This window comes from Confluentibacter sediminis (assembly GCF_003258355.1).
Classification (GTDB): domain Bacteria; phylum Bacteroidota; class Bacteroidia; order Flavobacteriales; family Flavobacteriaceae; genus Confluentibacter; species Confluentibacter sediminis.
Genome location: NZ_QKPO01000013.1, coordinates 57,672 through 173,014, shown reverse-complemented (window position 1 = coordinate 173,014; position 115,343 = coordinate 57,672). Strand labels below are relative to the sequence as shown.

The window sequence follows — 115,343 nt, the reverse complement described above, 5'->3', positions numbered from 1 at the left end:
AATTATTTCAATTTTAAAGGCAAAAAAATACATTGGGAAAAAGATTCACAAGGGGCCGTTGGAGAGTTGTCAACCGAAGGCTTAGAAGCGGTTTTTAAGTTGTTTTCTTTGGAATTAGGACAGACCAAGCAAGCAGAGTTTTTAAAAACACTGTTCAAAAAAGCCTATTTAGAGCATGACAACTTAGCCGATGCGACGCGCTATTTGGCAAATGAATTGTTTAAGGACTATGGCTTGGTTATTATAGATGCAGCCGATGCCGAATTAAAAACAATGTTTATCCCCTTTATAGAAAATGAGCTTTTAAACGAAACCTCCTTTAAAGCCGTTTCTAAAACCAATGAGCAGCTTTCAAAAAATTACGGCATACAAGTAAACCCTCGGGAGATAAATATATTCTATTTAAAAGAAAACTTACGCGAACGCATCGTGTGTGAAAATGGCATCTACAGTGTGGTGGACACCAATATAACATGGACAAAAACCGCCATCTTGGAAGAAGTCAATAAACACCCCGAACGGTTTTCGCCCAACGTCATCATGCGGCCCTTATACCAGGAAGTCATATTGCCAAATCTCTGTTACATTGGCGGTGGCGGCGAGTTGGCCTATTGGCTGCAATTAAAAGACTTTTTTAATACCGTACAGGTACCATTCCCCATCTTGCTTTTAAGAAATTCAGTGTTGATTAAAACCGAAAAGCAATCCGATAAATTAGAAGCCATGGGCATTACAAATCAAGATCTTTTCTTAAAACGCGATGCCCTCATCAATAAAAAAGTACGGGAAATTTCAAATATAGACATTGACTTTACGCCTCAAAAAAAGCATTTACAAGAACAGTTTGAAGCCTTATATAAATTAGCAGAGCAAACCGATAAATCCTTTCTAGGAGCTGTAAAAGCCCAGGAAGTAAAACAGTTAAAAGGACTCGGTCATCTTGAAAAACGCTTGCTCAAAGCCCAGAAAAACAAGTTGGCAGAACAAGTATCCCGAATGACCGACCTTCAAAACGACTTATTCCCAAATCAAGGGCTCCAAGAACGAAACACCAATGTCTCTGAATTTTATTTAGAATACGGTGAGGCCCTGATTCCTCATCTCATCAAAAACCTACACCCCCTAAAAAGTGAATTTGTTATTATAACCTTATAAATCCATGCACAAAATAGATATAGAATTAGTTGAAATGACTATGGATGTCATGAAATATGCCATTGATAGAATTTCAGCAACCAATCGTAAAATTGGTAAACCCAGAAAGTTTGAAGAATTAAAAGCCCTGGTAGGCGACACCATTACAGAAAAAGGGATAGGAGGAGAAGTCGCCTTTAATTTATGGAAGAAACATTTAATGCATGCCAATGTCCCGGTAGACCATCCCCGTAATTTGGCTTTTGTACCGGCCTCACCAACACGGGCCGCTATCATGTTCGATTTGGTAACCTCGGCATCAAGCATTCACGGTGCCTATTGGATGGAAGGCGCCGGCGGTATATTTTGTGAAAATGAAGCCATGGCATGGATGGTGTCCTTAACCGGATTGCCCGAAGGTGCTTTTGGGGTATTTACCAGTGGAGGCACAGCCGCTAATTTATCGGCCATTGTCACAGCTAGAGAGCATTGGAGAGATTTACATGAGCAAAACAAAAGTGAAAAAGGCATCATCATCACCTCCATTGGAGCACATTCATCCGTAAAAGCCATGGCAAAAGTGGTAGATGTAGATGTGTTATTGGTGGAAACAGAAGACAAATTGGAAGCCCAAGCCCTTCAGCAAACCATAGATAGCCTGCCCGAAAATCAACGGAAACGCTTGTTTGCCGTTGTAGGCACAGGCGGAACCACCAATGCCGGTATCATTGATGACCTGTCAGGCATTGCGGCTATTTGCGAAAAAGAACAGCTTTGGTTTCATATCGATGCAGCCTATGGCGGTGGAGCCTTGGTAGCCGATTCCGTGAGGCATTTATTCCATGGCATTGAAAAAGCCGATAGCATCACCATCGACCCCCATAAATGGCTGTTTTCCCCCTACGATTGTGGAGCCGTAATTTATAAACAACCAGAATTGGCCAAGAAAGCCCATTCCCAAGATGGGTCCTATCTCGATATTTTTAAAGATGAAGGCGCACAAGGGTTTAATCCCACCGATTATCAAATACAATTAACACGACGGGTAAGAGGCTTACCGTTATGGTTTTCCTTAGCCATGCATGGCACCGATAGATATAAGGAAGCGGTGGAACGAGGCTTGGAATTGGCACAAATAGCAGGGAAACTCATTGAAGACAGACCCTATGTAGAATTGGTAAGAGAACCCAGTTTATCCTGCGTGCTATACAGAAGAATCGGGTGGACTCCAGAAGATTATACGCATTGGACCTATGAAAATCATAGAAAAGGATTTGCATTGGTCACTCCAACCAAATGGCGAATAGGCAATACCTTTGAAACCGTTTCGCGCTTTTGCTTTATAAATCCAGATACCACAGAACATGACATCGCCATGATATTAGATTCCATGGTTTAAAAATCAGAACCCATTTAAACCGGTTTGAGGGAAGCGAAAAGGAGTCCTGTTGTGCGCTGTTCAAGGCTTTTTTAAGGGGCATGGCAGCGCTATAGAAAGAATAAAAGACAACACAGGCGTGCCAAAGCATCCCTCTTTAGCCCAAGGTGAAAAACTTAAACGAAAGCTTAATATAAAAAAATCCAAAATCGTAAATTGAAATTATAAAATCATTGTTATTTTTGCGCATGCAACATAACAAGGTACTTATTTTAGATTTCGGGTCTCAATACACACAACTGATTGCCCGACGAGTTAGAGAACTCAATATTTATTGCGAAATTCACCCTTATAACAAGATGCCACAAAACGTTTCAGAATACCAGGCGGTGGTACTTTCTGGGAGTCCGTTTTCGGTAAGAGGCGACGATGCACCACATCCGGATTTATCTCAAATTAGAGGTAAAAAGCCTATGCTGGCCGTTTGCTATGGGGCACAGTATTTAGCACATTTTTCAGGAGGTGAAGTGGCCCCTTCAAATACCAGGGAATACGGTCGCGCTAACCTGTCCTTTATTAAAAACGACGAACCCTTTTTTGATAACATCCATAAAGGCAGTCAAGTTTGGATGAGCCATAGCGATACCATCAAACATTTACCAACCCAAGGGGTATTGATAGCCAGTACCCACGATGTGGAGAATGCAGCCTATAGAATTGAAGGCGAAGAAACCTATGCCATTCAATTCCATCCGGAAGTCTATCATAGCACAGATGGAAAACAATTGTTGGAAAACTTTTTAGTACATATAGCAGGTGTCAAACAAGATTGGACGCCACAATCCTTTGTTGAAGAAACCGTAGAAGCCCTTCAAGACAAAGTAGGTAACGATAAAGTAGTTTTAGGATTATCGGGAGGAGTAGACTCTACAGTAGCTGCCGTATTGCTAAACAAAGCCATCGGTAAAAACCTATACTGTATTTTTGTAAATAACGGCTTGCTTCGTAAAAACGAATTTGAAAATGTCTTGAACCAATACAAAGGCATGGGATTGAATGTAAAAGGTGTCGATGCCTCCAAACGGTTTTTAGAGGCGCTGGCAGGTATTGAAGATCCAGAGAAAAAACGTAAAGCCATCGGTAATGCCTTTATTGAGGTATTTGATGATGAAGCCCATAAACTTACAGAAGTGAAATGGTTGGCACAAGGGACTATTTATCCTGATGTCATTGAGAGTGTGTCCGCCACAGGCGGCCCTTCGGCAACCATAAAAAGTCACCACAATGTAGGAGGCTTACCAGATTTTATGAAACTTAAAATCGTAGAACCCTTACGAGCCTTGTTTAAAGATGAGGTGAGACGCGTAGGCGCGACATTAGGAATAGATTCGGAGCTTTTAGGACGTCATCCGTTCCCCGGACCTGGCTTGGGAATCCGTATTTTAGGCGATATTACCGCCGAAAAAGTACGTATTCTACAAGAAGTAGATGCTATTTTTATTGATGGATTAAAAGCCTGGGGACTCTACGATAAAGTGTGGCAAGCCGGCGCGATGCTATTGCCAGTAAATAGTGTAGGAGTGATGGGAGATGAACGTACCTATGAAAAATGCGTAGCCCTTAGAGCTGTAGAAAGTACCGATGGGATGACCGCCGATTGGGTAAATTTACCTTATGAATTTCTTCAAAAAACTTCCAACGATATCATCAATAAAGTAAAGGGCGTGAATAGAGTAGTTTACGACATCAGTTCCAAACCGCCCGCTACGATTGAGTGGGAATAAATCCATTGTGGATAAATAATCGGCGAGGTTTTGGTTTTTTAAACTAACTTTATAATTAGTAAGATGGTCTTTTTGCTAATACAAAGCGTATATATGCCAGATAGGATTTTTTGGCATACTATATGTAAAGGGATATATTGATAAACACTTTAGAAACATCTTAAAGCATTAAAAATAATTACATGATTAAATTTTTTTCGGTATTAGGTTTTATCTTATTTTTTAGTCTCCATACAGCAGCGTTTGCACAAAATTATAGCACGCACCGAGTTAAAGAAGGAGAAACCGTAGAGAGCATTGCCAAACGGTATTATGTGACCCCTTTTGATATTTATAGTTTAAATCCAGAAGTAAAAAAAGGATTAAAAGCGAATACGGTTTTAATCATTCCCGTTTCAAAAGCCGTAAAACCTACGGTAACCACGACCAAAGAGCTGCAAGGATTTAAAACCCACAGAACATCACGTAAAGAAACGTTGTATAGTATCGCCAAGGAATATCATGTAACCGAAGACGAGATAAAAAAGTATAATGATTTCTTATATGCCAATGTCCTTCAAAAAGGAGATAAGCTTCAAATCCCCGTATTTAAAGAAACCCAAGTGGTGGCTTCTAAAGAACGTACTAAAACCTATATCGTACAGCCTAAAGAAGGGAAATGGCGTATTGCCTATAAGTTTGGTATCTCTGTTGGAGAATTGGAGGCGCTTAATCCCAATATGGGAGAGACCCTTCAAGAAGGGCAACAAATATATGTGCCTAACATAGAGAATGAAAAAGAAAAAGAAGTTGATGAAAAATACAGTTATTACGAAGTCTTGCCTAAGGAAGGCTTTTACCGTTTAAAACTAAAATTAGGATTAGAACAAGAACAATTGGAAGCTTTAAACCCAGGCTTAAAAGAAAGTGGTTTAAAGGTGGGCATGTTTTTGAAGATCCCCTTTTCAAAATCGGTTGGCATGAGCGTCGGTACGGAGGTTGCCAGTTCAGATTTGTCAAGGAAAATTTCAGATTATAATTCGAAACACATCGCCGTTATGTTGCCGTTTCGATTGAATCGCGTGGACTTTGATTCCATCTCTGGCACCATGAACAGTATCAACAACGATCGTTATTTAGAAGCCTCATTAGATTTTCACTCAGGGATTTTAATGGCGGTAGACTCCTTAAAAAAGCTGGGCATATCGCTTAAAGTCGATGTGTATGACACCAAATATGAAGTGAGCGAAGTATCTAGAATCATTCAATCCCATGATTTTGAGCATTTAGATGCCGTTATTGGTCCCTTAACCCCCAATTGTTATGAAAAAGCAGCTTCAGAATTAAGAGGATTTAATGTGCCTATAGTGTCTCCAATTGGTACGAATTTGCAATTAAAAGATAATGAATTTCAATCCTTGGCATCGGATGATATATTAAAAGCGAAGCTCATTAATTATGTGAAAACAGATACTGATATCGCGAATATCATCATTATATCTGATAACAATTCAGAAAACATGGCGGTGTCCAATGAACTTAAAAGAGAATTCTTTTCCGCGAAGCAATTGTTTTCAAGAAAGAGTAAAGAGGGTAAAGACAATTATTATATAACGCTGGAAGATATACGAGGACAGTTAAAGCAGGGAAAAAACGTAGTGTTTTTAGAAACAAAGAACGCCGGCTTTATATCGAATGTCACGAGTTTGTTGAATTCGTTAATCCAAAGTGGTAATGCACTGGAAAACAAAGAAGGGATAAAAATAGTCCTCACGACCACTAACAAAAACCCATCTTTTGATGGGGATGAGGTGAACAATAATCAGCTATCGGCACTTCATTTTACATTTGCCTCTAATTCAAGAATGTATAACGAAAGCGATGATAACGCCTTTGTAAAAGCTTATACAAAACTGTATAATATCTCGCCTAACAAAAGAGCGGTTAGAGGATTTGATTTAACGATGGACGTGGTATTGCGATTGGTGACATCCAAAGATCTTTATCTGTCTGCAAATGAATCCGCTTTAACAGAATACGTTGAAAATAAGTTTGCTTACAAAAAGAAACTTTTTGGAGGCTATTATAATGATTCAGCCTATTTATTAAAGTACGAAGATTTGAACATTGTTGAGGTTAAAGACTAGCTGTTGATACCCGATAAAAATGTTTTAATAGAATTGGCGCATACCAAAATGCCCTTCGGCAAATACAAAGACCGTTATTTAATCGACTTGCCCGAATATTATGTGGTTTGGTACCACAGTAAAGGCTTTCCAAAAGGGAAATTGGGCGATATGCTTCAGCAAATCTATGAAATCAAACTAAATGGTTTGGAAGAGTTGATTCGGACTATTAAAAAGCAGTACCCTAAATAGTTTTTAAAAGGGTTTTATGAATGGCATTCTAAATATCAGCTGAGTTTGGATTCCGCCTTCTTTAAGATCTCCTTAACCCTTAGTTTTAAACGTTCAGGCTCTATGATTTGGGCGTAATCACAAAACATAAGATACCATCTGGAAAAGCCCTCTTCTATATTGGAAGTCATAAAAGTCATTTCCAGATAAGCCCCTTTGGTGGTTTCGGAAACAAAACCATAGTGGTTTTTACTGCTATGGATATAACGAGCAATACTTTTATCTACTAAGATTTTCACTTTTGTTTTTGTAACAGGCTCTTTTTTTTGACGATGCTCATCTATGGTGCCGTGTTCCAGGGTAAAGGGGAGTTGGGTTCTGCTAATCCGCAACATTCTATCGGTTCTAAATTGCCTGTAGGCATGTCTAATATGGCAATAGCCCAATAAGTACCAAAAGCCATTTTCATGAAACAGACCAACGGGTTCTAAGTGCCTTTCGGAAGGCGTGTCGTTATTTAAAGCCTGGTATTTTAAAAACACCTGTTTCTTTTCTGCAATGCTTTCAAAAAGAATCTCTAAAGCATGGGGTACGTTTTTATTGAACAGCTCTTGCGTAGGGTCCACCATGATTTGGGATTCCAATGCAGACACCCAATCTTTTTCACGTCCCCGCAACACCGACTTCACTTTATACATAGCAGACTCGTGATAGCTCCCCAACGATTTGTCTAAAAACTTCTGCATAAACTTCTCTGCGGCAACAAAACTTCCTGCCTCTTCCCGTGTAAACATCACGGGAGGCAATCTATAACCTTCCATAATGGAATATCCCACACCAGCTTCACTAATGATGGGAACACCAGAAGCTTCCAGAGTTCTTACATCTCTATAAATAGTACGTAGGCTCACTTCAAATCGGTCTGCCAATTCTTGGGCTTTCACAATACGCTTAGATTGTAATTGCACAAGAATGGCCACAATACGATCAAAACGTTTTACAGTATCTAAACTCATAATGGCACAACATATCTCCCAAAGATAGGATTTCAAATAAAAGAATAAATTAAAAATAGGTTTCATTTTGTTACGAATAACAATAATATCACTTTACAAAATAAGCTGGTGTTTGTGACAACCCTGTGTCAGTAATAAATTAATTTTTTGCTACTGACACAGGGTTGTCATACGCCCATTTTAATTTTGATTCAGAATAAAAAATCATTTAAAAATCAACAATTATGGAAACCAGTTTAAAAAAAGACACAGAATCACCCCAAGTTATTACGCCAACAGGTCTTATAAACCATTGGCAAGGGCATAGAAAGTTAACCCGCAGAGTCATTGAAGCATTTCCTGAGGAGGCTTTTTTCAACTATACCATTGGAGGGATGCGTCCCTTTTCAGATATGGTCATGGAACTTCTGGGGATAGCAGGACCCGGGATTAAAGAAATTGCAACGGGCGTATCATCACCACTTAATGAACAGGTGGAGCATGGGAATAAAAAAGCAAAAATACTGGAGCTATGGGATGAAGCAACTGATGAAATCAATACGTATTGGATTCAAATCAAACCTGAACAGTTCCAAAAAAGCATTAAAATATTTGGACAATATGAAGGTACGGTTTGCTCTTCGATATTATACTTCATAGACAATGAAATTCATCACAGAGGACAAGGCTATGTGTATTTACGTGCATTAGGTGTTGAGCCACCAGCATTTTATGAAAGATAAGTAATTAAAAGCCATTTAAAATGAAAACGGTTTTAGTATTCAAAACGTCGATTTCTAAAAAAGATCATATTAGAATGGTACAGCCCCTTTTAAATAATTTGATAGCAGAAAAAGGGGATTGGAATTTTGATTTGGAAGATTGTGATAACATTCTAAGAGTTGAAGCCGACACCATTCAAAGCGATGCCATTTCTAGTGTTTTAATGAATCAGGGTTTTCTATGTGAAGAATTGCTCTAAGTTATTGGATAGTAAAAACAACATTTTCAACATAATCCCTTGGATTAAAATCAAAATAAAAACCACAACGAGACGTTGTGGTTTTTATACGATTGTGTTTTAAGATATCTTATTCAGTTTCAAAAGGCGAGGCAGGTAAGCCTTCTTTATTGTACAGATTGGGATTATCGGGATTATCGGCCCAAGCATAACGCACATATTTGGGTTCGGTAATCTCATCACTCCAAACCACCACATGGTCACCGTCTATTGTGGCGTTCGCCCAAACAAATGTCTTGTCTTCTCCGGCTATGGCAAATTCACTTAATGCTTCCCCATCACTGGTAATCAATCCGCTTCCAACATGGGAAAATGAGATGGTTATTTTATTCCCTTCTGTTTTATAATCTTTATATAAGGGGCCTGAAGAAACAAGATCTTGTCCGTAAGCAAGCTTTAGTGCTGCAAGAGCCATGCGTTCTCCCACATCTTTTTTATTATCTGGATGGATGTCGTTCCATTCGCCTAAATCAATATTCACCGTCATAGCCGTATGAGGTATAGAAAGCGCTTTTAATTGCGATTGCCTAAGTTCTGCCCAACTGCTTTCAGAAGGAACATAAGAGATGTCCATAAAATTAGGAAGTTGTGCATAGATAACGGGAATCTCTGGACGATTGAAGACGGTTCTCCAACCTTCAATTAAAGCATGCATATAACTTTCGTAAACTTTAGATTGCCCCGTATTGCTTTCCCCTTGATACCATAAAATGCCTTTCATGGGAAATTGTTTATAGGGAGCTATCATGGCATTGTAAAGAGATGTGGGCTCATTTTGAGGATTGATTCTTCTAGGTCTGGGTTCCCCATTGTTGTTTCTTCTGGCAAAAGAAGAGAAATCCATGGGAGGAAATACCTCGCCCACTTTATACTGCCAGTATCCTTTTAGGTCAACCGTATCTTTGTCTGTAAAAATATAATAAGGCTTATCTGGAACAAAACCGCCTTTTCCATTCGTGTTAGTGACCCTAACAACAAAGATGTTCTTGCCAGCTTTTAATAAGTTAGCAGGCACTTGATATCTCCTTTGTGGATATTGATAGGTTTTTTCTCCAACTTTTATACCATTGACATACAGTTCGTCGGCATCAACAATTCTACCTAGAAAGACCCTGGCCTCTTTGTTTTCCATAGATTCGGGCAGTTCTATCTCTCTTCGGTACCAAACAACCCCGTTCAAATCTTTAGCGCCTTGGTCTTCCCAATAGCCAGGGATATTAATGCGTCTCCATTTTTTTGGAGTAAAGTTGACATCATACCAAGGCAGTTTCCCTGTTAGGCCTTTATCAGAAGGTTTGGAAGGGGGGCGGTTAAAGGAACCTCCAGCTCGCATTTGGCTGTTTACAAAAGCGGTGTCTCTATCTTCTTCAATAATCTTTAAGATATCAGGGAAATTCTTAAAACCTTCTTTAGGGGTCCAAGCTTCTATAGGAGTACCCCCAACGCTCGCATTAATTAAACCAATGGGAATATGGTATTTTTGATAAATCTTTTTGGCAAAAAAATAGGCGACTGCAGAAAAAGGCCTGATTTCTTCGCCCACGGCTTTTAACCATTCACCTCCATCTAAATCTTCTTGAGGGCCTGAAATACTCGTGGTTGTCGGGATTTTAAAATGTCGTATCTTAGGGTTGTTGGCATTTTTAATCTCATCAGCATATAACACATCATGGATGTCCAGTTCATGAACCATGTTAGATTGTCCTGTACACAACCAAACATCACCGATTAAAATATCTTTCACTTCAACGGTGTTATTACCAGAAATACTCATGGTAAAAGGGCCACCAGCTTTCATTTTAGGCAATGTTATGGTCCAGTTACCTTCGGCAGAAGTAGTCGCTTTATATGTTTTTCCTTTGAAAGTCACCCTTATTTTTTCACCGGGAGCAGCCCATCCCCACACAGGAATGTTCGTATCGCGTTGCAGTACCACGCCGTCGCTGATAAGTTTTGGAAGTTTTACATCGGCAAAACAAGTTGAAATTGAAGTTAATAAGAGTAATGTTACTACTAGGAGACGATTCATTTTAATATAATTGTTTCATATTTTTAAGAATGCAATTTATTAAATTGAATTTTGTCAAGTTGTTTTAATGGTTTAAAAAAAAATTAAAATACTGTATAATCGACTATTTTTTAATCTGAATAGCTTCAGGATTTACAACATGTGGAATTGTTTTATGTGTATAAAATGCGATGATGTTTGTTGCAGCCAATCGAGCCATCTCATTTCTAGCCCCTATAGTAGCAGAGCCTATATGTGGTAAAACTGATACGTTTTCCATATGTAACAGAGGATTATTTGAATCCATGGGTTCTGGGTTTGTAACATCCAATCCTGCTCCCCAAATCGTATTGGTTTTTAAGGCCTCCATTAAATCCGTTTCATTATGAACCATGCCCCGGGAGGTATTAATAAATATAGATGTAGGTTTCATTTTATTGAAAGCGTCTTTATTAAATAGACCTTTCGTTTTATCATTTAATGAACAGTGAACGGAAATAACGTCACTCTCGGATAGCAACTGGTCAAAATCAACATAGCTGGCGTTCAATTCCTTTTCAGCCATTTCATTTGGTTTGGAATTATGGTATATGATAGACATATTATAAGCCCCTTTACATCGCTTTGCCATTTCCATGCCTATTCGGCCTAACCCATAAATCCCTAATGTTTTATTTTTAAGTTCCATGCCCAAATTTGCCTTCGGTTTAAAATAGCTCCATGCGCCATCAATGATTTGTTTGTGCATATAAAACATTTTTCTGGATGTAGCAATCATTAAACCAAAAGCCACATCGGCAGTAGCCTCACTCATAGCGTTGGGGGCATAACCAATGGGGATGCCTAACTTGGTAGCTTCAGCAATATCAATATTATCATATCCAGCTGCAAATTGAGAAATAATGTCTAGGTGGGAACAGGCGTTTAAAAAACGCTTATCAATGAGGTCAGATCCAGCACAAAATAACGCATTGTGGGACTTGGCACTTTCAATGAGTTCGTTTGGAGTCATGGGTCTATCTTCATTCCAACAGGTCACGTTAAACCCTGCGTTTTTTAATAGTTCTGCTCCAATTTCAGGGAAAAGCTTGGAAATGAATATCTTTTTATTCTGCATGCTATGAAATTTATTAAATGTTAAATTAAAAATTATTCTTGGATTTTAATTGTTTTTAGTGGTGTTTTGTAAATTATAATGATACCTTTTAGCTTAGATTACAGCTAACTAAATCGATTTCGTTATTTGAAATTTGAAATGCAAATTATTTCTTAAAATAAGACTTTAATTTTTTTTTAAAAGGAAATAATTTGTATGTTCGAAAACATAAATGGATAAATTAAGAATTTTAAAACGTTTCTTGTTTTTAATTTATTCATTTATTTTTTGTAATGCTAGAGAGTCTTTTAAGGATTCCTTGCTTTTATTTAACCAACTAAACCAATTTTAAAGAATGCCATCAACTAAAGACTTTTACAAGTATTTTTACATTTCAGCCCTTATTTTTTTAATCGCCTACATCTACATGGTAGTTCAATCTCACGATGCTGCTGCTGGTTGGCCACTATTACTGTTTTTTATTAGTCTTGCTTTTGCTTTTAAAGGCAGTAAAGTACTAAGTGGACTCGCTTTTACAATGGTTATTTTTGGAACCGTAGGATTGTCTCTATATCACCCAGAATATTTTCTTCAGTGGGGCGACTTTAAATTAAGTAACCTAATAACACCACTCATCCAAATCATTATGTTTGGTATGGGGACGTCTATGAGTATTAAAGATTTTGCTGGAGTGATTAAAACGCCTAAAGGTGTGATTATAGGGGTGTTAGCGCAGTTTATGATTATGCCGCTTATTGGATTTACTTTGGCTACAGTATCAGGAAATTTTTCAGAAAACTTAACTCCTGAAATTGCTGCAGGTATTATTTTAATAGGTTGTTCTCCAAGTGGATTAGCCTCCAATGTTATGTGTTATTTAGGAAAGGCTAATTTGGCACTGTCTCTAACAGTAACGTCTATAACCACATTATTGGCACCATTTATAACACCGCTTTTAATGAAGTTTTTAGCTGGTTCTTTAGTAGAAATAGATGTGTTCAAAATGATGTGGGATATTTTTAAGATGATTATTATTCCGATTGGTGCAGGATTGATTTTCAATAAAATATTAAGTGGGAAATCACAATGGCTGGATAAAGCGATGCCAGTATTGTCTATGTTTGGTATTGCATTGATTCTTACTATTATAACAGCGGCTGGTAGAGATAGCTTATTAACAATAGGCCCTATTTTAATAGTCGTGGTATTAATTCATAATATGTGTGGCTATACTCTAGGATATTGGTCTGGCCGACTTTTTAAATTGCCCGAAAGCGATTGCCGAACCATAGCCATTGAAGTGGGTATGCAAAATGCTGGACTAGCTTCTGGTATCGCGAAGGAAATGGGTAAGATAGCAACCTTAGGTTTGGCACCAGCAGTATTTGGACCGTTAATGAATATTACGGGATCTGTACTTGCCAGTTGGTGGCATGGTCGTCAGCCAGAGGGGGAACAACCAGAGGAGGTTGAATTTAAAAGACATTAAAACTAAAACTAAACTAAAATAATTCAAAACTAAATTTTATTAAGCATGTCAAAACTAAAACTAATATTACTAGTAATTATTGTTGCTACCATAGGGCAACAAGTTAGGGCTCAAGAAGTACAAATAAGTAGAGAAGAATTAATAGCCTTAACGCCATCATGGAAAGGAGAACGATTTCCTGATGGTAGGCCAAAAGTTCCAGACAATATTCTAAAAAGAATGAAAAAAGTGAGTGTGGAAGAGGCTTGGGCAACCATGAGAAATGCTGGATATGCTCACCAAATAGCAGAAGATTGGAAAGTTATAAATCCAGATAGTGTATTAGTTGGTCGTGCATTTACTACCATTTTTATGCCAGGTCGTGTTGATGTTTGGAAAGCTATTGATTCTGTTGGAAAAAAGAAAGGGTGGAGGGCTCAAAACTCTTGGCCAATAGATATGTTATCTAAAGGAGATGTATATGTTGTCAATCAATTTGGAGCCAAAGTTGATGGACCTACTATTGGAGATAATGTTGGTAATGCCATTTATGCCAAAAGTGGTAATGGTGTTGTGTATGATGGAGCGCTTAGAGATGTTGAAGGATTACAGGAAATAGGAGGCTTTACGTCTTATTATACAAGTTATGATCCTTCATATCACAATCCGGGAAGAAATCCAAATACCATGATTATGGGTATTAACAAACCAACCCTAATCCGTCAAGTAACCGTCATGCCTGGTGATGTTGTTTTAGGTAAAATGGGAGTTGTTGTATTTATTCCGCCTCATTTAGCAGAGCAAATTGTTAAAACATCTGAAGTTGTTAGACTTAGAGATATGTTCGGACACGAGCGTTTGAGATCAGGAGTTTATACGGCGGGTCAAATAGATGGACGTTGGGCTGATGATATTGAAAAGGATTTCTCTAAATGGTTAAATGACCATATAGACGAACTTCCTGTGCCTAAAGAACAGATTCAAGAATTATTAAAAGAAAGAACCTGGTAAAAGTTTTGCTTGAATTTAAACGAAACCAAAATAACTAAGTCTAAATAAAAACAACTAAATTAAAAATTAATTAAAATGGCAAATTCAAACTCACGTAGAGCCTTTATTACCAAAACTGCTATGGCCGCTTCGTTGGCACCTTTAGCAACTTTTGGAACAACTTACACAAACAAGATCGACGATCAACCTAAACTGTCTGCACCATCTTCTATAAAGATTACTGATGTCCAATGCGGCATTATCGGAGGAAGTCTTTTCGTTAAAATACATAGTGACCAAGGGATATATGGTTGTGGAGAAGGCGTTGATGCCATAAGAGGAGCTGAAAGCCTTGCTTTAGGATTTGGACGTAGGTTGAGAGGACAAAGTCCATTTAATGTTCATAAAATTTTTGAAGATATTAGAAGAGGAGGGCATTTTGGCGGTGGACAATCAGGGATGTACGTAGCTGTACTTTCTGCCATAGAAACGGCACTATGGGATTTATCAGGTAAAGCATTAGATTTGCCCGTTTATCAATTGCTTGGAGGTAAATTCAGGGATAAGGTAAGGGTTTATTGTGATACAGCACTTTACCGTGTTCGGTTCCCAAAACCGGAAGATTTTGCTAAGGCTGGTCAAGAGGCTATCAAAAACTGGGGATTCAATGCGTTGAAATTCGATTTAGATTATGCTGGAGATCCAGATAAATATGACCGTTATAATTGGACGGCTAGTCCTGGGGAAATATCAAGGATGTACGACCAGCTTGCGGCAGTGCGTCAGGCCGTTGGTCCTAAAATAGATCTTTGTGTTGATATGCATGGGCGTTATGATCACGTAACGGCACAAGCTATTGCTAAAAAAGTGGAACCTCTTAACCTAACATGGTTAGAAGAACCGATTCCAGCAGAGAATTTTGATGCCTTTAAAACACTTACAGAAGAAACTAATACACCAATAGCTGCAGGTGAAAACGTGTATCTTGGATATGGTTTCAAACAGTTATTGGATAATGGTGTAGATGTGGTAATGCCTGATTTACAAAAATGTGGTGGCTTAGGAGAAGGTCAACGTATTGCTAACTTAGCTAATTTATACTACGTACCATTTTCTCCTCATATGGTGGCATCATTCTTAGGAGCTATGGCTTGTGCACATGTGTGTGCTTCTGTACCTAACTTCCATTTAATGGAATGGCAATCGTATTTCCATACTGATGAGATGTACAAAAAAATTGTGATATTTGATGAAGGTGACTGGGTAAAAGACAGTTTTGTAACAGTTTCTAACAAACCAGGTATTGGTGTCGACCTTAACATTGAAGCAATGAGAGAATATAAAAGAGGTAATGCACCTTTTTTTGAAGAAAATAATTAACGTTCAACTGTAATTATTATTCAAGAAAAAAACCTCTCAAATTACTTGAGAGGTTTTTTATTTTTAGAAGATTTAGTAATAAAAACTAAATTACTTTAAAGGTGTTATTTTAATGTTTTTGAATTGAACCTTACCATTGGTTTGGTTATTTCCCAATGCTTGTAAAGCAATAAAGCCATTTGATAATTTATCATCAGTAGCATCCGCAGTTAGCGTACCATTGGTCCAAGCTTGAAAGTGATTGCCATCCACTTTAATCTTTAGGCTATTCCATTTATTAACAGTTTCAACAGGTGTTAATTGAGCTCCTATGGGTACTATAGATCCCGTTCTATTAGCTGGTGTTGCATTATTGTCAGAAATATTTACTTCATAACATTTTTCTGTATTGAAAACTTTCTCACCACAATGTATATATACACCAGAATTTATAGCATCATCAGGATAAAATTCCATCTCCAATATATAATTATCATATTTTTCATTGGTAACGACAAAACTGTTGCCTCTGGTAATACTTCCTGATAGTACACCATCTGAAAACTCCCAAGTAGCATTGCCGTTTTTTTCCCAATTACTAGCGTTTTCTTGAAATAATTTTTGTGAGCTTTTGCATGAACTATTTAAGCATAGAACGGCTAGGGTTAAAAGATGTAATCTTGTTTTTTTAATAAAATTAGTAATGTTCATTGTCGTTTATTTAAAATTTTTAGTTGTAATCTAATATAAGTATTTTTTATACATAAGAAATGGGATTGTATTGTTTTTGGAAATTTTAACTTTTATTACCATCCTTTGCTTAGGATTTAAAAATATTGATAATGTTTTTTTAAGAATTTATATTTTTTTAAGAAATGTATTTATCATAAATAACTATTTTTATCATCTTAACAAAACCAACTAAATTTATGAGCCACAGATTAATAAAAAAAACATTTCAGAGCCTTTTATTTCTCATTGCGATTTTGGCAATGGTACAATGTAAACAATCAAATGTACCAGAATGGCAAGAAAGAAATACTCAACTTATAAGTGAACACAGTTTAACAGTTAGGGAACTTTCCGAATTACCAAATAACGGAATCGATTCCAATCTTGAAGCGGGGAAGGTTAAAAATCTTAATAACGTTGACAGTCTAGAACTTTATCCAGGAGTAAAAGCCAAGATTTTCTGGGGTACTGGTACCATGGTTAGTGTCATAGAAATGGCACCGAATTCAAAAATCCCAGAAGACGTTTTGTCGTCAGATCATTTTGTGTTTGTACAAGAAGGTTCTATAAACCAATTAATAGAAGGAAAATCGAACACACTGGTTAATGTGAAAAGAGAAGATGCCGATGGGGCTCACAGTGGTACACCCAAAACTGAATTTGTTTATTTACAAAAAGGCACTAAAAGTGGTGTAATAGCGGGTGCTTCTGGAGCTAAACTTCTTGAAGTTTCTAGTCCGTTGCGATTGGATTATCTTCAAAAATTGGGAATTGATAATTTGCCAAATGAGATTATGGATGTTAAGAATACCCAAACTCCAAATATAGAGCCCAATAAAGTTTATGATTTATATGATTTTCAGTTAACCAAATTGGCAGATGGTGCACACTCAAGGTTAATTTCAGGAAGAAATACACAATTAAGTTTCATTTCAATGGATCCAGGTTCTACATTTCCCCATCACATCCATCCTGAAGAGCAAATGATGTTTGTAATGCGAGGGGAGTGTGATGAAATCATCTTAGATGGCAAAGCACACATGAGCGAAAATGATGTGGTTCGCTTGCCTGGAAATATGGTTCATGGTGCATATATTAGTGAGCTTGGTTGCGATGCCTTGGACATTTTCTGGCCTGCCAGAGCAGATTATTCAGAAAAAGAAAGAGCAGCTTTAGCTGCTTATCATGACATCATTCCAGAAGGTGCGAAACCGGAATTATTTATAGATGGAACAAAAACAGAACCATCGTTAACGTTTAGTGAAGGACCTAAATGGATGAATGGAAAAGTGTATTTTTCTAATATGTATTTTGACAAAAGTTGGAATGCCGACCCAAGTAAAAGTTCTATAGTGGAGTTAGACCCAAGTGGTGATTATAAAAATATTACTCAAGGTAAGATGCAAGCAAATGGGTTGTATCCTTATAAAAATGGAAACTTAATTGTTTGCGATATGATTGGTCATCGTGTTGTTGAAATGACAACTGAGGGGAAAGTACTAAGGGTTTTGGCTGATAAATATGATGGAAAATCCATTGATGGTCCAAATGATGTGATAACAGATGCAAAAGGCGGTTTCTATTTTACCGATCCCCAATTTACTATGGAACCTGAAAAATCCCAACCTGGTAGAGCTGTTTATTATGTGTCATCAGAAGGCAAAATAACTAGAATTACCGAACCAAACGAGTTCGCTATGCCTAATGGAATACTGCTTTCGCCTGATGGAAAAACACTTTATATTAACAATTGTTATGACGATGAATCTTGGTATCCTGTTAGCAGTGAAAAAGACAATTTTATTTGGGCCTATGATGTCAATGAGGATGGTACTATCAGCAATGGTCGTAAATTTGCACAATTGTTTTTAACTGGAAATGTACTGGATAGAAAAGGAAAATCTTCTAGTGCCGATGGTATGGCTATTGATAAGGAAGGAAACATATATGTTTGTACATATTACGGTGTCCAAATATTCAATAATAAAGGCGTATATGTAGGGATGATTAATTTACCGTCTTTTCCTGTAAGCCTTTGCTTTGGTGATGATGATATGAAAACACTATACATTGTAAGTTATACTAAGGTGTTTAAAATCAAGACGAATAAGGAAGGATATATCAATTATCTATAAGGAACTAAACTATAAACTAAAATTAAATGAGAAAATTAATATCGTTAAGTCTGTTTGCTTTGGCATGGACTGTTTCAGCTCAAGATATGGGCACTATTGAATTCATTTCAGAAGAAATGAATAGCATTATAAAAAAGGATGCTAAAGTTGAAAAAATTGTAGATGGTTGTCAATTTACGGAAGGCCCATTATGGGTAGAAAAAGAAAAAATGCTTTTGTTTTCAGACGTCCCAGCAAATACCATTTATAAATGGACGGAAGCGAAAGGAAAAGAAGTGTATTTAAAACCATCGGGTTATACCGATGCTACAGTAAGGGGAGGTTTTATGGGTTCTAACGGACTTTGGCTTAATAAAAAAGGAGAGTTGTTAATTTGTCAACATGGAGATAGGAGAGTAGCTAAAATGGATGCGCCTATTACTGCTCCTAAAGAAAGTTATGTAACAGTGGCTGGAGCATACGATGGCAAAAGACTTAATAGTCCTAATGATCTTATTATGTCTGATAAAGGTGATTTGTATTTTACAGATCCTGCCTATGGTTTTGAAGGTGGTGCGACTGACCCTAAAAAAGAACTTTCTTTTCAAGGCGTTTATAAAATGGACAAAAGTGGTAAAGTCGCTCTTATGGATGATGCCATTGGTCAACCAAATGGTCTCGCCATTTTTCCTGATAAAAAAACGATGATTGTTGCTAGTACAGATGGACCTGATAAAGGATGGTTTTTGTATGACATTGATAAAGATGGCAACTTAAAAAACAAGCGTGTGTTTTATAACATGGCTAAGGAAAAAGGTATGGGGGGATGCGACGGATTAAAAATTGATAAATCAGGGAATGTGTTTGCTACAGGACCAGATGGTGTTTGGATATTCACAAAAGATGCTAAGCTTATAGGTAGAATTAAATTTAATAGGTTAAGTGTGGCTAATCTAGCATTCACACCAGACGAAAAAACACTGTTTATAACAGCAACCAATTATGTGTTTAGGGTCAATATGAAATAATTATTCAATGTTTTAATAAAAAAGAAAGTGTCCCATAGTTAAATATGTGGCACTTTCTTTTTTTAACTATTTACTTTTATTTCATTTTTTCTGAAATATCCCAAGTGTCAGTCCTAAAAGGTACAATTGGAAAACCTTCTTTACTTAATACATTGGACATGCCTTCGTTTCTAAATGAAAACCTAACAGCTACCGGCTCTTTAATGTTTTTATGGGAAACAATTATTCTATCTTTTATTAGTTTTACATCAGCAGGCAAGAATGTTTTATCACTTCCGGCTATCATAAATTCAGTAGGCTTGCCACCATTTTTGGTGATAAATCCATTAGGTGCATTTTCAAAAAATAAATTAATTTTCCCTTTAGTCACTTCCATATTCTTCAATCTAGGACTCGTATATACGGGAATATCCTTTCCATAGGTATCGGCTAAAGCCAATATTGCTAGGCGTTCCCCAACATCCTTTTTGTTTTGTGGATGCAGGTTGGTCACATCATCAACTAAGTCGGTAATTACCACCATGCCTGTTTTGGGGAATGAAAGAGATTTGGACTGTGCTTCTTGGAGTAAAGCACCTTCATACAAAGACGTCTCATATTTCCATGGGGCAATCTGCACGTAGTAGAATGGAAAATCATTCTGGAAGGCTTCACGCCAGGCGCCAATCATGCCATTCAGCATGTTTTCATAAGCATAAGCTCTTGGTGTATTGCTTTCTCCTTGGTACCAAAGCGCACCTTTAATGCTATAATTTGAAATAGGATAAATCATGGCATTGTAAAGGTATCCCGGTTGATGAGGTCTATGGGTTTTTACAACAATTTCACTCGCTGCTTTTTTCATAATGGGGTCAGAATTTATAACGGATTCCGGCTCCCAAAGTTCTATAGGTGTTCCAGACCAAGTAGACTGAATTAAACCAATTGGGATGTCACCCAAATCTTCCTGAATTTTCTTCCCAAAAAAATAACCCGCTGCACTGAAACTTTTGAGGGTTTGTTCATTGCAGGCAACCCATTCACCGATGGCATAATCTTGTGGATGTTCTGACGCTCTTTCATCCACATGGAAGAAACGCATCTTATTATTTGCTGAGTTTGGGAGTATCTCTTTAATTTGGTTATTATTACTCATAGCCATATTGGACTGGCCAGAAAGTAACCATACTTCTCCTATCATAATATTTTCTAGCACAATACTCGGTGTTGGCCTGAACCTATTCATACTTTTTAAGGTTATGGTATAGGGCCCACCAGCAGAAGGTGTTTTAATTTTCGCTTTCCATTTTCCAATATTGGAGGCTTGTACCGTATCGACCTCTTCTTTCCAGGAAGACATAATAACAAAGCGTTCACTAGCGCCCGACCAACCCCAAAGGGTTGCTTCAGAGTTTTGCTGCAATACCATATTATCACTTATAATGGAAGGTAGCCTAATCTGTGCATTTGTTTTAAATGCCAATAAAAGATTTGCTATACATAAAATGGTTAATAAAAGTTTTCTCATGTATCTATTCCGTTTAGATTCAACATAAAACATGGTAATCGTTAACCGATTACCATGTTCTTTTACTCATTACTTTATCGAGTTCTGCACGTGTCATAGTGCCTAGTTCTGGATGGTTTTTTAGATACTCTAAAAAATCGACTTTAATTTTATCAGTCCATTGACTGTCTATTTCCCCAGTACTGTATTTACCTGTTTTAACCATTTCAAAGCCAAATTGGTCTTTTCTGGTCACAAATTCAGAAGTGCTTACTACTTGTTCAGCCATATGAGCAGGAACAAAAAGAACCCCTTCTCTAGTGGCAATGACTAAATCTCCAGGAAGTACCATAACTTCTCCAATGCGAATCGGAGTATTCAGTCCCATAAGAACCATGTTTTCGGTAAATGACGGATGGAAATCACGAACAAAGGCATTAAAACCTTCAATGTTTTGTATTTCTTGCAAATCTCTTGAAGCACCATTAAATACGACCCCGTTACCAGACTTACTATAAATGGAATTGGCTAATGTCGCACCCATAATAGGACCTCCACTTATTTTTCCATAGGCATCGGCAACATAAAGATCGCCTTTGGATAAGATATCTATTGGCCAAGCATTGGTGTTGCCTTTTCTTCCTTGGGCAGCACCTCTTTCTTTAATGTTTTTTTCTACATCAGGACGACTCGGCATGTACATGGCGGTTACAGCTCGCCCCGTCATAGTATTATTATTTACTGTTTTCCAATCGCCAGCATATTGGTTTACGTAGCCTTCATTTCTCAAAACCGTCCACGCATCATCAATCATAATGTTTTTGGCTCTTTCCAATAAATCATCTGGAATTTTAGGTCTACCATCATCAAAACGTTCTCCTTTCCATTCAGAGGTAAGAAATAACATGTCTTCTTTTGTAATAGTTTGAGCATGCAATTGGCTAGCAAAACTCAGGGTAAATAAAATAATAGCACTAAATAATTTCATGGTTTTTATATTAAGATATTTTAATTATTATCACTTGCTTTTGTCAATGTATAATTTACAGCATCCATTCCTAAACGCTCTTTAAGTTGTGTTAAATATAAACTTTTAGGTGTCACATGTTTGTCCATGGATTCTACATGACCATTTGGTTTCGTTAAATCCTGCAAAGCGCCATTAAATACAACGGCATTCACACCAATATGTCCAAAAGAGTAGTTTTGAGCCGTTGGTGGGCTTTGAATCAAGAAGTCTCCTTCACAGTTCCAAAACACAATATTAGCACCGGCCCATCCAATAATATAATCCCAAAACCTTGCCGTAAGCGGTGCTTTCACATTATCATATAAAACACCGTTTACCCAATGGTTGTGTGGTTCACTGGAAGAATAGGGGTTCACAGCTGTGCATTCTAAATATACATTGCCACTAGCTTCATGGTTTTGTAACACGAACGAGTGTCTTCCTTTTTGAGATAAACATCTTTGTACTAAACAGAATTGCCCATTCATTTGGAAGGTAAATCGTCTGCCGCCCCATCTTTGAGAAACGGGTTCTATAGATTGACAATCTTGTACTGTAATATATTTTGTACCTGCATTTGCTTGAACAACACTACTAACAAAATGAAGGGCACTCATATTCCGTACCCAAACATTTTTTGCATTGGTAATATTTATGAAATTGGAATAATGATTTTCATCTGAATAATATTCATTGCCTTGATATTGATATTTTGGATCTAACTTATCACGGTCCATATTGCCATACACTGTTGTGCGGACAGAAGGGTCGTATTCTGAAATTCCACGAAGGTTTTCAATACCAATTTGCTCAATACGTTCATCACTGTATTTATAAATGGCACCACCGCCCCAAGGGGTTTCAATAGCACAGAAAATAGGAGCATCAATAGTAATGGTATTACCATTTACATTGACAATTGTTCTATCATAATCTATATTGAAAGGCCGCCATCTGTTTCTACCAATGGTAGCACTATCTAAACCAAGTTTTTTAATCCATTCTTGATTTCCAAAACGTCTTACGATAATTTTATCACCTGCTTTAAAGGTTTTTGCGGTTTTTACATTAAAGCTTACGCCACCCACTGGTACATAATCAGTGGTAATATCTTGTTTTGTATCTTCCTGAGGAGTTACTTTGTTGTCTCCTTCAATATTTATTAATGCAGGTCTTCTAAAACCACGGCCACCACCTTGGGTAGTTTGTACGGGAATTTTACCAAAAAGAATGGTTCCAGTATCACCCATGCCTTCTCCACGAAGAACAACTCCAGAAGCTTTTATGTATAATGGTTTGTCTAAACTATAATGACCCATTTTTAAAAGAATGGTTCCTCTAAAACCATTGTTGTCAGGTGCTAGAGCAGATACACTGTCTATTATCTTCTGAATGCTTTCAGAATTATCACCTAAAACAGGCCAAATGGTTGCCTTTATAGAAACAGTAGGTATTGGTTTGCCACCACCTTTGTAACCAGCGTTGGAAAAATCTGGTATTTTATTACCAAGGCTATCGGCAACATACACCAATTTACCATCAATACCAGGATAAACCATTGAAGTTGTAGGAGGGATATCTTGCGCACATAGAGAATTTATGATTGAAAAACTTCCTAAAAAAAGTAAAACAATGGCATTATAAAATTTCATATGGTCATTTTTAATTATCAATATTATATAGTCTATAGGCCTGCATTTAACAAGATGTTATTGACTGCTTCCATTCCCAATCGTTCTTTAAGTTGGGTGAGGTATAAACTCTTTGGAGTTACATGCTTATCCATGGATTCTACATGGCCATTTGGCTTAGTTAAATCCATTAATGCCGTATTAAAGACCACTGCATTTACACCAATGTGTCCAAAAGAGTAATTTTGAGCTGTAGGGGGACCTTGAATAAGGAAATCACCTTCACAGTTCCAGAAGACTGTATTAGCCCCAGCCCAGCCCATTATAAAGTCCCAGTATCGGGCAGTTAATGGCGCTTGGACATTGTCATATAGTATACCATTTACCCAATATCCATGAGGCTCACTCGTTGAGTAGGGATAGATAGCTTTACATTCCAGAAATACGTTGCCACTTGCAGTGGAACTTTCCCCTGCAAAAGAGTGACGCCCTTTATATGACAAGCAGCGTTGAACCAGACAAAGTTGACCATTCATTTTAAAGGTAAATCGTCGGCCACCTGCTCGTACCGAAACGGGTTCTAAGGACTGGCAATCCTGAACCGTAATCCATTTAGCTCCACCATTAGCTATGACAGCACTATAGACAAAATGTAAAGCAGACACATTCCGTACCCATGCATTTTTAATATTGTCGAAGCTGATAAAATTAGAATAATGATTTTCATCGGAGTAATATTCATCTCCTTGATATTGATTTTCTTTTCCCAATTTGTCACGATCCATATTCCCATAGGTTGTGGTACGTACGGTTGGATCGTAATCCGAGATGCCTCGTAGATTCTCAATACCTACATTTTCAATACGTTTCTCATTGTATTTTAATAGTTCACCACCTCCCCAACGTACATCGATGGCCGTAAAAATGGGAGCATCTACCGTAATAGTGTTGCCATTTATATTAATAATTTCACGGTCGTAATTGATGTCAAATTTCCATGGTCTGCTGTTGGCTATTTCATCCTTCATGTTCAATGCTTTAACCCAGTCTTCATTACCAAAACGTCTAACCATTACTTTATCTCCTTTTTTTAGACCTTTGGCAGACTTCACATTAAAACTAACAGCACCAAAAGGAACATAATCATCAGTAATTACTTGCTTACTGTTTTCTAGCACTTCCGCTCCATTTTCCGCCCCTATGTTTATAAAGGCAGGTCTTGCGAAACGTTGCCTGCCGGTAGCATTTGGATCTGGAGGAGGTAAAATGCCATAAAGAATGGTACCAGTATCACCCATGCCTTCACCGCGTAAAACGACACCTGAAGCTTTAATATAAATGGGTTTTTCAATTCTATAAAATCCCATTTTAATCAATATGGCTCCTCTAAATCCGTAAGCATCTTGTGGCATTGCCGAAACACTGTCAATTGCTTTTTGAATATTTTCAGCATTATCACCTAAAACTGGCCAAATAGTTGCTTTAATGGCAACTGTGGGAATAGGTACGCCTCCTCCTTTATAACCTGCGTTTGAAAAATCGGGAATTTTGTTGCCTAGGCTGTCGGCCACATAAACTAGTCTGCCATCAATACCTGGGTATACTAAGGAGGTAGTAGGAGGTATGTCTTGCGCATTAATGGACAGAATATTGGCAAATAGGGGCAACAGAATAATCCAAGAAATCTTAGTTTTCATTATGAGTTTTAGTTTAGTTATTAGTTACCAGAAGTATCTGGTGTTTATTTTATTTAAAAAGCCTTTGAGCAAAATCATGGAGTGATTTTCTCCAAACTTGCCATTCATGGTCTCCAGGGAAGGATGCAAACTCAACATGTAGCCCTTTATTTTTAAAGGTTTCAACCATTTTTTTAGTAGGATCTATTCTATTGTCTTGTTCGCCAACAGAGATATAAAACAACTTAAGATTGTCATTAAAAGACTTTGGGTTTGTTAATATCCCAGGAATCACTGCTTCTGCATTAAAAGATGCTTGTTCTCTAATACCACCAAATAGTCCCGTACTAAAAACGCCAACATAATCAAAAACATCCGTGTTTCGGAGTCCAGTAAAAAATGATTGACCACCACCCATGGATAATCCAGAGATAGCTCTATTTGCTGCATTCGACTTTACTCTATAATTATTTTCTACAAAAGGGATGATGTTTTCAAAAAGTTCTTCTTTAAAAACAGCCATCGCTTCATCATTATAACCTCTGGCATTCACACCAGGTTTAGTGGCATTTCCGTTAGGGATGGCTACAATCATAGGTGTTGCTTTGCCTTCAGCTATTAAATTATCAAGAATAAAATTGGTTTTTCCTTGAACAGCCCAACCACGTTCATCTTCACCACCACCATGCTGAATGTATAAAACAGGATAATCTTTGTTTGGATTTTTATCATATCCAGGAGGCGTGTAAATATTGATGTTACGCCATGTTCCTGTAGTTTTAGAGAAATATACCTGAGAACGAATATCGCCATGAGGCACATCTTTTATATTATAAAAGTCGACACCATCTTCTGGAATATCAATAGCACTGGCCATTCTACCAGTGCCGTAAAATGATTCACTAGCAGGGTCAGCAAACTTATAGCCATCAATGACTAAAGAATAATAATGGAATCCAGGTACTTGTGGATTGGTTATAACTGACCAAACACCTTTATCATTCTTACTCATATCATAAAGTTGACCAAGATCTAACTGTACTTTTGTGGCTTCAGGAGCATTTACAGTAAAAAGAACACGGTTGTCCTGAAAAATACAAGGACAACCGTTTTGATTAATGTTAGTAGTTGCAGGTTTTGCATGCTCTGGGACTTGAGCAATTAAATCACTAAATGAAAAGCTTAGTAGAAGCAATAATGAGTAAAAGTAGTTACGATTAACAATCATTTGAATTAAATTAAGATGTTATCGTTTGTTGTTATCACCCTTTACATCATAACCACGCCATTTGTATTTAGTTACAAGGGCTGCACAAGCAGGCCAAGCCACATCTACGTGTTCTTTACTAGCTACCCATTTTTGTCTGTTTTCTTCGCTATCAAAAGAGAATTGAATTTGATAATTGTATTCTGTTGGTTCTGCTTGAATTTTTTTAGCTGTTTCATCAGGAAAAATTTTAAATAATTTTGCACCTAGAAATCCTTGTTGAACGCTCAATGCAGGAACATATATAGTAGCATACATTTTTTCAAAAGCTTCAAAATTTTCTTTCGGAACTACAAAATCCATTTGTAAAGCCATCACTTTTGATTCTGCAGTAGGGCTTTTAATACCTAAACCAATTTCTTTTGAAGCTGCAATTCCAATAACAAGTAATTCTAAATCTTCGTTGCCATTGTTTGATAAAGTTACTTTTTCAGCTAGTTTACCAGAGAAAGCATCGTCTGATGTTATATTGGCTTTATCTCCATTTATTGAAATAGTTCCAGAACCTTTAATAACAAAATAAACTTCTTCATAACCCAAGAGTTGTCTTTCGTCTGTAGATTTACCGGCTGGAATAATGAGGTGGTCAACATGGTTCCAATTGGTAGTGAATACTTCCGGACCAAATAATCTACGAGAGAGTACACCATCTCCAGAATATAAACGTGTATTTGCTTTTGCTTGCTCTTTTTCCAATCGACCTGATACAAAAACAGGAATAGGATCTAATTTTGCTCCTACACGGGTGTCTCCTAAATCAAAATTATCTGCTTTTCCTTTATTGAGGCTAACAGCAAAATTTAACCATTTAAGAGGCTCTCCAGACGTATTGTAAATAGCATGCGCATCACCCATTTTACATGGAACAATAGCAGGTCCTTTTATTTTAGACGTATGTCCATTGATTGTAAACTCAGCTTCACCATTTAAGATGACATACATTTCCTCTATATTATGATGAAAATGATGTCCAATACCAGATTTAGGATTAATAATGCCTGAATGTAGGTATAGGAAATTTGTAGATAAGTCATTCCGACCTATTAACTGTGTAAAACCCATAGTTCCCGCACCAGCATGGACAGCTGAAAGTTCTCTGTATTTGGAAGCATCATTATGAACTATACGTTCTTTAATAGTTTGAGACGTAGCTTGTATAGTTGCAATAGCTAGTAATAAGGTGATAAATTGTTTCATGTTTTTTATTGGTTTAATTGGCTTATAATTTTAAAAAAATTAGTTTCCCATAAATTTAAAAAAAATAAGGGAAACAAAACTTTTACTCTTCTGATTAATAATTACTTATTATCAGGAAGGGCATACACTACATAACCTTTTGGTAATGCTCCTGGTTCTTTTGAGTGGTCAAAACTATCACGTGCAAAAGTACCTGTTGCATTAATAACTAAATATTGTTTGCCATCTAATGTATACATGGCTGGTACGGCAACAGATTCATTACTTAAAGTAGTTTCCCATAATATCTTACCTGTTTCTTGATCGAAAGCATATAATTTTCCTCCTTTTCCAGTAGCAAATAAAATGCCTGTTGAGGTTACAACCATACTTTTACGTTGTGCACCTATTACGGCACCTTTGCTTTTATCTCCATTAACGAATTCATAGTCTTCCCCTATAGGTTGTTTCCATCTTATTTCACCTTTATTTAAATCGTAAGCTACAATGTAAGACCATGGTGGAGACATCAGTGATTCCCACTCTAACCCATAACCAGTTGTGTATCTATTTTCAGGATGTTCTACACCCTCAGGATAATCCAACATGGGGGCGACTCTCTTTTCGTCTTCTCTCATTTTTACGCCTCCAGAAGCAACAACAGGACCTTCTAGTGTTGTTTCTTCTTCATTTCCTCTTCTATTAAAGTTAAAACTTCTAGGATTTCCCCCCATAAAACGATAAAGACTCGCTAACATAGCTTCATCAACATGTACAAAGCCTGGCATTTGTCCGCGACCATTTAAAACAATGTTTTTAAATTCATCATAAAAAATGTGTTGTGGCATATTTTTAAGAGTTGGGCCCACACCACCTTCCATATTCGGTCCATGACAAGTTTTACAGGTATTGTCGTACATGGTTTTTGCTCTCTTTGCTTCATCAGCAGAAATATCAACTTTTGGAGGCTCTACTTTACTTAATTGGTAAATAGATGGATGTTCTTGCGACATGACGAAAACCAAGCCTTTTTCAGGATTACTTGCTGTATTTCCATAATTTGCACCACCTAGAGGACCAGGTAAAATAATCGTTTCATATTTATCTGAAGGAGGAGTAAATTGTGCAGTTTTGGCAGCATCAAGTCTTTTATACCACATTTGTTTAATACTATCTGATAAATAAGGGTTTATGTTTTCTTTTGTTACTTCGTGCCTCATAAAACTAGGCAAAGTAGGAATAGGCTGTGTCGGCCATGCTTCTTCACCAGGCACATCACTTGCAGGAAAAGGTTTTTCCTCAATCGGGAAAACAGGTTCACCGGTTACACGATCAAAAACGAACAGATAACCATGCTTAGTCGCCGATGCTACAGCATCAATTTTTTTGCCGTCTTTGTTTATAGTTATTAATTGGGGAGCAGGAGAAAGATCATAATCCCAAAGGTCATGATGTACCGTTTGGAAATGCCAAAGACGTTTGCCTGTTTTAACATCTAGAGCCACTAAAGAGTTTCCAAATAGATTACTTCCAATACGATCGCCGCCATAATAATCAAAAGTAGGAGATCCTAGGGACAGGTACACAATACCTCTTTCAACATCTGCCGACATTTCGCTCCAAACATTTACACCGCCTATATACTTATAGGCGTCTTTAGGCCACGTATCATAACCAAACTCTCCTGGATGCGGTATGGTGTGAAAGGTCCATACTAATTTACCAGTAATAGCACTATAAGCTCTTACATAACCAGGTGCTGAAAAATAACCCTCACCAGGCGCCGAACCTAAAATGACCAAATCATCAATAATTACGCCAGGCATCATGGCTTGTACTCTTCTTATTGAACTTGGCTCGCGATCTAGACCTTGTCTTAAATCTGTATATCCATCATCACCAAAAGTTAAAATAGATTTCCCTGTAACTGCATCTATAGCTTGTAGTGAATTATTAAGTGTAAAGATTAATCTTTTGTCTTTTTTATCTTTACTTTCCCAGTAATTAATACCTTTTCTTGTCAATCCTCTTAAATTGGCATGAATCCAGATTTCTTTTCCTGTTTTAACATTCAAAGCTACAAGAGAATTGCCTTTTCCTAAAACATACATGGTCGTATCTACTATAATAGGGCTAAAATTATTGAAGCCACCTTCTGAAGGATAGCTCCAAGCGACTTCTAGTTGATTGACATTTTCTTTAGTAATTTCAGAACCATCAAAGTATTTAGATTGGTCAGGACTTCCTGCATAATGAGTCCATGTTGAATGTTTAATAATTGTATTGTCTTTATTGCAACTTACTAATAAAGAGATACATAATAATGCAATAAACGTGGTGGTTAACTTAGTTGGTTTTTTTTTGGCGTGCATATAAAATTATCATTAAAATTGTGGTGAAAAATGTGTTATTTAGTTTACTTTAGTTAAGGTGAATTTATTTGATTTTGTATTAGACTGAATTTGTTGGTGTTGGTTTAATTGTATGAAAATACATGAGGGTTTTCAACTCAAAAAAACCAAGATAGTAAAAAAAATAAATGGAAAACTTTAGGTGTTATTATGATTTTTTATTTAATACAAATAAATTAAAGTAAATATTAACTTTAGGTTCTTAAAAGCTAGAAAAACTAAGACTTTTAAAAGCTTAGTTAAAACTTTGTTAAAAATGTAAAACCCACCTAAAACATATGTTCTAGGTGGGTTTTTATTTGATTTTAAATAATAAACTAATTAACAGCGTCTTCCACTTCGTCAGCTGCATCTTCTACAGCATCTCCTGCATCGTCTGCAGCGCTTTCTACGGCATCTTCTACTTTTTCTCCTGTTGTTTTTTCTCTACAGCTATTAAATGAAGTTAGTGATAAAGCAACTATAAATATGTATGCTAATTTTTTCATGTTTTTTAATTTTAAGGTTAATAATTTAGTTTTTTTTTACTGTTTTTTTATCTTTTAAAACCACCTCTAATAAGTGATAAAATAAATAAGACAATAAATATGAAGAATAGTATTTTAGCTATTCCAGCTGAAGCTCCTGCAATACCACCAAATCCTAAGACTCCGGCAATGATTGCAATAATTATGAATGTTATAGTCCATCTTAACATAATTTTCTTTTTTAAGGGTTAATACTGAGTTTGAATTGTTATAGGCAGGTTAAATAATTGCTGAAATGAGACTTATATTATTCTTTTGCTTTAGCATTTTCTTCCGATTTTGCTCCCATTCTATTGAATGTATACATAGGTGCAAATTTTAACTTAAGGGCAGCAATTTCTCTGTTATCAGAACTTGTAAGGCCTTCTTTTTCTACAGTGTTTTTTCTAGTATCTATAGCTTCGTATAATAGTTTAATTTCATCCCATTCTTCTCTAGAATAAGAATCTTTGTTGTTTTCTACAGTATGAACAAATGTTTGATAAACACTTAGTATGTTATCTTTGTTGATCCAGTCAAAATTCATGTCTCCAGTATCATTATAATCAGATCCTAAAAGGGCTTTTCTTAGATTACTTTTGCCTATTCGTGCATCTTCTTTTTCTTTTTCGGCAAGCAATTCTGTTTTGTAAGTTTCATATTTTAATGTAGCTTCATCAATATCTTTTTTTAAAGCTTCATTTTCTTTAACATGATTTAGATTGGTAGTAGCTATAGATTTATGGTTTTTATAGCCATCTTCAATTTTTTCCCAATTAGACTGAGCTTCGGCATATTCCAAGCTTGCTACAGAGTCTACATAACTTGTGTATTCATCTATATTTTCTTTTGCCATTTGTTCTTTTCCATCATTACATGATGTAAATAGTAATGCTAAAGAGCATATTCCTATGGTGATTTTAATTGTTTTCATAATTTTAGTGTTTAGTGTTTAATGTTCTTTGAAATTATTTTTGTTGCAAAGTATTGTACTCCATAGCCAAGTAGGTTTTTTATTATAGAACTTGACTTGCCTATTAGTATTTTTTTTGATAGGTACCCTCCAGCGAAGCTTAGGATTGATTCTAGTATGTTGCCTCTAACTTCGGGTTCTTCTTTAATATCGTTTAAAGCTCTATTTAATAGTCTTGAAGGTCTTAGTTCTTGATAGGTAACCTCTAGTTGTGCTTTTAACTCTTCAATCTTTATTCTTTGTTTATTTTCCAGAATCCGAATTTTTGCTTCTAAAATCTGATTTTGATTTCTATAACTTTTCATTTTCTTCAGGATTAGATTCAACAAATTCAGATCGTCTTGGCTTTAATAATTTTGCAATTACAAGATTTATTATAGGTGCTTCAATTAATTTAGCACTAAAAAAATAAACGAGAATGGTTATAATTAAATAGAAACCAGAGACAATTAAAAAACCTAAATAATAAGCTCCTAGTAAATTGCCAATCAATAAACTTATGGCAATGTTGACAAATAGAGTAAATAAAGAAAATACTAAAACTAGCACTATTCTTGACGCTAAAGAGGATACAATGTCCGCTGTTACATCTATAGCATTTAGTTTGTATAACTCTATACTAGTTTCAGTATATTCTTTAACTTTATTATAAAGCAATTCTATATGTTTTGCTGTGGTTTCCATTTATTGTTTATTAAGCTTTTTCCATTTTTTCTTTTATAGCTTCTTTTTCTTTATGAAGCAAATCTTTTCCCTCTACTTTTAAAGAGCTGTATTTTTCTGAAACGGTGTCTAAAAAATCATCAAAGCTCTCTTTTAGTTTGTCTTTGGTTTCTTTGCTTTTTGAAATGATTTTTTTTCTGGTTTTCTCACCTTTATCTGGGGCTAATAAAATACCAAGTGTTGCTCCTACTGCTACGCCTGCTAAAAGGCCTAATATTGTGTTTCGTGTTTTCATTATTTTTAATTTTAATTGTTTATTATTAATTTTTTTAAACTCCTTTACCACCTATTAATCTTAATAGAATAGCGATCACTGCTATAACTAATAGGATGTGTATTAATCCGGTTGCACTGTAAACAAATACTCCTAATGCCCAACCAATTACTAGGATGACTGCGATAATGTATAATAAGCCTCTCATAATATTCTGTTTTTAATGGTTAATGATTATTTTGTGTTTTAAATGATTCTACGATATTTGATTTAACTATTTCAGTGTTTCCGAATGAGTTTATCACTCTTTTTGCTTCTTCTAAACTTACAGATACTCCAGAGGCATGACCAGAATTGGTTATCACATTCCACGTATAAATTTTATCTCCTAGGTTTTTACTTATTAAAGACATTGGAATGATGTTCTTTTTAATAATTTTAGAATTGTTTGATAACGAAGCAATTTCTTCATTTACACCATCCATGCTTAAACAAGTTCCTGTAAAAGTGCCAAGTTCTGTTTCTATATTCCATTTATAAACTTGGGTTGTTTTATTCTCTGTTTTTACATCACTTGTTTCTGTTGCGCCCTCCATTGCATTGGGGTGCAACATACTCGATGCTACTATGCCTGTTGCTATGATTGACTTTTTCATGATGTTATTTTTAGTGTTATACGTTTTTGATTTTATTGGTTTAGTTTATTTAAAGTAGTTTCTATTTTGTTTATATTAGATTTTAATTTGTGTGTGTCTGTCACTGCTAAAACTTTAAATTCTATATTGTCTGTTGTTTTTCCTAAAGCATTCAATAATTGTATTTGCGTATCTGTTTTATTTAAAATCAATTTTAATTTGTTTTGAATAAAAGAATCAATATCAATATTTTTTAATTCTAGTTTATTAACATTGTTTATGTTCTCGTAACTGGGAATTGAAATCAGTTTCTTTTCTGCTAACTCGTTGTAATTTTTTGATATTTCAAAGTGCGTTTTTTCTAATCTTTCAGTTAAATGGCCAATACTGTTTTGAGTATCAACAGATTTTAGGTCTTCACATAATTCTAGAATATCCAAATTGTTCCTAGAAGCATTTAACAATAATTTGGCTTCTTGTTTATGTATGTATACCCTACTTTGTTTTTCATTTATAATTTCATTTTTCTGTTTAGTGTTTTCTAAAATGTAATTACAAGAAATTAATGTGAGAGTTGCAAATACTGATAACAGTATCAGTACCACCATGTTTCTAAATTTCATTTTATTTTCATTTTACATTGTTCTACAAAGATGCAATCAGCTGATGGTTTTTGTGTTACAACATTATTTTCAATACTTATAAGATTAACATTTTTTTTAATTTATGCCTTATTTATTAAGTACATTACAAAGATGCGATAGCTTGTTGTTTTTTGTGTTACAGTATTTTGGAGTAAGGTTACAAGATTTCAATATGTACTCTTTTTAATATGGAAGCGGGAATGCTAAAACATATAAAAGAACAGAGGATATGTGGTGTTTTTTTACAAGAAAGGCTTGTTTAATAATGTTTCATTAAATCTTAATTTATTTTTAGATTTAATGAACTATAGATATAATATTTACCAAATGCTTATTCTATATTTCAAGGGGAAGTAGATAAAAATTATTTAAATAAGCGAAAGCTATAGCTATGTTATAGGAAGGTAAACCGTAAACGTTGCACCAACAAGGGGTTTACCATTTGCGAAAATAAATCCTTGGTGGTTTTCAATTATTTTTTTGCATATAGATAGACCAATACCTGTTCCAGAGTATTCATCTTTGTTGTGAAGTCTATTAAATAGCACAAAAATCTTTTCGGCATATTCATTATCAAAACCAATACCGTTGTCTGTAAATATAATTTTGTGGTAATATGGTTTTTTAGGTTTTAAAATTTCAGGGTCATCAGAGGCTTTGATTTTGCTATAGGTAATATGTATTTCTGGAATTCTATCTTTCGATTTATATTTTAAAGAATTACTTATTAGGTTTAAAAAAAGCTGTTGTATTTGAAAAGGAATTACATTGATTTTCGGGAATTTATCTGAGTTTATAATGGCATCTTCTTCAGATATAATTTCCGCTAAATCTTGTTTGGCACTTTCTAAAAGCTCATTTATATCTGAAACTTCAAATACATTATCAGCTCTATTTGTTCTTGAAAACTGTAATAGATCATCTATTAACAATCGCATTCTTGTTGAAGCATTTTTTATTCTATCAATGTATGTTAAACCAACTTCAGATAATTTGCTAGATTCTTTATCTTCAAGTCTAGATAAAAACGTTTGTATTTTTCTTAGGGGCTCTTGCAAATCATGACTGGCAACATAGTTAAATGCGGATAGCTCTCTATTATTGCGCTCCAATTCTAAATTACGATCTTCTAAAATTCTTAAATTATCTATCTCATCGGTTATATCTGTAATGGTTCCTAGAAGTTTTTTTCCACCATCTGAGCTTTCATGTAATTTGCCGTAACCTTTAAAGTGTCTTATAGTTCCGTTTTTTTGAATGATTCTATAGTAAACAAAAGGCAAGTCTTTATTAGTAATCATTTTTTCAATCTCTCTGCTCAATTTTTCAGCATCTTCAGGATGAACAAACTTCATGAAATTTTCTACGGTTGATTCAAAAGATTGAGGTTCTTCACCTAGTAGTCTATATAAATTGTCAGAATATTTAAACGTATTGGTGTCTATGTCCCAGATCCAATTACCATGTTGACTAATAATTTGTGATTGATTCGCCGATTCTTTAAAAATCTCTAATTGCTCGTTGGATGCTTTTATCTCTTTTAAGTCACGAATAATCTTGTTATAAGCAAAAAACATAAGAACTAAAGAGAATAACAACACCATATACAAGAATATGGGCGTCACTTTCAAATTAGATTCATATGTATGTTGTGTTTTCTTTAATAAATCATTTTGAGATTTTATCATTCCTTTAATTTTTAAACGAATGGTGTCCATCAATTTTTTTCCTTTATAGAAATTTTCTTTAAAGTTTTGGTCATTATAGTTTCCAACAGCAGAAAACCTAAACGCCTTTTGGAAATAATCCATACGTTCGTCTATTAATACATTAAGATCTTTAAGATTTTTTTGTAAAGTAGGGTTGTTTCTGCTTAGTTCCTTTAATTCGGCAAAGCTATAGTTAATGTTTTCTCTTCCCGCATCGTAAGGTTCTAAATATAGTGGGTCGTTTGTTATTAAAAAACCTCTTTGCCCAGTTTCGGCATCTTTCAAATGGGAGAAAATTTGTTCTAATTCAACATTTAATCTATAGGTTTGAGTGAGTAATTCTGATGATTTAGATAAATCATCTATGTTTCTATATGTTATGCCACCAATAAGTAAAATTATAAAGGCTGAAGTAAAAAAGATACTTTTTATAAACCAAGATTTTTTTAATATTCTAGTGGGCATAATTTATAATCTTAACAAGAAGTTGTCTTTATTTAATCCATTGGTATGGTACTGCCAATTTATGGTTACAACCTCGGATAATACTTTTTTAAGTGTTTTAAAGTCGTTGGGTTTTTTTATATAAATGTTAGCGCCCATAACGAACGTTTTTTCAATATCTTCTTCTGATGCTGAGGTAGAATAAATAGCGATAGCCATATCTTTAAACTTGTCGGTTTGCTTTATTTCTTTTAAGCATTCCAATCCAGATTTTCTGGGCATGTTTAAATCTAAAAATAGGACATTCGGAAAAATGGATTCTTCATTATTCAAATAATCCATTAAATAAACCCCGTCATTAAAGGTTTTTACGTTTGTAGTTATTCTTAATTCATCAAAAGCATCTGTGAAAAATAAACGATCATCTTCATCGTCATCTGCTAATATGATATTGATATAATCTTCCTGCATAAACTAGTTGGTTTGATTTTGATTAAATTCACGTCTTTTCGTAATAATACGCTGAAAAGCAGATGGAGTAATACCTGTTGTATTTTTAAATTGAGTGCTTAAATGTGCTACACTAGAATAATTAAGCTTAAATGCAATTTCGGTTAAACTTAAATTGTCATTTATAATAAGTTGTTTGGTGTGTTCTATTTTTTGAAGAATGATGAAATTCTCTATAGACGTGTAAGTTACTTCAGAAAATAGATTGGAAAGATATCCATAACTATGCCCAAGAGTGTCTGACAAGTAAGCAGATGCTTTTAAATTCATGGAGGTGTCATCATTAAAGACCATATCTACGATAACATCTTTAATTTTTTGCACTAATATGCTTTTTTGATTTTCGACAATTTCAATGGCATAATCATTTAAATCACTAGAAAAAGCTTCTAGTCTTTCTTCTGATAATTTTTCTAAAAGCTCTACTTCCCCAAAAGCGATAATTTTATGCTTTATATTATGCTCTAGCAATTTTTCATCTAAGACTTTCCTGCACACCGCATTAAAATCGAATTTTAAATGTAATTTCATAAGAAATATTTGTTCCGTAAATTTATAATTAATTATGAACAAATTTACATTAGATATTGAAAACGTTTGATAGCTTTAAATATTATAGCTATAGTATTCAAATTAAGACAAATACTAATTTTTATTTCTTATTTTTTTCCATTCTTTTAATCTGGATCTTGCCCGACTATGCAGATGTTTATCTATCGGATCACCTATTAAAAACCCATAAGCATGGTATCCTGGAGTGTTGTCGAAAATTATTTTTAAAGTCGCTGTAATGGGTAATGCAACAATCATTCCTGCAATACCCCAAAGCATTGAAAAAATGATAAGAGATATTATGGCTATAAAAGCATTGATACTCACTTTAGAGCCTGTTATTTTTGGAGTTATAAAATTACCTTCTAAAAATTGTATGAACATAAATATGGCAATAACCCCGAATGCATACCAAGCACTATCTTTGGTGGCAAGTGCAACTACTGCCGGAATTACTGAGCCAATTATAATGCCTACATATGGTATTAATAATAAAATGGCTGCAAAAAATCCAAAAAATATGGCATGGTCTATTCCTAAAATAAATAGCCCAATAGTATTTAGCACGCCCACAATAAAAATAACCTTTATTAATCCCACAAGGTAATTTTGTTGAATATTGTATACTTTTTTAATCATTTTATTTAAAAAAGCCTTGGGTTTATTTCGGAATACTTTATAATAGAACACTCTAAAAAAGCGTCTGTAATATAAAAAGAAGAACAAGTAAATGGGTATTAATACAAGAGTACTTATTAATGATCCAGATTGTGTAATAAACTCACCAATTTTGTCAAAATTACCTTTTAATAGATTTTCAATTTTCAAATCTCTTGAAAACAGCGAATTTCTACTGTTCATATTAAAAGTTTTTTGTACAGATTCTATAGAGTTATAGTAAAGTTCAGATAGGTTTTTGGTGTAATCTTCGCCGTTATTGCTAATGCTATTTAATTGAAAATATACAATCGTTACAATAAGTGATGTAAATAAGAAGATAATGAGTAAAGAGCATAAGGTAGCAAATAAGCGATTGCACCTCCATTTATGTTCTAGAAATCTTTGAATCGGATATATCATCACCGCTAATATAATGGCATATAGAATGGGCATTATAATGGGTTTCAATATATATAAAATGAATACAATAGAAATGAATGTGAGTATACCAAAAATAGGATGGTAGTTTGTGGTTTTCGTATTCATTTAGCTAAGATAAATATTAAAAATCTGCCTTACTAACCTTAATAGTAATTCACTAACCAACCAACCAAATTAACTATTTAGAATTAAAATTGGTTTTCGGGCAGATGTTATAGATTTTATAAGTCAGATATTATTTTGTGTAATTCTTCTTTAGACTTGCCTAATTTTTCTTGAAGTTTACCAAGAGTTTCTTCTTCTTTTCCTTCAGCCATTAACAAATCATCATCTGTTAGCGTGGCATATTTTTGTTTTAATTTACCTTTTAATTCTTTCCAATTTCCTTTTAGTTCTGTAGTGTTCATAATTTTTAGTTTTAAAATGTTTATAATGTTTTTTAAGCAATATATTTTCTAAGCATCCAAGCGATGGTTTCATGTTTTTGCATAACTGCTGTTAAAAAATCAACAGTTCCAAAATCTTTTGAATCTTCTTCCATAGTTTCAATCATCTCTCTTAAATTAGAAATAATGGTTTCATGGTCTTTCAGTAATTCTGAAATCATATTTTCTTGGGATGGTATTTTTGTACTTTCTTTCAAAATAGAATGGGCAATAAATTCCTTCATACTACCAATGGCTTCACCTCCTAATTTGCTTATACGTTCCGCAACTTCGTCTATGGTTTTTTCAATACCATTGTAATGCTCTTCAAAAAGTTTGTGTAATTCCATAAAACTTTTGCCAGACACATTCCAATGAAATTTTCTTGTTTTTACATACAATACCATTTCATTAGAAAGGACTATGGTTAAGTTTTCTATACTTTTGTTAATGCCTTTTTTCTCAATTCCAATTTTAGGTTCCATATTGTTTTTTTTATTAATCATTTTTTGTTTAATACAAATTTATGACCGGTAGAAGAGTTTTGCCTTACACAATTTTTCTATATTGTTATATAATTGAAAGAAGCATGGGTTTTGATCAAAAAAAATCCTGATAGAAAGTTTCTATCAGGATTTGGCAATTATATTTAGATGTATGTTTTGGTCGTTAATCTTCGACTAAAACCCAATCACCTTTTATTAATAAAGGCTCTGCTTGTTTATATTTTAAAGTTTTGTTTTCACCATTAATAACATGCTTAATAGTTACTTGATCGTTACGTCCAATTTTTGGACGGTCACGAACAATAGTTTCAATGACTTGTTGTTGGGGTTGTGTATTGCCGACAGCTCTGCTTTGTGCAGAACGTTCATCTAAATTCGGTATTTCGTCTTTTTGAACATTTAATTTTTCTTGTCTACGTACTTTAGCTTCTTGTATGGTATTTTGTGTCTCACTTGGTAATTCACCTTTAAACAAGAATGAAATAACATCTTTGTTTACTTCATCTATCATACCTTTGAACAGTTCAAACGCTTCAAACTTATAAATTAATAAAGGGTCTTTCTGTTCGTGAACCGCTAATTGAACCGATTGTTTTAACTCATCCATTTTACGTAAATGTGTTTTCCAAGCATCATCTATAATGGCAAGCGTAATGTTCTTTTCAAAATCTGTAATTAATTGTTTGCCACCGGTTTCATAAGCTTTTTCAAGGTCGGTAACAACGCTTAAACTTTTAACACCGTCTGTAAAAGGTACCACAATACGTTTAAACTTGTCACGTTGTGTTTCGTATACGTTTTTAATAACAGGAAATGCTATCTCTGCATTTCTTTCCATTTTATCTTTATAATGGTTGAAAGCTTCTTTATAAACTTTAGAAGTGATGTCTTGAGCTGATAATTTTCCGAATTCTGCTTCTGTAATAGGGGAGCTCATTGAGAAATAACGAATCAGTTCAAACTCAAAATTTTTAAAATCATTTGCGGCTTTATTGTTTTCTGAAATAATTTCTGTGGTATCAAAAATCATGTTAGCCAAATCAACACGAAGACGTTCCCCGTGCAATGCATGACGACGACGTTTATAAACCACCTCACGTTGAGCATTCATAACATCATCATACTCTAATAAGCGTTTACGAACCCCAAAGTTATTCTCTTCAACTTTTTTCTGTGCACGTTCTATAGATTTTGAAATCATCGAATGCTGAATCACTTCGCCTTCTTTCAACCCCATTCTATCCATCATTTTAGCAATACGCTCGCTGCCAAATAAACGCATTAAATTATCTTCCAACGAGACATAAAATTGAGAACTTCCAGGATCGCCTTGACGTCCCGCACGACCCCGTAGCTGTCTGTCCACACGACGTGAATCATGGCGTTCAGTACCAACAATCGCTAAACCACCTGCTTTTTTAACAGCGTCACTTAATTTAATATCCGTACCACGCCCTGCCATATTAGTGGCAATAGTTACTTGTCCAGATTGACCGGCTTCTGCAACAATATCGGCTTCTTTTTTATGGAGTTTCGCATTTAATACGTTGTGTGGAATTTTTCTAATAGTAAGCATTTTTCCTAATAACTCACTGATTTCTACAGAGGTGGTACCAATTAATACAGGGCGTCCAGCTTGTGAAAGTTGGGTGACTTCTTCAATAACAGCGTTGTATTTTTCGCGTTTGGTTTTATACACTAAATCATCTCTATCATCTCTCGAAATGGGTCTGTTGGTTGGAATTTCAACAACATCCAATTTGTAGATTTCCCAAAATTCACCAGCTTCCGTTACCGCAGTACCTGTCATACCAGACAGTTTACGGTACATTCTAAAATAATTTTGAAGCGTTATGGTTGCAAAGGTTTGTGTAGCATCTTCAATTTTTACATTTTCTTTGGCTTCAATTGCTTGGTGTAAACCATCGCTATAACGACGGCCATCCATAATACGTCCTGTTTGCTCATCAACAATCATCACTTTATTGTCAATCACCACATATTGGGTGTCTTTTTCAAACAATGCATACGCTTTAAGTAATTGATTAAGGGTATGTATACGTTCAGATTTTATACCAAAGTCTTTGTATAATTCTTCTTTTAATTTAGCTTCTTCTTCTTTTGAAAGGTTTTGATTTTCAATTTTAGCAATTTCTAAACCTATCTCAGGAAGTATAAAGAAATTAGGATCGTCTTTTCCAGAGATGTATTCAACTCCTTTATCAGTCAATTCAACTTGATTATTTTTTTCTTCAATCACATAGTACAATTCCGCATCAATCTTTGGCATTTCGCGGTTGTTATCCTGCATATAGTGATTTTCTGTTTTTTGAAGCAATTGTTTAACGCCTTCTTCACTCAAAAACTTGATAAGAGCTTTATTTTTAGGCATACCTCTATACACACGCAGTAATTGAAAGCCACCTTCTTTAGTATCGCCTGCTGTAATTAATTTTTTAGCTTCGGCCAAAACGCCTGTTAAATATTTGCGTTGTACGGCAACAATATCATCTACCTTAGGTTTTAATTCGTTAAATTCATGGCGTTCTCCTTGAGGGATAGGGCCAGAAATAATTAATGGTGTACGGGCATCATCTACCAACACAGAATCCACCTCATCTACAATAGCATAATGATGTGGGCGTTGAACCAAATCGTTTGGCGCATGAGCCATATTATCACGTAAATAATCGAAACCAAATTCATTATTGGTTCCGTAAGTAATGTCGGCATTATATGCTTTTATTCTTGCTTGAGAATTTGGTTGATGATAATCAATACAATCAACAGTTAATCCATGAAATTGAAATAAGGGCGCCATCCAAGCACTATCACGTTTTGCCAAATAATCATTCACAGTTACTAAGTGAACACCTTTTCCTGAAAGGGCATTTAAATACATAGGTAAAGTAGCAACTAAGGTTTTACCTTCACCCGTTTGCATTTCTGCAATTTTACCTTGGTGAAGGGCAATACCGCCAATCAATTGTACATCATAATGTACCATATCCCAAGTGATAGGTTTTCCAGCAGCATCCCAAGAGTTTGACCAAATGGCTTTGTCATTATCTAAAGTAACATAATCTTTTTCGCCAGAAATCTCGCGGTCGAAAGCATTAGCGGTCACAGTAATGGTGGTATTGTTTTTAAATCTTTTAGCAGTTTCTTTGACTACGGCAAAGGCCTCTGGTAAGATATCATTTAAAACATCTTCAGTTATGGCGTAGGCATCATCTTTAAGCTTGTCAATATCTTGATAAATATCTTCACGTCTATCAATATCTTCAGTATTTTCAGCCTCTTCAAGCAGTTTTGCTATTTGCTCATCAATACTTTTCCTAGCGTCTGCAATTTTAGCTTTAAATTCAGCAGTTTTAGCCCTTAATTCGTCGTGTGATAAGGCTTCTAAAGCAGCTTCAAATGTTTTTATTTTATCAACTAAAGGCGTAATGGCTTTTACGTCTTGTTTAGATTTGTCTCCTACAAATACTTTAAGAACGGCATTTAAAAAACTCATGTGCAATATGTTATATTAATCTGAGAATGTCCCAGAGGTTTTTATTTTTTATTTTTGAAGTTTAAATAAGCATTCAAAGATACAGTTTGTTAGGTTGTTTTGTGAATTTAGAGCATAAAAAAAGTCTCTAATCGAGACTTTTTAACTATTCTTTGTGCTTTATTAATATTCATCCTCATTCCAGAGGTAATCTTCATCAGTTGGATAGTCAGACCAAATTTCATCAATTGAATCGTAAGCGTCACCTTCATCTTCAATAGATTGTAAATTTTCAACAACTTCCAAAGGAGCGCCAGTTCTGATAGCGTAATCTATCAATTCGTCTTTTGTTGCTGGCCAAGGTGCATCACTTAAATACGATGCTAATTCTAAAGTCCAATACATTTTGTTATGCGTTTAAATTTTGTGCAAAAATAATTTTTTAGTTTAAACACACAAGAAAAAAATGAATTATTTAATTATTATTTTTAAGAACGTATTCATTTGTAATCTAAACAGTTGAAATTTATTCTTGCTTTTTTAAAAATGACAACAATTTTAAGATTCTTTTTTCTCTGGAATCCATTTAATTTCATTTGCTTGCAAGTCGTAAGACAACTTTCGTGCCAATACAAAAAGATAGTCAGAAAGACGGTTTAAGTAAACTAAAGTATTGGGTTCAATAGGTTTTAAATCATTAAGGGCCGCCGTTAAACGTTCGGCTCTACGGCATACACAGCGTGCAATATGACAAAATGACACCGTTTGGTGCCCTCCTGGTAAAACAAAATGTGTCATAGGAGGCAATGCCTCATTCATACGGTCCATCTCTTGTTCTAAATATTCAATGTCTTCAGATGATATTTTAGGGATACTCAATCGTTCTTTTCCATTTTTCAAAATAGCTTTTTCAGGATCAGTTGCTAAAATAGCACCGACAGTAAATAATTTATTTTGAATATGAACTAGCATTTCTTTGTATTGAGAATCCATTTCTTGGTCACGAATCAATCCTAAATGTGAGTTTAACTCATCAATAGTACCATAACTTTCAATGCGAATGTGGTGTTTGGATACACGGGTACCACCAAATAATGAGGTGGTTCCATTATCACCTGTTTTAGTGTAAATTTTCATGAGTTAAAGATAATTTTAAAAAAGAGGTAAGGCAAACTCTTTTTGGAAAATTTGCATGAGAATTTATTAAATGGCAATTTTTAAATGTGCTTTTTAATAACCAACAATTTATTTGAAGAATTGAATAAACGCATAAGGGTTTTGAAACTTAAATAAAAATTGATTTATTGTAATATATTTGGCTGTAATCAGTTTTTGAATATTTAGGAGTTTTTTTGTTAATGAATATTTTAGATATATGAAGAAAATCATTTTGTTGATTTTACTAATAGGCGTGGTGTTTAATGTGAGATCGCAATCTTTCGTAGGGTTTCTTACAGAAAATTATGCGGGTGTAAATAGTGTGATTGTAAATCCTGCTAATATTGTAGATTCGCGTTTTAGGGCAGATATCAATCTTGTAGGTATCAGTGTTTTTGGAGGAAACGATTATTATAACTTGAATGTTATAAAGGCAATTAATGATGATGATTATAATTATGACGCAAGATCAAGATTCACTCGAGATATAAATAATAACGGCGAGTTCAATACAGATGTTATGGGACCATCATTTATGTTTAATATAAACAATAATAATTCTATAGCAGTTTTTACTAGGGCTCGCTCTTTTGTTAATATCAATGGCGTTAATGGGATAGGTTTATATGCTATTGATAATGCGAATGATTTTATTATTAATGACGATAATCTGAATGGTTTTGGACAAACATGGGCAGAAATAGGACTTTCTTATGCCAGAGTGTTGATTGATGAAAGTGATAATTTTTTTAAAGCAGGTATATCCTTAAAATATCTACAAGGGGGAGGCAGTGCTTATGTAGCTGGCAGGAATATTACTATAGATTATGATGCAGATGGAGCTATCGATTCAGGCGGGGGAACCACTGGTAGTTTTACGTCTACGGGCAATGTCATCTATGGACGTTTTGATGATTTTGAAAGTGATGATTATGAGTACAAATTACCAAAAAGCACTCATGGCTTAGGGGTAGATATTGGGATAATTTACGAGTGGCGTCCCAATCATGGAGATTATAAACCAAGAAAAGTATGGCCAAACCGTTTAACATATAAAGAACAAAATAAATATAAATTAAAACTGGGTTTTTCAATAACAGATATAGGCCATATCAATTATAAAAATGGCATTGAAGATGCTTTTGATATTACAAATACCAACGTGAGTGAGGAAGCTATTGATAATGAAGATGATTTAGATGATGTATTAAATAATTTATATACACTAACAAATACATCCATTGGCTATAAAGCTATATTGCCAACAGCATTGCATTTAAATGCAGATTGGAGTTTTACAAATACTTTTTATTTGAATTTTAATACTGATTTATCACTTATTGCAAAAAGTAAATTACATGCTAGTAAAATTACAAATATGGTTTCCTTAACTCCCCGCTTTGAGAGTAAAACGTTTAGTTTTTATACCCCAATAAGTTTGGTTCAATACGCCGGATTTCAGATGGGTGCTGGGTTAAGGGTGGGGCCTCTTTATCTTGGGTCGAGTTCTGTATTTACAAATTTGCTAAGTAATAAAAGTAGAGGTGGAAATTTTTATATAGGATTTAAAATACCTTTTTTTCACGGGAAATATGATAAAGGAAATAACTGCAATTGTTCCGAGTAAACGACTAACATCTAATGATAAAATTCTCTTTAACCTGTTCTTTCCTGAAAAATACGAACCCCCAAAAAAAGACATCAATAGTTACTGTAACTTTTGGATGCTGTTTTATAATTTCCCATGCTTCGGTCATGCTTTCAGACCCATAAATATTATCAAAAATAAAAACAGAATCGTTATGAATGGTTTTTATAAGTGACTCAAAATAATCTAAAGCGGCATCTTTTTGAGCATTAACATCGAAAAAAATAAGATCGAAGGTCATTGGTGTTAGACCCTTTATTCCATGTTTAAAGTCGCCTGCTATTAAATGGACCTTTTCTAAATCATGTTCTCTGAAATTATTTTTATTGAATTCCAAAATATCCTGACAGCCTTCAATAGTTATAATGTTTACATTTGGATTTGCTAAACTTATGGCGTGAGTGGCAATCCCAAGAGATGTGCCTAATTCCAATATATTTTCAAATTTAAAATAATTAGCAAGTCTGTATAGAAGTTTGGCTCTTTTGTGAGTGGTTCTGGCATTTTTGGCAATTTCGGAAATAAAGTATTCGGTATTGTTTGTTGCTTGAGAGCCGACGTCTAAATCGGTAACCCTAATTTTTGTTCTATTTTTTAGTACGTTTTTTTTATAATTTAAAATTTGTTTGTAAGCCTCATAATCCTGCTTATCATAAAAACATTTGGTAACCAAATTGAAGACAAAAGGAGAGTGGACACCGTGTTGGTTGGTAGATTTGAAAATGAATTTTATATATGATTTAATTTGGTGTGTCATAGGTTATGAATCTCAAAGCAATAAAATGAATGTTCTGAAGCTTTGGAACTTTGCTACTTTACAACTTTTTAATTACCCATCAATTTTTCCTGTAATTCCAGCCACCGTTCTTCTTTAGATTCTAAATCATCAATAATTTTTTGCAAAGCTTCAGATAGTTTGTTTATTTCTTCTGGTGATAGATCAGGATTATTGAATTTAGCTTCCAATTCTTTTCTATCAAAAGCAAGAGAATTAAGTTTGCTTTCAATATTTTTAAGTTCTTTTTCTTCGTTATATGAAAGTTTGTTGTCTTCTGTTTTTTTCCAAGCTTTTTTATCTTTCTTTTCTTCTGAAGTGTTGGAAATGACAGGTTGGCTATCTTCGTAAACGCGATAGTCTGTATAATTTCCGGGGAAATCTTCAATGTTGCCTTCACCTTTAAAGACAAAAAGATGATCGACTACTTTATCCATAAAATAACGGTCATGGGATACAACAATCACGCATCCTGGAAAATCTAAAAGGAAGCTTTCCAATACATTTAAAGTCACAATATCTAAATCGTTTGTCGGCTCGTCTAGAATTAAAAAATTAGGATTCTGAATTAAAACCGTACATAAATACAAACGTTTACGTTCGCCACCACTTAATTTTTCAACAAAGTCATATTGTTTTTTTCTATTGAATAGAAAGCGTTCTAAAAGTTGCTGTGCACTTATTTGTTTTCCTTTTTTTAATGGAATGTAATCGCCAAATTCTTTGATGACATCAATTACTTTTTGCTCTGGCTTTATGGTAATGCCATTTTGCGTATAATAACCAAATTTAACCGTGTCCCCTTTAATGACTTTTCCAGAATCAGGTTGTATGGTTTGGGTTAACAGATTTAAAAAAGTCGTTTTTCCGGTGCCATTTTTGCCAATAATTCCTGTACGTTCCCCATTTTTAAACATATATTCAAAACCATTAAGAATGACTTTGTCTTTAAATGATTTATGGACTTTATGGAATTCTATCACTTTGCCGCCTAAGCGTTCCATGTTTAATTCTAATTGAACTTCATAATCATTTCGACGTTGACTGGCACGATGTTTAATATCGTGAAAATCGTCTATTCTAGATTTAGATTTTGTAGTTCTAGCCTTTGGTTGGCGACGCATCCATTCCAATTCTTTTTTAAATAATTGTTTGGCTTTTCCCGTTTCAACTTCTGTTTGTTCAATGCGGGCTTCTCTTTTTTCAAGATAATATGAGTAATTTCCTTTGTAACTATAAAGTTGGCCTTCATCTAATTCAATAATTTCATTGCAAACACGTTCTAAAAAATAACGGTCGTGCGTTACCATAAAAAGTGTGATGTTTTCTTTAGCGAAAAAAGTTTCTAACCACTCGATCATTTCTAAATCTAAATGATTGGTAGGTTCATCGAGAATCAATAAATCGGGTTTGTTTATTAAAGCATTGGCTAACGAGAGTCGTTTTTTCTGCCCACCAGAAAGTGCACTCACTTTTTGATTTAAATCTTCAAGATTTAATTTGAATAATATTTGCTTGTATTGTGTTTCAAAATCCCATGCTTGGTACTGTTCCATCTGCTCGAAAGCTTTTTGGTAAGCCTCAGAGTCTTCAGGGTTTAAAAGCGCATGTTCATAATTTAAAATGACTTTTAAAATAGGATTATCACTCGCAAAAATAGTTTCCTCAATAGTTAAATTAGGATCTAGTTTTGGGTCTTGCGATAAAAATGCCACTTTAATATCTTTTCTGTAAATAACGTTGCCAGAATCGGCTTCGTCTTCACCGGAAAGAATATTTAAAATGGAGGTTTTTCCTGTGCCATTTTTAGCGACAAAAGCTATTTTTTGGTCTTTATGGACACTAAAAGAGATGTCTTGGAAAAGCGTAAGCTCTCCATAAGATTTTGATATGTTTTCTACAGTTAAATAATTCAAGAGATATTTTTTTGCAAAGAACGGATAAAAAACTAAAAATTGCATTATTAGTTTTATTATCCCGTTTGAAAGTTATGTTTAGGGTATTATATTCTGCATTAAAAAGGTTTTGTAATTTGCTTGACTTGCCTTTAATGTGTACGTATTAGGAGTTGTCGATAAAACATTGTTTGTTTGCAACATAAAAGTACTGGAATTTGTCATTCTTTGAAGCTAAACAATTGACTAAACCAAACGCATTCATGGCAATGCTTGTCTTTAAAAGGCATAATTAATAATCTGTTTCTAATCTTGGTATTAATTAAGATTGCGCATTATAAAATCGTATTAAAAATACATACCTAATAAATAAAGCTATTAAAAAGGGAATGAGTCCAATAGCAAATATTTGTACCCCAATGATCCAATGCAGCGTAAGCAAACATAACAATATTATTAAAAACTTTAAATATTTAATAAACCACATGCTTATTTTTTTTCTAAATAATTGTCCTATTACAAAAATATTAAGCACACATGCCCAAAGTAAGTTGTAGTTTTGATGTGTCCCATGATGATTTGTGGCAAACCAGAGTAGTAAAATGATGACTCCAATAATTCCAGTTAAACTAAACAATGTAACGTCTAACCAAACACTTTGTTTGTGTTGTTTAAAATCCTTGTAAGTAATAAAAAGAATGAGCAATCCAATAATGGTGAAAACGAACAGCGGACTTGTTAAAAAATGATTTTTTTTAGGTGTTTCTATTTTTTTATAGAGCACATTGCTTTTTTTTATTAAATGGCTGTCCGTGTTTTTAATCGCAGCATTTTCAAAGAATGTATAAATATATTTTGGCAGAAACATGTGTTCTTCTGGTGTCGCCTTTTTGTCAATAACAGAGCCCAATGCTAGGTCGATTCCAAAACATCCCCACGAGTTTCTATTTAAATTGCTGTGAATTAACTCTCTGAATGTTTGTTGTTTAAAACCTTTGGGTTTATTAAATTGAATCGTGTTATTTAAAGCTATATTGGTTACATCTTTAATTTTTGTGGCACAATTATCATAAAAGAAATCGTATAAATACCGTCTGTTTTCTGGTTTGTAATTATTAATTAAATAATCATAAAGTTCTTGTTTTTCACTTTGTGATAAATTTAAAACTTGCTCTTGTATGGTTCTATTTTGAGATATATAATCTTGATAAAAATCCTCATAATAATTACCTCCTATTAAATAATTTAATTTGCCCTGAGCAAATTTTAATATAAAATACGGCGCATCAAAATCGTAAACACCATAGTTAAAAATAAGGTCTGTACCTTTAACAACATCTTTTATTCTAAATGCACTGTGCCCAAAAGAATCATTTAAAGAGCTTCCGGGCCCAATGGTAAGAACACTAATTTCTGCTTTATCAGATAAAATGTTTTCTTGTGCGTGTATTGTTGTAACAAACACAAAAATGAATAAATTAATAAGTGCTTTTTTCATTTTATAAAATTTTATCTAAAAATACTGAAATCAAGTTTTAATGAATATATTACTATACTTTGGTCGCCAATATAATCTATTTATATGTTATTGTATTTAAAATCACCTCCAAAATTTGGTTGAAAATTTTCAACACTAACGCTTAAGTAAACCATATCAACATTCGCCATATTGGAAAATAGCTAAAGTACATTAAAGAGAGTTAATTGTCTTTTAAGTCCAATAAATCTGCCGGATTCCAACAACCTGCAGTTATATAGATGGTGTGGGAATATATAGCATTATTCATTCCTAATGAGGCGGCGTACCAATATCATCAGCTCATTTTTAATGTTTCCAAAGGGTTTGTTCAAAGATGTTTCATGGAGCAATAAAAACTGATGTGGTTAGGCATATCTTCAAAAGGCAATTTTTTTACAAATATGTGTATAATTTGTAATCTAATATACTTGAAATGCCAGCACTTATTGTTTTAGACGCTAATTCTTTGTTATTTTTACACAATATAAATATGTATCGATGAAGAAAAGTATTCCTAATGCGTTAACCTTATTGAATCTATTTTGCGGAAGTATTGCCGTAATTTTTGTTATAAATGATGACTTTGTGACCGCTTCATTATTTATGTTTTTGGGTGTTTTCTTTGATTTTTTTGATGGTTTTGCAGCTAGAAAATTGAATGTTCAAAGTGAATTAGGCTTGCAATTGGATTCTTTAGCAGATATGGTGACTAGTGGTTTGGTACCGGGTATGGTCATGTATAAATTATTTGTTTTATCTGAAGGTAGTTGGGGGAATTCTGATATTAATTATTCAAATTTTAATTTTTATCATATTAACGTACTGCCGTTTTTAGGGTTATTGGTGACATTAGCTTCCGCTTACAGATTAGCAAAGTTTAATTTAGATGAAGACCAGCAAACTTATTTTAAAGGTTTGCCAACACCAGCAAATGCGTTGTTTATTATTTCACTTCCATTAATTATGGAGTTTCAGAATAGCGATTATATAAATGCCATTATTTTAAATAAATGGTTTTTAATAATGATAACATTCGTTAGTTGTTATATGTTAAATTCTGGAATTAAGCTATTTGCACTAAAGTTTAAGGATTGGAGTTTTAAAAACAATGCTACTAGGTATATTTTTATTATTTTATGTGGTTTATTTATAATTATATTTCAATTTGCTGCCATACCCATTATTATAATAAGTTATATAGTCATGTCTCTACTAGATACTGTAACTTCAAAATAATTTTTTAGACTTATAGGTTTAATTACTTAATAAAATAATAGTATGGCATCAGGATTTTTTGCATTATTGGATGATATCGCTTCACTTATGGATGATGTTGTAGTAATGAGCAAAATTACCACCAAAAAAACGGCAGGTATTTTAGGGGACGATTTAGCGGTCAATGCTGAAAAAGCAACAGGATTTGTAGCTTCAAGGGAAATTCCTGTATTATGGGCTATTACTAAAGGCTCTTTGCTTAATAAGCTCATAATTTTACCCATTGCTTTTTTATTGAGTGCTTTTGTACCCATTGCCATAACGATACTTTTAGTGCTGGGAGGTATTTATTTGGCTTTTGAAGGTGCCGAAAAAATATACGAGTTTTTGATGCCTCACAGTCATGAAAAAAAAGTAATTATTGAAGCAACTGATTCTAAAGAAGATGTTTTGCTAGTAGAAAAGAAAAAAATAAAGTCGGCTATTTTTACAGATTTTATTTTGTCTATTGAAATAGTTATCATTGCTTTGGGAACCGTTATAGGAGAGGCTATTCTATTTCAAATACTGGTGGTTTCTATTGTGTCGGTTTTAGCAACTATTGGTGTTTATGGAATAGTAACGCTCATTGTTAGGATGGATGATATGGGGTATAGACTCATTAAAAAAAGCGGAACACATAATAAAGTATTAAAAAGTATTGGCAATTTTTTAGTACAGGCGCTTCCTTGGGTCATTAAAGCGTTATCAGTAATTGGAACGATAGCTTTGATTTTAGTAGCTGGAGGTATTTTTGTTCATCATATTGAATTTCTGCATCATTTCCTAGATGTGCTGCCAGCCATACTTCAAGAGTTTGTGGTTGGGTTGTTGATTGGATTTGCTGCTTTTTTAGTGGTAACGGGTTTTAAGTTGATTTTTATTGGGAATAAAAAATAATGATCCAATTAATTGTTTTCGTCAGTATTTCTTTTTTTAGGAGAGCGTTTAGCTTTTTTTAAACTTTCATTCAAAATCCATTCCAATTGGCCATTCGTACTACGGAATTCGTCTGCAGCCCATTTTTCAATAGCTTTGAGCATATCTTCATCTATTCGCAATGCAAAAGCTTTTTTCTTTGTCATAATTGATTCTTATGTAAATATCGGGAGATGCTATTGTCAGCATCAAATTTCTTTTGAGTGCCAATAAGTATCTTCTTGTTGTCATTAAGTATGAGTTGGATACCCATATTGCCTTTAATATTTATGGCTGTCCCTTTTTTACCAAAAAAAATGCCGTTTCTTAAACCCCAGCCACCATATTCCAAAAGTGCATGGTATGTTCTGGTTTCAGCATGCTTAATATCTTTCCAAAGAATGGATTTCATTTTTAAATGAATAGGATAAAATTGATAATGTATGCCAGTTTCGTCAATTCTGGTTTTTAATTTAAAAATAAAGATCAATATACATGGTATTAGAACAACACTTAACATATAGAGGTAGCTAAGAAAATCTATTTTATCATTTATAAAATTCTTCGTAAAAGTTATCGTTGTGAATATAACTATAATACAGATTAATGTCATTAACCAGGTTTGGGTAAAACGTTGTTCTTCTTTGAAAACTCTCATTTTAATGATTTAAAGTTCCTGTATTTAAAACAGGGGATGCATCTTTATCGCCACATAGAATAACCATGAGGTTGCTAACCATAGCTGCTTTTCGATCTTCGTCCAAGTCTACAATCTGCTTTTTGTTTAATTCTTCAAGAGCCATTTCTACCATGCTTACTGCCCCTTCAACAATTTTATGTCTTGCCGCAACTATAGCAGTAGCTTGTTGGCGTTTCAACATGGCATTCGCTATTTCTTGCGCATAAGCTAAATACCCTATTCTGGCTTCTAAAACTTCAATGCCTGCTATAGAAAGTCTTTCATCTATTTCTTTCTCCAGAGCTTCGCTAACTTCATTAACACTGGAGCGTAGTGTGATATCTTCATCTAAACCTTCATCTGCAAAATTATCATAAGGATACATGCTCGCTAGTTTCCTTACGGCAGCATCGGTTTGTACTCGTACAAAATTTTCAAAATTATCGACATCAAATGCAGCTTTATAAGTGTTTTTTACCCGCCAAACTAAAATCGTGCTAATCATGATAGGGTTGCCCATTTTATCATTTACTTTTAAACGCTCACTGTCAAAATTACTCGCACGTAATGATATCTTCTTTTTGCTATAAAAAGGGTTTACCCAATATAAACCGTTTTTTTTAATAGTTCCAATATATTTCCCAAAAAGTAATAACACTCTTGAGTTATTGGGCTGCACCATAACAAAACCGGGAATAATAAAAAAGATAACTAATAGCAACAGTATAAATGTACTGTCTTCTTTGTAAAATGCTAAAAATGTAGAACCAATCAAAATGGCGAAAGTGATGAATAGTGCTAGGTAACCATTTGCAGGAATTATAATTTTTTCTTCTTTCATGATATAGTTTGTTTAGTTTAAAATGATATTAAAATGATATCATAAAGATATGTTTTATTTTAATGCTTTTGCCATATTTATATAAAAAAATGTGGTTTAAAATAAACGTATTTATTTTAAACTCCTTAATGTATTGGTATTGTTATAATTGTGAGGGTAATAAGGAAAATGGAAGTGGCCAATGAAAATAGACTTGAGGGAAAGGACAAGCTTAATCAAAAGGTCTAGTAATTAAAATATTGGAATTATTCGCTGGATTTTAATGCTTTTCTGTCTTTGCGTTAAATCGTAGATTCGATGAAAGCAATGATTGAAAAAGTAATGATACTTTGTGTCTAGTCCCTAATCTTCTTCTTGCGTAATTCAAAATTCTGTCCTAAATACACTTTTCTAACCATGTCGTCATTAGCAAGCTCTTCTGGAACACCGGCTTTTAAAATGCTCCCTTCAAACATCAAATACGTTCTATCGGTAATAGCCAGTGTTTCTTGTACGTTATGGTCTGTAATTAAAATGCCAATATTTTTTTTGGTTAATTGCGCTACAATGCGTTGGATATCTTCAACAGCTACAGGATCTACCCCAGCAAAAGGTTCGTCCAATAAAATAAAATTGGGATCGGTTGCCAAGGCTCTTGCTATTTCTGTACGTCGGCGTTCGCCACCAGATAATAAATCACCTCTGCTTTTGCGAATATGCCCTAAACCAAATTCTTCAATTAAGGATTCCATTTTGTCCTGCTGCTGTTTCTTGCTAAGTTTAGTAAGTTGCAAAACACTTAAAATATTATCTTCAATACTTAATTTTCTAAAAACGGATGCTTCTTGAGCCAAATAGCCAATACCATTTTGGGCACGTTTATACATGGGATATTTAGTGATCTCTTTATTGTCTAAATAAATATGACCACCATTTGGTTTTATTAAACCAACAATCATATAAAAAGAAGTTGTTTTACCAGCCCCATTAGGACCTAATAAACCAACTATTTCTCCTTGATTTACTTCAAGTGAAACAGATTTCACAACTTTTCGCCCACTATAGGACTTCATTAAATTTTCGGCTCTTAAAATCATATCTGTATCATAAACGCTAAAAATAGCAAAAACATATAAGTGTTTAGCGAAGGTAAATTAATTAGTTTTTATCTTGATCTTCCAAAGCATCCCAAAATTCGTATGCTCTACGTAAATGAGGAATCACAATGGTGCCACCAACTAGTGTGGCCACACTTAGTGCTTCTACAACTTCTTCTTTGGTCAATCCTAATTTATAACTGGTTTCTAAATGGTATTTCACGCAATCATCACATCGTAGAACAGCCGATGCTACCAATCCTAAAAGCTCCTTAGTTTTAACATCTAAAGCGCCTTCGGTATATGTATTGGTATCTAGATTAAAAATACGTTTTATAACCTTATTATTATCAGCTAAAATTTTATCATTCATTTTAGAACGATATTCATTGAATTCTTCAACAATATTAGGCATGTTTCTTTTCGTTTCTTCTTTGGTTTCTAATTACGATTCTGGATATATATATGCTCACTTCGTATAAAATAAGTATAGGAATGGCTACAATAATTTGACTGGCAATATCTGGTGGGGTTATAATAGCAGATACGACCAATACCAATATTAATGCATACTTCCTGTATTTTCTTAAAAATTCAGGGGTTACCAATCCTATCTTTGTTAAAAAGTAGATAAGTATAGGAAGTTCAAAAACCAATCCCGAAGCTAAAACAGAAGATCTCACTAAGCCTATATAACTATCTAAATCAAAATCATTATGGACTTGTGAACTCACTTGATAGGATCCCAAGAAATTTATGGATAGTGGACAAATAATATAATATCCAAAAAGGACACCAATAAAAAATAAAATGGACGCTATAATTATAAAACCTCGAGAATGTTTACGTTCGTTTTCATGTAATGCGGGACTTATGAATTTCCAAAGTTCATAAAGAATGTAAGGAAATGCGATAACAAAACCGGCTAATATGGCTGTCCAAATATGGGCGGAAAACTGACCAGCCATGGTTCTGCTTTGTATTTGAAAGGGTAATTCTTCAAAACAAAAGCTATCGCTCATACCAAAATTCTGTGCCAAATCACACAATATTTTATAGGTGACAAAATTAGATTTTGCAGGACCAAAAATTAAGAAATCAAATATAAATGATTTTGCAAAAAATGCTGCAGTGGCAGTAATAACCACCGCAACAACAATCCTTATTAAATGCCAACGTAAATCTTCTAGATGATCTAAAAAAGACATCTCATTTATATTCTTCTTTGCCATTATATAATACCTTCTTTAATTAAATCGTGTAAGTGAACGACGCCTGCATATTTGCCATGATCTTCAACAAGTAATTGAGAAATGCCATAAATTTCCATAGTTTCTTTAGCTTCTATCGCCATAGCATTTGCCTGTATGCGTTTTGGGTTAATACTCATAATTTCATTAGCTGTTAATGATAAAAAATCATCCGCTTTACTTAGCATACGTCGTAAATCACCATCAGTTATAATGCCAATAATAGCATCGTTTTCTACAACAGCCGTTACACCGAGCATTTTTTCTGTCATTTCAATAATAATATCTTTAATACCAGTTTCTTTAAAAACTTTTGGTTTTAAATTTACAGACGAGATATCTTCAACTCTTAAATATAATCGTTTACCTAAAGCGCCACCTGGATGGTATTTTGCAAAATCTTTACTTGAAAATCCGCGCAGTTCAAGTAAGCAAATGGCAAGTGCATCACCTATGACTAATTGAGCCGTGGTACTTGTTGTTGGTGCTAAATTATTAGGACAAGCTTCTTTTTCAACATAAGAATTGAGTATGTAATCTGCTTGTTCTCCTAAAAATGATTCTTTATGCCCAGTTATGGCAATTATTTTATTTTTAGCGCTTTTGATTAACGGAATAAGAACTTTTATTTCGGGGGTATTTCCACTTTTAGATATACAAACTACAATGTCGTCTTTTAAAATAAGGCCTAAATCACCATGAATGGCATCTGCAGCATGCATAAAAACCGAAGGTGTTCCAGTAGAGTTAAGTGTGGCTACGATTTTATTGGCAATAATGGCACTTTTACCAACGCCCGTAATGATAAGTCGCCCTTTTGAGGTATAAATAGCTTCTACAGCTTCAGCAAATTCATCATTAATTAGAGTGGAAAGATTCAAAATAGCATCCCCTTCCATGGTAATGGTCTGTATAGCAGTAGTAATAATAGAATTTTTATTTTTCAAAATTTATTATTTTTTTTGATTGATGCTTTTAAAGATTTTGTTATCTTTAATGTTAATCAGATTAAATTTAATGTTAATTTTGATTATCGTTACAAAACTAACGAAAAAATGAGGGTTCTCTCAATACACAACTAAATTAAATTAAGGATTTGTGTTTTTATTTAAATTAAGTTTTTATACCGTTCATGTTAATATCAAAAAGTGACTTACAAGCTTCATTAAAAAAATATTTTGGCTTTGGTAAATTCAAAGGCCTTCAAGAAGGCGTTATTGAAAGTATTTTATCAGGAAATAATACATTCGTAATTATGCCAACAGGGGGCGGTAAGTCTCTTTGTTATCAATTACCTGCTTTAATGCAAGAAGGAACCGCCATTATTGTCTCGCCTTTAATAGCATTAATGAAAAATCAAGTAGATGCTATTAGAGGTATTTCCAACGAAGAAGGCATTGCACATGTATTAAATTCTTCTCTTAATAAAACCGAGGTTAAGCGTGTTAAAGAAGATATAACCAATGGCATTACTAAATTGTTATATGTTGCTCCGGAATCGTTGACCAAAGAAGAAAATGTGGATTTTTTACGCTCGGTAAAAGTGTCTTTTATGGCAGTAGATGAAGCCCATTGCATTAGTGAATGGGGACACGATTTTAGACCAGAATATAGAAATTTAAAGCAGATAATTGGCAGGATTGGAGATAATATTCCAATTATAGGTTTAACAGCAACGGCCACACCAAAAGTTCAAGAAGATGTTTTGAAAAATCTTGGGATTCCTAATGCGAAAACGTTTAAAGCATCGTTTAACAGACCAAATTTGTATTATGAAGTGCGTCCTAAAACAAAAAATGTAGATGCAGATATTATTCGCTTTGTAAAACAAAACACAGGAAAATCAGGGATTATATATTGTTTGAGTAGAAAACGAGTTGAAGAATTAGCCCAAGTTTTACAAGTAAATGGTATTAAAGCAGTACCATATCATGCTGGGCTAGATGCAAAAACCAGAAGTAGCCACCAAGATAAATTCCTTATGGAAGATGTCGATGTGGTAGTGGCAACCATAGCATTTGGAATGGGTATCGATAAACCAGATGTTCGATTTGTAATTCATCATGATATTCCCAAAAGTATAGAAAGTTATTATCAAGAAACAGGTCGGGCAGGCCGAGATGGTGGCGAAGGTCATTGTTTAGCTTATTATTCCTATAAAGATATTGAAAAACTAGAGAAATTTATGTCTGGCAAGCCAGTTGCCGAACAAGAAATAGGGCAGGCTTTGTTGCAAGAAGTTGTTGCTTTTGCAGAAACCTCTATCTCTAGAAGGAAATTTATACTTCATTATTTTGGAGAAGAGTTTGATAATGAAACTGGTGAGGGGGGAGATATGGATGATAATGTACGTCATCCCAAAAAGCAACATGAAGCTAAAGACGATGCGAAATTTCTACTTGAAACTATTCAAAATACAAATGAGAAATATAAATCCAAAGATTTAGTTAACGTTGTTATTGGTAAAGAAAATGCACTTATAAAATCTCATAAAACAGACGAACAACCATTTTTTGGTAAAGGAAGCCATAAGGATAATAAATATTGGATGGCTTTACTCCGACAATTATTGGTAGCTGGATATTTGAAAAAGGATATTGAAACCTATGGTGTGATTAAGTTAAATGATAAAGGAAAAGCTTTTATTAAAAAACCGGCATCGTTTATGATGACCGAAGACCATGTTTTTGATGGAGAGCAAGAAGATGGAAGTATTATTGTTTCCGCAAAAAGTGATAGTGCTTCTGCTGATGAGGTTTTAATGGGTATGCTTAAAGATTTACGTAAAAAGAATGCTAAAAAACTAGGAGTACCTCCATTTGTAATATTTCAAGATCCGTCTTTGGAAGATATGGCTTTAAAGTATCCCATAAATTTAATGGAATTGGCAAATGTACATGGGGTTGGAGACGGGAAAGCTAAAAAATATGGTAAAGATTTTGTGGAATTGATTGGCAAATACGTTGAAGAAAATGACATCTTAAGACCAGATGATTTGGTGGTAAAATCAACTGGGAGCAATTCTGCCAATAAATTATACATCATTCAAAATATTGATAGAAAATTGCCTCTTGATGACATTGCGTCGTCTAAAGGCATGTCCATGCAAGAATTTATCAAGGAAATGGAAGCTATTGTCTATTCAGGAACCAAACTAAATATTACCTATTGGATTGATGAGATTTTAGATGAAGATCAACAAGAGGAAATCCATGATTATTTTATGGATTCACAATCTGATGCCATTGATGTGGCTATTAAGGAATTTGATGGAGAATATGATGATGAAGAACTTCGTCTGTACAGAATTAAGTTTATAAGTGAAGTGGCTAATTAATTTTAAGGACAAAGTAAAGAGTCGCAGAGCTTCAAAGTGAAAAAAAGTAAGCAAACTTTGTTGTTTATTAACTTAGAGGCTTCTTCGATTAATTTTACAACTTTATAACTTTTTTGTACATAGTAACTTCTTTTAAAAAATCCTAAATCCTAAATCGTAATTCGTAAATCCTTGTTATCTTTACACCTCATTAAAAACGAACGTGATGAAAGACGGATTATACGCAAAATTTAATACTACAAAAGGTGAAATTCTGGTGGCTTTAGAATACAAGAAAACACCTGGAACAGTTGGTAACTTTGTTGCTTTAGCTGAAGGAAATTTAGAAAACAAAGTAAAACCGCAAGGAAAACCATATTATGATGGATTGAAATTCCATAGAGTAATTCCAGATTTTATGATACAAGGTGGCTGTCCACAAGGTTCAGGAGCAGGTGGTCCAGGGTATAAATTTGATGATGAGTTTCATCCAGATTTAAAACATGATGGTCCTGGAGTTTTATCCATGGCAAATGCTGGTCCTGGAACCAATGGAAGTCAATTTTTCATAACTCATACAGAAACGGCCTGGTTAAATGGTAAGCATACGGTTTTTGGTAAAGTTGTTTCAGGTCAAGATGTTGTTGATGCTATTGCGCAAGGTGATGTTATAGAAAGTTTAGAAATAGTTAGGGTAGGAGCAGATGCCGAAGCTTTTAATGCGGTTGAAGCTTTTAGAACATTTGAAGGTTCGAGACAGAAAAGACTGGAAGAAGAAAAAGCGAAATCTGAAGCAGAGTTGGAAAAATTAGCAGCTGGTTTTAACAAAACATCCAGTGGCTTACGTTATCAAATTCTTCAAAAGGGGGATGGTAAAAAAGCTGAAAAAGGTAAAAAAGTATCTGTTCATTATAAAGGACAATTAATCGATGGAACCGTGTTCGATTCTTCGTATAAACGTAACCAGCCCATTGATTTTGCTTTAGGTGTAGGCCAAGTGATTCCAGGTTGGGATGAAGGTGTTGGATTGTTAAAAGTTGGAGATAAAGCTCGTTTTGTGATACCAAGCGATTTGGCTTATGGAAGTGCCGGTGCCGGTGGTGTAATTCCTCCAAATGCCACTTTGGTTTTTGATGTTGAATTGATGGATGTTAAATAAAACATGCAAATTTTTACAAATTTATATTTAAAGCACTTTATTTAAAGTGCTTTTTTTATGTAAGAATTTTAGTTTGTCTGATTATTTTATTCTTTAGCGACTATTTTTGTGTTTACCAGTTTTCTTAGATAATTTAACGACTATGTTAAGTATAAGACAAACAGAGCTGTTTTCGGAAATTATTAAAGAATTAAATTACCCATTTGGGAATGTTTTTATATTTAATGGTTTTTTAGTTTCTGAAATCAATGAAGCAGTTACATTCAATTGGGAAGATTGCGGAAAAGTAATTGTTGAAGATGTAGTTGCGTTTTTAGAAACCGATGGCAAGGACTTGGTTTATATATCAAATCGGATCAACTCATATTCTGTTGTAGCAGCAGATTGGTTGAAATTTTTTAAAAAAGCCTATACTTTAAAAGCATATTGTATTGTATCAAATAGTAAATTAGGGGGTATGAATTATATGGTTGAAAAACTATTTTTCAGTAAAAAAATAAAAAGATTTAATTCCATTTTTGAAGCCATTAGCTGGGTTAGAAATAATATGATTGAGATAGAAGAGTAATTTGTTTTTATGACACCTGAAGAACTACAAAATCTAAAGTATCCTATCGGAAAATTTAATTTCCCAGATACTGTTACTAATGAGCAGATTCAAAATTGGATTTCAATATTAGAATATTTCCCCGAAAAATTAAGAGACCTCGTAAAGAATCTATCAGATCAACAGTTAGATACGCCTTATAGACCCAATGGTTGGACAGTGAGGCAAACCATTCACCATATATCCGATAGTCATCATCACAGTTATACACGCTTCAAATGGGCGTTAACGGAAGACAAACCTTTAATTAAAGCATATCATGAAGATAGATGGGCTGCATTAGAAGACTCCAAATCGGCTCCCATAGAGATGTCATTACAACATTTAAAAGCTGTTCATTTTAAACTGGTTTATTTATTGAAAAGGTTAACGGATGACGATTTAAACAAATGTTTCATTCACCCAGAAACAAAAAGCGAAATATCCTTAAAAAGAAATTTGGCTACCTATGCATGGCATGGTAATCATCATTATATGCATATTGAAAATTTGTTAATACGTAAAAATTGGTTGTCATGATAAGAGAAGCGGACATACATGATGCCCAGCAAATGGTTGATATTTATAATTATTATGTATTAAATTCTATTGTAACTTTTGATGAAATTCCTTTTTCAGAAAACGATTTTAAAGATAGAATACAAAGTATTTCGTCTCAGTATCCTTTTATTGTTTTTGAAGAAGATGATCATATTTTAGGCTATGCCTATGCTAACATATTTAGACAAAAGCCAGCTTATAAAAATACTGTTGAAACCACTATTTACTTAAAAAATGATGTACAAGGAAAAGCAATTGGCACAAAATTATACAGTGAATTATTAAAAACCTTAAAAGAACAAAACTATCACGCTGTTATTGGTGGACTTACCTTGCCAAATGAACCTAGTGTAAAACTTCATGAAAAATTAGGCTTTAAACAAGTGGCGCATTTTAAAGAAGTTGGATTTAAATTCAACAAATGGCTTGATGTTGGTTTCTGGGAATTGATTTTATAAAAAAAAGATCAGTCTTCTTTTTGAGAAGGATTCACGAAGGGGTCTTCCATTTAATATTACAGCCAATACTTGGTTTTTGTAATTGGGTGTTTTCTTTATTCTCAATCAAGCAATCTAATGCATGTCGTAAATCGTCTCCTGTAACAGGAATGCCATTTCCAGGTCTAGAATCATCTAATTGTCCTCTATAATTTAATTTTAAATCCGCATCAAAAAGATAAATATCTGGAGTGCAAGCAGCATCATAAGCTTTAGCAACATCTTGGCTTTCATCATATAAATATGGAAACGGATACTGTTCATTTTTTGCTTGAATTGTCATTTTTTCTGGACCGTCTTGTGGATAGTTAACAGCATCGTTGCTGGAAATAGCAATAAATGAGATTCCTTTTTTTGAATAGTCATGGGCAATTTTAACCAATTGATTATTGACGTGAAGCACAAATGGACAATGATTACAGATGAACATAATAACAGTGCCTTGTTTACCTTTCAGATTTTGTAAACTCAACAGATTGTCGCTTACTGTATCCAACAGGTTAAAACTAGGGGCCTTGGTTCCTAAAGGAAGCATATTTGAAGGAGTATTTGCCATGAAATTTATTTTTCTCAAAGTTCGTGATAATTTGTATTTTTAAAAAATGGATAGTATGATAACTTTTGAGGATTTTACAAAAATAGATTTGCGTGTGGGAACGATCATTGAGGTTAATGATTTTCCTGAAGCTAAAAAGCCAGCCTTTCAATTAACTATTGATTTTGGGGATTTAGGAATTAAAAAATCATCTGCGCAAATAACAACGTTGTATAAAAAAGAAGATTTGTTACAGAGGCAAATTGTTGCTGTGGTTAATTTTCCTAAAAAACAGATTGCCAAATTTATGAGTGAATGTTTGGTGTTAGGAGCTGTGAATGGGAAAGATGTGATGCTTTTAAATCCGGAAAATAAGGTTGTAAATGGAAGTGTAGTAAGTTGATGTTTTCAAATAAAAAAACCGCTAACTTTAAAAGTTGCGGTCTTAATTTTTTATTCATTAAGATGTTTATATATCATCAAAATCAATATCTGTAAAACTTTCTACAGACTTATCTGAAATTGAAGAATCCTCGTCGGAATCGCTTTCTTTTTTGAAATCTTTTTGATGGCGCTCACTAATCACTTCATCACCTTTTTCATCAATAATATATTCGGTCATTTCTGTTAGAATATCTTTAAATTCAGAAAAGTCTTCTTTGTAAATATATATTTTGTGCTTTTTGTAATGGAAAGAACCATCATCATTAGTAAACTTTTTACTTTCTGTAATTGTAAGGTAGTAATCTTCAGCTTTAGTAGCTCTTACATCAAAAAAGTATGTACGTCTTCCCGCTCTTAATACTTTAGAAAAAATCTCCTCTTTCTCCATCATGTCATTTGAATTCATAGTTATCGAATTTTATAGTATTATCATTAATAGTATCAAAAATCTAAAAAAAATACATACAAAACAACAAATTACATGCTTTCTTTTTAATAGCCACAGTATTAATTGGTTATAATAATATAAATTTCAAAAAAAAGGCATGAAATGGTTTGGTTAAGAGGCTGTTTCGCTTAGTTGCTTTAAATAAAGGTGTTTGTAATAACCATCCCTATTTATTAAGGTGTCGTGAGTACCTTCTTGGACTATTTTCCCATCCTCTAATACAATTATTTTATCGGCATTTTTAGTAGATGATACTCTGTGACTCACTAAAACTGTTGTTTTGTCTGAAGTAATTTGATAGAGATTCTTCAATATTTTTTCTTCTGTTTCTGTGTCTACAGCCGATAAACAATCGTCAAATAGTAAAACCTTGGGTGATTTTATAACAGCTCGTGCAATGGAGATACGTTGTTTTTGTCCACCAGAAAGCGTAATACCTCGTTCACCAAGAATGGTGTCGTAACCGTGATTAAATTTAATAATATTTTTATGGACATGTGCTTTTTTTGCAGCTTCAATAACATCATCGTCCGTTGCGTCTTCTTTTCCGAATTTAATATTGTTTTTTATGGTGTCTGAAAATAGAAAAGCTTCTTGAGGGACATAACCAATACTATTTCTTAAATCTTGTAAATTATGTTGATTTATTTCGATGCCATCAATGAGTATGGAACCTGCATCAATATCATATAGTCTTCCTATTAATTCTAAGATGGTAGATTTTCCTGAGCCTGTTTTTCCTATAATAGCCAAGGTTTCTCCTGCCTTTATACTGAAGCTCACACCTTTTAAGGCTTCGATATTGGTGTCATCATACTTAAAAAACACATTATTGAAAGTAATATCGCCAATAACATGTGTATGTGTTTCAACCGTGTTTTTTATTTCAGGTTCAATAGTCAAAAATTCATTAATACGTTTTTGTGAAGCCTCGGCTTGTTGTACGATAGAAGTAACCCAACCAACTGTAGCGACTGGCCATGTAAGCATGTTTACATAAATAATAAACTCTGCTATGGTACCTAAACTCTCAATGTCGCCATTAATATATTGTTTACCACCAATATAAATAACCAATAAATTACTAACCCCAATAAGCAAAATCATCATAGGGAAAAATAAGGCCTCAATACTTACCAGATGTATCTGTTTTTCTTTATTTGTTGTAGAAAGTTCATCAAAATTAGCTGAGGTTTGAGCTTCAATGCTATAAGCTTTTATTACTGAAATACCACTAAATGTTTCTTGTGTGAATGATGATAGTTTTGATAAATATTGCTGTACTATGGTACTACGCTTGTGTATTTCTTTGCTTAATTTATAGATAGCGAAAGATAAAATAGGCAACGGTATAATGGTGTATATAGTAAGCATGGGAGCCTCATTAAACATATATGCCAAGGCTATAACAAAGAGAGCAATGGTATTAATACTGTACATGATAGCAGGGCCAGCATACATACGTACACGGCTAACATCTTCACTAATACGGTTCATTAAATCGCCCGTTCTGTTGTTTTTATAAAAGTTTAAAGAGAGTTTTTGGTAATGATCGTATACTTCATTTTTTAAATCGTATTCAATGTAACGCGAGACATTAATGATAGTCTGACGCATAAAAAAAGTAAGAATACCAGCAATAATAGCTGCACCAATGATGTAAAGGATAATTTCACCAAGTTCACCTTGGATGGTTCTATTACCAGTGTTTGCGCCCTCATTGTATTTTTCAACAACTTCAAAAATACGTTTTACATAACGTGGTGTATAAAGCAAAAAAATTCTAGCTATTATTGTGATAATAATGCCAATTACAAGATGGGTTTTGTATTTTAAAAAGTATTTATTGAGATGCTTTAATTCTTTCATTGTTGGCTTCACTAATAAGACAGCAAAGATACATGTTTAAAACAATAAATTCATTTTACACAGAATAGCTAACTGTTAAATATACCCTAAAGTATAATGAATAATAAAAAGCAAAATAGAAGTTGTTTTTTTTAAAATAGTATTATTTTTGCCGTTCAAAAGAAAAAATGATTTTATCTTTCTAATTTAAGTTCTTTGTAAATATGCTGAATAGAAGACATATTCGTGTGAAAGTTATGCAAACCATCTATGCCTTTAAGGGAGGTGAGAGTGACGATTTTAGTCCAAACCAAAAGTTTTTGCTTTTTAGCATAGATAATATGTACAATTTATACCTGTTATTGATATCACTTCTTATTGAAGTGCAAAAAAGAGCCGAAGAAGATTTACTGAAAAAGCAAAAGAAACATTTAGCTACTCAAGAAGACAAAAATCCTAATAGAAAGTTTGTGAATAATGAGTTACTACTTCAAATTAAGGAAAACCTACAACTTCAAAATCAATTAGAAACGCATAAAATAACCAATTGGGAGTTAGATGCAGAATATGTTGATGTTATTTTTAAAGCGATTACGGCTAGTGATTTATATAAAGACTATTTACAAACCAGAACGTCCAGTTTTAAGGAGGATAAAGAATTTATCGTAGACATTTTTAAAGAAGTTATCGCACCCAACGATAAACTTTACGAATATATCGAAGACAAAAACCTAACTTGGTTAGACGATCTTCCAACTATAAATACGACCATTTTAAAATTACTAAGAAAAGCGAAACCTTCAAATTCTGAAAGTCATTTTATCCCTAAGTTGTATAAAGATGTTGATGACAAACAATTTGCTATTGATTTATTTAGAAAAACGCTTCTTAACAAATCGGCTTTAAATAAAGAAGTGGAGTTAAAAACCCAAAATTGGGATTCAGACCGCATAGCTACAGTAGATTTTGTATTGTTGCAAATGGCTATTTGTGAACTTAAAAATTTCCCATCTATACCTGTTAAAGTAACAATAAACGAATATTTGGAAATAGCTAAAGAATATTCAACACCAAAAAGCAGTGTTTTTATTAATGGTATTTTAGATAAGTTGGTAAAAGAATATGAAGAAGGTGGAAAATTAAATAAAATAGGAAGAGGTTTGGTATAGTTTTCTGTTAAGAAACCTATAAAAATTTCTAATACACTAAATAATTACTACTTTTACAAACCTATAAAATGATAAAATTAGCTATTATGAAAAAAGTGATTTTCGGATTAAGCGCCTTATGCTTAGTGGTATTTACATCATGTAAAGAAGATGCATCAAAAAAGATTAATGAAGCCAATGTAGTTGTAGCTGCAGAAAGAGATGCAAGTTCAGGACAATTTCCAATTCTTCAATTTGAAGAAAAAGAGCATGACTTTGGTGAAATACCATCGGGTGTACCTGTAGAAACGGTGTTTAAATATAAAAATGTAGGTGATGCACCTCTAGTCATTACAGATATTAAAAGTTCATGTGGTTGTACAGTACCGCAAGATTGGTCTAGAGAACCGCTAGCAAAAGGTGAGAGTGGGCAATTCACTGTTAAGTTTAATGGAAGTGGTACGAATAAAATAACCAAGACCATTACGGTAATAGCTAATACAGAAAAAGGTGCAGAAACAGTCAATATAACTGCGTTTATTAAACCAAGCGCAAATGCTACGGCATCTACTTCCCCAAATGCAACATCCATTATGAATGCGGGAAAATAAGTTAAGTTTAGTACACAACCTGGTCACGAAGGCCATCATCACGATTAATTAAATAAAATATGGGAGATTTAGGAAAGTTTTTTCCGCTAATACTAATGTTTGTTGTAGTGTATTTTTTTATGATTGCACCACAAATGAAACGCGCAAAAAAAGAAAAAAAGTTTAATGCAGAATTAAAAAAAGGTGATAAAGTCGTCACCAAAAGTGGTTTGCATGGAAAAATTTTAGAGTTTAATGACAAAGACAGTACATGTATAATTGAAACAATGTCTGGAAAAGTGAAGTTTGAACGCTCATCAATTTCTATGGAAATGACAGAAAAAGTTAATAAAGCAATTACAGCATAAAATGCTATAATTAGTGATAATGAAAGCTTCCCGTTTAGGAAGCTTTTTTGTTTTTATTCCGTTTCAAATTAAAGTAATATGGGCATCTTAACCCTGTTTACTTGTAATTGGTTCTATGTTTTTGTACCTTTGCACCATGCAAAAAGGAATTCGGGAAAATAAAAATTACAGAATATTAAGTTTTAAATTTCTGGTTTTTAGAACACAATCGAATAAATTTATTCCTCCTGCTTTAATATCTTAAAGCAGTTAAAGAAACCATCATCTTTATTTTTATTGCTATAATTTTAATTGTTGAGCTTATATTTTTATGCTTAAACAATCCGAATTCTTTATTAAGAACACCCTTGCTTTCTAATATTTTTTAGAAAAAAACACTATTAAATTTTATGAACATACAAACCTTTGATGCTAGTTCGAAGCTATCGATTATGGATATTAAACGTGTAACTAATTTTTTATATGAACACTCTGGCACGCCCAGAGATAGCAAAAGCGCCATTAAAAAATCGTTGTTATATGCCATTAAAGAAATTTCAGGACTGGGTGGGTTTGTGTTTGTTTTAGAATATCAAAACGAAATTTCAGGAGTTTTGGTAATTAATAAAACTGGTATGAATGAATATATCCCAGAAAATATTTTGGTGTATCTGGTCATTAATGAAAAGTATTCTGAAGATGGAATTAAAGAGAGATTAATCAATTACGCCATTAATTATTGTAAAGGAGATATAGCACTTTATATTAATAAAGAGAGTCCAGAGTTACCTTGGTTTGAAAAAAAAGGGTTTAAAACTAGAAATATTGAAATGCGTTTAACACGTTAGTTAATTATTAAAAAATACAATATGAGAATTATTCAAGTAAAAAGAAAAACGATATATGAAAAACGGTACAGTTTAAAAATGGGTCAATTAAACACAAAAGTGACTTACATAAAAAAATATATGTTTGGCTTGCCTGTAAAAACATTGCATAAGTATAGAGAAACATATTATGGAGAAGTTAAAGACTGTAACGATTGTTTATTATTTATCTAACTATATAAATCAAATTAAAAACAAATAAATATTTTATGAAAATATTGGTAATAGGTGCCGGAAACATGGGATTAACATACGCAGAAGGTATGTCTAAATCGAGACTATTGAAGAAGAAAAATATCATGGTTTTAGATACGTCTGAGGAAAAATTAGAAGAACTTCATCTCATATCCCATTTTGATGCCTTTAGCGAATTAAAAGATTGTGTGCCACAAGCAGACATTATTTTTATCGCAGTAAAACCCTATCATGCCGAAAGCTTGTTTAAAGCAATAAAGCCTTTAGTAAATCCAGAACAAATCATTATTTCTATTATGGCTGGAGTAACGATAGCATCTATAAAAGAGTTTACGGGATTAACAAAAATAGTGAGAGCTATGCCAAATTTACCCGCTAAAATTGGTATGGGATTAACTTCTTTCGTGACATCGCCTGAAGTATCAAGAATAGAAATATTAACTATTGAAAGTTTACTAAGTACCACAGGAAAATCCATTCAAGTAAGCAGCGAAACACTTATAGATGCATCAACAGGTATTTCTGGGAGTGGTCCCGCTTATGTGTTTTATTTTATGCAGAGTATGATGGAAGCAGCACTTCAAATGGGATTTTCTAAAAATGATTCCACCGTTTTGGTAAGCCAAACCTTTATTGGGGCAGTCGAGCTTTTTAATCAATCTAACCTCTCTCCGAATTCTTGGATGGATATGGTCGCATCAAAAGGCGGTACAACAAGAGCAGCCTTAGACTCCATGGAAGATAATAACGTAAACGAATTAATTAAAGAAGCGGCATTTGCGGCTTTTAATCGTGCTATAGAACTAGGTAAAGAAAATAAACATGTATAAAGAAAGAATAGTTATTAAAGTTGGAACCAACGTCATGACCAACAATGATAACAGAATTGTTAGACCCGTATTAAGAAATTTGGTTAAGCAAATAGCCGAACTTTATGAAAGAAATATCATGACCATCTTGGTGTCTTCTGGTTCTGTAATTGCAGGTAAAGAGGTTTTAGGAAAATCTAAAATTAAAGATAGAACACAACGTAGGCAAGTCTATTCTGCCATTGGTCAACCCCGAATGATGCGATTGTATTACGATATTTTTCACGATTATGGTTTAAAATGCGCCCAAGTACTTCCTACAAAGCGAGATTTTAGTCCAGGGTTACACCGCCAAAATATGATTAATTGCTGTGAAGGCTTGCTATCAGAAGGTGTTATTCCCATAGCCAATGAAGATGATGCTGTGTCGGTTACCATGTCTATGTTTTCCGATAATGATGAGTTGGCCAGTTTAATTGCTCAATTAATGAAGGTTGATAAATTAATTATTCTAACAGATATAGATGGTGTGTATGATGGTCACCCAGATTCTGAAATCAGTCAAGTGATATCTAATATAGAGCCTGGCGAAAATTTAGATAAATTTATTAAAGACAGTAATAAAAATGAAGAAGAAGGTCGAGGAGGTATGGGTTCAAAATTAGATTATGCCCAACAGGCAGCCGCTAATAATATACCTACTTTTATTGCTAATGGTAAAAAAGAAAATACGATTATTGACATTATAGATGGTAAATGTGTAGGTACTAAAGTGGCACTTTAATGATTTGGCTGATTGGAATATACGATGTTGCTGTTTTTAAAGGCATTTGGTATCCTCTTCCATATTTTCCATTTTAATAGTGGCGGTGTTTTCTGTAACTTCTTCACAGTAGGTGTTATTGATAAAGGCTCCGGTTTCAAAAACTATTTGGACATAGGTATTTTTTCCAGATTCAACATTTACTTCAAACTTTTCAGATCGTTCCTTTGATTTTTTTCCACCAAATTGGACAGAACATTCATGTTTTCCAACAGGAACCTCATGTATAGAGTATTTTTTGTTATTTAATTTACACACAAACTGACCATCAATAAATGTTTTAAAAGCTGAAGCTGATCCCGCAAAACCTGTAGAGCGTAAAAAATAAATTTTTCCAGTTTCTATATTATTTGTGTCTTGAGCTTTAATGTATGAAGTAAAAATTAAAGAAATCATTAAAGTAAATATTAGTATTTTTTTCATTTTTTATTGTCGTTTTAAATGGTTAGTAATATTTTCCAAAAATAATATAAGTTATGATTTCTTTATCAAAAGTAAAATTATATTTTTCTCTTACAACTCAGTTTAAAAACATTAAGTAATATTCTTTAAAGCACCAATAAATAGTCTGTAGGCATAATATTGTAAAACTTCTTCAATAGCCAGTCTGAATGCTTTATATATGGGTTCTAAATTAGATTGTGCTCAGCAAGCAGTAGCTAATAATCTACTTACTTTTATTGCTAATGGTAAAAAATAAAATACAATTATTGATATTATAGATGGTAAATGTGTAGGTACTAAAGTGGCACTTTAATTGAAAGTTTTAATTGTTATAGGGTAGGAAAAACAGCTTTAAAACTGTTTTATTATCAAAGAGCATGAAATTAGGTTTATAACATTTAAAATTTTAAATTATGAAATCACTAAAAAATACATTGGCTTTCGTCGCACTATGTTTTTCTATCACTTTGATGGCTCAAGAATCGGAAGTATCATCAGAAACATCTTTAGATAAGACATCGTATTACAGAACTCGTGCTATGGAAGATGCTAAATTCGAGCAAGAATTTGAAGCTCAAACAGCTGATGAAGAAAAAGCCTTTTGGGACGAAAAAAAAACTTATGAAGACGAGTTAAAAAAGAAAGACAAAGAAGCTTATCAGGCTTATGTCCAAGGCAAAAAAGACGCTTATAAAGAGCATTACGACTATTGCGACGACCATTGTCACCATGGCGAACATTATTACACATATGCAACGGTTTATTACCGTCCATATCGCCATCGTTATGTTGTTTATAGACAATATCCTGCTGTAAGAACTCATGTGAGAGTGGTTACTCCACGAGTTCGGGTTGGTTTGTTTTAACTAAGTGATTTGAAAATAAAAAGGCTTCTAAATATGGAAGCCTTTTCATTTTTTAAGTATTGTTTAGCTATCATGATAGGAAACCGTTTCAATGGTTTGTGCTATACATGATTTTATAAAATCAAAAAATGTATTAAGCAATATGCTCTAAACCACCAGGAAACGGTCTGTAGGCATAATATTGTAACACCTCTTCCAATGCCAATTTTAAGGCTCTGTTAATGGGGACTATTTGGTTGCCCATATTAAAATCTATTTGATTGAGTTGCATATAGTAATCTGTAAACATGGGCACATACAGCCCTTTACTTATAGCTTCTATAGTATCTTGATACAAATTGGCTTGGTTTTCTTTAATTATCTTACAAGTCACCAAACGGTGTTGTCCATATTTATCCCTGGTAGCAGCATACCCAAAGAGCCTACAAATTAAACCACGGTATTTGTAATCACTACAATTTCCCATAGTGCTATCTATTAAATTTAACGGACTGTAAATATGGCAAATGGAATGTTTTTCTTTGGTATTTAATTCTTTAAGAGTGTCTTCGGCTTTTCCCATTAAAAACAAATGAAATGCCCAAGGTAAAAATTCTAGAGGAGAGGCTTCTATAGATGGACTTGTACAGCAGTTGCCGCATCCCGTTAAGCAATGTAATTTGGTTTGATTTTGAAACTTGGAAATTTCTAAATCAAGCTGTTCAAATAAGCCTTCAATCAACTTTATTTTGCTTTCTAAAGACATAGAATTTTTTCACGAATGTACGTTATAATTTGTCTGGTTGTTAGGGTGCTAAATTATTTATTTTAGAGGCTTTGTAAATTGAAAATCAACTAAAAAAATGTAGAAAAAACTTAACATTGGCGTGTGTGTTTATAGCATATCTTTGAGATGATAAGTATTTAAAAAAACATTATACCATGGAAGGGAATAATATGAATCAAAACGATGAGAATGACCAAATAAATAAGGGTCTGACGCCTGAGGATGAACAGGCTAACACGGGAGGAGTAGCCGATGCTCCTGAAGAAGTCTCATTGGTTGAAACTGAAGAAAAAGTAGCCGAAAAAACAAAGAAGCCTAAAAAGGATAAAAAGGCTGAGGATAAAAAGAAAAAAGAGAAAGCTAAAAAGGAAAAAGAAAAGGACAAAGCCAAAAAGAAAAAGAAAAAAGCGAAAGAGAAAGCAAAAGAAAAGGCTAAAAAGGAAAAAGCTAAAGCTAAAGAGAAAGCCAAAAAAAGTAAATCTAAAAAGAAGAAGAAAAAGTAATTTAATAAAAAAAACCACCTTGCTTTACAAAGTGGTCTTAGTACTATGGATTTTTAATAGGAATAGACATGCTATTGGTTAACAGAGATAAGTTTTACATCAAAAATTAGAACAGAACCACCAGGAATGCCATTGTAATTATTGTTTCCGTAGCCTAAATGGGCAGGAACTAAAAGAATACCGCTACCGCCTTCTTTAAAATAGGTGATACCCTCAGTCCATCCCTTAATAACTTGTTGTAGGTTAAATGAAACCCCGTCTGCATCGCTTTGGTCAAATACTGTTCCATTAAGAAAATAGCCTTTGTATGCCACGGTAACGTTATTATTTGCTGAAGGTTGTATGCCATCTCCAGGCTCATTGATAACATAGTATAACCCTGAACTGCTTTTTTGAGCATTTAAATCATGACTTTCAATATACGACAGAATATCTTCATTATTTTTTGTAGTATAATCAACGAGTTCGCTTTTTGCACATGCGGTCATTAGAAGTAGGGCAAATAAAAATAAGATGTTTTTCATAGTTTGTTTTTTTAATGGACAAATATAGAAACATGAAAGAAATTTGTAATGGATTTTAATTGTTAAAATAGAAATAAAAAACCACCTTGTTTTAACAAAGTGGTTTTTGAATTTATATAAATACGGAATGCTGTTTCAGCATTATAAAGCATTTATTTTATCATCTCATAACTACGTTTTATAAAATTGGTAAGCTCTTCACCTTTTAACAAACCTTGAGATAAACGTGCCAAGTCTAAACTCTGATTAATCAAGCGTTCTTGTTTGTTTTTAGTTTTTGTTTCTAAAATGTCGCTGACTAATTTAGAGTTGGTATTTACCACTAAGTTGTACATTTCTGGAAAACCTCCCATACCAAACATACCGCCGCCACCAGTTTGTTGCATTTCTTTCATACGGCGCATAAATTCAGGCTGTGTAATGATAAAGGGCGATGCTTGGCTATCCATAGCTTCTAATTGTACCATGAATTTTTCTGAAGGAATCACTTCTTTTAAAAGGGTTTCTAAAGCTGTTTGTTGCTCTTCCGTTAATTTAGAAATTTCGGTGTCTTCTTTTTGTATTAATTTGTTAATATGGTCGCCATCTACACGGGCAAACGAAATGTTTTCTTTCGTGCTTTCTAGTTTTTGAATTAAATGCGATACAATTGGGGAATCCAACAATAACACTTCATAACCTTTAGCCTTAGCAGTTTCAATATAACTGTGTTGTGCATCTTTATCTGAAGCATACAGAATCACCAATTTACCATCTTTATCTGTTTGATTGGCTTTTATTTTGTTGAATAATTCGTCATACGTATAGTAAGTGCCATCAACGGTTGGGTACAAGGCAAAATCACCAGACTTTTCGAAGAATTTTTCTTCCGAAAGCATGCCATATTCAATCACGATTTTAATATCGTTCCATTTCTTCTCGAAATCTTCACGGTTATTATTGAATAATGATTTTAATTTATCGGCCACTTTTCTAGTGATGTAAGATGAAATTTTCTTAACAGCTCCATCAGCTTGCAAGTAAGAACGCGATACATTTAATGGAATGTCTGGAGAATCAATCACACCACGAAGCATCGTTAAAAATTCTGGAACAATACCTTCTACATTGTCGGTTACATATACTTGGTTTTGATATAGCTGAATTTTATCTTTTTGGATATTCATATCCTGACCCATTTTTGGGAAATATAAAATACCTGTCAAATTAAATGGATAATCTACATTTAAATGGATGTTGAATAAAGGCTCTTCAAATTGCATGGGATACAATTCTCTGTAAAAACTTTTATAATCTTCATCTTTTAAATCAGCTGGTTGTTTGGTCCAAGCCGGATTTGGGTTGTTGATAATATCATCTACCGTAATTTTTTTATGAGGCTCTTTGGTTTCTTTGCCGTCTTTATCTGTAATCGTTTTTGGCTCAAAATCAGGATCGTTTATTTCCTTAGTCCCAAATTTAATGGGAATAGGCATAAACTTGTTGTATTTTAAAAGAAGCGTTCTTATACGGGATTCTTCTAAAAACTCCGTAGAATCTTCAGCGATGTGAAGGATGATTTCTGTACCTCTTTCGGTTTTATCTGAAGGTTCTAAAGTGAATTCTGGTGAACCATCACAAACCCAATGTGCCGCAGGTTCGTCTTTGTAAGATTTGGTGATGATTTCTACTTTTTCAGCCACCATAAACGCTGAGTAAAAACCTAATCCGAAATGACCAATAATACCAGAATCCTTAGCCGAATCTTTGTATTTATCCAAAAATTCTTCGGCACCAGAAAAAGCGACTTGGTTGATGTATTTTTCAACTTCTTCCGCTGTCATCCCTAAACCTTGGTCTATAATATGAAGTTTTTTACCTTCTTTATCAACCTTGATTTCAATTTTAGGGTTGCCATACTCGGTTTTTGCTTCACCAATACTGGTAAGGTGTTTTAATTTTAAAGTGGCATCTGTAGCGTTACTAACCAATTCACGTAAAAAGATTTCGTGATCGCTATACAGGAATTTTTTAATAAGTGGGAAGATATTCTCTACCGAAACATTAATATTTCCTTTTGTCATAATCTTATGTTTTTATTTGTCATTCCTGCAAAGACAGGAATCTAATTAATAATATTTTAAAACTTTCACTTTATTATTAGTCAACAAAAATGCCAAGAGTAAAAAAGTGACAAACTGACACCTCTTTTGTTAGGTGGTATATTATTGGAAAATCCATATTTAATTTTGTACTTTGTATAACTAAATAAGATATAAGCATGTATAATTCAAGAATAATTGGTTTAGGTAAATATGTGCCAGATCATGTGGTGACGAATGACGATTTATCTAAAATAATGGATACCAGTGATGAATGGATTCAAGAACGCACAGGTATCAAAGAACGTCGATGGATTCAAGAAGGAACAGATGATACCTCCGCCGTTATGGGTGCAAAAGCCGCTAGAATAGCTATAGAACGTGCCGATTTAACAAAAGATGATATCGATTTTATTGTATTTGCTACGTTGAGCCCTGATTATTATTTTCCTGGTTGTGGCGTTCAAATCCAAGATATGCTGGATATGAAAACTGTAGGGGCATTGGATGTTAGAAATCAATGTTCGGGGTTTATATATGCTATTTCTGTGGCAGATCAATTTATTAAAACGGGGATGTACAAAAATGTACTTGTTATTGGTGCAGAGTATCATAGTAATGGACTGGATAAAACCACGAGAGGTAGGGGTGTGACCGTTATTTTTGGTGATGGAGCTGGAGCATGTGTGTTAACTAGAGAAGAAGATAATACCAAAGGGATTTTATCTACACATTTGCATAGTGAAGGTAAATATGCCGATAAATTAATTGTGGCGTCTCCAAGCATAGCACACTGGATTCCAGAGATTATGCAATCTCCAGAAGAAGATGTGTCTTATTTTCCATATATGGATGGTACATTTGTTTTTAAACATGCCGTCGTGCGTTTTAGTGAAGCAATTATGGAGGGATTAATGGCCAATAATCTTAAAAAGGAAAATATAGATATGCTTATTCCGCATCAAGCCAATTTAAGAATAGCGCAATTTATCCAACATAAATTCGGTTTGCGAGACGATCAGGTTTTTAATAATATTATGAAGTATGGCAATACAACGGCAGCATCCGTCATTATTGCGCTTACTGAGGCATGGGAAGAAGGTAAGATAAAAGAAGGAGACCACGTAGTTTTGGCAGCTTTTGGTAGTGGGTTTACTTGGGGAAGTGCCATTATTAAATGGTGAAAAATTAAAAAATCCGAAAAACTGGAGAGATTTCGGATTTTTCTAGCCATTAATCATTTTTAATTAACACTAACCTTTTTTTCGAATTTTTTATTGTGGTGACTAACTCAAATAATTATTAATTCGGAGATTGGTTAGTTTTTAAACGTCATTTAGTAAGTATATATTGTGCATTTTTTTAATTTTTTTATAAAACTTAACACAGTTTATTTTTTTTCGTAGAAATAATCACTTTTTCCATACTCATTGGTTTCTTTAGAATGGAGGAGGATGGAAATTTTATCGTAAGATAATTCATTTGATGTGAATGCTTCTTTTGGTTTTTTTATTTGAACCATATAACCATACATATTGCTGCCTCTAGCATATTCCTTTATTTTAGTAATGTTCAAGATCTCTGCCTCTTTATTGTTTATTTTAATGAGTAGCTCGTTCAATTGAATGGAAGAAGGGGCTATATCTATAATGTTTTGGTCATTGGTGTTTTGCTTAAGATTCAATCCTTTGGTTAAACTCATGGGTCTAAAATATATATAATAGGTTTCCTTAGGACTAACTTGGGGTTCAAAGACATTAACGCCATATATCTCCATACGTTCATATTGAGGGTTTATTTCTAGATTGCTATAAGCAGGGATGTTCCAAGCCCAATATTCTAATTTTGTTTTGCCGTAATCGGATGTTTTAATGGCATATAAACAGTAGTAATGACCTTTAGGTACAGTTAACGAAAAATGTCCATTTTGGTCCGATAATGTTTCATAAAGGTTTTCAAAATTTTCATTTTTTAATCTTACGGAAACACTATCCATTGGAACATTGTTGAAGTCTGTGACCTGTCCATATATTCTTATGGAATCTTCTGCAGACATAACGTATATATTGAAGCATAGGAGCACTAGGAAGGTAATTGTCTTTTTCATTTGTGTTTTGATTTTTAGATGGATTTCATACATAGATTCAGTAGTTTTGTAGATGTTACACCTGGAAAATAAATTTTTATGTATGAATAAAAAAACCTTAGTAATTGGTGCGTCATTAAATCCTTCGAGATATTCAAATTTGGTTATTCAGAAATTGATAGCTCATGAGTATGAAGTGGTAGCCATTGGCAGGAAGGAAGGCGTCATTGCAGGTGTGAAAGTTGATACCGAACAGTTGCCTTATAAAGATGTGGATACAGTAACTCTTTATGTCAATCCAATAAATCAAAAAGAGTTTTACAATTATATTATTAGTTTGAAACCCAAACGGGTCATTTTTAACCCCGGCACAGAAAATTCAGAGTTGTATAAAATTTTAAAAGAAAATAATATCGATTTTGAAATAGCGTGTTCTTTAGTGTTGCTTTCTACGAATCAGTATTAAACCTAAAAAGGTGAAAATGCCGTTTACGATTAATAACTCATATCCAAACTTATAGCCTCCTAAATAATCTGAAGGAATATTGGCTATAATATAACATAGTATCACAGAGGCTATGGCTACATAAGGCACCAAACGGTCTTTGATTTTGAATTTTGTGAGTATTCCGAAAGCAAATAAGCCTAATAAGGGACCATAAGTATAACCAGCAACTGTTAATATGCCACTAATCACGCTTTGGTTTAATACATAATAGAAGCAAATAATGACCAAAACCATTAAAACACTCATGCCAATATGTACTTTTTTACGTGTGCGTTTTTGGGTGTTTTCTGGTCGTTTTTCAATATTTAAAAAGTCTATGCAAAATGAGGTTGTTAATGCCGTTAAAGCACTATCTGCACTAGAATAGGCTGCAGCAATCAATCCTAAAGTGAAGAATATGGCAACAGGTAAGCCAAGATTGGAATGCAGGGCAATTTCCGGATATAATAAGTCTGTTTTTACAACGCCATCAACCATAGGAATACTGATGCCCTTAGTTTCAGCGTAAACAAATAATAAGGCACCTAACAGCAAAAACACAAAATTAACAAAGATTAAAATGATGCTAAAAGACACCATGTTTTTTTGAGCATCTTTTAAGGATCTGCAGGTTAGATTTTTCTGCATCATATCTTGATCTAACCCCGTCATACAAATAGCAATAAACATACCTCCCAAAAATTGTTTGATGAAATGATTTTTAGCGAGTATATCTTCAAAAAAGAAAACTTTGTCGTATTTTTTAATGGCATCACTACCAATAAAATCGCCTAAACCCCATCCCATTTCTTGGTATATTAAAACAATGGTAACCACTAAAGCCACCAACATAAGCAAGGTTTGTATGGTGTCCGTCCATACCACGGTTTTAACCCCACCTTTAAATGTGTAAATTAAAATGAGTGCTACAGAAATAATAACAGTGATTGGAAATGGGAAATTCCAATATTTAAAAACAAATTCATGCAAGACACTGGCTACTAAAAACAATCTAAAAGCCGACCCAAGAACGCGAGATAAAAAGAAGAACCCAGCACCTGTTTTATGACTTGTCATGCCAAATCTATTACCTAAATATTCGTAAATAGACGTCACATTAAGTCTGTAATATATTGGCATTAGAACAAAGGCGATGACCATATAGCCTAATAAATAACCTAGTACAACTTGCATGTATCCAAACATGTTGCTGCCTACATCTCCAGGAACAGATATAAAAGTAACACCGCTTAACGAGGCGCCTATCATACCAAAAGCGACTAGAAACCAAGGAGACGATTTATTTGCCCTAAAAAACGAATCGTTACTGTCTTCTTTGCCAGTTAAGTAAGATACAAAAATTAAAATACCAAAATAAACAGCTATTAAAATAAGGACGTGAATTGGTTGCATAACTTAAATTAGGTAGCCGAAATATACAAAAATACCAGTCAAAACAATTGCTAATATTTTGAAATGCTTTGCCATTCATAATTAAAGGTAAAATTGTAAATTCGCAACTTATGGAATTCTCATCAAAACTTCTAGAACGTGCTGTAAACGAAATGTCTCAACTTCCAGGTATTGGTAAGCGTACCGCTTTACGTTTGGTTTTGCATTTATTAAGGCAGCCAAAAGAGCAAACTCTAGCCCTTTCTGAAGCCTTGCAAACCATGCGGAGCGACATTAAATTTTGTAAATCATGCCATAATATTAGCGATGTAGAGTTGTGTGATATGTGTTCAAATCCTAATCGGAATGAACATATTATATGTGTGGTGGAAGATATAAGGGACGTTATGGCCATAGAAAATACCAGTTCGTTTAAAGGATTGTACCATGTTTTAGGAGGGAAAATTTCACCCATGGATGGTATTGGTCCTCATGATTTAAATATAGAATCCTTAGTTGAAAAAGTAAAACAGGGCAAAGTGAAAGAACTCATATTTGCATTAAGTTCTACCATGGAAGGTGATACGACTAATTTTTATATCTATCGAAAAATTCAAGCATACCCAGTTATTACATCGACCATAGCAAGGGGAATTTCTGTTGGAGATGAATTGGAATATGCCGACGAGATTACTTTAGGACGTAGTATTGTGAACAGAATTCCATTTGAAGCTACCCTGAAATCATAGAGGATATTTAACTCTCCGTTATTATAGTAAACTGATAATGTTCTCTGTTTCCTGTAACCTTGTTCAAAAAGTATCTAGAAGACTATTACAGCCATTGATGCCGAAATTATGACTATAGTGAGACTAAAATTTTACATTTCTGGAAATAATAAAAAACGAGGTGTGTCGATATGCTCTCTTCCAATAAAATGAATAAAAAGTGAAAACAAGTTTTGTCAAAATAGGTGATTGTTCCGTCTTATGCCCTTAATCTTGAGAATAAGGATGAAATTATTTTAGATGCCAAGACCTTAAGTTACAAAAATATAATAGGCGTTATTGAAGATGGATGTTAAAGTAAGTTGTTGACTTGTAAAATATTATCCAATAATTCAAACGTTATAATATGGAGTGATACAGTTATTGGTAGAGGTGAGGCGATTGTTTTCAGTTAGTTTTAATTGTTGATTATCTAAAGAAATTATTGATTTTTCACTAATTTTGCAACACGAATTAAAACGGCAACATAATATAGATATGGCAAAGTTTGAACTTAAATTACCAAAAATGGGAGAAAGTGTTGCAGAAGCAACCATCACATCATGGTTAAAAGAAGTTGGAGATCCCATTGAACTTGATGAAGCTGTTTTGGAAATCGCCACAGATAAAGTAGATAGTGAAGTGCCAAGCGAAGTAGAAGGTGTTTTGGTTGAAAAACGCTTTAATGTAGATGAGGTCGTTCAGGTTGGAGATGTTATAGCCATTATTGAAACAGAAGGTGGTTTGCAAGAGGAATCTTCTTCATCTTTTGAGGAATCGTTCATGGAAGAACCTGTTGAAGTTATAGAACAAACTATTCAGGCTGCGAAAGAAACTATTAGCCCAATAGCTTCAAGTGAAGGTCGATTTTATTCACCTTTAGTTAAAAATATAGCTAAGCAAGAAGGAATTTCCCAAACTGAATTAGATACTGTAACTGGTACTGGTAAAGAAGGTCGGGTTACTAAAGATGATATTTTGGCATATGTAGAGGCTAGATCTAATGGGCAAGATTCCATGGAGCCTAAAGTTGAAACGTCCTCGACTCCAAATAAAGTTGAAGACCAGATTGCTGAAATTCAAGCTCCTGTTCAATCGCAATCCGAGCCCATTAAAAAAGAAGAAGCTTTTAAACAAAGTGTCGTAGCAGATGTGACTAAAGTTGCGAAAGCTCCAGTCATGCCAAGCGGTGAAGATGATATTATGGAGATGACTAGAATGGGGAAAATCATTTCACATCATATGATGGAGTCCATTCAAACATCCGCGCACGTTCAAAGTTTTATTGAGGCAGATGTGACAAAAATATGGAACTGGAGAAATAAGGTTAAAGATAGCTTCAAAAATCGTGTAGGTGAAAATTTAACGTTTACGCCTATTTTTATGGAGGCCATAGCTAAAGCCCTTCGAGATTATCCGATGATGAATATCTCTGTTCAAGGAGATAAAATAATCAAGAAGAAAAACATTAATTTAGGGATGGCGGCATCGTTACCTGATGGCAATTTGATTGTTCCTGTTATTAAAAATGCCGACCAACTTAATTTACTTGGTATGACAAAGCAGGTTAACGACTTGGCTAATCGTGCCAGAATGGGAAAATTAAAGCCAGACGATACACAAGACGGTACTTATACGGTAACCAATGTCGGTTCTTTTGGAAGTATCATGGGCACACCAATAATCAATCAACCCCAAGTTGGTATTTTGGCACTTGGTGCCATAAGGAAAATGCCAGCTGTCATTGAAACGGCAGAAGGCGATTTTATTGGTATCCGTTATAAAATGATTTTATCCCATTCTTACGATCATAGAGTTGTTAATGGTGCTCTTGGGGGGCAATTTGTAAAAGCCGTTAAAGATTATTTAGAGGCTTGGGATAGTAATAGGGAAATTTAATGTTTGTTATATTATATGTAAAATCCAATCTGTAAAACGGTTGGTTTTTTTGTTTTCTACACTTTTCAATTTATTATCTTTACATTTTTGTAAAATATAGCTCATGCAACTTAATTTAACTAAGCCCATCTGTTTTTTCGATCTAGAAACTACCGGTGTCAATATAACAACCGATAGAATTGTAGAAATTGCTGTCCTTAAAGTCTTTCCTAATGGAAAAGAAGACAGTAAAACCTGGTTGGTAAACCCAGGGGTGCCTATTCCTAAAGAGGTAACGGCCATTCATGGCATTACAGATGAAGATGTTGCCGATAAACCAACATTTAAAGAAGTCGCTAAAGATATTTATAATATGATTAAGGATTCAGATTTAGGAGGTTTTAATTCCGATAGATTTGATATTCCATTACTAGCGGAAGAGATGTTACGTGCCGATGTTGATTTTGATATGAAAAACAGATTGTCCATAGACGTACAAACCATTTTTCATAAAATGGAACAACGTACATTGAGTGCTGCGTATCAATTTTATTGCAATAAAGAATTGGAAGGGGCTCATGGTGCTGAAGCAGATACCAATGCTACTTACCAAGTTTTAAAAGCCCAAATAGACAAATACAAGGAACTTGAAAATGACACCAAGTTTTTATCGGAGTTTAGTACCAGAAAACAATTTGCTGATTTTGCAGGCTTTATTGGTTACAATAAAAAAGGAGAAGAATGTTTTGCTTTTGGTAAGCATAAAGGCAAATTAGTGACAGAAGTCTTGGAAGCTGAACCTGGTTATTTTGGGTGGTTATTAAATGCCGATTTTCCGTTGTACACAAAAAAAGTGCTGACAGCTATCAAATTGAGAAATTTTAATAATAAGTTAGGTTAAAAGTTACTTCAACTAAACGGCAAACAACAAACTACAATGAAGATTATCTGTATAGGAAGAAATTACGCAGAACATATTAAGGAGTTGGAAAATGAAAGACCAACAGATCCTGTTATTTTTTTGAAGCCAGATACTTCTATTCTGCTTAAAAAGCAGCCTTTTTTTATACCTGATTTTTCAAATGATGTGCATTATGAAGTTGAAATATTGGTCAAAATAAATAGAATTGGAAAGCATATAGATAAAAAGTTTGCATACAAATATTATAATGAAATTGGTTTGGGTATCGATTTTACGGCTAGGGATTTACAAAGCAAATTAAAGGAAAAAGGGTTGCCATGGGAAAAAGCGAAAGCGTTTGACGGGGCCGCTGTGATAGGAGATTGGATTCCAATTGAAGGAATTAAAGATGTGAATGCTATTGAGTTTTCCTTAAAAAAGAACGAAAGTATTGTTCAAATCGGAAATACAAGCCTTATGTTATGGAAAATTGATGAAATCATTGAATATGTTTCAAAATATTTCACTTTAAAGATTGGAGATATTATCTTTACGGGAACTCCCGCAGGCGTAGGTAAAGTGGAAGCGAACGATAAGCTTGTAGGATTTATAGAAGAGAAAAAAATGTTTTCAATAACAGTAAAATAATGGAACAACATTACAAATTATTCAGAGTACGTGAGTTGGCAGACAACGATGAAGACTTTATTGCAACCTTGGCGGCAGCCTTCTTAGAGGAGGTTCCTGAAGATGCCGAAAGATTACAAAAAGCTGTTGCAGAAAAAGATTATTTTAATGCTTATCAAGCAGCCCATAAAATGAAACCTACCATCGATTTATTCGAACTAGGCGTTCTTAATACTTTAATAGAGGTACAGGATTGGGGTAAATTCGAGAAAAAGGATATAGATATCAAGCCAAAACTAGAGGTGGTTATGGTGGCTGTACAAAAGGCTATTGCTGAAATAAAATCTGATTTTAATTTATAATGTTAGCCGAGATTATCACCATAGGCGACGAGCTTCTTATAGGTCAGGTTGTTGATACAAATTCAGCTTTCATAGCCAAAGAACTCAATAAAATTGGTGTCTCTGTTTATCAAATAACCTCTGTTCAAGACGATAAAACCCATATACTGCAAGCATTCAAAGATGCAGAAAACCGTGTAGATATCATCCTTATTACCGGGGGGTTAGGGCCAACAAAAGATGATATTACCAAAAAAACGATAGCCGAATATTTTGACGATGTATTGATAAGGGACGCTTCAGTTTTGGCAAATATTGAATCTATTTGGAAACAATATGCGAGACAAACTTTATTGCAAGTTAATATAGACCAAGCATTAGTACCTTCCAAAGCAACGGTTTTAATGAATACGTTAGGTACAGCACCAGGGATGTGGCTTGAAAGAAATAATAAAGTATTTGTTTCTCTCCCAGGGGTTCCATTTGAAATGAAAGCTTTAATTACTCTGGAAGTGCTGCCTAAAATAAAGGCTAAATTTAAGTGCCCTTTTATTTTGCATAGAACCTTATTGATTTATGGTTTAGGGGAAAGCACTTTGGCAAATCGCATAGAAGCATGGGAAGATGCGCTTCCAAAACATATTAAATTGGCTTATTTGCCGGATTTAGGTAGAATGCGATTGCGTTTATCGGCTAAAGGTTTTGATGAGAAGCAAATTATAGCCGACGTTCAAAATGAAATTAATAAAGTTTTACCTTTGGTAAAGGAAGAATTTCTTGGTTTTGAAGATGATGACGATTCCATAGAGCTTACCATAGGAAAGATGTTGACCGAAATGAAAAAAACCGTAGCGACTGCTGAAAGTTGCACAGGTGGCAAAATAGCCGAACGCTTCATAGCAAATTCTGGAGCTTCAGCTTATTTTAATGGCAGTATTGTAAGTTATGCGACAGCGTCCAAAATAAACGTTTTAGGGATTTCAAAAGAAGACATAGATACCCATTCTGTAGTAAGTTCTCAAATTGCAGAGTCTATGGCACAACATGTTTTGCAAATGTTTAATTCAGATTATGCTATAGCAACAACTGGTAATGCAGGCCCAAGTAAAGCAGATTCCAATGAAGAAGTAGGGACTGTTTTTATAGCAATAGCCACTAAATCAAAGGTGTACTCTCAAAAATTTATGCTTGGAAATATACGATCTAAAGTCATAAATCAAGCGGCCAATAAGGCTTTTGAAATGCTTTTAAAAGAAATTTTTAAAAATTGATAATAAATAGATTGTCATAAATTAAAGATTTTGTATATTTGCACCTCGTTTTTAAGCAACAGAAAAATTTAAAGTTATAAATAATGTCAAGAGTTTGTGAACTTACAGGTAAGAAGGCAATGGTTGGAAACAACGTGTCTCATGCGATGAATAAAACTAAACGCAAGTTTAATGCGAATTTAGTTAAGAAACGTTTTTACATTCCAGAGGAAGATAGTTGGATAACTTTAAAAGTATCTACGTCAGCGTTAAAAACTATCAATAAAATTGGTATTACAGCAGCAATTAAAGATGCTAAATCTAAAGGGTTTTTAAAATAATAAGCTGTATTAATAAGTAAGAAAAATGGCAAAAAAAGGTAATAGAATACAGGTGATTTTAGAATGTACTGAGCATAAAGAATCTGGACAACCAGGAACTTCAAGGTATATTACGACTAAAAACAAAAAAAATACGCCAGATAGAATGGAGATTAAAAAATTTAATCCTATTCTTAAACGTATGACTGTTCACAAAGAAATTAAATAATTAGAATTTTTACATTAGTAAATATTCATAATATATAAAGACATGGCAAAAAAAGCGGTAGCATCGTTACAAACAGGATCAAAAAGGTTGTCAAAAGCTATTAAAATGGTAAAATCTCCAAAAACTGGAGCTTACACTTTTGTTGAATCAATTATGGCACCTGAATTAGTAGATAATTTCTTAAGCAAGAAATAATTTACTTTTTAATATAAAACAAAAGCTGCTTTCTTAATAGAAAGCGGCTTTTGTTTTATATTTACATCTCGTTTTAATGACAATTTTTCAGGATGCCATAATAGGCAAGAAAATTGTACAGCGTTTCCATGTTGTTGTGGATTAAACGACTAAACAAAAAACGATTAAACATTTCACAGAATGAGTTTTTTTAAAAAAATATTTTCATCAGAAAAAAAGGAAACATTAGATAAAGGACTTGAAAAATCCAAATCTAGTTTTTTTGGAAAATTAAGTAAAGCAGTCGCAGGAAAGTCTAAAGTAGATGATGAGGTTTTAGACGACTTAGAAGAAATATTGGTATCTAGCGATGTGGGGGTTAACACGACACTTAAAGTGATTGAACGCATTGAAGCTCGCGTAGCCAAAGACAAATATTTGGGAACCGATGAACTTAATTTAATACTTCGTGAGGAAATCGCTGGTTTGTTATCTGAAACTAATTCTGGAGAAGATACCGAATTCACTATTCCGTCAGGTAAAAAGCCCTATGTTATTATGGTAGTTGGGGTTAATGGCGTTGGTAAAACTACGACCATTGGTAAATTGGCCTATCAATTTAAAAAACAAGGTTTGAATGTGGTGCTTGGCGCAGCTGACACGTTTAGAGCGGCAGCCATCGATCAACTTCAAGTGTGGGCAGATCGCGTAGGAGTGCCATTAGTAAAGCAATCCATGGGTAGCGATCCTGCTTCAGTGGCGTTTGATACGCTTAAAAGTGCCGTCACCCAAAATGCCGATGTGGTGATTATAGATACGGCTGGGCGTTTACATAATAAAGTGAATTTAATGAACGAATTGACCAAAGTAAAACGCGTCATGCAAAAAGTGGTTGATAACTCACCGCACGACGTCTTATTGGTGTTGGATGGTTCTACAGGGCAAAATGCTTTTGAGCAAGCCAAACAATTTACAGCAGCTACTGAAGTCACGTCCTTAGCAGTGACTAAACTTGACGGAACCGCCAAAGGTGGTGTGGTGATTGGAATATCAGACCAATTTAAAATTCCTGTAAAATATATCGGTGTTGGTGAAGGTATTGAAGATCTTCAGGTTTTTAATAAATATGAGTTTGTAGATTCGTTTTTTAAATAAGTTTTTATCATGGACTTCGTCGAATCTTCGATTTCCTGCGCAGGCAGGAATGCACTTTTAGAGTTGGACTTCGAATCTTAGATTTCCCACCAAGGCGAGAATCATTTAATCAATCAAATCATTAATCATACCCCATAATTCATCATCAAAACCAGATAAAGCAAAGGTGGGATTTAATGGGTTTGCTACTTCGCCCATTCTTATAATAACCAGTTTTTTGCTGGGCACCACGTAAATTTTTTGGTCATTTTTTCCTAGTGCAGCATACATGTCATCTGGGGCATTTGGAATGAGTTTACCATTAAATTGCAATTGAGATTGTGGTAAATGGTAACTCGATTTGCCATTCAACCACCATAAATACCCATAGGCTTGATTGATATTTTGGGAGGTTGTAGTCGCTTCATTTAAATAACTTTCAGGAACAATTTGTGTGCTTCCCCATTTGCCATGGGCATAAACCATCAAGCCGAAACGAGCCATACTTCGGGTGTTGCTCCAATACACACTTAAATGGTCTAAATTTATCCATGCACCGCCCATACCAATTTTATCTTTCAATTTGTTGTTAAAATAGCTGTTCCACGTTTGGTTACTTGCGGCAGCCACCACATCTTGCATTTTCACATAGACGTTATGGTACGCCCAGCGTGTGCCAGCATCTGCTTTGTATTGTAGGTTTGCTGGCGATACATCATCCCCTAAACTATCATCGATGCCAGAATTCATGGAGAGTAGGTTTTTGCAAGTAATCAAGTTTTCCTTATCTAAAGTTTCACTGGTCCAACCGGTTCCTAAATAGTCAGATACTTTATTATTGATATTTATTAAGCCTTCTGCTTGCGCAATGCCCGAAACGGTAGAGGTTAAGGTTTTTCCGGCACTGGCCCAATACCAAGTCGTATTTTTGGCATGTCCATTCATATAGCTTTCCACAACAATTTTCCCGTTGTAAAGCATCATAAAACCTTTGGTGTTCTTCTCTTCCAGATAATCTAAAAGAGGTTGAAGCGCGCTTTGATTCCAACCTAAATCGGACACCGAAATTGTTTCCCAAGTATCAGAATTTGAATTTATTGGAGGAAAATAAAGGTCTGTAGGGCTTGGATCTGGATCTGTAGGGTGGTCGTTACTCGAACAACTAAAAAATAGTCCAATAGTACATATGATAAAGATGGGCAGCTTTTTCATAATGGCAGATATTAAGTTTATTTATCAAATATAGGAAAATAGTTGATGGTTGTTGGTTGTTAGTTAATGGTATATGGTTAATGGTTTGAGAGTTAAATGGGGAAAGGGTGTTGGGTACTTGGCTTTTGGTACTTGGTTTTGGGTATCGGGTAGAAGGTACTGGATAAAAAGGCTTTCCACTAAATGACAAACAAATAAACAAACACCCACTACCCACCACCCAACAACTAACAACCAATAACTAAATACCATCAACCAAAATTCCTAAATCATAAATCGTATATCGTAAATCATTATGTATCTTTGCACCCTTATTTAAAGAAGGCATGCGTACAAAATCTCTTAAGAAAAACCGAATTAATGTGGTAACCCTGGGCTGTAGTAAAAATGTTTACGATAGCGAGGTACTCATGGGGCAATTAAAAGCCAGTGGAAAAGATGTGGTTCATGAAGATGAAGGGAACATTGTGGTGATTAATACCTGCGGTTTTATCAATAATGCTAAAGAGGAAAGCATCAACACTATTTTGGAATACGTTCGAAAAAAGGAAGATGGCGATGTTGATAAAGTGTTTGTTACAGGATGTTTGAGTGAGCGCTACAAGCCGGATTTATTAAAAGAAATCCCGAATGTGGATGAGTATTTTGGTACGACAGAATTACCAGGATTACTAAAAGCTTTGGGAGCCGACTATAAACACGAACTGATTGGGGAGCGTTTAACCATCACGCCAAAAAATTATGCCTATTTAAAAATTGCCGAAGGTTGTGATCGCCCCTGTAGTTTTTGTGCCATTCCCTTAATGCGTGGGAAACATAAAAGTACGCCGATTGAAGATTTAGTGACCGAAGCTGAAAAACTGGCTGCCAAAGGCGTTAAAGAACTTATTTTAATCGCACAAGATTTAACCTATTACGGGTTGGATTTATATAAAAAACGCAACCTAGCCGAACTTCTGGAAGCCTTGGTAAAAGTAGAGGGTATTGAATGGATTCGTTTGCATTATGCCTTCCCAACAGGATTCCCAATGGATGTATTGGAGGTGATGAACCGCGAACCTAAAATTTGTAATTATTTAGACATTCCGTTGCAACATATTTCAGATAGTATTCTAAAAAGTATGCGTCGTGGTACCACTAAAGAAAAAACCACCCAATTACTAAAAGATTTTAGAGCCGCTGTCCCAAATATGACCATTAGAACCACCTTGATTGTGGGCTATCCTGGGGAAACCGAAGACGATTACCAAACCCTAAAACAATGGGTGAAGGAAATGCGTTTTGAGCGTTTGGGTTGCTTTACCTACAGTCATGAAGAGAACACCCATGCCTATAATTTAGAAGATGATGTGCCAGAAGACGTGAAGCAACAACGTGCCAACGAGATTATGGAACTACAATCACAGATTTCTTGGGAGTTGAACCAAGAGAAAATTGGTAACACCTTTAAAGTGGTGATTGATAGAAAAGAAGGTGGTTATTTTGTGGGGAGAACCGAATTTGATTCGCCCGACGTTGATAACGAAGTGCTTATTGATGCTAGCAAAATCTATTTAAAAACAGGGGAATTTACCACGGTGAAAATTACGGATGCGGCTGACTTTGATTTGTATGGTGAGGTGGTGACAGAATAAATATAGGCTTATTTTTTTATACGCTTAACTTTTTCTCCATCCAAAAAGCCATTCAATAAAACAATTTCGTTGACTAAATTATTTGTTGAATCTCTTAAAAATCTTATTGATGCATCAGTTTGTTTCATATAGAATTGGTTAGAAGATTGTGGGATTAAATGCACTTTATTTGGTCCTAATATTACAAATAGGCTATCATTTTCATTAAGAATATCAAAATTCATATTCTGATTCATATTATAGGTGCCAGAATATTCTTTTAATAGTTTTTTGTCAATTTCAAATGGTTGTCTCAATAGGGGAAGTCTATAGTCTTTGTCTTTTAGAATTTGGTATACTCCAGTTGAAATTTCCTTTGCAACTGGATGTCTACGATTACTTAAGATAATAATTGTTGTTTTGTCTTCTGGATAATTTTGTATTGAATAACTAAAACCATCATTTTCTAAATATCCGTAAATATCTAATTTATTGTTTGGATTTATAATTTTTATCAAATCATGAGCGTTCGATTTAATACCATTACTGCTAAATGTAATGTTCGAATCAGCGCTAGGTGATTTATGTAATTCATCATCTTTTCCGCGATAGTTATTATAAAGATATCCTGCAGCGAGCAAGGTGTCTTGTTTAAGAAAGTAAGTGTTGTATATTCCTATGTTTGTACAGTAATTTTGAACGTTTTTTTGAAAACTTGTTCCACTTATTCTTTCTATAAGCAAACCTAAAATATTATAGTCTAAATCACTATTCTCAATTTTGTCAGATGATTGCATTGCTAATTTAGTGAATTCAATAGTTGAATATTTTAGTACTGGATTTTCTTGTTGAATTTGCTGAATACCCGATAAGTTAGTATTATGATTTAGTAAATCGTTTATTGTGAATTTGGCCTTGATTTCTGGAATATACATAGATATACTATCTGATAATTGAAACTTGTTTTTGTTTACCATTTCGCGAATAATATTCTCCGTAATTAATTCCGAAATTTTGCCAATCTTGAAAGTCGTTTTATCTGAAAAAGTTTTTTGATTTTCATAATCAGCTAGACCAAAACTTTCATTATAAATAATATTACTATTCTTGGTTACTAAAATTATACCACTAAAACGGTTTAATTCAAGATATCGATTAGCGAGACCGTTAATCTTTTCTGTTTTTTCAAGATATTCAATTTTTTTTTCACTATCTGTTTTGCAGGATATAGAGCAAAATATCAAAATCAAAAGGCAATATATATTTTTAGTCATATTTTATATAATTATAACTTATGTGCTGTATTAATTTTTTATGCAAATAGTTAAACGAATATACCGAAAAATCTTATAAAGTAATCTGTAATCACAAACACTCATCCACCAAATACAAAATAGACTCATAATTGGTATTCATGGCTTGGCTCATGGCCATTTCGCAGGTTTTGGTAGAGGCATAATAGCCATCGCAAACCACATTGTCTAATTCCAGTATTTCGCTATGGGTGGCAGATGTGGTGAGTTCTGGAAATAAAAAACCTCTATCGCCTGCCATACCACAGCACCCATTGTTTTTTGGTAATGTGACGTCTTTAGCAAAATGTTTGGCAATGCCTAAAAATTTATCTTCGATCTTTAACTTTTCCAAGGCACACACCGAATGCAATACAATGCTGTTTTTGTGATGTTTCACTTGGCTTTTAGGTACCACCATGTCGTGTAAAAATTCGACGGTATCTAAAATCTTTAGTTTTTTGAATCTGTCTTTGTTTTCTTGGTTTAAAACAGACGCTATTTGTTTTAAGCTATAGGCACACGAACTCACATCGATTACCACAGGAATGTTTCCTGAATCCGTGGATACCCAAAGTTTTTCAATAATACTATTGGCTGTAATATGATAAGCCTCTTGATGTCCTTTGGATGAAAATATCTGTCCGCAACAACTGCTATTGGCATCCTCTAAAACAGACACTGTAATGTTTGTTTTTTTACAGACACTTAAAAAGGTCTCCATACTATTTTTTGCTTTGCCTTCATAGGTGCCCAAGACCCTAGAAATACACGACGGAAAATAAATAATATCTGGATGGGGTTTTGTAAGTGCTTCAATAGCCGACAAACTGGGAGGCGATGCTATTTGCGCTGTCCATAAAGGTGCATTGGGAATGGCTTTTCTAATTAGCTTTGTTAGGCTATTCATGGTTTGTTTTCCAAAAAAACTATTGATAAGCGTCCCACTTTTTATAGCCATTCTAACAAGCCATTGTACTAAGGCAAAGTGTTTAGCAACGCTTACTGCCACCGCGTTTGCAAATTTAGAATGGTTTTCACTTCGAAGGCGTTTTACTAAATTCCCAGTATTAATGTCTACAGGGCAGGCGGTTGCACACAAGCCATCCACGGCACAGGTGTCTAAACCATCATATTGATATTGGTCTTTTAGGAGTTTATAATTGGCAGTATCACCATTATTTTCCAGTATTTTTAAGGAGCGCCGAACCACGATGCGTCGTCTTGGTGTGGTAGTTAAATCTTTACTGGGGCATTTGTGTTCACAGTAGCCGCATTCAATACAGGTGTCTACTTCGCTTTCAACGGTGGGTAATGCTTTTAGGTTTTTTAGATGGGTGTTTTTATCAGCATTAATAATCACACCTGGATTCAATAGTACATATGGATCCACGGACAGCTTTAAGATTTTCATAATCTCATACCCCAAACCACCCCATTCGGTTTCCACAAAAGGTGCCATGTTTCTACCCGTACCGTGTTCTGCTTTTAATGTGCCGTCGTATTTGGTCACCACGAGTTCCACAACCTCTTTAATAAAGGCGTCATATCGATTAATTTCATAATCATTATTAAACGATTGTGTGACCACAAAATGGATATTTCCATCTTTTGCATGCCCGAAAATAATAGCGTTATCGTAATGATACTTTTTAAAAAGCAGATGTAAATCTACAATGGCATTGCCCAATGTTTCCACAGGAAAAGCGATATCTTCTAAAATCACGGTCGTTCCAGAAGCGCGCACCGCACCAACTGCAGGAAATAAACCTTTACGGACTTTCCACAACGCAGCCATTTCTTGAGGCACACTGGTAAAAATAGGGGTTTGGATGAGATGCCAGTTTTCGATAAGGCTTAAAAAATAGTTGACTTTACTGTTTAGTGCTTCCAAATCATTCTCTTGATATTCGATGAGCAAAGCAGCGGCCGATTCTGGTAATGTTTTTACGAAATCGGGAATGGATTCCATGTGTTCAACAGCTCTTAGTGAAGCTCTGTCCATGAGTTCCACCATCAATGCTCCATAATTATTCAGTGGCACAATGGCTTGGCAGGCATCATAAATGGTGTTGAAATAGAGTAGGGCAGTCGATTTGAATTTATAATCGGGAACCGTATTTAGAACCACTTCAGAAATAAAAGCCAAAGTCCCTTCGGCTCCAATAAGCAAATGCGCCAAAATATCCAACGGATGTTCAAAATCGATAAACGCATTTAATGAATACCCAACCGTGTTTTTAGTCAAGTATTTTTTACGGATTTTATCATGCAGTTCGGTATTTGATAAAATGCGGTTTCGAAGCTTTGTTAAGCTGTTGGCTAACTCGCTTTCAACGGTTTCAAACTTTGAATAATCTTCTCTATTTTCTGTGGAATAGATGTTTCCGTTAGGCAAAATAAAACGCAAATATTTAACCGTGTGATACGAGTTTAATGTTACGCCGCAGCACATCCCACTGGAATTGTTGGAAACAATACCGCCCATCATGGCCGCGCTAATGCTTGCAGGGTCTGGACCAATTTTTTTTGAATACTTTTTTAAATGGGCGTTCACCATCGCACCCGTCAATCCGGGTTGTACGCGCACCATATCGCCATTGTTTTCTACGGAAATCTGTTTCCACGAATGACTTAAATCCACTAAAATACCATCTGTTATCGACTGTCCCGACAAACTGGTGCCACCCGTACGAAACACCAATGGGATGTGGTGCGTTTGTGAACATTGAAATAACGCAATAATCTCGTTCTCATTGATGGGTTGCACCACCGCTTTAGGAACTAAATGATAAAAACCTGCATCGGAAGCATAAGATACCAAGTCTATATAACGCGTTTTGATTCGGTTGTAAGGAAGGGTTTTTTCAAGTTCTAAGCGAATGTTCATAAAGTAATATTTTAATTAGAACTCGTTTTCATAATAGTGGGTCGCGTCGTATAAAAGTTGTTGCATTTGGGTTTTTTCGGCGTTCACTCTGTCTGCATCCCAATCTAAATACTCTTTAAAATCCATCAACACTACATCTAAATATTTATGAATGCTTTTAATGTTGAAATATAAACTACTGGTGCGTCTTACGAAGAAATCGGCTAAGGTATTGGCCATTTCATAATGAACGCAGTACCATAATTCGGCTCTAATCAAGCGTTCTTTTGGAGTGCCAAAAGAGATTGTATTTGCTTTGTCAAGAATGATATCGGTATTTTTTCCAAAGGTTCCACATAAATAACTCGCATAAAAATCGTTGGTAATTCCAAAATCTGATAATTGTTTTTCTAATGATTTTATATAGGAAGCCACCTCTTTATTTGAGTTTAAAGACGGCGTTACCAACGCAATGGTTTCCGTTGAAGATTCTTTAATATGTTCTTTGTCTTTTTTGGGTATGGTTTTTAAAACTGTTTCCACTACCCGATGCGCCATTTTACGGTAGCCTGTTAACTTGCCGCCAGCAATGGAAATAAGTCCGCTATCGGATATGAAAATCTCATCTTTTCTGGATAATTCGGAGGGATCTTTGGAATCTTCATGAATTAAAGGTCGCAATCCAGCCCAATTCGATTGAATATCTTCCATGGTTAAACCAACCGTTGGAAAGGTTTTATTGATGGCTTTTAATAAATAGGCCGCATCATTTTTTGTTGCAACAACATGATCCAGATTTCCAGAATAGTTGGTGTCTGTGGTGCCAACATACGTGGTTTTGCCTCTTGGAATGGCGAATACCATTCTGCCATCTGCAACATCAAAATAAATGGCTTGTTTTATAGGGAGTTTTTCATAGGGAAACACCACATGAACGCCTTTGGTTAAATGCAAGCGTTTGTTATTTATGGAGACATCTTTTTTACGAATAACATCTACCCAAGGTCCTGTGGCCGATACGTAATGAGCGGCTTTTATAATAAGTCTTTGTTTGGAATGATGGTCGATACATTCAACATTTTCAATTTTAGAATCGGTATAATTAAATGATGTCATTTCACAATAATTAACTACTGTAGCCCCATATTCGGACGCTTTTTTTAATATTTCAATGGTTAATCTGGCATCGTCAGTTCTGTATTCTGTATAGAAACCACTCCCTAAAACAACGGCTTCATTTAAAAGAGGTTCTTTTTTAAGGGTTTTGTTTTTATCTAGCATTTTACGTTTATCATCCTCATTAACATCAGCGAGAAAATCGTAAACCATAAGTCCGATGGACGTTAAGGTTTTACCATAACTACCTCCTTCAATCAACGGTAAAAGCATTTTTTCAGGAACGACTAAATGGGGTGCGAGTTTATTAAGAATAGCACGCTCAGAACCTGATTCGTGAACCAAACCAATCTCGAATTGCTTCAAATATCGTAAGCCCCCATGAATTAATTTGGTAGATTTATTGCTGGTTCCCGAGGCAAAATCATTCTTTTCTATAAGGCATGTGGTAAGTCCACGGGACGCTGCTTCTAAGGCAATCCCAGCACCTGTAATGCCTCCGCCAATGATAAGCAAATCAAAAATTTCAGTCTGTAGTTTTTCTAATTGCTGTTTTCTATTTAAAACAGAAAAATTCGTGTTTGCCATATGAAAATTATGATATTATACAAATTTATCATTTATAAGAAGAATTTGGTAAAATACTTTATTAATCATAAAAAGGCATTTTGATATCTATAAACAATTATAAACTTAATTATTTATTAAAAGACTGAACATATTTTTTATTCTGAACTTAATTTTGCTACTTTTGGCATCGGTTTTAAACAAACCAATAAAACATTCATAAAAGATAATTCTGATTGTAAAATCATGACTTTGTGAATGTTGATTCAGAAAACAATAAACGGTAAATAAACACAAATGAAATTAGTTAAATTTTTAGGAGCTATCGTATTAGCTTCAGCAGTTTTTTCTTGTAGCAATAAAAAAGCAGTTACAAAAGAATCATTAAAAACAGAAGTTGACTCTGTGAGTTATGCATTAGGCTTAGATGTGGCAAATAGTGTGAGTTCTAATTTTGAAGAGGTTAACAATGAATTATTTTTAGCAGGATATATGAATGCTAAGGATTCTACTAAGATGATAATGGATAAGACAGCAGCGCAGACCATCATTCAAATGTATGTTCAAAAAAATCAAGCTAAAATGATGCAAAAGCAACAAGAGGCTGCTGCTAAAGAAGCTGAGAAACAATTTGGAGCCGTTAAAGCTGCTGGTGAAAAATTCTTAGAAGAAAACAAAACAAAAGATGGCGTAAAAACGACCGCTAGTGGATTGCAGTATATTGTAGAAAAAGAAGGCACTGGAGAAAAACCAACAGCAACTTCTACAGTTAAAGTGCATTATACAGGAACATTAATAGATGGAACTGTTTTTGATAGCTCAGTAGAGCGAGGAGAGCCAGCTCAATTTGGTGTAGGTCAAGTTATTAAAGGTTGGACTGAAGTATTACAATTAATGCCTGTAGGTTCTAAATATAAAGTTTTTATACCTCAAGAATTAGCTTATGGTGCAAATCCACGTCAAGGTGGGCCCATCAAACCATTTTCTGCTTTAATTTTTGAAGTTGAATTATTGGACATCGTAAAATAATTTAAAATACTCAATAGCATTATATAATTAAAACAGGAAGCAATCGCTTCCTGTTTTTTTGTTTATAGATATAATATAGTGCAAAAAATGTATCAAGGTTGTAACTTTGCACCATAAATACATTGTTCATGAGTCATAAAGCAGGTTATGTAAATATTATAGGCAATCCTAATGTTGGAAAGTCTACTTTAATGAATGCGTTTGTTGGAGAAAAGTTATCCATCATAACCTCGAAGGCACAAACAACTCGCCATAGAATTTTAGGTATTGTAAATGGTGATGATTTCCAAGTGCTATTTAGTGATACACCAGGGATTATAAAACCAGCTTACGAGTTACAGGAATCTATGATGGGGTTTGTGAAATCTGCCTTTGAAGATGCCGATATTCTACTTTATATGGTTGAAATTGGTGAACAAGCTTTAAAAGATGAAACGTTTTTTGAAAAAATAAAAAGTTCTAAAATCCCTGTATTACTGCTTTTAAATAAAATTGATACCTCCAACCAAGAACAATTGGAAACTCAAGTGCAATTGTGGGCAGAAAAAGTGCCCAATGCAGAGATTATCCCAATTTCAGCTTTAGAAGGGTTTCAAGTAAAAGAAGTGTTTGATAGAATTGTTGAATTGCTTCCAGAATCGCCACCATTTTACCCAAAAGATCAATTGACGGACAAGCCAGAGCGGTTTTTTATAAATGAAACCATTCGCGAGAAAATCTTAATTCATTACAAAAAAGAGATTCCTTATGCCGTTGAAGTAGATACCGAGGAGTTTTTAGAAGAAGATACGATCATAAGAGTTCGGTCGGTTATTATGGTAGAAAGAGAGACTCAAAAAGGGATTGTTATTGGACATAAAGGGGCGGCATTAAAACGCGTAGGAGTGGAAGCTAGAAAAGATCTAGAACAATTTTTCGGCAAGCAAATTCACTTAGAGCTTTATGTAAAAGTGAATAAAAATTGGCGTAGCAATCAAAACCAGTTGAAACGTTTTGGTTACAATCAGTAGTAAAACCTAATGGTATCTTTTTAATTAGGTAACGTTAACTTTAAATGGGCAAGTCATATTTGTGGTTTAATTAAATAACCAAAATATGAAAGATTTAAGCAAATTGTTATTGGCCATAAGCCTACTCGTGTTTTTTAGTTGTGATAAAGATAATGAAGGTCAAGTAGACCCCATAGACACCACAGTAGATTTCCAATTTAAAGCATCCATAAAAGTAGGAGGCGAAGGTGCTTCGGAAATAACAGCTTATGATGCCATTTCAAAAAAACTTTTTACAGTTAATGTAGAATCTGATAAAATTTCGGTTACCAACATTTCAAATTTAGATGCTCCCGTACAAGAAACAGCTATAGATTTAACAGCTTATGGGTCACCAAATAGTGTGGCTATTTATAATGGTAAATTGGCAGTAGCCGTTGAAGCAGTACCAAAACAAAATCCAGGAAAAGTATTGTTGTTTAATACAAGCAATACCACCTTGTTAAAACAATATACCGTGGGTGCCTTACCAGATATGGTTACTTTTTCTAAGAACGGTAAATTAGTTATTACAGCTAATGAAGGAGAACCCAATGATGCTTATGATACCGACCCAAATGGTAGTATAAGTATTATAGATATAACAACAGATGTTGTTGCTACTTTAGACTTTACATCATTTAACTCACAAGAAGCAGCTTTAAAATCACAAGGGTTTAGGATTTACGGTCCAGGAGCTACTTTGGCACAGGATGTAGAACCAGAATATATAGCAGTCTCCGACGATTCAAATACAGCTTGGGTATCATTACAAGAAAACAATGGTATTGCAAAAATTAATTTAGTGTCAAAAACGATCGATGCCATTTATCCTTTAGGTTTTAAAGATTATAACCTTTCTGGAAATCAAATTGATGCTAGCGATAAAGATGGTGTTAAAGAACTTAAAAACTGGCCAGTGTTTGGTATCTACCAACCAGACGCTATTAAGTATGTAAATATTGGTGGGACGGATTATATATTTTCTGCAAACGAAGGTGATTCTAGAGATTATGATGGGTTTAGCGAAGAAGTACGTGTGAAAGATTTAGTGTTGGATGAAAGCGTTTTTCCATTGGCTTCAGATTTTCAAAACAATATAAATTTAGGAAGATTAAAAACAACTACAACCCTAGGAGATGCTAATAATGATGGTAAATATGAAGCTATTTATAGCTATGGAGCACGTTCTTTTAGCGTTTGGTCTGCCAATGGAAGTTTACTTTACGATAGTGGGAATAGTATCGCTACGGAAACACTAAGCGCCACTCCAACTATTTTTAATGGGGGTGATGATAGAAGTGATGATAAAGGCGGAGAGCCAGAAACGGTTGAGATTTTAAATATTGGAAACGAGCGATACATTCTATTTGTTGGTTTGGAAAGAAACAGTCAAGTCATGGTGTACGATGTGACTAACCCTTTATCTCCTCAGTTTTTAAGTATTTTATCACATTCTGGCGACGAGGCTCCCGAAGGACTTTTGGTCATTCCTGCAGCAGATAGCCCTAACGGAAAAGATTTGTTAATTGTATCAAATGAAGTTAGTGGTACAGTGACCATCTATCAAAATAATTAAGACCTTATTTGCATAAGATTGAGTTAGTTCAAATTTATTTGTTTAAGCTCCAAATTGGTTTCAATTTGGAGTTTATGTTTTTATAAATAACTTATTTTTTAAAGTTTTGTAGTTCAATTACATGTCGTAAATTTTCTTTAATTTTTTAGTGTTTTAATCTTTTATAAAAAAGAAAGATGCTTCAAGTATATTTGCTACTTTTGCAAAAGTTTTTCAGAAAACAAAAAAATAGCTTAAACAAAAATTATGAGCAATATAGTAGCCATTGTAGGACGCCCTAATGTAGGGAAATCAACTTTTTTTAATCGATTGATTCAGAGGAGGGAAGCTATTGTTGATGCCGTTAGTGGTGTAACCAGGGACCGTCATTATGGGAAGAGTGAATGGAATGGTAAAGAGTTTTCTATCATAGATACTGGTGGTTATGTTTTAGGAAGTGACGATGTTTTTGAAGCAGAAATTGACAAACAAGTAGAATTAGCTATAGATGAAGCCGATGCCATTATTTTTATGGTAGATGTTGAATCGGGGGTTACTGGCATGGACGAAGATGTCGCCAAACTTTTAAGAAAAGTAAATAAGCCCGTATTTTTAGTGGTAAATAAAGTGGATAATTCTAAGCGTAATGAAGATGCTGTGGAGTTTTATGCTTTAGGATTAGGCGAATATTATACCATTGCAAGTATTAATGGAAGCGGTACCGGCGAATTACTGGATGCCTTAGTAAAAGCACTCCCAGAAAAAGAAAATGTTGTAGAAGAAGATTTGCCCCGTTTTGCTGTGGTTGGTCGTCCAAATGCAGGTAAATCCTCATTTATTAATGCCTTAATTGGTGAAGATAGATATATAGTAACCGATATTGCTGGTACCACTCGCGATTCAATTGATACAAAATACAGTCGTTTTGGTTTTGAATTTAATTTAGTAGATACTGCGGGAATACGAAGAAAAGCTAAGGTCAAGGAAGATTTAGAATTTTATTCGGTCATGCGAAGTGTACGAGCCATAGAACATTGTGATGTATGTTTAATCGTCATGGATGCTACAAGAGGTTTTGACGGCCAAGTACAAAACATATTTTGGTTGGCAGAGCGCAACCGAAAAGGGATTGTTATATTAGTAAATAAGTGGGATTTAGTTGAAAAAGACCATAAATCTACTAATGAGTTTGAAAAAACGATCAGACAACAGATAGAGCCTTTTACCAATGTGCCTATTGTATTTATTTCTTCATTAACCAAACAACGTATCTTTAAAGCTATAGAAACCGCTGTTGAGGTATACAATAATCGTACTAAAAAAATAAAAACAAGTAAGCTTAACGAGATATTTTTGCCACTTATTGAAAGTTATCCGCCACCGGCTCTTAAAGGTAAATTCGTAAAAATAAAATACATCATGCAGTTGCCGACCCCACAGCCACAATTTGCATTTTTTTGTAACCTTCCTCAATATGTTAAAGAACCCTATAAAAGGTTTTTAGAAAATAAACTCCGGGAACAATTCGATTTTACTGGGGTACCCATTAGCATATACATGCGTAAAAAATAAATAGTTAAGAGAAGTCTTAATTTATTGTTAAAAAGCCAGATGTCTTTAATTCAGTTTTAAACTTTAAGCTTTTAGGAAAGTCTAAGATTTAAAGCTTAAAATTAAATTCATCCAACCTTAACATGTACAATCCATCTATTTTAATGAAATGTTTTTTTACTATTGCATTCTCTTTATTCACTATTCTTTCGTTCTCACAAACAAAATCTTTTACAGTCCAAGGAAGATTAATTTCTGAAGACGAAAAAACACCCCTTGAATCGGCAACCGTTTACCTAGAACGCGCTAAAGATAGCTCTATGGTAACCTACACAATTACAGATAGAGATGGTAGTTTTTCCTTGGAAAATAAAACTGCTGAAAGTGAATTGGGTTTGTATATATCTTATGTTGGGTATCAAACACATTTTCAAAAAGTCACCATTGATAAACCAGAAATAAATTTAGGAAACATTAGTTTAAAAACAGATGCGAATGCATTGGATGAAGTTATTGTAAGATCTACAGCTCCTATTACGGTTAAAAAAGATACTTTAGAATTTAACGTGAAATCTTTTAAGACAAAAAAAGATGCCAATATTGAGGATTTATTAAAAGAATTGCCTGGAGTTGAAATTGATGAAGAAGGTAAAATAACCGTAAATGGTAAAGAAGTGAATAAGGTTTTCGTAAATGGCAAACCATTTTTTGGAGACGACCCCACTATTACGACCAGAAATTTAACTAAAGATATTGTTGAAAAAATCCAAATATTAGATACTAAAAGCAAAGACCAAGCCTTTACTGGTGAAACGGTTACTGGAGACAATAAAACAATTAACTTAGTAATAAAAGAAGAAAACAATAAAGGTACATTTGGTAGGGTTGCTGCAGGTCTAGGTACCGACAATCACTATGAGTATGCAGGAATGTATAATTATTTTGATAATGACCAACGTATAAGTGTTTTAGTAGGCGGGAATGATATCAATTCACCTGGTTTCAGTTTTGGGGAAATACGCGAAATGTTTGGCGGAGGCGGTGGTGGCAATGGTGGCTTTGGTGGCGGTAATTTTAGGTCTTTTGGGGGTGGCCAAGGTATTACAGAATCTCAAAATTATGGAGGTAATTATGCAGATAAATTTGGTGAATCTACAGACCTTTCTGCTAATTATTTTTATTCAGGAAGTAGCTCTGAAAATAAATCGACCAGCAATAGAGAGAATATTTTAGCAGATTCTAGATATTTTTCAACCTCAGAATCTATGTCATTGAGTGATAGTGATAGCCACAGCTCCAATGTTGAATTTGATATTGAAGCGAGCCCTACGCTTTTAATTAATGTTAGACCATCGTTTCGTTATTCAAAAAGTAACACTATATATTCTGAGAGCGAATCATCATCTGATGAGTCCAATAACTTATTAAACCAATCAACACAAGATTCAAATGTTGAAAATATTGGTAAAAATTTTAATAATGAATTAAATATAACCAAAAAGCTTGGTGAGAATGGTTCTTTTTTGAAATTTAGTTTAGATAATCAAATAAGCACCACTGAATCAGAGGATTTTTTAAACTCTCAAACGACTTTTAAGCAGGATAGTTCTAAGGATGTTACAAGAGAACAATATACAGATGGAAATTCTAAAAACAATCGTTTTAATTCTTCATTAGCTTATAGATTACCACTTGTAGGTAAAGAGTTATTTGCTGAATTTCGATATAATTATTCCAATAATAAACAGGAAGATAGGAAAAGTACATTTGATAAAAATATAGGGACAAAGGAGTATTCAGATTTTAATACCTCACAGAGTACCGATTTTGAATACACTAATGAAGCTAAAACACCGTCTTTTGAATTAGAGTATAAAAAACAAAATTGGTCTGCTAGTGTAGAAACATCTTATATTTTTAGAACAATGGATAATAGAGATGCTTTGCGACCTAATTTAAGTTTAAAACGTAATTTTGAGGCTGTAGAGTTAAATTCTAGATTTCGCTATAGGTTTAGTCCACAAGCATCCTTAACATTGGGTTATAATTTAAATAATAATGTGCCACAATTGTCACAATTACAACCTTTTGAGAATGTATCTAATCCGTTGAACACGATTGTTGGTAATCCAGAATTAGAACCTGAAAATTCCCATCGTGTTTATATGAATTATAATAGTTTCGATTTTCAAAAAGGAACAGGATTTTACGGATTTTTAAACGCTAATTTTCAAAACAACCGAGTCGTTTCCAATACCATTATCGATCAGGATTTACAAAGAAAAACAACCTATTCAAATGTCAATGGATCCTATAGTATTAATGGATATACATCATTAAATAAAAAAGTAACAATAGATAGTCTAAGAACTTTAACTATCGGTGTTGGTGTGAACCCAAATATCAGTCGTTCTATTAACTTTAATAATGGTGTACAATACTCTAGTTTAAATACAACGGTGTCACCAAGTATAGATTTGCGATTGGTGTGGAGAGATGTTTTGGAAATTACACCACGATACAGTCTCTCTTATACTAAAAACACATTTGATATTGAAAATTTCAATACTCAGGAGTTTATGAGTCATAATTTATTTTTAAATACGGCTACTTTTATACCCAAAGGTTTTGAATGGCGTAATGATATTAACTTTAATTATAACCCAAATATTGCGGATGATTTTCAAAAAAGCGCTTGGTTTTGGAATTCTACATTAGCTTACTCGATATTAAAAGACCAAGGAACAGTAACCCTTAAAGTCTATGACTTGTTAAACCAAAACACAAATGCGCGTAGGGTCGCTACACAAAACTATATTGAAGATTCTCAAAGTACCGTCTTGAAACAATATTTCATGCTAAGTTTTAGTTGGAAATTCAATACTCTAGGGAATCAAGCCCCAGATGATAGAGGAGGCAATTTTAGAGGAGGTAATTTTAGGGGCGGTGGCTATAGGGTTCGATAACCCTCTAAATCTATTGCCCAAAATTATAATATTAACTTCTTAAGCTAATTATAGTTAGCTTAAGAAGTTTTTTGTTTATATAATTATAGACTTAATGCGTTTTATGATACTACCAAAAAAAACATGTTTTCAAATTTGTTTTTTATTTGTATGTAAAATTTATGTTTTTTTTAAGAATTGTCATACGGTTGTGTTGTTATATTCGTTTTTGTAAAATTATAATCATCAATCAATCAACCAATCAAATGAAAAAAATCTTAATTATTGTGGCCATTTTGTTTGCTACACTCTCGCATTCACAATCAAAATCATTTAAAATTTCAGGAAATTTAATATCAGAAGGAGACAATACTCCATTGGAGTCTGCTACTGTTTATTTGCAACGTGTTATTGATAGCTCGTTAATTACCTATACAATTACCGATAAAAATGGAAAATTCGTTTTAGAAGGTAAAACCAATGATAAAAAAGCCAATCTTTATATCTCTTATGTAGGTTATCAAACGTATTTTGAATCCATTGATATGGATAAAGACCAAATTAATCTTGAGAATATTCATTTAAAAGTCAGCACAAATGCTTTAGATGAAGTCCTTATAAAATCGTTAGCACCAGTAACTATAAAGAAAGACACTTTAGAATTTAATGTAAATTCATTTAAAACCAAAGAGAATGCTGTTATAGAGGATCTGTTAAAAGAATTGCCAGGAGTGGAAGTAGATGAAGATGGCAATATTAAAGTAAATGGTAAAGCAGTTAATAAAATTTTGGTAAATGGTAAGCCGTTTTTTGGAAGTGACCCAACAATAACCACGAAAAATTTAAGTAAAGATATTATTGAAAAAATTCAAGTATCAGATACTAAAACAGATGCAGAAGCATTTGCAGGAGAAGAAGGCGATAAAAACAATAAAACAATAAACCTTGTAATTAAGGAAGAAAATAACAAAGGGGTTTTTGGTAGGGCTGCAGCAGGCGTCGGAACAGATAAACGCTATGAGGCTGCTGGGATGTTTAATTATTTTGATAACGACCAACGCATAAGTATATTGGCTGGACAAAATAATATTAATTCTCCAGGATTTAGTTTTGGTGAAATTCGTAAAATGTTAGGAGGAGGGAATACCCTGAGTTTTAATAGTAATGGATCATTTAGTATCGATGGACGTTCGTTTGGTGCAGGTGAAGGTATTACAACGTCTAGAAGTTTGGGGGCCAACTATGCCGATGAATTAGGTAAAAAATTAGATGTTTCAGCCAATTATTTTAATTCTAATAGCGATTCGGAAAATGAATCGACTATCAATAGAGAAAATATTTTACCAGATTCAAGGTTTTTCAATGATTCCCATTCAAAAACAAATGCTAATACCGATAGTCATGATCTTGGTATGGAATTTAAAATCAAGCCAGACTCTACATTATTAATAACAGTACAGCCAAAATTTGGTTTTACTAAAGCCAAGAGTATTTATAAAGGTGATGAGCAATCGTATGATGAAGATAGAGTTTTAACTAATGAATCCACTACAGATTCTTATACTGAAAATTCAGGGCATACATTTAGTAATAATTTGAGTTTTACCAGGCGTTTTGGTAATAAAGGAGCGTTTTTAAAATTGGATTTATTTAATGATTTTAGAAATAATGAATCAGATGATTATTTCAATTCAACAGTAAATACATACGGCAGTACTTCAGAAGAAATTATAAGAAATCAATATAGGAATACAGATGATAAAGCCAATACAATTGCCCCTAGTATCACTTATAGATTACCTATCAAAGGAAAAGAATGGACTTTGGATTTTAAATATTTATATAGACAGGAAAATAATCAAAAAAGGTTAAGCAGTTATGATTTTGATAATGCTACGCAAGATTATGATACAAATATCAACCAAGACCTTAGTACGGACTATGAAAATAAAAACAAGTTACATAGCCCTTCAACACAGTTAGGATTTAGAAACGATAAACTAAGTACCAATTTTGAATTTAGATATTTATTTAGAAATCTAGAAAATAATGATTTACTAAGACCTAATTTTAATTTAACCCGAAAATTTGAAACGGTTGAGTTATCCTATTATCTAAGCTATAGGTTTGGGCCTCAAAAAGGACTGTACTTTAACTATCGATTAAACAATAATGCGCCTAATATATCACAATTACAAGCTTTTAGTGATGTTACTAATCCATTGAATATCATTACAGGAAATCCTTTCTTAAAGCCTACTACAGATCATAATTTGTATGCTTATTATGATACTTATAATGTTCAAAAGGGTACGGGTTTTTATTTTTATATCAATTCAGATATTCTTGAAGACTATGTGGTTGCAAAAAGAACAGTCAATGCAGATTTAACAAGGGAAACAACGTATGTTAATGTAAATGGTGCATATCGGCATAACGGGTCTATAAATTATAATAAGAAAGTTAAAATAGATAGCGTGAGAACAATTGATTTTTCTTCTTTTATTAGCACAACCTTGGTTCGTTCAGTAAATTTCAACAATGATGTTCAATATACTAACAACAAAAAAACATTTTCACCAGGACTTTCAGCTAGATTTGTTTGGAAAGATGTTTTGGAATTTAGACCTTATTATTATTTATCATTTACTAATAATAAGTTTAGTTTAGATAATTTGGAAGAACAAAATTTAGTGAGTCATTCCATGAATTTGAATACGGTTGGTTATTTTTCCAAAAAATTAGTGTGGCGGAATGATATTAGATTTAGTTATAATCCAAATATAGCAGATGACTTTCAAAAAAGTATTTGGTTTTGGAATTCTACTTTAGCTTATACTTTTATGAAAGACAAAGCGACCTTAACACTTAAAGTTTATGATTTATTAAATCAAAACAATAATGCCACCAGAACCGTAAGTGAAAATTATATTCAGGATTCTCAGAACACCGTTTTAAAACAGTATTTCATGCTCAGCTTTAGTTGGAAATTTAATACGTTAGGGAAGGCAGGTGAATCAAATGACAATATGTATTATGGATATTAATCTAAAAAAAAACAATAGTTTATACTGTATTTCGTAATTTTTAAGGGTTCTTATTTTTAAAGATTTAATAGTATGGCATATAATATCGTTATCATTTACCTAACTTATTTCAATAAAAATTGTTTCTGTATCTTTATAAAAATTCATCAATCAAATTAAAGCATTATGAAAAAAATCATTATTACATGTCTGTTAGTATTTCTAACTATTAGTGCTTTCGCACAAAAAAATATTGAAAAACCGGTGTACGATTTTAGTTATTTACCAGGAGAAATAACTAAGATAGAACTCTTAAAAGATGCTACAATTCTTCATTTTCATATTAAATACAGAGCAGGATCTTGGATTTACATTCCCAAGGAATCTTTTATAAAAGGTGTCGATACTAAAGAAAACCTTTTTGTTGTTAAAGCTGAAGGGATTCCTTTAGCAGAGAAATATTATATGCCAGATTCTGGAGAAGTCAATTATAAATTATACTTTCCTAAATTAGATTCTAATATCGACACAATAGATTTTGGAGAAGCAAATGAAGGAGGCAGTTGGGCCATTTACAACATTTCTTTAGATACGAAAAAGCAAAAATTAATTCCAGATGCTATTTCTAACTGGCTTGAACAAGAAATAGCAAAATCAACTAAAAAACCTATTGAAGATTATAACTCGCCAGAATTTTTTAATAAAACACCAGCCAAGTTAATTGGATACATTAGAGGTTACAGTGATCGTTTAGGTTTTAATACCGGCATTATGTACACAGATAATGTTATTACCAGAGAAGATTACCCTGTTGTAATTCCTGTTCAGCCAGATGGTCGTTTTGAAGCAGAAATACCTTTAACAAACCCCAGCTACACTTATATAGTTTTTAAAAATAAAATAGTTCGATTGTATTTAGAGCCTGGACAAACGCTTTCTATGGTTATAGGTAATGATATTTCTTTTATGGGGAGCATAGCAAAAGTAAATGAGGATTTGTCAGGCTATGATAAGAAAGAGTTTAATTATAACCTATTTCAAAATAAAATAAAGGAATTAACTCCCGAGGAATTTAAGAAAGAACAACTAGCTACTCAAAAACAGAATACCGAACGGTTAGAACGCTATTTTGATAATAATAACATATCATCTAAAGCAAAAACCATTTTAAAAAATGAAAACAGTTTAGAAACAGCTTCGATGCTATTCGATTTTGTTATGAATAGAGATTATGCAGCAAAAAAAGATTCTATTAATAGCGTATTAAAAATATCTGAAACAGATGATTATTACGATTTTTTACAAGAGTTAGATTTAAATGATCAGAGTCTTTTAGTTGTAGATAAGTTTTCAACTTTTATCAATCGGTTTGAGTTTAGTAATCCTATATTAGTTTACCCTAAACAAACATCCAGAATTAACAACTTTAAGCCAGAAAAAACATTATTTGAATATTTTGATGAAGCAGGTATTGTTTTATCTGATACCGATAAAGAACTGATAAAAGATAACACTAAAAAAACATTCAAGTCTATTGAAGAATATAACAAATATATGGAAGCTTTTAGTGAAGACTACAGAAAAGGGGTAAAAGCATACAATGAAAAATATATTCAGCCTTTTATAAATGTAGAGCCTAAAGAAGAAAAGATTTCCATGGAAAAATGGCGATTAAGAGACTCGGTAGTCAGCAATACGTTTCATTTAAAAAAGAATTTAGTTTATGATGTGGTAAAAATAAGAGCGCTTGATTTTGATATAACAAGAGCAAATAGTGAGAATGCTCATGAGTATTGGCGAATATTAAAAAAAGATATAGAAAATCCTTTTTTAAAAAAGGAAGGAGATAGAATTGTAAATAAAAAATTTCCGGTTTTATCTACACAGATCAATTCCATAGATGGTGCTAGTACAGATGCTTTGGGAAACATTCAACCTCAAACCGCTATAAAACTACCCAAAGGTTTAGCAACCAATGTTTTTAAGGATATTATAGATCCTTTTAAAGGTAAAATATTATTTGTGGATTTTTGGGCGACGACTTGTGGCCCTTGTGTGGCTAGTATAGAAAGAATGAAACAAACAAGAAAAAAACACGAAGGCAATAAAGATTTTGATTTTATTTTTATTACAGATGAGAGGGGATCCCCAATAGGTAAATATAATGAGTTTGTAAAAGAGCAAGACTTAAAAAATATTTATAGATTATCAACAGATGATTATAATTATTTACGTCAATTATTCAAGTTTAATGGTATTCCAAAATATGTAGTTATAGATAAAAATGGAGATGTTATAAATGAGGATTTTCCTATGCATAATTTCAATTTTGAGTTAGATAAAATTTTAGCAGCTAGTAAATAATAGTTTCAAAAATATTAATGTTTAATAATTTTGATTTATATAAATAAAAAAGTACTGATTTATAAAATAAAGAATAAATGAAACATATTATAATCCTATTATTTTGCTTTTTTACTTGGACTATAAATGCTCAAGATTATCATATAAATGGAAAGGTAATTGGTATTAAAGATAGTACCATGATTTTAATAAGAAATGTAGAAAGAGACTTACCATTTGATACTACCTATGTTGTTAACAGTAAATTTTCTTTTAATGGCTTAGTTGATGATGATAGTGAAATGTTTTTTATACGAACCACACCTTATGAAAAAACTTTAACTAAACGTTTTTTTATTGAAAACACTAACATAGATGTTGTTTTAATCGCTAGCGAAGAACCACATGTTATGGTGTCTGGAGGCATTCTTCAAAATCAATCAAATAGTTACGAGTCTTTTATCAGCAATCCAATCAAGGAACGGAAAATTATTGAAGAAAAGATGCGAAATGAAAAAGATACAGATAAGCAAAGTGAATTAATGGAGATAAGATCATCATTGTATTATAGTATAAAAGATTTACAAATTGATTATATTAAATCACATCTTGACGAAGATTATACAGCTTATTTAATTAATGAGTTAAGAATTAATTTAAAAAATGAAGAAGTAAAAGATTTTTATAATGTTTTAGATGCAAAAGTAAAAGAGTCTAAATATGGGAAAATAATTTCAAATTATTTAAAAAAATCAATAGATTTTACAAAAGGAACTCCTATCGTAGACTTTACTTTAAAAGATTTAAAAGGTGAAAATGTTAGTTTGTCATCATTTAAGGGTAAATATGTATTGCTAGATTTTTGGGGTTCTTGGTGTGGTATTTGTAGGGGTAAATATCCAGAGTATTCTAAAATTTATGAAAAGTATAGAGATAAGGGGTTTGAGATAGTAGGTGTTTCTCTAGATAAAGATGAACACAAATGGAAGCGTGCCGTAAAAAACGATAATCTCCATTGGACTAACTTAATTGATTCTACTGGGTTTTTAGGTGATATAGCGGTTACTTATAAAGTTTGGACGGTTCCAATAGCTTATTTTATAGATCCAGAAGGAAATATTATCGAACCCATTACTTTTAATTCATTCACGGAGGAAAAACTAGTTAGGGCTTTAAACAAAGAATAATTATTATAAAAGCAGGGTTGTTAATTAGTTATGTACTTATATTAATAAGTACATCATGTAATTTTAAAACAGACTATTAGTTTAATTTATTCCAAAATAGTTATTCATCCAAAAAATCAAGTTGTAATTGGTAAATGGATTGATGTAAGTAGTGAGGAAAAATTTTAAATAGTATATAAGGATATCTTTTTGATATTCATTTCAAAAAGATTTTAAAAAAAGGTTAAAGTTTATGATTACATTAGAAAAAATGTGATTATTGGAAATGGTAAAGGAATCAATCAATTAATTATATTTTCTTTGAAAGAATTATGTGATGAAATAGTACTAAAATATGGTAATTATTTAAAAAGGTAGAATAACGTTTAATCGGCTAAAATGCACAAAATACTATGTCTTTTTATCATGCACTAAAAGAAGGATAGTTTTTATATTGTGTACATAATTTAGCCAATATGATAATTTAGAAACGAGATAATTATTTACCACCCACCAGAAGCACCGCCGCCGCCAAAACCGCCGCCGCCAAATCCACCTCCAAAACCACCACCACCGAAGCCTCCTCCAGAGCTTCCGCCACCAAAGCCTCCAGAACCGCCACGATAATTACCTCTACCCATATTGCTTAAAATGATGGCATCCCATATATCGAAACCGCCAGATTTATTACCTCTGTTACCCCCACCATGACGTTTGTTTTTTGAAATAGAAATTAAAATAATGATGAAAATAATAATGAAAATGAGCCCTACAGGAAACCCTTCGCTATTATTGGATTTTCTGGTTCCTTGATATTCACCGTTTAAAACTTCAAAAATAGCATCGGCACCTCTGTTAAGGCCGCCGTAATAATCATTTTGTTTAAAATAGGGGATGATGTCGTTTTCAATAATGCGTTTAGACAAGGCATCCGTTAACAAATGTTCAATACCATAACCTGTATTGATAGCTATTTTTCTATCATCTTTTGCCAACAAAATTAATATACCATTATCTTCTTTGGCTTGCCCAATGCCCCATTCTTGTCCCCATTGGGCCCCTAGATAATTGATATTTTCACCATTAGTAGAATTAATAACAGCAATCACTATTTGGGTAGATGTAGTGTCTGAATATTTAATTAACTTTTCTTCCAGACTGCTTTTTTCAGAAGCAGAAAGAAGATTTGAATAATCGTAAACACTGGTTTGAAATTCAGGCTTTTTTGGAATGTCATATTGAGCAAAAGAAAAACTACAAGCAAAAAGTGTTATTAAAAAAGCACTAATGATGTTTTTCTTTTTTTTGAAAGACAGAATACTAGATGTTGGATAATGCATAATCGTTTTTAACCTTTAGAAATTTCATTTGATAATTCGTTGATATCTAAATGGTCATAAGGGAAATACTTCTTTAATTGTTCTCCAGATTTTAAAATGCCTTCGACAAGACCTTGCTTAAAATTTCCAGATTTAAAATGAGATTGAATGGTGTCTTTGGTGCTGTTCCAGAAGTCTTTTCCAACAACCTCGTTAATACCTTTGTCTCCGTAAATAACAAAGGTTTTCTCTTTTACAGCCACATATATTAAAACCGCATTTTGCAGTTTGGTATTATCCATTTTTAATTTATAAAAAACATCTAACGCACGATTAGTAGCATCACCATTAGATGTTTTTTCTATATGCACCCGTATTTCTCCAGAAGTGTTTAATTCTGCTACTCTAATGGCTTCAACAATCTCTTGTTCTTCACTTGCAGATAGAAATTCTTCAACCTTTTTAGACATAGTTTATATAATTTTATTTAAAATCAAAATTTACATCTGGTGCTTTTTCACTACCAGCCTCAGCTTTAAAATAATTTAATTCATTAAAATGAAATAAACCAGCTAATAGAGAATTGGGAAAAGTTTTAATGTGTTTGTTATAAGGCTCTACAGTAGCATTAAAACGGTCTCTAGCCACATTGATTCTGTTTTCTGTACCTTCTAATTGACTTTGAAGTTCTAAAAAGTTTTGGTTAGCTTTTAAATCTGGGTATCTTTCTACCGTTACCAACAATCTAGATAATGCACTACTTAATCCACCTTGCGCTTGATTAAATGCAGCCAATTGTTCTGGAGTTATATTAGTTGGATCTATTGTTGTAGCAGTTGCTTTAGCTCTCGCTTCAATGACAGCGGTTAAAGTGCCCTTTTCAAAATCAGCCGCTCCTTGCACGGTTTTAACTAAATTACCAATAAGGTCATTTCTACGTTGGTAACTACTTTCTACATCGCCCCAAGCTCTTGTAGAAGTTTCTTTTAAGCTTACAGCGGTATTATTGAATCCTTTTGCCCAAGAGTAAATTCCTATTACTACTATTGCAACAATTATCCATGGTAGCCATTTTTTCATTCTATTAAATTTTATAATTTGTGATAGGTTTTATTAATTAGTAATAACTTTTAAAGAAATGTTACAAGTGTTCTTTAATTTTTATCAGTTGATTTTTTACATCCTCTAATTTACTGATAATTTCGAAGTTATTAAGCGTTTCTTTCTTATCTTCTTTTAAATGGATTTTTGCACCTTCTAATGTAAACCCACGTTCCTTTACCAAATGGTAAATAAGTTTTAGGTTTTTAATGTCCTCTGGCGTAAACTTTCTATTGCCTTTGGCATTTTTTTTTGGTTTAAGGGCATCAAATTCTTTTTCCCAAAAGCGGATAAGTGATGTGTTAACACCAAAGGCATTGGCAACTTCGCCAATAGCATAATATCGTTTTTCAGGTAATTCTATATACATTAATCTAGTGATTGGTTTTCTAACGATGCATGTTCTAGCATTTCATTAAACTCTTCAGCTGTTAAACTTCCGTAGTAAAAATTAATAGGGTTGATGCGTTCGTCATCTTTAAAAATTTCATAATGGCAATGAGGTGCTTCAGAACGGCCTGTACTGCCAACAAAACCAATAAGATCGCCACGTTTTACCTTTTGATTTTTTCTAACATTATATTTATACAAGTGGGCATATAAACTTACATAACCATATCCATGATCTATCCTGATATGATTGCCATAACCGGTTGCGGTATTGTCTGCTCTAACCACTACGCCGTCACCCGTTGCATATACAGGGCTGCCTTTTGGCGCAGAAAAATCCATTCCCCAGTGCATTTTCCTTGCCTTAGTAAATGGATCAGATCGCATACCGTAGCCAGAAGCCATTCTTATAAGGTCTTCGTTTCTTACGGGTTGAATAGCTGGTATAGCAGCTAAAAGTTTTTCTTTTTCTTCCGCTAATTTAGCTATTTCATCAAGCGATTTTGATTGCACAACCAATTGTTTTTGAATAATATCCAAACGCTTATTACTTGCTATAATTAATTTCGAATTATCAAACCCTTCCAAATCCTTATATCTATTTACACCACCAAAACCAGCTTTGCGTTGTTCTTCTGGAATTGGGTTAGCTTCAAAATAAACACGATAAATGTTATTGTCCCTATCGGCTATATTTGCCAAAACGACCTCCGTTTTTTGCATTTTTTTATTCAATAACTCAAACTGAAGTTGGGCATTTTGTAGTTCTCGTTTTAAAGCTCTTTCTTTTGGGGATTCAACAAACTGGCTTGCTAGAAAAACAAAGATAAATCCGAAGAGGGCTGCTGCTAAAGTAAAAACAAAAGCATATGTAAAGGTTGTTCCTTTTTTGCGTTCTATTTTTTTATAAGAAAGCGATTCAGAATCGTAATAATATTTTACTTTACTCATTATTTAATTTATACTATTTTTGCACCAAATTAAATTACTAAACGGTGGTTTTTGGTATGTAAACGAACAAACCTACAAAATATTTTTCAAAAGTAAATTTAGTAAAACTAACTGATAAAATTTAAAGTAAACATTATCAGTTAAAATTTAAAATAGATTTGCATAGAAAACAAAAAAAATGTTTCGAAATGAAACCATGTTTTAATAAATGTCCATGAAGTCACAAGATATTCGATCTAAGTTTTTAAGTTTTTTTGAAGATAAAAAGCACAGTATTGTACCATCTGCACCTATGGTGTTAAAAGATGACCCTACTTTAATGTTTGTAAATTCTGGTATGGCACCTTTTAAAGAGTATTTTTTAGGAAATGCTCAACCAAAAAACAGCAGATTAACCGATACTCAAAAGTGTTTACGTGTCTCTGGAAAGCATAACGATTTGGAAGAGGTTGGTTATGATACCTATCACCATACGCTTTTTGAAATGCTGGGTAACTGGAGTTTTGGCGATTATTTCAAGAAAGAAGCCATTGCATGGGCTTGGGAGCTGCTAACCGAGGTGTATGGTATAGATAAGGATATATTGTATGTCACTGTTTTTGAAGGTAGCGAAGAAGACAAGCTTCCTATGGACACTGAGGCTTATGAGTTGTGGAAACAATTTATTTCTGAAGACCGTATTTTAAAAGGCAACAAAAAAGATAATTTTTGGGAAATGGGTGACCAAGGACCTTGTGGCCCTTGTAGTGAGATTCATGTTGATATTCGTTCAGCAGAAGAAAAAGCAAAAATATCTGGTAAGGATTTGGTAAACCAAGATCATCCACAGGTTGTTGAAATCTGGAACTTGGTATTCATGCAATACAACCGTAAAGCCAATGGTAGCTTAGAAAGTCTACCAGACAAACATATTGATACTGGTATGGGCTTTGAACGTTTATGCATGGTGTTACAAGGTGTCCAATCTAATTATGATACCGATGTATTTACGCCTATTATTAGAGAAATTGAAACTATTACCAATAAAAAATACGGAGAAGACCAAAAAGTAGATATCGCCATTCGCGTGATTTGCGACCATGTGCGTGCTGTAGCATTTTCTATAGCCGATGGACAATTGCCAAGCAATACAGGTGCAGGATATGTAATCCGCAGAATTTTGCGTCGTGCTGTGCGTTACGGATTTACATTTTTAGATAAAAAAGAGCCCTTCATTTATAGATTGGTGGATGTTTTAAGCGTAAAAATGGGAGAAGCCTTCCCTGAAATGAAATCACAAAAAAATCTTGTTGAAAATGTTATTAAAGAAGAGGAACAATCTTTTTTAAGGACTTTAGATCAAGGACTCATTCTTTTAAATAGAATTGTTGAAGAAACAAAAGGGCATACGGTTTCGGGAGAAAAAGCTTTTGAATTATATGATACCTATGGTTTTCCAATCGACTTGACGGCGCTTATATTGAACGAAAAAGGTTTAAAACTAGATGAAAAGGGATTCAATGAAGAACTTCAAAAACAAAAAGACCGTTCTCGGGCAGCTAGTGAAATGAGTACAGATGATTGGACGATTCTACAAGAAGATGCCGAAGAAGAATTTATTGGTTACGATACTTTGGAAGCCAATGTTAAAATAACCCGTTATAGAAAAGTGGTTTCTAAAAAAGATGGAAACATGTTTCAATTGGTATTTAATCTAACGCCGTTTTATGCTGAAGGTGGTGGACAAGTGGGGGATAAGGGTTATTTAGAAGATA

The 115,343-nt window shown here is 33.8% G+C and carries 109 protein-coding genes (2 of these 109 cut by a window edge); 52 read left to right on the top strand and 57 right to left on the bottom strand.

Annotated features, from left to right (window positions below; genetic code table 11):
* The 5 genes from bshC to DKT72_RS12820 form a co-directional block, all read left to right on the top strand.
* A protein-coding gene (gene bshC, locus DKT72_RS12840) for a bacillithiol biosynthesis cysteine-adding enzyme BshC (RefSeq protein WP_111309144.1) crosses the window boundary here: on the top strand, positions 1–1,155 show its 3' portion. Its footprint begins 444 nt before the window's first position; the window shows 1,155 of its 1,599 coding nt (coding positions 445–1,599); its start codon lies beyond the left edge, outside the window; it ends in the stop codon at positions 1,153–1,155.
* Between the two features lie 4 nt (positions 1,156–1,159).
* Complete coding sequence (locus DKT72_RS12835; protein WP_111309143.1) at positions 1,160–2,533, top strand: pyridoxal phosphate-dependent decarboxylase family protein; 1,374 nt, start codon at positions 1,160–1,162, stop codon at positions 2,531–2,533.
* Between the two features lie 227 nt (positions 2,534–2,760).
* Positions 2,761–4,296 carry a glutamine-hydrolyzing GMP synthase gene (guaA, locus tag DKT72_RS12830; protein ID WP_111309142.1) on the top strand — a complete coding sequence of 512 codons (1,536 nt, stop codon included), beginning with the start codon at positions 2,761–2,763 and terminating at the stop codon, positions 4,294–4,296.
* Positions 4,297–4,478: 182 nt separating this feature from the next.
* Positions 4,479–6,422, top strand: coding sequence for a PBP1 and LysM peptidoglycan-binding domain-containing protein (locus DKT72_RS12825; protein ID WP_111309141.1), 1,944 nt, complete (start codon positions 4,479–4,481; stop codon positions 6,420–6,422).
* Positions 6,423–6,653, top strand: a complete 231-nt coding sequence (locus DKT72_RS12820; RefSeq protein ID WP_370445575.1) for a DUF3820 family protein — start codon at positions 6,423–6,425, stop codon at positions 6,651–6,653.
* 35 nt (positions 6,654–6,688) lie between these two features.
* Here DKT72_RS12820 and DKT72_RS12815 read toward each other — a convergent pair whose 3' ends face one another.
* Positions 6,689–7,648 carry a helix-turn-helix transcriptional regulator gene (locus tag DKT72_RS12815; RefSeq protein ID WP_111309159.1) on the bottom strand — a complete coding sequence of 320 codons (960 nt, stop codon included), beginning with the start codon at positions 7,646–7,648 and terminating at the stop codon, positions 6,689–6,691.
* Between the two features lie 224 nt (positions 7,649–7,872).
* On the opposite strand from DKT72_RS12815, the gene DKT72_RS12810 reads away from it, so the two are divergent.
* Positions 7,873–8,370 carry a DinB family protein gene (locus tag DKT72_RS12810; RefSeq protein ID WP_111309139.1) on the top strand — a complete coding sequence of 166 codons (498 nt, stop codon included), beginning with the start codon at positions 7,873–7,875 and terminating at the stop codon, positions 8,368–8,370.
* 20 nt (positions 8,371–8,390) lie between these two features.
* Positions 8,391–8,609, top strand: a complete 219-nt coding sequence (locus DKT72_RS12805; protein WP_111309138.1) for a hypothetical protein — start codon at positions 8,391–8,393, stop codon at positions 8,607–8,609.
* Between the two features lie 109 nt (positions 8,610–8,718).
* Here the strand turns inward: DKT72_RS12805 and DKT72_RS12800 are convergent, their stop codons facing one another.
* Positions 8,719–10,677, bottom strand: a complete 1,959-nt coding sequence (locus DKT72_RS12800; protein WP_111309137.1) for a sialate O-acetylesterase — start codon at positions 10,675–10,677, stop codon at positions 8,719–8,721.
* Positions 10,678–10,780: 103 nt separating this feature from the next.
* Entirely contained in the window at positions 10,781–11,773 is a 993-nt protein-coding gene (locus DKT72_RS12795; protein ID WP_111309136.1) for a 2-hydroxyacid dehydrogenase, read from the bottom strand.
* A gap of 334 nt (positions 11,774–12,107) precedes the next feature.
* Between DKT72_RS12795 and DKT72_RS12790 the strand changes: the two genes are divergently transcribed.
* The 3 genes from DKT72_RS12790 (at position 12,108) to DKT72_RS12780 (ending at position 15,590) form a co-directional block, all read left to right on the top strand.
* On the top strand, positions 12,108–13,241 hold the full coding sequence (locus tag DKT72_RS12790; RefSeq protein WP_111309135.1) for a bile acid:sodium symporter family protein: 1,134 nt from the start codon (positions 12,108–12,110) through the stop codon (positions 13,239–13,241).
* Positions 13,242–13,286: 45 nt separating this feature from the next.
* Positions 13,287–14,231 carry an RraA family protein gene (locus tag DKT72_RS12785; protein ID WP_111309134.1) on the top strand — a complete coding sequence of 315 codons (945 nt, stop codon included), beginning with the start codon at positions 13,287–13,289 and terminating at the stop codon, positions 14,229–14,231.
* Positions 14,232–14,306: 75 nt separating this feature from the next.
* Complete coding sequence (locus DKT72_RS12780; RefSeq protein WP_111309133.1) at positions 14,307–15,590, top strand: mandelate racemase/muconate lactonizing enzyme family protein; 1,284 nt, start codon at positions 14,307–14,309, stop codon at positions 15,588–15,590.
* A gap of 90 nt (positions 15,591–15,680) precedes the next feature.
* Here DKT72_RS12780 and DKT72_RS12775 read toward each other — a convergent pair whose 3' ends face one another.
* Entirely contained in the window at positions 15,681–16,280 is a 600-nt protein-coding gene (locus DKT72_RS12775) for a 3-keto-disaccharide hydrolase (RefSeq protein ID WP_111309132.1), read from the bottom strand.
* Between the two features lie 218 nt (positions 16,281–16,498).
* Between DKT72_RS12775 and DKT72_RS12770 the strand changes: the two genes are divergently transcribed.
* Positions 16,499–18,436 (top strand): SMP-30/gluconolactonase/LRE family protein, encoded by a 1,938-nt coding sequence (locus DKT72_RS12770; RefSeq protein ID WP_111309131.1) that lies wholly within the window; start codon positions 16,499–16,501, stop codon positions 18,434–18,436.
* Between the two features lie 26 nt (positions 18,437–18,462).
* The gene (locus DKT72_RS12765; RefSeq protein ID WP_111309130.1) at positions 18,463–19,443 is read left to right on the top strand and encodes an SMP-30/gluconolactonase/LRE family protein; all 981 of its coding nucleotides are present in this window, start codon (positions 18,463–18,465) and stop codon (positions 19,441–19,443) included.
* A gap of 76 nt (positions 19,444–19,519) precedes the next feature.
* On the opposite strand, the gene DKT72_RS12760 is transcribed toward DKT72_RS12765, so the two are convergent.
* From DKT72_RS12760 to DKT72_RS12645, 25 genes are all read right to left on the bottom strand, one after another.
* Positions 19,520–20,950: a sialate O-acetylesterase gene (locus DKT72_RS12760; protein ID WP_111309129.1), complete on the bottom strand. Its 1,431-nt coding sequence runs from the start codon at positions 20,948–20,950 to the stop codon at positions 19,520–19,522.
* Positions 20,951–20,999: 49 nt separating this feature from the next.
* Positions 21,000–21,917: an RraA family protein gene (locus tag DKT72_RS12755; RefSeq protein WP_111309128.1), complete on the bottom strand. Its 918-nt coding sequence runs from the start codon at positions 21,915–21,917 to the stop codon at positions 21,000–21,002.
* Positions 21,918–21,937: 20 nt separating this feature from the next.
* Positions 21,938–23,590: a hypothetical protein gene (locus DKT72_RS12750; RefSeq protein ID WP_111309127.1), complete on the bottom strand. Its 1,653-nt coding sequence runs from the start codon at positions 23,588–23,590 to the stop codon at positions 21,938–21,940.
* Positions 23,591–23,622: 32 nt separating this feature from the next.
* Complete coding sequence (locus tag DKT72_RS12745; RefSeq protein ID WP_111309126.1) at positions 23,623–25,266, bottom strand: hypothetical protein; 1,644 nt, start codon at positions 25,264–25,266, stop codon at positions 23,623–23,625.
* Between the two features lie 49 nt (positions 25,267–25,315).
* Positions 25,316–26,473, bottom strand: a complete 1,158-nt coding sequence (locus tag DKT72_RS12740; protein WP_111309125.1) for an alpha/beta hydrolase-fold protein — start codon at positions 26,471–26,473, stop codon at positions 25,316–25,318.
* Positions 26,474–26,491: 18 nt separating this feature from the next.
* Positions 26,492–27,709, bottom strand: coding sequence for a cupin domain-containing protein (locus DKT72_RS12735; RefSeq protein ID WP_111309124.1), 1,218 nt, complete (start codon positions 27,707–27,709; stop codon positions 26,492–26,494).
* 101 nt (positions 27,710–27,810) lie between these two features.
* Positions 27,811–30,060 carry an outer membrane protein assembly factor BamB family protein gene (locus tag DKT72_RS12730; RefSeq protein ID WP_111309123.1) on the bottom strand — a complete coding sequence of 750 codons (2,250 nt, stop codon included), beginning with the start codon at positions 30,058–30,060 and terminating at the stop codon, positions 27,811–27,813.
* A 356-nt stretch (positions 30,061–30,416) separates the two neighbouring features.
* The gene (locus DKT72_RS18390) at positions 30,417–30,587 is read right to left on the bottom strand and encodes a hypothetical protein (RefSeq protein ID WP_220628122.1); all 171 of its coding nucleotides are present in this window, start codon (positions 30,585–30,587) and stop codon (positions 30,417–30,419) included.
* Positions 30,588–30,634: 47 nt separating this feature from the next.
* Positions 30,635–30,796: a DUF1328 domain-containing protein gene (locus DKT72_RS12725; protein WP_111309122.1), complete on the bottom strand. Its 162-nt coding sequence runs from the start codon at positions 30,794–30,796 to the stop codon at positions 30,635–30,637.
* A gap of 77 nt (positions 30,797–30,873) precedes the next feature.
* Positions 30,874–31,539, bottom strand: coding sequence for a DUF6565 domain-containing protein (locus DKT72_RS12720; protein WP_111309121.1), 666 nt, complete (start codon positions 31,537–31,539; stop codon positions 30,874–30,876).
* Positions 31,540–31,550: 11 nt separating this feature from the next.
* Entirely contained in the window at positions 31,551–31,883 is a 333-nt protein-coding gene (locus tag DKT72_RS12715) for a hypothetical protein (protein ID WP_111309120.1), read from the bottom strand.
* Positions 31,870–32,262: a hypothetical protein gene (locus DKT72_RS12710; protein ID WP_111309119.1), complete on the bottom strand. Its 393-nt coding sequence runs from the start codon at positions 32,260–32,262 to the stop codon at positions 31,870–31,872. The genes DKT72_RS12715 and DKT72_RS12710 overlap by 14 nt, the downstream gene beginning before the upstream one ends.
* Positions 32,263–32,272: 10 nt before the next feature.
* Positions 32,273–32,536 carry a YtxH domain-containing protein gene (locus tag DKT72_RS12705; RefSeq protein ID WP_111309118.1) on the bottom strand — a complete coding sequence of 88 codons (264 nt, stop codon included), beginning with the start codon at positions 32,534–32,536 and terminating at the stop codon, positions 32,273–32,275.
* Between the two features lie 34 nt (positions 32,537–32,570).
* Positions 32,571–32,723: a lmo0937 family membrane protein gene (locus DKT72_RS12700; RefSeq protein ID WP_111309117.1), complete on the bottom strand. Its 153-nt coding sequence runs from the start codon at positions 32,721–32,723 to the stop codon at positions 32,571–32,573.
* A 19-nt stretch (positions 32,724–32,742) separates the two neighbouring features.
* Positions 32,743–33,171: a hypothetical protein gene (locus tag DKT72_RS12695; RefSeq protein WP_162623314.1), complete on the bottom strand. Its 429-nt coding sequence runs from the start codon at positions 33,169–33,171 to the stop codon at positions 32,743–32,745.
* A gap of 32 nt (positions 33,172–33,203) precedes the next feature.
* Entirely contained in the window at positions 33,204–33,773 is a 570-nt protein-coding gene (locus DKT72_RS12690) for a hypothetical protein (RefSeq protein WP_111309115.1), read from the bottom strand.
* 410 nt (positions 33,774–34,183) lie between these two features.
* Positions 34,184–35,968, bottom strand: coding sequence for a sensor histidine kinase (locus DKT72_RS12685; protein WP_111309114.1), 1,785 nt, complete (start codon positions 35,966–35,968; stop codon positions 34,184–34,186).
* A 3-nt stretch (positions 35,969–35,971) separates the two neighbouring features.
* Positions 35,972–36,418: a response regulator gene (locus DKT72_RS12680; protein ID WP_111309113.1), complete on the bottom strand. Its 447-nt coding sequence runs from the start codon at positions 36,416–36,418 to the stop codon at positions 35,972–35,974.
* A 3-nt stretch (positions 36,419–36,421) separates the two neighbouring features.
* Entirely contained in the window at positions 36,422–36,988 is a 567-nt protein-coding gene (locus DKT72_RS12675; protein ID WP_111309112.1) for a helix-turn-helix domain-containing protein, read from the bottom strand.
* 114 nt (positions 36,989–37,102) lie between these two features.
* Positions 37,103–38,215 (bottom strand): AI-2E family transporter, encoded by a 1,113-nt coding sequence (locus DKT72_RS12670; protein WP_111309111.1) that lies wholly within the window; start codon positions 38,213–38,215, stop codon positions 37,103–37,105.
* 116 nt (positions 38,216–38,331) lie between these two features.
* Positions 38,332–38,517, bottom strand: a complete 186-nt coding sequence (locus DKT72_RS12665) for a CsbD family protein (protein WP_111309110.1) — start codon at positions 38,515–38,517, stop codon at positions 38,332–38,334.
* Between the two features lie 32 nt (positions 38,518–38,549).
* On the bottom strand, positions 38,550–39,020 hold the full coding sequence (locus tag DKT72_RS12660) for a Dps family protein (RefSeq protein WP_111309158.1): 471 nt from the start codon (positions 39,018–39,020) through the stop codon (positions 38,550–38,552).
* A 184-nt stretch (positions 39,021–39,204) separates the two neighbouring features.
* Complete coding sequence (gene secA / locus DKT72_RS12655; protein WP_111309109.1) at positions 39,205–42,558, bottom strand: preprotein translocase subunit SecA; 3,354 nt, start codon at positions 42,556–42,558, stop codon at positions 39,205–39,207.
* 162 nt (positions 42,559–42,720) lie between these two features.
* On the bottom strand, positions 42,721–42,942 hold the full coding sequence (locus DKT72_RS12650; RefSeq protein ID WP_044638512.1) for a DUF2795 domain-containing protein: 222 nt from the start codon (positions 42,940–42,942) through the stop codon (positions 42,721–42,723).
* A 153-nt stretch (positions 42,943–43,095) separates the two neighbouring features.
* Positions 43,096–43,674 carry a cob(I)yrinic acid a,c-diamide adenosyltransferase gene (locus DKT72_RS12645; RefSeq protein ID WP_111309108.1) on the bottom strand — a complete coding sequence of 193 codons (579 nt, stop codon included), beginning with the start codon at positions 43,672–43,674 and terminating at the stop codon, positions 43,096–43,098.
* Positions 43,675–43,912: 238 nt separating this feature from the next.
* On the opposite strand from DKT72_RS12645, the gene DKT72_RS12640 reads away from it, so the two are divergent.
* Positions 43,913–45,322, top strand: coding sequence for a DUF5723 family protein (locus DKT72_RS12640; RefSeq protein WP_111309107.1), 1,410 nt, complete (start codon positions 43,913–43,915; stop codon positions 45,320–45,322).
* A 4-nt stretch (positions 45,323–45,326) separates the two neighbouring features.
* On the opposite strand, the gene DKT72_RS12635 is transcribed toward DKT72_RS12640, so the two are convergent.
* The 3 genes from DKT72_RS12635 to DKT72_RS12625 form a co-directional block, all read right to left on the bottom strand.
* Entirely contained in the window at positions 45,327–46,100 is a 774-nt protein-coding gene (locus DKT72_RS12635) for an O-methyltransferase (protein ID WP_111309106.1), read from the bottom strand.
* A 68-nt stretch (positions 46,101–46,168) separates the two neighbouring features.
* Complete coding sequence (locus DKT72_RS12630; RefSeq protein WP_111309105.1) at positions 46,169–48,034, bottom strand: ABC-F family ATP-binding cassette domain-containing protein; 1,866 nt, start codon at positions 48,032–48,034, stop codon at positions 46,169–46,171.
* Positions 48,035–48,335: 301 nt separating this feature from the next.
* Positions 48,336–49,511 (bottom strand): lipoprotein N-acyltransferase Lnb domain-containing protein, encoded by a 1,176-nt coding sequence (locus tag DKT72_RS12625; protein ID WP_111309104.1) that lies wholly within the window; start codon positions 49,509–49,511, stop codon positions 48,336–48,338.
* 519 nt (positions 49,512–50,030) lie between these two features.
* On the opposite strand from DKT72_RS12625, the gene DKT72_RS12620 reads away from it, so the two are divergent.
* Together DKT72_RS12620 and DKT72_RS12615 are read left to right on the top strand one after the other, a co-directional pair.
* Positions 50,031–50,768, top strand: a complete 738-nt coding sequence (locus tag DKT72_RS12620; RefSeq protein ID WP_111309103.1) for a CDP-alcohol phosphatidyltransferase family protein — start codon at positions 50,031–50,033, stop codon at positions 50,766–50,768.
* A 42-nt stretch (positions 50,769–50,810) separates the two neighbouring features.
* Positions 50,811–51,686, top strand: coding sequence for a DUF808 domain-containing protein (locus DKT72_RS12615; RefSeq protein WP_111309102.1), 876 nt, complete (start codon positions 50,811–50,813; stop codon positions 51,684–51,686).
* A gap of 8 nt (positions 51,687–51,694) precedes the next feature.
* Here the strand turns inward: DKT72_RS12615 and DKT72_RS12610 are convergent, their stop codons facing one another.
* The 7 genes from DKT72_RS12610 to DKT72_RS12580 all read right to left on the bottom strand — a co-directional run bounded on the left by DKT72_RS12610 (position 51,695) and on the right by DKT72_RS12580 (position 56,497).
* On the bottom strand, positions 51,695–51,871 hold the full coding sequence (locus tag DKT72_RS12610; RefSeq protein WP_111309101.1) for a type II toxin-antitoxin system antitoxin: 177 nt from the start codon (positions 51,869–51,871) through the stop codon (positions 51,695–51,697).
* Positions 51,868–52,116 (bottom strand): hypothetical protein, encoded by a 249-nt coding sequence (locus DKT72_RS18275; protein ID WP_162623313.1) that lies wholly within the window; start codon positions 52,114–52,116, stop codon positions 51,868–51,870. The genes DKT72_RS12610 and DKT72_RS18275 overlap by 4 nt, the downstream gene beginning before the upstream one ends.
* A 247-nt stretch (positions 52,117–52,363) precedes the next feature.
* Positions 52,364–53,224 (bottom strand): SPFH domain-containing protein, encoded by an 861-nt coding sequence (locus DKT72_RS12600; RefSeq protein ID WP_111309099.1) that lies wholly within the window; start codon positions 53,222–53,224, stop codon positions 52,364–52,366.
* Between the two features lie 335 nt (positions 53,225–53,559).
* Positions 53,560–54,300, bottom strand: a complete 741-nt coding sequence (gene lptB, locus DKT72_RS12595) for an LPS export ABC transporter ATP-binding protein (protein ID WP_111309098.1) — start codon at positions 54,298–54,300, stop codon at positions 53,560–53,562.
* A gap of 61 nt (positions 54,301–54,361) precedes the next feature.
* Positions 54,362–54,715, bottom strand: coding sequence for a carboxymuconolactone decarboxylase family protein (locus tag DKT72_RS12590; protein ID WP_111309097.1), 354 nt, complete (start codon positions 54,713–54,715; stop codon positions 54,362–54,364).
* Positions 54,708–55,532 (bottom strand): twin-arginine translocase subunit TatC, encoded by an 825-nt coding sequence (gene tatC / locus DKT72_RS12585; RefSeq protein ID WP_111309096.1) that lies wholly within the window; start codon positions 55,530–55,532, stop codon positions 54,708–54,710. The genes DKT72_RS12590 and tatC overlap by 8 nt, the downstream gene beginning before the upstream one ends.
* On the bottom strand, positions 55,532–56,497 hold the full coding sequence (locus DKT72_RS12580; protein ID WP_111309095.1) for a KpsF/GutQ family sugar-phosphate isomerase: 966 nt from the start codon (positions 56,495–56,497) through the stop codon (positions 55,532–55,534). Before DKT72_RS12580 ends, tatC begins: the two co-directional genes overlap by 1 nt.
* A 185-nt stretch (positions 56,498–56,682) precedes the next feature.
* On the opposite strand from DKT72_RS12580, the gene DKT72_RS12575 reads away from it, so the two are divergent.
* The 5 genes from DKT72_RS12575 to DKT72_RS12555 all read left to right on the top strand — a co-directional run bounded on the left by DKT72_RS12575 (position 56,683) and on the right by DKT72_RS12555 (position 61,630).
* Entirely contained in the window at positions 56,683–58,887 is a 2,205-nt protein-coding gene (locus tag DKT72_RS12575; RefSeq protein WP_111309094.1) for a RecQ family ATP-dependent DNA helicase, read from the top strand.
* A gap of 205 nt (positions 58,888–59,092) precedes the next feature.
* Complete coding sequence (locus tag DKT72_RS12570; RefSeq protein WP_111309093.1) at positions 59,093–60,025, top strand: peptidylprolyl isomerase; 933 nt, start codon at positions 59,093–59,095, stop codon at positions 60,023–60,025.
* Between the two features lie 142 nt (positions 60,026–60,167).
* Complete coding sequence (locus DKT72_RS12565; RefSeq protein WP_111309092.1) at positions 60,168–60,593, top strand: hypothetical protein; 426 nt, start codon at positions 60,168–60,170, stop codon at positions 60,591–60,593.
* 9 nt (positions 60,594–60,602) lie between these two features.
* Positions 60,603–61,151 (top strand): YfiT family bacillithiol transferase, encoded by a 549-nt coding sequence (locus DKT72_RS12560; protein ID WP_111309091.1) that lies wholly within the window; start codon positions 60,603–60,605, stop codon positions 61,149–61,151.
* Positions 61,148–61,630: a GNAT family N-acetyltransferase gene (locus DKT72_RS12555; RefSeq protein WP_111309090.1), complete on the top strand. Its 483-nt coding sequence runs from the start codon at positions 61,148–61,150 to the stop codon at positions 61,628–61,630. The genes DKT72_RS12560 and DKT72_RS12555 overlap by 4 nt, the downstream gene beginning before the upstream one ends.
* Before the next feature lie 31 nt (positions 61,631–61,661).
* Here the strand turns inward: DKT72_RS12555 and DKT72_RS12550 are convergent, their stop codons facing one another.
* Entirely contained in the window at positions 61,662–62,225 is a 564-nt protein-coding gene (locus DKT72_RS12550) for a thioredoxin family protein (protein WP_111309089.1), read from the bottom strand.
* A 46-nt stretch (positions 62,226–62,271) separates the two neighbouring features.
* Here DKT72_RS12550 and DKT72_RS12545 point away from each other — a divergent pair, with 46 nt between their 5' ends.
* Positions 62,272–62,607 carry a tRNA-binding protein gene (locus DKT72_RS12545; RefSeq protein ID WP_111309088.1) on the top strand — a complete coding sequence of 112 codons (336 nt, stop codon included), beginning with the start codon at positions 62,272–62,274 and terminating at the stop codon, positions 62,605–62,607.
* Between the two features lie 66 nt (positions 62,608–62,673).
* Here the strand turns inward: DKT72_RS12545 and DKT72_RS12540 are convergent, their stop codons facing one another.
* Both DKT72_RS12540 and DKT72_RS12535 read right to left on the bottom strand, forming a co-directional pair.
* Positions 62,674–63,054, bottom strand: coding sequence for a PUR family DNA/RNA-binding protein (locus tag DKT72_RS12540; RefSeq protein ID WP_111309087.1), 381 nt, complete (start codon positions 63,052–63,054; stop codon positions 62,674–62,676).
* Between the two features lie 153 nt (positions 63,055–63,207).
* Positions 63,208–64,965 carry an ABC transporter ATP-binding protein gene (locus DKT72_RS12535; RefSeq protein WP_111309086.1) on the bottom strand — a complete coding sequence of 586 codons (1,758 nt, stop codon included), beginning with the start codon at positions 64,963–64,965 and terminating at the stop codon, positions 63,208–63,210.
* Positions 64,966–65,168: 203 nt separating this feature from the next.
* On the opposite strand from DKT72_RS12535, the gene nusB reads away from it, so the two are divergent.
* The 7 genes from nusB (at position 65,169) to proB (ending at position 69,704) form a co-directional block, all read left to right on the top strand.
* Complete coding sequence (gene nusB / locus DKT72_RS12530; protein WP_235841698.1) at positions 65,169–66,113, top strand: transcription antitermination factor NusB; 945 nt, start codon at positions 65,169–65,171, stop codon at positions 66,111–66,113.
* Between the two features lie 86 nt (positions 66,114–66,199).
* Positions 66,200–66,703 (top strand): DUF1573 domain-containing protein, encoded by a 504-nt coding sequence (locus DKT72_RS12525; RefSeq protein ID WP_111309156.1) that lies wholly within the window; start codon positions 66,200–66,202, stop codon positions 66,701–66,703.
* 59 nt (positions 66,704–66,762) lie between these two features.
* Positions 66,763–67,050: a preprotein translocase subunit YajC gene (yajC, locus tag DKT72_RS12520; protein ID WP_111309085.1), complete on the top strand. Its 288-nt coding sequence runs from the start codon at positions 66,763–66,765 to the stop codon at positions 67,048–67,050.
* 389 nt (positions 67,051–67,439) lie between these two features.
* Positions 67,440–67,877: a GNAT family N-acetyltransferase gene (locus DKT72_RS12515; protein ID WP_111309084.1), complete on the top strand. Its 438-nt coding sequence runs from the start codon at positions 67,440–67,442 to the stop codon at positions 67,875–67,877.
* 21 nt (positions 67,878–67,898) lie between these two features.
* Positions 67,899–68,090, top strand: coding sequence for a hypothetical protein (locus DKT72_RS12510; RefSeq protein ID WP_111309083.1), 192 nt, complete (start codon positions 67,899–67,901; stop codon positions 68,088–68,090).
* A 35-nt stretch (positions 68,091–68,125) separates the two neighbouring features.
* A complete protein-coding gene (gene proC / locus DKT72_RS12505) occupies positions 68,126–68,941 on the top strand; it encodes a pyrroline-5-carboxylate reductase (RefSeq protein ID WP_111309082.1) in 816 nt (271 codons plus the stop codon).
* A complete protein-coding gene (gene proB, locus DKT72_RS12500) occupies positions 68,934–69,704 on the top strand; it encodes a glutamate 5-kinase (protein ID WP_111309081.1) in 771 nt (256 codons plus the stop codon). The genes proC and proB overlap by 8 nt, the downstream gene beginning before the upstream one ends.
* 36 nt (positions 69,705–69,740) lie before the next feature.
* On the opposite strand, the gene DKT72_RS12495 is transcribed toward proB, so the two are convergent.
* Entirely contained in the window at positions 69,741–70,166 is a 426-nt protein-coding gene (locus DKT72_RS12495) for a DUF2846 domain-containing protein (RefSeq protein WP_111309080.1), read from the bottom strand.
* Positions 70,167–70,600: 434 nt separating this feature from the next.
* Between DKT72_RS12495 and DKT72_RS12490 the strand changes: the two genes are divergently transcribed.
* Complete coding sequence (locus DKT72_RS12490) at positions 70,601–71,053, top strand: hypothetical protein (protein WP_111309079.1); 453 nt, start codon at positions 70,601–70,603, stop codon at positions 71,051–71,053.
* Between the two features lie 133 nt (positions 71,054–71,186).
* On the opposite strand, the gene DKT72_RS12485 is transcribed toward DKT72_RS12490, so the two are convergent.
* Complete coding sequence (locus DKT72_RS12485; protein WP_111309078.1) at positions 71,187–71,798, bottom strand: YkgJ family cysteine cluster protein; 612 nt, start codon at positions 71,796–71,798, stop codon at positions 71,187–71,189.
* A gap of 176 nt (positions 71,799–71,974) precedes the next feature.
* On the opposite strand from DKT72_RS12485, the gene DKT72_RS12480 reads away from it, so the two are divergent.
* The gene (locus DKT72_RS12480; protein ID WP_162623312.1) at positions 71,975–72,322 is read left to right on the top strand and encodes a hypothetical protein; all 348 of its coding nucleotides are present in this window, start codon (positions 71,975–71,977) and stop codon (positions 72,320–72,322) included.
* A 71-nt stretch (positions 72,323–72,393) separates the two neighbouring features.
* Here the strand turns inward: DKT72_RS12480 and DKT72_RS12475 are convergent, their stop codons facing one another.
* Together DKT72_RS12475 and htpG are read right to left on the bottom strand one after the other, a co-directional pair.
* Positions 72,394–72,846 carry an FKBP-type peptidyl-prolyl cis-trans isomerase gene (locus tag DKT72_RS12475; protein WP_111309077.1) on the bottom strand — a complete coding sequence of 151 codons (453 nt, stop codon included), beginning with the start codon at positions 72,844–72,846 and terminating at the stop codon, positions 72,394–72,396.
* Positions 72,847–72,998: 152 nt separating this feature from the next.
* Positions 72,999–74,909, bottom strand: a complete 1,911-nt coding sequence (gene htpG, locus DKT72_RS12470) for a molecular chaperone HtpG (protein ID WP_111309076.1) — start codon at positions 74,907–74,909, stop codon at positions 72,999–73,001.
* A gap of 197 nt (positions 74,910–75,106) precedes the next feature.
* Between htpG and DKT72_RS12465 the strand changes: the two genes are divergently transcribed.
* Positions 75,107–76,111, top strand: a complete 1,005-nt coding sequence (locus DKT72_RS12465) for a 3-oxoacyl-ACP synthase III family protein (RefSeq protein ID WP_111309075.1) — start codon at positions 75,107–75,109, stop codon at positions 76,109–76,111.
* A 206-nt stretch (positions 76,112–76,317) separates the two neighbouring features.
* On the opposite strand, the gene DKT72_RS12460 is transcribed toward DKT72_RS12465, so the two are convergent.
* The gene (locus tag DKT72_RS12460; RefSeq protein WP_162623311.1) at positions 76,318–77,034 is read right to left on the bottom strand and encodes a carboxypeptidase-like regulatory domain-containing protein; all 717 of its coding nucleotides are present in this window, start codon (positions 77,032–77,034) and stop codon (positions 76,318–76,320) included.
* A gap of 82 nt (positions 77,035–77,116) precedes the next feature.
* Between DKT72_RS12460 and DKT72_RS12455 the strand changes: the two genes are divergently transcribed.
* A complete protein-coding gene (locus DKT72_RS12455) occupies positions 77,117–77,479 on the top strand; it encodes a CoA-binding protein (protein ID WP_111309073.1) in 363 nt (120 codons plus the stop codon).
* Here the strand turns inward: DKT72_RS12455 and DKT72_RS12450 are convergent.
* On the bottom strand, positions 77,450–78,913 hold the full coding sequence (locus DKT72_RS12450; RefSeq protein ID WP_111309072.1) for a sodium:solute symporter: 1,464 nt from the start codon (positions 78,911–78,913) through the stop codon (positions 77,450–77,452). The genes DKT72_RS12455 and DKT72_RS12450 overlap by 30 nt on opposite strands.
* A 110-nt stretch (positions 78,914–79,023) precedes the next feature.
* Here DKT72_RS12450 and recR point away from each other — a divergent pair, with 110 nt between their 5' ends.
* From recR to ftsY, 10 genes are all read left to right on the top strand, one after another.
* The gene (gene recR / locus DKT72_RS12445) at positions 79,024–79,641 is read left to right on the top strand and encodes a recombination mediator RecR (protein ID WP_111309154.1); all 618 of its coding nucleotides are present in this window, start codon (positions 79,024–79,026) and stop codon (positions 79,639–79,641) included.
* 516 nt (positions 79,642–80,157) lie between these two features.
* Entirely contained in the window at positions 80,158–81,558 is a 1,401-nt protein-coding gene (locus tag DKT72_RS12440) for a dihydrolipoamide acetyltransferase family protein (protein ID WP_111309071.1), read from the top strand.
* A 103-nt stretch (positions 81,559–81,661) separates the two neighbouring features.
* Positions 81,662–82,438 carry a 3'-5' exonuclease gene (locus DKT72_RS12435; protein WP_111309070.1) on the top strand — a complete coding sequence of 259 codons (777 nt, stop codon included), beginning with the start codon at positions 81,662–81,664 and terminating at the stop codon, positions 82,436–82,438.
* Positions 82,439–82,474: 36 nt separating this feature from the next.
* A complete protein-coding gene (locus tag DKT72_RS12430; RefSeq protein ID WP_111309069.1) occupies positions 82,475–83,086 on the top strand; it encodes a fumarylacetoacetate hydrolase family protein in 612 nt (203 codons plus the stop codon).
* Positions 83,086–83,427 carry an Hpt domain-containing protein gene (locus DKT72_RS12425; RefSeq protein ID WP_111309068.1) on the top strand — a complete coding sequence of 114 codons (342 nt, stop codon included), beginning with the start codon at positions 83,086–83,088 and terminating at the stop codon, positions 83,425–83,427. Before DKT72_RS12430 ends, DKT72_RS12425 begins: the two co-directional genes overlap by 1 nt.
* Entirely contained in the window at positions 83,427–84,677 is a 1,251-nt protein-coding gene (locus DKT72_RS12420; RefSeq protein ID WP_111309067.1) for a CinA family nicotinamide mononucleotide deamidase-related protein, read from the top strand. Before DKT72_RS12425 ends, DKT72_RS12420 begins: the two co-directional genes overlap by 1 nt.
* 83 nt (positions 84,678–84,760) lie before the next feature.
* Positions 84,761–84,997 carry a 50S ribosomal protein L28 gene (rpmB, locus tag DKT72_RS12415; protein ID WP_111309066.1) on the top strand — a complete coding sequence of 79 codons (237 nt, stop codon included), beginning with the start codon at positions 84,761–84,763 and terminating at the stop codon, positions 84,995–84,997.
* Between the two features lie 25 nt (positions 84,998–85,022).
* On the top strand, positions 85,023–85,205 hold the full coding sequence (rpmG, locus tag DKT72_RS12410) for a 50S ribosomal protein L33 (protein WP_007648529.1): 183 nt from the start codon (positions 85,023–85,025) through the stop codon (positions 85,203–85,205).
* 42 nt (positions 85,206–85,247) lie between these two features.
* On the top strand, positions 85,248–85,400 hold the full coding sequence (locus DKT72_RS12405; RefSeq protein WP_106657908.1) for a DUF4295 domain-containing protein: 153 nt from the start codon (positions 85,248–85,250) through the stop codon (positions 85,398–85,400).
* 180 nt (positions 85,401–85,580) lie between these two features.
* Entirely contained in the window at positions 85,581–86,534 is a 954-nt protein-coding gene (ftsY, locus tag DKT72_RS12400; protein ID WP_111309065.1) for a signal recognition particle-docking protein FtsY, read from the top strand.
* A 105-nt stretch (positions 86,535–86,639) separates the two neighbouring features.
* On the opposite strand, the gene DKT72_RS12395 is transcribed toward ftsY, so the two are convergent.
* Positions 86,640–87,725, bottom strand: coding sequence for a serine hydrolase domain-containing protein (locus tag DKT72_RS12395; protein ID WP_111309064.1), 1,086 nt, complete (start codon positions 87,723–87,725; stop codon positions 86,640–86,642).
* Between the two features lie 326 nt (positions 87,726–88,051).
* Here DKT72_RS12395 and rimO point away from each other — a divergent pair, with 326 nt between their 5' ends.
* The gene (rimO, locus tag DKT72_RS12390) at positions 88,052–89,359 is read left to right on the top strand and encodes a 30S ribosomal protein S12 methylthiotransferase RimO (RefSeq protein ID WP_111309063.1); all 1,308 of its coding nucleotides are present in this window, start codon (positions 88,052–88,054) and stop codon (positions 89,357–89,359) included.
* Between the two features lie 8 nt (positions 89,360–89,367).
* Here rimO and DKT72_RS12385 read toward each other — a convergent pair whose 3' ends face one another.
* From DKT72_RS12385 to DKT72_RS12375, 3 genes are all read right to left on the bottom strand, one after another.
* Positions 89,368–90,612 carry a serine hydrolase domain-containing protein gene (locus DKT72_RS12385; protein ID WP_111309062.1) on the bottom strand — a complete coding sequence of 415 codons (1,245 nt, stop codon included), beginning with the start codon at positions 90,610–90,612 and terminating at the stop codon, positions 89,368–89,370.
* Positions 90,613–90,703: 91 nt separating this feature from the next.
* The gene (locus tag DKT72_RS12380) at positions 90,704–93,520 is read right to left on the bottom strand and encodes an FAD-binding and (Fe-S)-binding domain-containing protein (protein WP_111309061.1); all 2,817 of its coding nucleotides are present in this window, start codon (positions 93,518–93,520) and stop codon (positions 90,704–90,706) included.
* A 15-nt stretch (positions 93,521–93,535) separates the two neighbouring features.
* Complete coding sequence (locus tag DKT72_RS12375; protein ID WP_111309060.1) at positions 93,536–95,203, bottom strand: glycerol-3-phosphate dehydrogenase/oxidase; 1,668 nt, start codon at positions 95,201–95,203, stop codon at positions 93,536–93,538.
* A gap of 276 nt (positions 95,204–95,479) precedes the next feature.
* On the opposite strand from DKT72_RS12375, the gene bamJ reads away from it, so the two are divergent.
* From bamJ to DKT72_RS12335, 8 genes are all read left to right on the top strand, one after another.
* On the top strand, positions 95,480–96,211 hold the full coding sequence (bamJ, locus tag DKT72_RS12370; RefSeq protein WP_111309059.1) for a BamJ family beta-barrel-assembly machinery protein: 732 nt from the start codon (positions 95,480–95,482) through the stop codon (positions 96,209–96,211).
* A 128-nt stretch (positions 96,212–96,339) separates the two neighbouring features.
* Positions 96,340–97,221 (top strand): GTPase Era, encoded by an 882-nt coding sequence (gene era / locus DKT72_RS12365; RefSeq protein WP_111309058.1) that lies wholly within the window; start codon positions 96,340–96,342, stop codon positions 97,219–97,221.
* An 85-nt stretch (positions 97,222–97,306) separates the two neighbouring features.
* Positions 97,307–98,818, top strand: a complete 1,512-nt coding sequence (locus DKT72_RS12360; RefSeq protein ID WP_111309057.1) for a choice-of-anchor I family protein — start codon at positions 97,307–97,309, stop codon at positions 98,816–98,818.
* Positions 98,819–99,064: 246 nt separating this feature from the next.
* A complete protein-coding gene (gene der / locus DKT72_RS12355) occupies positions 99,065–100,369 on the top strand; it encodes a ribosome biogenesis GTPase Der (RefSeq protein WP_111309056.1) in 1,305 nt (434 codons plus the stop codon).
* Positions 100,370–100,512: 143 nt separating this feature from the next.
* On the top strand, positions 100,513–103,314 hold the full coding sequence (locus DKT72_RS12350) for a TonB-dependent receptor (protein WP_111309153.1): 2,802 nt from the start codon (positions 100,513–100,515) through the stop codon (positions 103,312–103,314).
* A gap of 245 nt (positions 103,315–103,559) precedes the next feature.
* Positions 103,560–106,340, top strand: coding sequence for an outer membrane beta-barrel protein (locus DKT72_RS12345; RefSeq protein WP_111309055.1), 2,781 nt, complete (start codon positions 103,560–103,562; stop codon positions 106,338–106,340).
* Between the two features lie 165 nt (positions 106,341–106,505).
* A complete protein-coding gene (locus tag DKT72_RS12340) occupies positions 106,506–108,683 on the top strand; it encodes a TlpA family protein disulfide reductase (RefSeq protein ID WP_111309054.1) in 2,178 nt (725 codons plus the stop codon).
* Positions 108,684–108,760: 77 nt separating this feature from the next.
* Positions 108,761–109,849, top strand: coding sequence for a TlpA disulfide reductase family protein (locus tag DKT72_RS12335; RefSeq protein ID WP_111309053.1), 1,089 nt, complete (start codon positions 108,761–108,763; stop codon positions 109,847–109,849).
* 482 nt (positions 109,850–110,331) lie between these two features.
* On the opposite strand, the gene DKT72_RS12330 is transcribed toward DKT72_RS12335, so the two are convergent.
* The 5 genes from DKT72_RS12330 to DKT72_RS12310 form a co-directional block, all read right to left on the bottom strand.
* On the bottom strand, positions 110,332–111,168 hold the full coding sequence (locus tag DKT72_RS12330; RefSeq protein WP_111309052.1) for a TPM domain-containing protein: 837 nt from the start codon (positions 111,166–111,168) through the stop codon (positions 110,332–110,334).
* Positions 111,169–111,176: 8 nt separating this feature from the next.
* Positions 111,177–111,617: a TPM domain-containing protein gene (locus tag DKT72_RS12325; RefSeq protein WP_111309051.1), complete on the bottom strand. Its 441-nt coding sequence runs from the start codon at positions 111,615–111,617 to the stop codon at positions 111,177–111,179.
* A 13-nt stretch (positions 111,618–111,630) separates the two neighbouring features.
* Entirely contained in the window at positions 111,631–112,227 is a 597-nt protein-coding gene (locus tag DKT72_RS12320) for a LemA family protein (RefSeq protein ID WP_111309050.1), read from the bottom strand.
* A gap of 61 nt (positions 112,228–112,288) precedes the next feature.
* Positions 112,289–112,618, bottom strand: coding sequence for a MerR family transcriptional regulator (locus DKT72_RS12315; RefSeq protein WP_111309049.1), 330 nt, complete (start codon positions 112,616–112,618; stop codon positions 112,289–112,291).
* On the bottom strand, positions 112,618–113,589 hold the full coding sequence (locus tag DKT72_RS12310) for a M23 family metallopeptidase (protein ID WP_111309048.1): 972 nt from the start codon (positions 113,587–113,589) through the stop codon (positions 112,618–112,620). The genes DKT72_RS12315 and DKT72_RS12310 overlap by 1 nt, the downstream gene beginning before the upstream one ends.
* Before the next feature lie 214 nt (positions 113,590–113,803).
* On the opposite strand from DKT72_RS12310, the gene alaS reads away from it, so the two are divergent.
* On the top strand, positions 113,804–115,343 hold the 5' portion of the coding sequence (gene alaS, locus DKT72_RS12305) for an alanine--tRNA ligase (protein ID WP_111309152.1). It continues 1,073 nt past the right edge of the window; the window shows 1,540 of its 2,613 coding nt (coding positions 1–1,540); its start codon is at positions 113,804–113,806; the stop codon falls past the right edge of the window.

Coding starts and splice junctions, on each gene's coding strand:
- DKT72_RS12835 (WP_111309143.1), top strand. CDS start 1,160: ATGCACAAAATAGATATAGAATTAGTTGAAATGACTATGGATGTCATG.
- guaA (WP_111309142.1), top strand. CDS start 2,761: ATGCAACATAACAAGGTACTTATTTTAGATTTCGGGTCTCAATACACA.
- DKT72_RS12825 (WP_111309141.1), top strand. CDS start 4,479: ATGATTAAATTTTTTTCGGTATTAGGTTTTATCTTATTTTTTAGTCTC.
- DKT72_RS12815 (WP_111309159.1), bottom strand. CDS start 7,648: ATGAGTTTAGATACTGTAAAACGTTTTGATCGTATTGTGGCCATTCTT.
- DKT72_RS12810 (WP_111309139.1), top strand. CDS start 7,873: ATGGAAACCAGTTTAAAAAAAGACACAGAATCACCCCAAGTTATTACG.
- DKT72_RS12805 (WP_111309138.1), top strand. CDS start 8,391: ATGAAAACGGTTTTAGTATTCAAAACGTCGATTTCTAAAAAAGATCAT.
- DKT72_RS12800 (WP_111309137.1), bottom strand. CDS start 10,677: ATGAATCGTCTCCTAGTAGTAACATTACTCTTATTAACTTCAATTTCA.
- DKT72_RS12795 (WP_111309136.1), bottom strand. CDS start 11,773: ATGCAGAATAAAAAGATATTCATTTCCAAGCTTTTCCCTGAAATTGGA.
- DKT72_RS12790 (WP_111309135.1), top strand. CDS start 12,108: ATGCCATCAACTAAAGACTTTTACAAGTATTTTTACATTTCAGCCCTT.
- DKT72_RS12785 (WP_111309134.1), top strand. CDS start 13,287: ATGTCAAAACTAAAACTAATATTACTAGTAATTATTGTTGCTACCATA.
- DKT72_RS12780 (WP_111309133.1), top strand. CDS start 14,307: ATGGCAAATTCAAACTCACGTAGAGCCTTTATTACCAAAACTGCTATG.
- DKT72_RS12775 (WP_111309132.1), bottom strand. CDS start 16,280: ATGAACATTACTAATTTTATTAAAAAAACAAGATTACATCTTTTAACC.
- DKT72_RS12770 (WP_111309131.1), top strand. CDS start 16,499: ATGAGCCACAGATTAATAAAAAAAACATTTCAGAGCCTTTTATTTCTC.
- DKT72_RS12765 (WP_111309130.1), top strand. CDS start 18,463: ATGAGAAAATTAATATCGTTAAGTCTGTTTGCTTTGGCATGGACTGTT.
- DKT72_RS12760 (WP_111309129.1), bottom strand. CDS start 20,950: ATGAGAAAACTTTTATTAACCATTTTATGTATAGCAAATCTTTTATTG.
- DKT72_RS12755 (WP_111309128.1), bottom strand. CDS start 21,917: ATGAAATTATTTAGTGCTATTATTTTATTTACCCTGAGTTTTGCTAGC.
- DKT72_RS12750 (WP_111309127.1), bottom strand. CDS start 23,590: ATGAAATTTTATAATGCCATTGTTTTACTTTTTTTAGGAAGTTTTTCA.
- DKT72_RS12745 (WP_111309126.1), bottom strand. CDS start 25,266: ATGAAAACTAAGATTTCTTGGATTATTCTGTTGCCCCTATTTGCCAAT.
- DKT72_RS12740 (WP_111309125.1), bottom strand. CDS start 26,473: ATGATTGTTAATCGTAACTACTTTTACTCATTATTGCTTCTACTAAGC.
- DKT72_RS12735 (WP_111309124.1), bottom strand. CDS start 27,709: ATGAAACAATTTATCACCTTATTACTAGCTATTGCAACTATACAAGCT.
- DKT72_RS12730 (WP_111309123.1), bottom strand. CDS start 30,060: ATGCACGCCAAAAAAAAACCAACTAAGTTAACCACCACGTTTATTGCA.
- DKT72_RS18390 (WP_220628122.1), bottom strand. CDS start 30,587: ATGAAAAAATTAGCATACATATTTATAGTTGCTTTATCACTAACTTCA.
- DKT72_RS12725 (WP_111309122.1), bottom strand. CDS start 30,796: ATGTTAAGATGGACTATAACATTCATAATTATTGCAATCATTGCCGGA.
- DKT72_RS12720 (WP_111309121.1), bottom strand. CDS start 31,539: ATGAAAACAATTAAAATCACCATAGGAATATGCTCTTTAGCATTACTA.
- DKT72_RS12715 (WP_111309120.1), bottom strand. CDS start 31,883: ATGAAAAGTTATAGAAATCAAAATCAGATTTTAGAAGCAAAAATTCGG.
- DKT72_RS12710 (WP_111309119.1), bottom strand. CDS start 32,262: ATGGAAACCACAGCAAAACATATAGAATTGCTTTATAATAAAGTTAAA.
- DKT72_RS12705 (WP_111309118.1), bottom strand. CDS start 32,536: ATGAAAACACGAAACACAATATTAGGCCTTTTAGCAGGCGTAGCAGTA.
- DKT72_RS12700 (WP_111309117.1), bottom strand. CDS start 32,723: ATGAGAGGCTTATTATACATTATCGCAGTCATCCTAGTAATTGGTTGG.
- DKT72_RS12695 (WP_162623314.1), bottom strand. CDS start 33,171: ATGAAAAAGTCAATCATAGCAACAGGCATAGTAGCATCGAGTATGTTG.
- DKT72_RS12690 (WP_111309115.1), bottom strand. CDS start 33,773: ATGAAATTTAGAAACATGGTGGTACTGATACTGTTATCAGTATTTGCA.
- DKT72_RS12685 (WP_111309114.1), bottom strand. CDS start 35,968: ATGCCCACTAGAATATTAAAAAAATCTTGGTTTATAAAAAGTATCTTT.
- DKT72_RS12680 (WP_111309113.1), bottom strand. CDS start 36,418: ATGCAGGAAGATTATATCAATATCATATTAGCAGATGACGATGAAGAT.
- DKT72_RS12675 (WP_111309112.1), bottom strand. CDS start 36,988: ATGAAATTACATTTAAAATTCGATTTTAATGCGGTGTGCAGGAAAGTC.
- DKT72_RS12670 (WP_111309111.1), bottom strand. CDS start 38,215: ATGAATACGAAAACCACAAACTACCATCCTATTTTTGGTATACTCACA.
- DKT72_RS12665 (WP_111309110.1), bottom strand. CDS start 38,517: ATGAACACTACAGAACTAAAAGGAAATTGGAAAGAATTAAAAGGTAAA.
- DKT72_RS12660 (WP_111309158.1), bottom strand. CDS start 39,020: ATGGAACCTAAAATTGGAATTGAGAAAAAAGGCATTAACAAAAGTATA.
- secA (WP_111309109.1), bottom strand. CDS start 42,558: ATGAGTTTTTTAAATGCCGTTCTTAAAGTATTTGTAGGAGACAAATCT.
- DKT72_RS12650 (WP_044638512.1), bottom strand. CDS start 42,942: ATGTATTGGACTTTAGAATTAGCATCGTATTTAAGTGATGCACCTTGG.
- DKT72_RS12645 (WP_111309108.1), bottom strand. CDS start 43,674: ATGAAAATTTACACTAAAACAGGTGATAATGGAACCACCTCATTATTT.
- DKT72_RS12640 (WP_111309107.1), top strand. CDS start 43,913: ATGAAGAAAATCATTTTGTTGATTTTACTAATAGGCGTGGTGTTTAAT.
- DKT72_RS12635 (WP_111309106.1), bottom strand. CDS start 46,100: ATGACACACCAAATTAAATCATATATAAAATTCATTTTCAAATCTACC.
- DKT72_RS12625 (WP_111309104.1), bottom strand. CDS start 49,511: ATGAAAAAAGCACTTATTAATTTATTCATTTTTGTGTTTGTTACAACA.
- DKT72_RS12620 (WP_111309103.1), top strand. CDS start 50,031: ATGAAGAAAAGTATTCCTAATGCGTTAACCTTATTGAATCTATTTTGC.
- DKT72_RS12615 (WP_111309102.1), top strand. CDS start 50,811: ATGGCATCAGGATTTTTTGCATTATTGGATGATATCGCTTCACTTATG.
- DKT72_RS12610 (WP_111309101.1), bottom strand. CDS start 51,871: ATGACAAAGAAAAAAGCTTTTGCATTGCGAATAGATGAAGATATGCTC.
- DKT72_RS18275 (WP_162623313.1), bottom strand. CDS start 52,116: ATGAAATCCATTCTTTGGAAAGATATTAAGCATGCTGAAACCAGAACA.
- DKT72_RS12600 (WP_111309099.1), bottom strand. CDS start 53,224: ATGAAAGAAGAAAAAATTATAATTCCTGCAAATGGTTACCTAGCACTA.
- lptB (WP_111309098.1), bottom strand. CDS start 54,300: ATGATTTTAAGAGCCGAAAATTTAATGAAGTCCTATAGTGGGCGAAAA.
- DKT72_RS12590 (WP_111309097.1), bottom strand. CDS start 54,715: ATGCCTAATATTGTTGAAGAATTCAATGAATATCGTTCTAAAATGAAT.
- tatC (WP_111309096.1), bottom strand. CDS start 55,532: ATGGCAAAGAAGAATATAAATGAGATGTCTTTTTTAGATCATCTAGAA.
- DKT72_RS12575 (WP_111309094.1), top strand. CDS start 56,683: ATGTTAATATCAAAAAGTGACTTACAAGCTTCATTAAAAAAATATTTT.
- DKT72_RS12570 (WP_111309093.1), top strand. CDS start 59,093: ATGAAAGACGGATTATACGCAAAATTTAATACTACAAAAGGTGAAATT.
- DKT72_RS12565 (WP_111309092.1), top strand. CDS start 60,168: ATGTTAAGTATAAGACAAACAGAGCTGTTTTCGGAAATTATTAAAGAA.
- DKT72_RS12560 (WP_111309091.1), top strand. CDS start 60,603: ATGACACCTGAAGAACTACAAAATCTAAAGTATCCTATCGGAAAATTT.
- DKT72_RS12555 (WP_111309090.1), top strand. CDS start 61,148: ATGATAAGAGAAGCGGACATACATGATGCCCAGCAAATGGTTGATATT.
- DKT72_RS12550 (WP_111309089.1), bottom strand. CDS start 62,225: ATGGCAAATACTCCTTCAAATATGCTTCCTTTAGGAACCAAGGCCCCT.
- DKT72_RS12545 (WP_111309088.1), top strand. CDS start 62,272: ATGGATAGTATGATAACTTTTGAGGATTTTACAAAAATAGATTTGCGT.
- DKT72_RS12540 (WP_111309087.1), bottom strand. CDS start 63,054: ATGAATTCAAATGACATGATGGAGAAAGAGGAGATTTTTTCTAAAGTA.
- DKT72_RS12535 (WP_111309086.1), bottom strand. CDS start 64,965: ATGAAAGAATTAAAGCATCTCAATAAATACTTTTTAAAATACAAAACC.
- nusB (WP_235841698.1), top strand. CDS start 65,169: ATGCTGAATAGAAGACATATTCGTGTGAAAGTTATGCAAACCATCTAT.
- DKT72_RS12525 (WP_111309156.1), top strand. CDS start 66,200: ATGAAAAAAGTGATTTTCGGATTAAGCGCCTTATGCTTAGTGGTATTT.
- yajC (WP_111309085.1), top strand. CDS start 66,763: ATGGGAGATTTAGGAAAGTTTTTTCCGCTAATACTAATGTTTGTTGTA.
- DKT72_RS12515 (WP_111309084.1), top strand. CDS start 67,440: ATGAACATACAAACCTTTGATGCTAGTTCGAAGCTATCGATTATGGAT.
- DKT72_RS12510 (WP_111309083.1), top strand. CDS start 67,899: ATGAGAATTATTCAAGTAAAAAGAAAAACGATATATGAAAAACGGTAC.
- proC (WP_111309082.1), top strand. CDS start 68,126: ATGAAAATATTGGTAATAGGTGCCGGAAACATGGGATTAACATACGCA.
- proB (WP_111309081.1), top strand. CDS start 68,934: ATGTATAAAGAAAGAATAGTTATTAAAGTTGGAACCAACGTCATGACC.
- DKT72_RS12495 (WP_111309080.1), bottom strand. CDS start 70,166: ATGAAAAAAATACTAATATTTACTTTAATGATTTCTTTAATTTTTACT.
- DKT72_RS12490 (WP_111309079.1), top strand. CDS start 70,601: ATGAAATCACTAAAAAATACATTGGCTTTCGTCGCACTATGTTTTTCT.
- DKT72_RS12485 (WP_111309078.1), bottom strand. CDS start 71,798: ATGTCTTTAGAAAGCAAAATAAAGTTGATTGAAGGCTTATTTGAACAG.
- DKT72_RS12480 (WP_162623312.1), top strand. CDS start 71,975: ATGGAAGGGAATAATATGAATCAAAACGATGAGAATGACCAAATAAAT.
- DKT72_RS12475 (WP_111309077.1), bottom strand. CDS start 72,846: ATGAAAAACATCTTATTTTTATTTGCCCTACTTCTAATGACCGCATGT.
- htpG (WP_111309076.1), bottom strand. CDS start 74,909: ATGACAAAAGGAAATATTAATGTTTCGGTAGAGAATATCTTCCCACTT.
- DKT72_RS12465 (WP_111309075.1), top strand. CDS start 75,107: ATGTATAATTCAAGAATAATTGGTTTAGGTAAATATGTGCCAGATCAT.
- DKT72_RS12460 (WP_162623311.1), bottom strand. CDS start 77,034: ATGAAAAAGACAATTACCTTCCTAGTGCTCCTATGCTTCAATATATAC.
- DKT72_RS12455 (WP_111309073.1), top strand. CDS start 77,117: ATGAATAAAAAAACCTTAGTAATTGGTGCGTCATTAAATCCTTCGAGA.
- DKT72_RS12450 (WP_111309072.1), bottom strand. CDS start 78,913: ATGCAACCAATTCACGTCCTTATTTTAATAGCTGTTTATTTTGGTATT.
- recR (WP_111309154.1), top strand. CDS start 79,024: ATGGAATTCTCATCAAAACTTCTAGAACGTGCTGTAAACGAAATGTCT.
- DKT72_RS12440 (WP_111309071.1), top strand. CDS start 80,158: ATGGCAAAGTTTGAACTTAAATTACCAAAAATGGGAGAAAGTGTTGCA.
- DKT72_RS12435 (WP_111309070.1), top strand. CDS start 81,662: ATGCAACTTAATTTAACTAAGCCCATCTGTTTTTTCGATCTAGAAACT.
- DKT72_RS12430 (WP_111309069.1), top strand. CDS start 82,475: ATGAAGATTATCTGTATAGGAAGAAATTACGCAGAACATATTAAGGAG.
- DKT72_RS12425 (WP_111309068.1), top strand. CDS start 83,086: ATGGAACAACATTACAAATTATTCAGAGTACGTGAGTTGGCAGACAAC.
- DKT72_RS12420 (WP_111309067.1), top strand. CDS start 83,427: ATGTTAGCCGAGATTATCACCATAGGCGACGAGCTTCTTATAGGTCAG.
- rpmB (WP_111309066.1), top strand. CDS start 84,761: ATGTCAAGAGTTTGTGAACTTACAGGTAAGAAGGCAATGGTTGGAAAC.
- rpmG (WP_007648529.1), top strand. CDS start 85,023: ATGGCAAAAAAAGGTAATAGAATACAGGTGATTTTAGAATGTACTGAG.
- DKT72_RS12405 (WP_106657908.1), top strand. CDS start 85,248: ATGGCAAAAAAAGCGGTAGCATCGTTACAAACAGGATCAAAAAGGTTG.
- ftsY (WP_111309065.1), top strand. CDS start 85,581: ATGAGTTTTTTTAAAAAAATATTTTCATCAGAAAAAAAGGAAACATTA.
- DKT72_RS12395 (WP_111309064.1), bottom strand. CDS start 87,725: ATGAAAAAGCTGCCCATCTTTATCATATGTACTATTGGACTATTTTTT.
- rimO (WP_111309063.1), top strand. CDS start 88,052: ATGCGTACAAAATCTCTTAAGAAAAACCGAATTAATGTGGTAACCCTG.
- DKT72_RS12385 (WP_111309062.1), bottom strand. CDS start 90,612: ATGACTAAAAATATATATTGCCTTTTGATTTTGATATTTTGCTCTATA.
- DKT72_RS12380 (WP_111309061.1), bottom strand. CDS start 93,520: ATGAACATTCGCTTAGAACTTGAAAAAACCCTTCCTTACAACCGAATC.
- DKT72_RS12375 (WP_111309060.1), bottom strand. CDS start 95,203: ATGGCAAACACGAATTTTTCTGTTTTAAATAGAAAACAGCAATTAGAA.
- bamJ (WP_111309059.1), top strand. CDS start 95,480: ATGAAATTAGTTAAATTTTTAGGAGCTATCGTATTAGCTTCAGCAGTT.
- era (WP_111309058.1), top strand. CDS start 96,340: ATGAGTCATAAAGCAGGTTATGTAAATATTATAGGCAATCCTAATGTT.
- DKT72_RS12360 (WP_111309057.1), top strand. CDS start 97,307: ATGAAAGATTTAAGCAAATTGTTATTGGCCATAAGCCTACTCGTGTTT.
- der (WP_111309056.1), top strand. CDS start 99,065: ATGAGCAATATAGTAGCCATTGTAGGACGCCCTAATGTAGGGAAATCA.
- DKT72_RS12350 (WP_111309153.1), top strand. CDS start 100,513: ATGAAATGTTTTTTTACTATTGCATTCTCTTTATTCACTATTCTTTCG.
- DKT72_RS12345 (WP_111309055.1), top strand. CDS start 103,560: ATGAAAAAAATCTTAATTATTGTGGCCATTTTGTTTGCTACACTCTCG.
- DKT72_RS12340 (WP_111309054.1), top strand. CDS start 106,506: ATGAAAAAAATCATTATTACATGTCTGTTAGTATTTCTAACTATTAGT.
- DKT72_RS12335 (WP_111309053.1), top strand. CDS start 108,761: ATGAAACATATTATAATCCTATTATTTTGCTTTTTTACTTGGACTATA.
- DKT72_RS12330 (WP_111309052.1), bottom strand. CDS start 111,168: ATGCATTATCCAACATCTAGTATTCTGTCTTTCAAAAAAAAGAAAAAC.
- DKT72_RS12325 (WP_111309051.1), bottom strand. CDS start 111,617: ATGTCTAAAAAGGTTGAAGAATTTCTATCTGCAAGTGAAGAACAAGAG.
- DKT72_RS12320 (WP_111309050.1), bottom strand. CDS start 112,227: ATGAAAAAATGGCTACCATGGATAATTGTTGCAATAGTAGTAATAGGA.
- DKT72_RS12315 (WP_111309049.1), bottom strand. CDS start 112,618: ATGTATATAGAATTACCTGAAAAACGATATTATGCTATTGGCGAAGTT.
- DKT72_RS12310 (WP_111309048.1), bottom strand. CDS start 113,589: ATGAGTAAAGTAAAATATTATTACGATTCTGAATCGCTTTCTTATAAA.